Origin of the sequence: Prosthecobacter sp. (genome assembly GCF_044227185.1) — a bacterium.
Lineage (GTDB): Bacteria > Verrucomicrobiota > Verrucomicrobiia > Verrucomicrobiales > Verrucomicrobiaceae > Prosthecobacter.
This window is the reverse complement of record NZ_JBGAFO010000007.1, coordinates 287417-402759: the sequence shown is the minus strand read 5'-3', so window position 1 is coordinate 402759 and position 115343 is coordinate 287417. Positions and strand designations below refer to the sequence as shown.

The following is a 115343-nucleotide window of genomic DNA, read 5'->3' as shown; positions in this document are numbered from 1 at the left end:
TGGGGACGGTGCGTGGAATCCGGAGGACAGCGGCAAGTTTGCCCGCCTTTCCGAAATTTGCAGCGAGCTGGCCGAGCGCCGTGAGCGGGCGCTGATCTTCACGCAGTTTCAGGAAACCTGCGATCCTTTGGCGCGATTCCTGACCACGGTCTTTGGCAGAGAGGGGCTCATTTTGCACGGAGGCACTGCGGTGAAGAAGAGGCCGCAACTGGTGGAAAGCTTTCAACAGCCTGGCGGGCCGCCCTTCATGGTGATCAGTGTGAAAGCGGGCGGCACCGGGCTGACGCTCACGGCGGCGAGCCATGTGATTCACTTTGACCGCTGGTGGAACCCCGCGGTGGAAAATCAGGCCACCGACCGTGCCTTCCGCATTGGCCAGAAGAAGAATGTGATGGTGCACAAATTTGTGTGCCAGGGGACGATTGAGGAGCGCATCGATGCGCTGATTGAGGAGAAAACGGGGCTGGCCCACGACCTGATCGGCGGGGATGGCGGCGCTGAGAAAATGCTGACGGAGATGGGGGCGGAGGAACTGCTGGATTTGGTGAGGCTTGATGTGAACTCTGCCGTCGTTTAAAGGGCTCTTATGTGGTGGTCCTATCAAGATGTGGAAGAACAGAAGGCGCGCGTGCAGCGCGAGATTGCGAAGCGGAAAAAGCGTGGGGAGAAATTTGAGGTGCTGGCGGCTCCGGCGGGGCAGAAGAAACTGAGCACCACCTTCTGGGGCCAGGCCTGGTGCCGGAATCTGGAGTCTTACCAGGACTATGAATCACGGCTGCCGCGTGGCCGCAGCTATTTGCGGCAGGGCAAGGTGTACGATCTGGAGATCGAGCCTGGAAAGCTGAGCGCTGTGGTGGCGGGATCGGAGCTGTATGACACGACGATCATGATCCAGCCGCTGCCGAAGAAGCAGTGGATGCAGATTGTGGAATCCAGTGCGGGGCAGGTGGGCTCCATGCTGGATCTGCTGGCGGGCAAGCTGGGTGATGGGCTGATGCAGGTGCTCACGGATCCCAAGGACGGTCTGTTTCCGAAGCCGAAGGAGATTCGGTTTCACTGCTCCTGCCCCGACCATGCGGACATGTGCAAGCATGTCTCCGCAGTGCTGTATGGCGTGGGGGTGCTGCTGGACACGAAGCCGGAGCTGCTTTTTACGCTGCGTGGTGTGGATCAGGCGGAGCTGCTGTCCAACGCGAGCAGCGCGGCGATCACTGACATCTCTGCTGCTGCTGCGGGCGATCTCGCCGGAGCCGATCTCTCGGCGATCTTTGGGATTGATCTGGGTGCGGAGAGAGCCGTCGAAGAGCCGCTTCCCGCCAAAAAGAAAGCTGCGAAAAAAGCGGCGGAGAAGGCGAAGAAAGCGCCGAAAAAGAAGGGGCAGTAGGCCGGTCATTCCTGGCCCGCCGCTGATCCGGAACGGGGCAGGAATGCCCCTGTTACTTCACGTGCATCACTCCACGCATGATGACCCAATGGCCGGGGAAGGTGCAGAGGTAGGGGTAGTCTCCGGGCGATGCGGGGGCGGTGAAGCGGAGCGTTTCGGCGGCGTTGGGATTCAGCAGCTTGGTGTGGTGGAGGATTTTGTCTGTCGGTGGAATGAAGTCCTTTTTGATGCCTTCGGGGTCTTTGGCCATCTCATTTCCTGCGAGGCCGATCTCCTCCACGCTGCCGGGTTTGCAGATCGCCAGATTGTGCGCGGTGGCGTCGGGGTTGTTGAAGGCGAGGCTGACGGGCTGACCGGCTTTGACGCTGAACTCGGTTTTGTCGAAGAGCATGCGTTCGCGGACGCAGTTGATGGTGATTCTGGCGACGCCGGGCTGCTTGTCGAAGGCGGTTTCCTCGACGGTCTTTTTCTTTTCGAAAGAGCTGCGCTTGTAGCTGGCGGCAAAGGCGTTCATGAACGCGGTGATGGCGGGGTTCTCGTTCGTCTTCCAGTGACGTGAGAGCGCTTCGCTGCCGAGGGAGGTGCGCACAGCGTAGGTGAGGTGCTCGCCCATGGGCTTGTCCAGCACGCCCAGAACGGCATCCAGCGCTGCGGCCGTGCCGATGTAGCTCGCGGCGATGACGGCCTCCATGCGCACGAGTCCGTTTTCATCATTCGCACGGGTGCGGAGCTGGGCAATGCGATCTGGCAGGTCGATGTAACGGAGCAGCGTGGTGGCGGCGGCACGCGCGTGGTGTTCTTCGCAGTTGAGCAATTCTCTGAGGAGGCCTTTGTCCTCGGTGCCGACCGTGCGGTAGGTCCACAGTGCTTCGAGCTGGTGATGGCGGAAGCGCGAGTCCTTGGGGTCGAGTTTGCCCACCCATGCATCGAGCGCCATTTTCACGTCAGGGGCATAGCGCTCGTGCAGTTCTCGCCTGGCCTGGTAGCGCCAGCGGTAGTGGGGGCTTTTCAGGAGATCAAGCAGGGCGGGGATGGGCGCGCCAGCCACCGTGGGCGGCTCGGCCAGCTTTGCGCCCTTTGGCACGATGCGCCATATGCGGCCGCTGGTGCGCAGGCGTCGCGGATCGCGCAGGGAGTACTGGGCGTGGCCTTTGATGGGGTTGTACCAGTCGCAGATGTAGAAGTCGCCACGCGGGCCCACCTTTACGTCCGTGGGGATGAAGCTGAGGTTGGTGGAGAAGATGAGATCGCCCAGCTTCTTTTCTTCATAGTGGTCGTCCATCTCGATCCACTGATGCATCTCGATGTTGTTGGTGGGCTTGTAGCGCGCCTTGATGAAGCCGCCTTGGAGCTCCTGCGGCCAGAAATCGAAATCGACGAATTCATGGCCGCAGGTGCCGGAGTAGGCGGGCATTTTTCCTGAGCCGGGGTGCTGCTCGGGGTAGGGGGGATTGGTGGCGTGGAAGGCGCTGGCGAAAATGGGATGGCTGGCCACGTGATGGCCCCAGTCGTCGAAGGTGACGCCCCAGGGATTGGTGCTGGGGTAGCTGCCGAAGGTGCTGAGTTTTTGCGTGTTGGTGCGCAGGCGGAACCAGCCGGAGTTGTCCAGCCGCACGGGGCCGTAGGCGGTTTCGATTTGTGAGTGAAGGAAGATGGAATCGCGGATGATGAGATCGCCATCCGGGCTCCAGACAAAGTCGTGCAACGCGTGGTGGGAGTCTTCGGTGCCGAAGCCGGTGAAGACCTGGCGGGAGAAGTCTGCCTTGCCATCGCCATCGGTGTCTTTGAGGAAGGTCAGGTGGGGCTCGTCGGAGACGTACACGCCGCCGTCGCCGAATTCGAAGGCCAGCGGGATGTGGAGGTTGTTGGCCCACACGGTGGATTTGTCCGCGCGGCCGTCGTTGTCCGTGTCTTCGAGAATGATGAGGCGGTCCTTGGGTTCCTGGCCGGGGTAGAGGTGAGGATAAGCCTGCGAGGTGCTGACCCACATGCGCCCGCGTGTGTCCCAGCGGATTTGAATGGGATTGGCGATCTCGGGGAACTGCTCCTCACTGGCGAACAGGTTCACTTCAAAGCGCGGGTCCACTTTGAAGGCGGCAAGTTCATTCGCGGGTGTCATCCATTCGTTCGCACCCTTGCTTTCCTTGGTCTCGGGCATTTCGGGGACGTTGGAGTCATCCACCTTTTTGCCGGCAAAGCTCCGGCCTTGGGCAATGGCCCAGATGCGCTGGTCGCGATTGGCGACCATGACGTCAAAGCTGCGCATGGCGGGCAGGAAGTCGAGGTAGCCGTAATCTTTGTTGCGGTCGCCGGTGTAGTAGAAGCCGTTCAGCGGGCGGTAGCGCTGGAAAAACTGACGGTTCCGGTCTGCGATGGCGGCGCGGAGTTCCGGTGTGGTTTCGGGTGCGCTGACTTCAAAGGTGGCGCGATACAGGGCCTCGCCAAATGCCGCGTAACCTGCATCTTCGAGATGGACGCCGTTAAAGGTGAGACCCTTCATCGCGGGCTGCATGGGCTCGAACACATTGGCGAAGCCCACCTTCTGCGCAGCGGCCACTTCACCCATGGCCTTGGTGTAGGCGGCGAGGCGGGCGTTGTTCATGTCTGCTGCCGGGACGTTTTTCACATTTTCGTTGGCGATGGGAGACACCAGCACCACGCGCGGTGCTGTTTTGCCATTGTAGGCATGCGTTTTGAGTTCCTGAACGAGAGCCGTAAGCCGCAGTTTGAAATCCGGCAGTTTTTCCAGGCCGCCGAAGGATTCGTTGAAGCCAAAGGCGGCAAAGATCACATCGGCTTTTTGCGCGTGCAGGTGCTGGTTCAGCGTGCCGAAGTTCGCGGGGCGGGGCATCAAGTCCACTTCATCCGCTGACCAGGCGAGTGTGCGAACCACCAGCTGCTTGTCAGCGTTCCCTTTGAGAAGCATGGCCTCGAAATGAGGAAATTGTGCGCCGCGATCGAAGAGTGTGTTGCCGATGAAAACGACGTGGTCGCCTTTCTGCAGGACCAGGGGCAGGGTTGTGTCCACCGCAGGGGTCACCGGGGGGAGGGGTGCGGTCTTTTCCTCCATGTAGTACTTCAGCAGTGCTGGATCTTCGGGCGGCGGTGGCTTGCCGGTGTCTGTGTTCTTGGCGTCCAGTGGATTGACCGCCATGGCCGGATTGCGGGCCGGTTTTTCTGGCTTCGTGGTTTGAGCACCTGCAACGGCGACTGCCACAGTGAGGGAAAGGACAATGGGCCTGATCATGGGAAAGAGAACGTGGTTGTGCGTTCGATGTATCTCGCAGAACGGGATGAAACCGGACAGGTAATCGGGCCATTGCTGGGCCGATTGGAGGCTTGAATCGGGGCAGGAATGCCCCGATTACGTCGCATGCGCCCGCCCGTTCGCTTTCAGTGTTTGAGCCGCAATCTGCCTGTGGAGATCACGCAGCAGACTTTGCCGCACTGGGTGCAGGCGGGCGTGAGTTATTTCTTTACCTTTCGTCTGGCGGATTCAGTTCCGCAGGAGCTGCTCGAACAGTGGGTCCGGCAGCGTGCGGTTTGGCTGGAGAATCATCCTCAGCCGTGGAATGACGCGGATGCGCTGGAGTATGCCGAGCTGTTTACCGAGCGTATGGATGCATGGCTGGATGCCGGGCATGGCAGCTGTGCGCTGCGGGATCCTCAAATCCGCCGGCACGTTGAGCAGGCTTTGTGCAAGTTTGATGGTCTTCGGCTTGACCTGGAATGTGCGGTGATCATGCCGAATCACGTTCACCTCCTGCTGAAACCCCGGGAGGATGAAAATGTCTTCAAGCTGGTGGGCGGGATGAAGGGGGCGAGCGCACGAGTCTGCAACATTCAGCTTGGCAGGCCGCCGCAGGCGTTTTGGATGGAGGACAGCTACAACCGCATCGTGCGGGACTATGATGAGTTGAGTGCTTTCCGGGATTACATTCGAGGCAATCCGCAGAAGGCCGGGCTACTATCTGGTGAGTTTACGTTGATTGAAAACCATGTGCTGAAGTAGCCGGGCGTTTCTGGAGTAATCGGGCCATTTCTGGCCCGATTCAGACGCCCAGACGGGACAAGAATGTCCCGATTTCTACGGAACGGGCCAGGAATGGCCCGAATACTCCTGACGGGGCAGGAATGCCCCGATTACTTTCGAGGGGCGCTTATTTCACATGCAGCACGCCGCGCATGATGAGGTAATGGCCGGGGAAGGAGCAGATGTAGGGGTAGTCGCCGGGCTTGGCGGGGGCGGTGAATTCGATGACCTCCTCCTTGCCGTGGTCGAGGAGCTTGCTGTGCCAGAGGATGTTGGTGTTGGCGGGGATGAAGCCGGTGTCGAAGCCTTTGGCTCCGAGCGCCATGGCCTGCATGGCGACCTCATCCACCTTGCCGGGATTCACCAGGAGGATGTTGTGCGGCATGAAGTCGGGGTTGGCGAAAGTGAGTTTTACTTTCTTGCCGCCCTTCACGCTGAGTTCCTTCACATCATACATCATGCGCTCTGGCAAAGTGGCGACGCGGATGGTAGTGAGGTCGGGGGTGTCGCTTAACACGCCGGATTTTTGCGCTTTTTCCTCCACTTCTCCGGCGATGACGCCGCCGTGCATGGAAGCCTCCACGTTGAACCAGAGGTGCTGCACCACATTGGCCGCATTGCGGGCATGCAGTTCAGGAGACTTCTGCAGCAGGCCCAGCAGCTCCACATTCCGCACGTTGTGCTGCTGGTGGATCCAGAGCGCTTCAAGAAGATGGTGAGCGTCTTCTTTTTTGGTCGGATCGAACTGCTTCATCCATGCCTGGGTGGCGGCGATGACTTCCTTGGTGTCGCGCTCGCTGAGCTCGATGTGGGTGCGGTGGCGCACACCGTCGGCGGGGTGTTTGAGGTTTTCCAGCAGGGCAGGGATGGGCTGTCCGTCGATGGGGACGATCTTCTGCAGCGGACGGCCGGTGGCGGTGATGCGGTAGATGCGTCCATGCTTGTGGTCACGGTTGGGGTCACGCACGTTGTGCTGCATGTGGCCGATGATCACGTTTTGCCAGTCGCTCAGATACAGCGAGCCGTCCGGCGCAAACACGGCATCGCTCGGGCGGAAGTTTTTGTCGCCGCTCATGAGGAAGCCGCGTGAGGTCTCCGTGGTCACACTGCCATCCGCCTGGGTGACTTTCACTGTCAGTTCGTCGCCCGCGGGCTCGCCCCAGACGGTGCCTTTCTCGGCATCACGCTCCAGGTGATAATGCTTCACGCCGAGGAAGCCGATGACGTTGCAGATGAGGAAGTCTCCCTGCATCTCGTCAGGGAAGTGCGTGCTGCTGACGACCTCGCTGGCGGTCACGGGGCGCACTTCTTTTTTGAGCAGCTCGTACATCTTGAAGCCGCTGCCCTCGGGGCGCACCTGATAAGCACGGCCGCCGGTGCCGTCCGTGGCGTACTGATAACCCCAGGAGTCGAAGGAGGTCCCATGGGGGTTGGGCGAATTCATCGCGTGCAAGGCGATGGTGAAGCGGCGCGGATCGAAGCGATACATGGCGGAGGCGGTGGCGTTCAGCGACGGGCCCCAGGGGTGCTCGTAGTTGTGCTGCATGAAGACGCCGCTCTGCCAGTAGATGCCGCCGTCTGGGCCGTAGATGAGATTGTTGGCGCCGTGGTGGGTGTCGGAGCTGTCGAGCCCCATGAGCATGATGGTCTGAACGTCCGCCTTGTCGTCGCCATCGGTGTCCTTGAGGAAGAGGATCTCCGACTGGCGCGTGACGAGCACGCCGCCATTCCAGAACTCAAAGCCCAGCGGATTCTGCACGCGGGCAAATTCCGTGGCGCGGTCGGCGCTGCCGTCGTTGTTGTCATCGTGAAGGATGACGAGGGCATCATTCATTTCCTTCAGCGGCTCCCACTTTGGATAGGTGGGCCAGGCGGCCACCCAGAGGCGGCCTTTGGTATCAAACTGCATCTGCACCGGGTTTGCGATCTGCGGGAAGCGCGACTCATCGGCGAAGAGGTGAATTTCAAAGCCCTTCTTGATGGCGATGTTCTTGAGCTCCTCCTTACCGCTGACGTATTTCAGCGTGCCCTCCTTCTGCGCGCTGCTGCTCTTGCTGCCGCCGCCCACATTGGAGATCACGGGGACGGGCTTCGGCACATTGCTGTCGTCGATCTTTTTGTCTCCGCCGCTGATGCGGGCCCAGACGCGCTCGTCGCGGTTCGCCGTCATCACATCCAGCATGGAAAGCTCGTGCTGAAGCACGACGGCGTTGTTCTGGCCATCGACGAAGCTCAGCGTGGAGCGGCTGCCCCAGACGTCGTTGCCATCGGAGGCGTGGTAGCGGTTGTACCAGTGCAGGTCTTTGTCCATCACGGCCTCGCGGAGCGGCTCCATGGAGGGCGAGGCGCTCACCGGTTTGCCGAGCAGCGCTTTGGCGATGACTTCTGCGAGCTGGCGGTCACCTTCGATGCTGAGATGCACGCCGTTGATGGTGAGCGGCTCCTTGGCGGCCTTGAACAGCTCCAGTGAAGGATGGTAGAGATCCACAAAAGCTACGCCTGCTTCCTTGGCCGCCGCCTCGGTGGCCTTGGTGTAGGCCTCCAGCAGTGCATTGTGCGCCTTGCCATCCGGCACGTTAACATTGTGCGTGTCCTCATGGGCGATGGGGCTGAAGAGGACGATGCGCGGGAAGGATTTTCCGTTCGCCTTGCTGCCGCGTGTCTTTTTAACGAACTCGACGAGCTGTTTCTGAAACTCCTGCGGCTTGTTGTCGTAGGACTCGTTGTAGCCGAAGAAGCCGAAGACGACGTCTGCCTTCACATGGCGGAGGTAGTCGGTCATGTGGGTGGCGCCGCTGCTGCGCGGGTAGTTGTTCGGGCGGTCGCCGCTGGTGCTCATGTTGCGGAAATGCACCTGCATGTCGGGGAGCTGGCTTTGCAGCAGGGTCTCCATCCAGCCATCGTGCTGCATGCGGTCCGGGAGAGCGTTGCCGAGGATGGCGACGACTTCACCTTTGCCAAAAGCAAACGGCACCGGGTCCTTGTAGTCCGCGGGCACGTCCACCAGCTCGGGCTCCTTCACCGGAGCCGCGCCACCGCCGGACTTTTTCGCCGCCGGCTTCCCCGGCTTGCCGTCAAAGGTCAGGTAGGCCGTCTTGCCGCCGCCCCTCACATCGATGGTCATCGACTCTGGTCCGGCGACGTTTTTGATCTCAAACACCGGCTTGCGAGATTCATCGAGCAACGAGAGCGTGAAGTCACCCAGACGGTCCGAAAAGCCCTGGCGGCTCCACAGGCTGATCGTGTCGATGACATGGCTGGAGCCCAGATCGACTTCCCACCATGGGTTCGGCTGGTTCTCTTTGGTGTGCGTCTGGCCGCCCTTGCCCCAGTCCGGGCTCTTGTTGCCATCAAAGGCGCGCTCTGGCACGCCGCCGTTGGTGGTTGTCGACTGGGAAGCTTTGCCGCCTTTGACCACATTCTTGCCGCCGCTCATCACCTCGATCTCCGCGATTTGCAGGCAGCGTTTGTCGCCAGGGATTTCGATGCGCACATAGCGGGCGGGTTTGCCGGTGGCGATGGTCACCTTGGCGGCTTCATCCGTTTTTGCAGCGGGAGTCGCCGTTTTCTTCTCTTCTTTCTTGGTGGTGCGGTTCGTGTTCGCGTTTGCCGGGATTGGAGAATCGAAGCCTGCATACATCTCGGGTTTGACGCCATGCGCATACGCGCCACCTCCAAAGGTGTTGGGCTTGAAGGGGCCGACGAAGGCGATGTTCAGGTCGGGCTTGATCGCGTCTTCCATGCCCAAGGCCCAGAAGATGCCGTTCACCACCATGCGACGGTAGCCTTCATTGGTGATGTCTTCGGAGGTGCCGTAGAGCGTGGTGAAGACTCGGCCGGTTTTGCCGGATGATGACTTGTAGGTGCGTGTCCATTCGCTGGGCATCGGTGGCTTAGTTGTGTCTGGCGGTGAATCCTGCGTCATGCCATTGAGCGGCTGGGCCATGGTCAAAATCTCGCCGTCGGTTGGCTTGCCCACGTAGCCTCCGGCCTGCACCCAGATGTCCTTCACGCCCCGCAGGATCGGGTGCGCGGCCTTGTCCGGCACGATGGCGATGCGGGTGCTCTGCTGATGATTTTTGCCGTAGTGGCCCACCCAGGTCTGCCCGAGGACCTGATGGCCGAAACCCAGCTCATAACCCGCCACCTTGCTGTCGTACGAATACTTGGCGTAGGGATCGTCCTTGGTGATTTTGAAACCATGCGTCGCTGTGCGCAGCCCCACCACCGGACCGCCACGTGCCAGATAGGCGTCGAAGTGCTTCATCTGCTCCGCCGGGAACTGCTGAAAGCGCAGGAAGACCACCGCGAGATCCGCCGTGTCCAGCGCCTCGATGCCAGGCATGTTGGCGACTTCGCCGGCGACGATGTCGCCATCCTTGTCGATGTCGAACAGCACGGTGCATTTGAAGCCCTGGTGCTTTGCCAGCAGGCGTGCGAGAGCGGGAAGAGACTCCTCGGAGCGATACTCATGATCTCCGGCGAGGAAGACGATGTGCCTGCCCTTGCCGGGGCCTTCCGTGCCTTCAAAGACGAGAGGGGCCGCGCTCGCGAAGGTCACAAGCGAGAACAGGGCGAGGAGGATGGCGGTCGGGCGGATCATAAGAGTGGGAGCAAACGTGAGGCTGGGGCGCTGTATTCCCGCAGCAGGGAGAAAAACCGGACAATCAAATTTGGGAGGGCGGAGAGATTTCTATTTGCGGTAGTCTGCACCCGTGAGGCTCTTCAGCACGGACTGCTGCCATTCGCGCAGTTCAGTCTCCAGCTTTTTCACGGTGTCGGGCTGCTGTTCATGCAGATCGGTTTTCTCTGCCGGGTCCGTCACGAGGTCAAAGAGCTCCTGCTTCACCGCGCCGCCCTTCTTTGCTTCGTGCAGCACCAGTTTGAAGCGTCCATTGGTGATGGCGCGCGGGCCAATGTAGTCTGCCTCTGTGATGGTGGTGTGGCGGAAGTTGTTGAAGTCCCGCGTGGCTTTGCCGCCGGCTTTCTTGGCGAGCGGGGTGGTGCCTTGCTGCAGCTTGGGGTCGATGTAGGGTTCGGTCTTGCCGAGATGTGAGACGTCAAACTGCCAGAACCACAGCGGCTTGGGGCGTTCGGTCATCTTGCCGTCGATGACTGGCAGGAGGTCCATGCCGTCGATGGGACGGTCCGGCAATGGCTGGCCGGTGAGGGCGCAGAGGGTGGGCAGGAGATCGCTGGTGGTGGCGCGCACCGGGGTGCTGCGCGGCTGCGGAATGCGTGAGGGCCACTCGATGAGGCCGGGGACGAGCACGCCTCCATCATAGACCTGGCCCTTCACCCCGCGATGTGGGAGCACCAGCGAGCCGTCGGCCGATGTGCCATTGTCGCCGCAGTAAAAGACGAGTGTGTTGTCGCGAAGGCCCGTGGTGGCCAGGTGCTTTCTCAGTGTGCCGATGGCGCGGTCCATGGCGGTGATTTCCGCGTAGCGTTCGCGCAGGACTTCGCCCTGCGGGCGGGTGGTGGGGCCGCCGGTTTCGTTGGAGGTGAGTTTGACCTTTTTGTCTTTGTACTTGGCAGGGAGATCATCGTAGAGCGCGAGATCTTCCGGCAGGCCGCTGTAGGGTTCATGCGGGGAGCCGAACCACACGACGGTGAAGAAAGGTTGTTTATTTTTGCTGGCGCGGTCGATGAACTTGATGGCTTCGCTGATGACGACCGCGGAGCCTTCGCCCTGGATCACTTCGGGCGGGCCGCCATTGCGTGAGAGGGAAGGGTTCAGCTCAAAGAAGTTGTCATGCGAGACCCACTCGTGGAATCCCATGGCGCCGGGGCTCGTGGGCGAATCTGCTTTCACGGGGCCGAGGTGCCACTTGCCGAAATGGCCGCAGTGATAACCGGCCTTGGCGAGGAGCTGCGCGATGGTGATCTCCTCCGGGCGGATGGAGAAGCCGGGATTGAATGTGCCCATGCGGTTTGGGTGGCGGCCCGTCATGAAGCTGGCGCGGGTGGGCGAGCAACTGGGATGCCCGGCGTAGAAATTTTCGAAGCGGAAGCCGGTTTTCGCCATGTCATCCAGCACGGGGGTTTTCACATGCGGATGGCCATTGTAGCCCGTCTCCTCCCAGCCGTGGTCGTCGCCCATCATGAGGATGATGTTGGGCGGCGGCTCCGCCGAAAATGACGAATGCGGAATGACGAATGACGAAAGGAGGAGAAGGAAGAGCGGCTTCATGGGCGTGGCCTCATTTCTTTGTTGGTGGCACGACGGGACCGGTGCCCTGGGGGCTCTTGGTGCGTGGCTTTTCGATTTTTTCCGCTCCGGCTGGGACCTTCGATGCATCAAACGGCTGTGGTGCCTCCACCGGCAGGACCTTGAGGCGGATGTCCTTCACGTGTACGCTGTTCGGATTGCCGCGATGAAGCTGAATGGCGAGCAGGCCTGCCAGCGCGCGCTTCTTCTCGTCGTAATCCGTGAGTTCGGAGGTGGTCTTGCCATTGATCTGGTGCACCAGATGGTTGCCGCGGGCGATGATGGTGTACTCATTCCACTGCGATACATTCACCTTCACCGGCTCGTGGGTGGAGAGCTTCCACAGCGCGCCTTCGGGATCGAGCATGACGTTGGTGCCGTTGAGGCCGAAGATGCCGCGGCCTTTTTCCTCGTAGGTCATGCCTGTGTGCTCGATGGCGGGATGAATGTCGCACTGATAGCCGGTGATGACCCAGGGGGCGACCTCGGGAAGCTCGCGGCTGCGGTATTGGATGCCGGAGTTGTTGTCTCCCTCCACACGCACCGTGGCGTGGAGTTCGAAATCCTTCACCTCGCCGCCGCGCCAGATGAGGAAGGAGTTGTTGGGCATGGCGTCCGGGCCGGTGCAGGTGCCGATGATTTCGCCGTTCTCCACCTTCCACAGTTTGGGATCGCCATCCCAGCCGGTGAGGTCCTTGCCATTGAAGAGGGCGGTGAAGCCGTCTTCAGCAGAAGCAGTGGCGGCGAGAAGGCAGAAAGAGAGCAGGGCGGGAAGTTTCATGGAAGGAGGAAGAACGAGCGAGGTGCCGCAGTTTCTCGTCGGGCTTGCAACTTTCTCGCTTCCAGGCCTGTTGGTTTGTTTCCATGCGCACTCTTGCTCTCTGCCTTCTCGCTCTCGCCACCTCGCTGTCTGCCCAGCAGCCGCCTTATGATGTCTTTCCTCCTGCCGAAGCGCCGTATTATCGTGTGCGCTATGAGGCGTCCGCCAAGCCGGGGGAGCTGATCTTTCCGGTGAACTACACGGTGTGGGTGCCGCCGGGGGTGAAGTCTCTGCGTGGCGTCATCGTGCATCAGCACGGTTGTGGCGAGGGCTCGTGCAAGTCCGGCCTCACGGGGGCCTATGATCTGCACTGGCAGGCCCTGGCCAAGAAGCATGACTGCGCCCTCCTGGCCCCCTCCTACGAGCAGCCGGAGAAAGCGGAGTGCCAGATGTGGTGCGATCCGCGGAACGGCTCCGACGCGGCGTTTCAGAAGGCATTGGCGGATCTCGGCGCGAAGTCCGGGCATCCGGAACTGGCGAAGGTGCCGTGGGCGCTGTGGGGCCACAGCGGGGGCGGGCACTGGTGTGGTGGCATGACGATTCTGCACCCGGAGCGCGTCGCGGCCGCCTGCCTGCGCTCTGGTGTGCCGCTGCTGGAGGCGAATCCAGCGCGGCCAACGATCAAGGCTTATACGCTGCCCGAAGGCGTCAGCGGTGTGCCGATCATGTGCAATCTCGGCACTAAGGAAGGCGTCACTGTTAAAGAGGGCCGCTTTGCCGGCGCCTGGGACGCGAATGTGAAATTCTTCACCGCTGTGCGTGGCAAGGGCGGGCTCATTGGCATTTCGGTGGACCCTTTCACCAGCCATGAGTGCGGGAACCAGCGCTACTTCACCATCCTGTGGCTGGATGCCTGCCTGACGGCGCGGCTGCCGGAGAAGAGTGGAGGTGCGCTGAAGCCCATGCCGACGAAGGGGGCGCGGCTTGCGGCTTTGTCCGGGACGGAGGCTGTGCCTGCCGGTGAATTTGGAGGAGACAAAGCGCAGTCTCTGTGGCTGCCGAATGCGGCCATCGCGAAGGCGTGGGCAGTTTACGTCAAGGACACCGCCATTCCCGACACCACCCCGCCTCCCGCGCCCACGGGGCTTCGGGTGAAGGACAACGTGCTCACTTGGAAAGCGGAGGCTGATCTCGAAAGCGGTCTGGCTCAGTTTATCATTGAGCGCGATGGCAAGCAGATCGGCACGGTGCCGGAGCAGCCGAAGAACCCCTTTGGCCGCCCGGTTTTTCAGGGCCTGCAATACAGTGACACGCCCACAAACCCGCTGGTGGAGATGCGTTTTACCGATGCCACCGCCGAAGCCGGCAAAAAGCACCAGTACCGCGTGATTTCGGTCAATACAACTGGCCTGAAATCCGAGTAAAAAGGGCGTGTTTCCTGCTGCAACACTTGGGGGGCGGGCTACGTAGTAATCCTCCCCCCCAAATCATGAACAGACGCCGCTTCATCCTCCAGTCCCTCGGCACCTCCCTGGCCTTGCCCGGCCTGCCCTCCCTCATGGCCAGCACCGTGGGCGGAAATTCCGCCGTGAAAGCTGCGAAGGGAGCGGGTGCAGGCGCGCGTCGCTTCGTGGCCATCGGCAACCTCCTCGGCTACCAGACCAAGCAGCTTTTCCCCACCACCAAGGGCCGCGACTACGAGAAGACCACCCTGCTGGAGCCGCTCTCGGACATCCGCGACCACATGACAGTTTTTCGCGGTCTCGACCACGGTGTGAAGGGCGGGCACTTCGCGGTGCATTCCTTCCTTTCCGGCGTGCTGAACTCCGAGGCGCAAAACCGTCCGGATGGCAATGTGACCATCGACCAGTATCTCGCGGATGAGATCGGCTTTGAGACCCGCTTCCCATCGCTCACCGTCGGCTCGGAAGGCGGCATCCATGGCGGCTGCCAGATCGCCTGGACGAAGTCCGGCGTGCGCGTGCCTCCTGTCACCAATCCGTCCCAGCTGTTCGAAAAACTTTTTGTGAGCGACTCCAAGGAGCGCCAGGCACGACGCGTGCAGGAAAACCGGGTGCAGGCGTCCATTCTCGATTCCGTGATGGACGAGGCCAACCGCCTTTCCAAGCGCGTGAACAAAGAGGACAAGGACAAGCTGGATGAATATCTCACCTCCGTGCGCGATGTGGAGAAGCGTCTGGAACTCCGCCAGCGCTGGGTCAGCCAGCCCAAGCCCAAGGCCCCCTTTGACAAGCCCGCGAATCACAATGCCGTCGAAGATCTGCCGATCCTATATGAGCTGATCGCGCTGGCATTGCAGACGGACAGCACCCGCATTGCCACGCTGGAAATCGGCGGCGACTTCATGCCACAGCATCTCGGGATCAAGAAGGACTGGCACGGCCTCTCCCACCACGGCAATGACGCGGAGGCGATCGCCAGCCTCATCACGCTGGAGAAGTACCAGATCGAGCATTATGGCAAGTTCGTCGCCCGTCTTTCCAAGATGAACGACGGCGACCGCACGCTGCTGGACTCCACCACGGTGCTTTTCGGCAGCGGGATGGGCGATGGCAATTCGCACAAGAATTCCGACCTGCCGATCCTCCTGGCTGGCGGTGGCTACAAGCATGGTGAGTTCCGCGAAGTGCCGCGTGAAGGCATCAACAAAGTGCCGCTGTGCAATCTCTTCGTGGACATCGCGCAGAAGATGGGTGTTGAGACGGAGTCCTTTGGCAACAGCACGGGTCGTTTCGCGTGATGAGCACCGCTCCGATCTCGTGCCTCGGCATGCTGCTGGGCCTCGCGCTTCTCACCACGACCCACGCTGCCGACGATGCCCCCAGGCTCGCCCGGCAGTTCCTCGGCAAGTACTGCCTGGAGTGCCATGACGCTGATGTGCAAAAAGGCGACCGCGCCTTTGAGAAATTTGCGCTGCCCCTGAAGTCCGTTTCGGATCTCATCGATGCTCGGGACATCATCGACCAGCTGACGCTGAAAGAGATGCCGCCGAAAAAGGCGGAGCAGCCCAGCGATGACGAGCGGCTCGCCGTGATCCGCGCGCTGCGCGACGGGACGCAGTCCGCGTATGGCAAATTTCAGAGCACGGGCAGCCGCACCGTCATGCGCCGCCTTTCGAGCCGCGAGTATGAAAACACCCTGGCCGTGCTCTTCGGCCGCCGGGTGGATACGCTGGGGCTGACCGCCGATTTCCCGAAGGAAAAGACCAGCCAGCACATGGATACAATCGGCAAGACGCTGGTGACCTCCGGCTTTCTGGTGGACCAGTATTTCCAGTCTGCCAACCGCCTGGTGGAGACACGCCTCGGCAAACCGGCCACCGAGCCGAAGAGCTGGCACTTCAACAGTCACTTTGTGCAGTACGAAGAGCTGCAGGGCTCCCACAAGTCCGCCTTCAATTTCCGCTACCTCTGCCTCTACGAGCAGCCAAACACCGACACCCGCCAGGGTGGCTACGGCCACATTGAGGACTTCAAGCAGGGCGTGCCTGTCTCCGGCTTGTATGACATCGAGGTGGAAGCCACCGCCCTGCACCGGGACACGCATTACGATCCCGCGATCTTTGGCATCGACTTTTCCGAGCCCTTCATTCTCGGAGTCGTCCCTGGAGACGTCACCAAGGGCCATATCCATTATCCGCAGGCCATCGAGCCCCTGCTCGCCAGCGCCGTGGTGCCGGACAACACGCCTACCGTGTTCAAATTCCGCGTGTGGCTGGAGGCCGGGCAGACGCCGCGCTTCATTTTTCCGAACGGCCCTTATGAATCCCGCGCCTCCGTGGTGACGATCAACAAACGCTACAAGGACGAGTTCAAGGCGGACGTTGGCTCCTCCGGTGTTGGTCGCGCCCATATCCTGCTGGAAGGGAAGCTGCCGCACATCCGCATCAGCGACATCAAGATCAACGGCCCCGTGCTCGAGGACAAAGGCGGTGCCGAGGAGATCGCGGTGTTTGGCAAGGACGGCTTTCAGGAAGCGCATGCGATGGAGCAGCTCCAGGCCTTCGCTGAAAAAGCCTATCGTCGCCCGCTTACCGATGTGGACCGCCAGCCCATTCGCGCGCTCTATGAAAAACGTCTGGCCGAAAAAGCCACGCCACGGCAGGCCGCCCTGGATGCACTGAAGCTCATCCTCTGCTCTCCCTCCTTCCTCTACCTGAGCGAGATCACCGAAGAGTCCGCCAAAGCGCTGAGTCCCTACGACCTCGCCTCCCGCCTCTCCTACGCCCTCTGGGCCGCCCCGCCAGATGCGGCGCTGCTCGCCGCCGCCAAGTCTGGCAAGCTCACCCAGGATGCCGAGCTAAAAAAGCAGATCCAGCGCATGCTCGCCGATGAACGCATCAACGGCTTCGTGAGCGGCTTTTTGGACAGCTGGCTGAACCTGCGTGAACTCGGCGGCATGCCTCCGCCACGCGAAGTGGTGCGCTCCTACTATGCGGAGGACCTGCCCACCTCCATGAAGACCGAGACCAGCCTCTTCTTCCGCGACCTGCTGAAGACCAACGGCTCCGTCATTCAGTTCATCGACTGCGACCACAGCTTTGTGGACAAGAAGCTCGCCAAACTCTACGACCTCCCCGAGCAGAAAACCCTGCGCCTGGCCGACGGCTTCCAAAAAGTCAGTTTTAAAGGCGATGCCCATCGCGGCGGCCTGCTCGGCATGGCTTCGGTGCTGACCGTCAGCGCAAACGGTGTCGAAACCTCCCCCGTCACCCGCGGCGTGTGGGTCACGGAAAACATTCTCGGCGTTCCGCCTCCTCCACCGCCAGATGTCGTGCCCGCCATTGATCCGGACGTCAGTGGTGCCACCACCATTCGCGACCGCCTCGCCAAGCACCGCACAGATGCCGCCTGCGCCGAATGCCACCGCAAGATCGATCCCCTCGGCTTCAGCCTTGAAGCCTTCGACCCCGTCGGCCGCTGGCGCACCAAATACCCGCAGGTGAACAAGAAAACTCCTGCTGCCAAGATCGACACCACCGGCGAATTCCCCTCCGGCGAGACCTACACCGACTTCGACAGCTTCAAGAAACTCATCCACGACACCCGCGCCGACCTCTTCAGCCGTCACCTCATTCGCCAGGTCCTCACCTACACCACCGGCCGCACCATGGAACTCAACGACGACCTCATCATCGACAAGCTCCAGGACAAGGTGAAAAAGCAGGGCCTCGGCCTCAACACCCTTCTCACCGAGTGCCTCATGAGCGAAGTCTTCCGCTCCCGCTGATCCGGATTTTTAAGTTCAGCAAAGCGGTATCCGGCCTCTAATCAAAGAGGTGAGAAGGCAAATACATCCTCTGCGGGGACGAGGGGTAACGTGTTGCATTTCGATCAAGCTTTAAAAGCATCCCAAAGCAAATCCCCTCTCCCCGCCCCAAGCAGTGCAGCTCTTGGCATTCTTCGGGGAGAGGCCGGGTGAGGGGCGTTCCAAAGCCTCTCTCTAGGGTCGCCGCACCCCTGACTTCGATAGTCATCAATTGAGTTCTTTTTTGGCATACGGTCTCCCCATTCCGTTCAGGCCTTCAAAGACCCAGCGCCAAGGAGCGCGGAATTTATTCGCAGAATCCCGCCACATGCCACGCTCCGCATTCCGCAGCACCCCGCCACACCCCGAACTCCACCCCAACTCCGCCTCCACCCCAATCAAACCTCAGAAAACGAAAAACCGCAGAGCGTCCATCCGGAAGGATTTCTCTGCGGTCTTCTAATCTCTTGCGTTGTTAAATCAGCATCCCCCTCCCTCACTTCACCTCCGGCTTCTCCGCCGCCGCTCCCGGCGCCCCCTCCGCCTTCACCTTCTTCGGCGGCGCAATCCTCGGCGTCATGAACGAATCGATCAGCGCCTTGTCCGCTTCGCACTTTGCACCACTCGCCGGAATCTCCACACCTGCGGACCACAGCACGCCATTGATCACCAGCTGCCGCATGCCCGCCTGCTCCCACGCACCATGCGCATCCAGCCCGCTGAAGCTGAACGAACGCCCACCGCTCGGACGGTCATAAGTCCAGCCCACAATGTCTTTGTCCCCGCCTTCGGGAGATCCCAGCTTCTCCTTCCCGGACCACACCAGCGGCGTGATCCCCTTCATGCCTTCGGTAAACTGCAGGTGGTTCAGCCAGCCATCATTGATCTTCCAGGGCGTCACACCGCGTGTGATTGCATGCTTCGGAAACACATCATGCACGCTGTCCCAGTGGCCTCGGCTTGAGAGGCCGTTGTACACAGCGCCGGTCCAGCTCATCGACTGCTGCGCAAACGCCGGCGTAAATTCCACCGCCTGATGCAGGTTCACCAGTCCCGTTTTGCCATCCGCCATCTTCTGCACCAGAGCCACATGCTCCGGCGTCGCCAGATACGCCTGCTTGCCGCCGCCGTCGGTGTAAAACACCACCGCAGACGCCCCATCAAACACCTTCTCATCCGCAGGCCACTCCTCATTCACCAGCACCGCATCCACGCCAGGATTCTGCTTCAGCAGGGCCTGCATCAGCCGGCAGCCGCCCAGGTAGTCATGATGCCCCACCTTGTCCACCTCCTTCACCTTTCCGGCCACGAGGACAATCTTGACGCTGTCCGCCGCCCAAGATGAAGCGGCAAAAGTGGCAGAAGCAGCGAGCGCGAGGAGAAAGCGAGTACGGGAAATCATAGGTGGTGGAATGGCTGATCCCCTAAACGAGCACATTCGCGGCGAAATGTCTTCCAATCTTCACCGGCGGGCCACCTGCCCCTCCTTCTGAAACGACTGCCAGTCCGCCGCATACTCCGCATTGATCAGCCAGGAAGCCGTGTCTTTGTCCCCGGTAAACGACACAAACGGCGCCGTCATCAGCGTCTGATACCCGCCCGCCGCAGGATCCCAGTTCTTACCGAGAGAGCCTTTCTCCAGCACCAGCGCATTCAGCTTCACCGGCCCTTTCAGAGGATCGGAATCTGCGGGCACCCGGGCGGCAAACGTGTGGCGAAGGAAGGAAAACACCAGCGGCCAGGTCTTCTCCCCCGGCCCATGTCCTGTCTTCGGCTCCACGGCATAATTCCACACGGCGTGGTGCTTCTTCCGCATCGCCTCCACCACGCCCATGTTCTCCGCTTTGGACGGCCGGGCAAAGAAGGGGTCATCCTCGCCAAAAATCACCAACCCTGGAATCTGCGCCGCCCCCGGCTGATACACCTGGTACGTCGTGCCGGGCCTCATCGACACCCATCCCCACACCCTTGAGCTGTCCGCCGGGAAGATCGCGGAAAACCCCGTGCCATTCGAGTGCCCGTAAAGAAACAGCGGCGCATTCTCCAGCTCCGGGTGCTTGGCCCTGTCTCCAAACGTCTTCAGCCGTTCATACAGCAGGCTCCTCGGCCAGAAGCCACGCTGCATGGGATTCCCATTGAACTTAAAAAGCGCCAGCTGCAGCTCACGCGCGATCTTCCGCAGCTCCGCATGCTTGTACAGCGCCTCCCCGCTGCCGTGCCCGGACATCACCACGATGCCCTTCGCCATCGCAACACCCTCGGGAATCCACAGGTCAAACTTCACGTCCTCCCTTTTGCCCTCGCCCTTGTCCTTCACTGCTTGCAGCCACTGCTCATCACTCAGCTTCCAGTCCCAGCTTCGCTCCACCGCCTGCTGTGGCGAAGGCGTGCCCCACTTCGCCTCATCGAGTACGCCATCCCAGTTCTTCTGCCCCTTTACCTGCGTATTCGCCCGCACCCAGCCGATGCTGTGGCACTCCGGCAGTTGCAGCGTTTCGGTGAGTTCAAGATCAGCCGCTTGCAGATTCGCCACCAGCAGCGCCGCGATGAAAAAAGACGTCTTCATCAATTTAAGCCATGAGTTCCTTCAGTACACCCGAGCTGTCGCCATGCCGCTCCACATTCACTCCAATGCCATGCAGCAGCGTCAGCCACGCATTGCACAGCGGTGTGTCCTTCGGCGCCACGATGTTGTGCCCCAGCTTGATCCCCGCGCCGCCACCCGTGAGCAGCGTGGGGCAGTTGTCCAGGCTGTGCTCCGTGCGGATGTTGCTGCCATAAGCCAGCGCCACATGATCAAACAAGCGGCTGCCATCCGCTTCCTTCGTGTTCTTGAGCTTGTCGATAAGACCCGCCAGCAGCTCGCTCTGCGTCAGGTCCCGCTGCTTGGAGGCTTCCAGCTTCTCTCCCAGCGTGGAATGATAATGACTCATGTCATGCGGCGCCACCTTGATGCCGATGCTCGTCAGCAGCGTGCTCACCGGCTGCCGGTACGTCAGCACCCGCGTGCTGTCCGTCTGCATTGCTGCGATCATGATGTCATACATGATCTTGATCTCTTCTTTCCCAGCCAGACCGGCCGCAGGCTCAGGGATCGGCGCCTTCGGCTGCGGCACACCGATCCACTGCTCATCCTTGCTCAGCCGTGTCTCGATGTCGCGGATGCCTTGGAAATACTCTTCCAGCTTGCCCTTGTCCGTCTTGCCCAGCCCGCGCTGCAGCGTGCGCGCGTTTTCCATCACCGTGTCCAGCACGCTGCGCTTCTGCGCCAGCATCGCCTTCTGCTGCTCAATCGGCGTCGTGTCCTTTGAAAACAGCCGGTGAAACGCCTCCAGCGGCCCCTTGTGCCCGCCGATCGGTTTGCCGCTCACATCCCACGCCATCGAAAGTCCCGGCCCATGCCCCGAGGACTCCGCATTCTCACTCCCATTGAGCTGTAGCGAGCCAAAGCGCGTGTCCAGCCCCAGCTTCGCCGCCGCCACCTGATCCGCCGAGATGCTGTTGTGAAAATTCTGCCCCGGCTCCCCAAAACGGTTCGCTCCCGTCAGCCACATCGTGCTGCCCCAGTGCCCATCGTTGCTGTACTTGTTCCAAAGACCCTGCACCACTGTGAAGTCCGCCTTGTGCCGCGCCAGGGGCTTCAGCCCCTCAGGCAGCGTGTAGTCCGCACCCGGCTGCTTGATGTCCGGAAACCACGACTCCGTCGTAATCCCCCACCCAAAACCCAGAAACACCAGCCTCTTCGGCGGTGCAGCCGGCACCGCCGCCGAAGCAAACCTCCGAAACCCCAGCGACTCCATTGCCGGAAGCGCAATAAGCGCAGTGCTCGATTGAAGAAAATGACGACGGCTTTTCATAGGCATGGGGTGCTGGTTGCGAGAATGCAAAAATGTGACAGGAGTAAACAATGATGACGGATACAACGATCCAAGCCGAGCAGATCCGTCTGCGAGCTTTGCAGACCATGACCCCGACAAAGAGACTGTCCATGGCCGTGGGATGGAGTCAATCTGTACGCGAGATGAGCCGTGCCGCACTGCGGCGGCAGTTTCCTCATTTCACCGAGGCCGAACTGCACCGTCATCTTTCGGAGAGACTTCTGGGACCCGAACTCGCCACAAAGGTCTATGGCCCTCTGAACGTGCATGGATGATACCCTGAAAGCTGCCTTGGCTGCGGCGAATGTCCTCGATGAGCTGGGGGTCCGCTGGTTTCTAGGCGGTTCGCTTGCCAGTTCAGTCCATGGCATTCCGCGCGCCACATTCGACGCGGACATCATGGCGGACCTGCTTCCATCACATGTCCGTCCTTTGATCAAGCTGCTCGGCGATGAATGGTATGCGGACGAAGGAGACATCATGGATGCGCTCAAGCAGAGGTCGTCATTCAATCTGATCCACTTTGCCACGGCAATGAAGGTGGATGTTTTCGTGCCAAAAGCGCGCCGCTTTGATGGAGGCGAGTTTGCTAGATCACGCAGGATGCCAGTCGCCGAAGGTAGCAGCACCGAGGCCTCCGTGTGCTGCGCTGAGGACATCGTGGTGGCAAAGCTGGAATGGTATCGTCTTGGCGGCGAAGATTCAGAACGCCAATGGCAGGACGTTTTGGGGGTTTTGAGGCTTAATAGCGAACGCCTCGACACCCAGTTGCTCCAACAGAGTGCGGAGGAAGTCGGCGTCTCCGATTTGCTTCGAAAGGCGCTCGATGTGGCTGGTGCTGGCTGATTCGAAGCTTTCATTTCGTATGAAATTCCTGGCTCGCAACCAGCGCGTGAATGAACTCACGAATCGCGAGATCCTTTTTCCCGGCCCGCTCCACCATGCCCGCAATCAGCGGCTCATCGCGAAACCCCGGCGGCCTCCCCAGTGCAAACTCCAGCAGCGCTTCGCTGAACCCACGCGCAAACGCATCTGACTTCGAGGCAATGATGTCCCGCAGCCCAAAGAAGTCCTTGAACGCCGGCCCCTTGTACAGCGCCGCCGCTGCTTCAATCGTCCACGTCTTCTTCGTCTTGGCATCCGCTTTCCCGTTCGCATCCACCGCCATGTAGCTGTCCTCGGTGCGCCACTGCCCCGCGGCATCAAAGTTCTCCAGCCCAAAACCGATGGGGTCAATCTTGCGGTGGCAGCTTGCACACTGCGGATCTTCCTGGTGTGCCAGCAGCCGCTCATGCGTCGTCAGCACCTTGCCCGCCAGCCGGGTGATCGCCGGCACATTCGCAGGCGCAGGAGGTGGCGGATCATGCAGCAGCTTGCGCAGCACCCACGCCCCACGCTCCACCGGACTCGTGCGCTCGCCATTGCCTCCCATGAAATGAATCGCCGCCATGCCCAGCAGTCCCCCACGTGGCGAATCCTTCGGCAGCATCACTTTCTCATACCCGTCCCCCTTAACACCCGGAATCCCATAGTAGTGCGCCAGCACGCGATTGATCATCACGTAGTCCGCCTTCAGCAAATCCCGCAGGCTCGCATTCTTCCGCACCACATGCACGATCGTCTCATGAATCTCCCCCTTCGCCGCCACTTTCGTTCCGCTGTCAAAGCGCGGATACATCGTGCGATTCACCTCAAAAAAATCGATGCGATCCAGCCCCAGCCACTGATGCGTGAAAGCCTCAAGAAACTCCGCCGAGCGCGCATCATTCAGCAGCCGCTCCGTTTGCGCCGCCAGCACCTCCGGCTTCATCAGCTCACCCTTTCTGCCCAGTTCTCTCAGCGCCGCATCCGGCGGGGCACTCCAGAGAAAATACGACAGCCGCGTCGCCAGCTCCGCTCCCGTCAGCGGCCGGTGCTTCTCATCGGCAATCGGTTCCGCCAGATACAAAAACATCGGCGACGACAGCACCACCGCCAGCGTCTCCTTCAGCGCCACGCTGTGCTTGTCTCCCGCCTTCCGCCGCACTTCATAAAGTCTGACCAGCCGATCAACATAATCCGCCGTCGGTGACGTCCCACGAAAAGCCTCCGTCGCAAACCGTTCCAATCCCGCGCGCACTTCCGCCACAGCAGGCGCAGGCGCTTTGTCATCCAGCGGAATCCCCAGCGCCACAATCCCCGGCGGCTTTGCCTTCGCAGCATCCGGCACACGCTCCACCTCAATCCAGTCCACCCACAGCGTCAGCTCAGGGCCGATGCCATTTCGCTTCACCGCCTCCGCCCGCTTGCGCCCGCCTTCCTCGTTCGTGTCCCAGCTTCCTTTTTCACGCACAAACAGCAGGCGGTTTTCCCGCGTCATGTTGCTGCGCGTCAGTGTGAGCGGAATCTCGATCACCTGCGGCTTCTCAATGCTCGCCGTGATCTCATGCGTCGCCATCACACGCCCCGTGCGTGCATAGATGCCGAAGTCCAGGAAGCGCCGCTCAGGCGGTGCATCCTTGGTGGCACCGGCGCACACGCGCACCACATAGTTCCCCACCGGCCAGTCAAACGGCACCAGCAGCTCGATGTAGTTCACATTCAGCTCCGCCGGATGCCGCGTCTGCGTGCCCAGGTAGGCGCCCTTGTCCACCGCAGGCTGCGCCACGTAGTATTGGTGATACTTCAGCCATCCTGCAGCCAGCGAATCATTGGCCAGGTCCGCGTCATTCTCGCCCTTCTTGTCAAAGCCAAAGCTCCGCGGATTCGGCGCACCAGGAATCCGCGCCCACTCACGACGGAAGATGCTTTCATTCTTCGATTCCTTCCGGATCTTCGCCACGATCTCCTTGTTCTCCGGCTTCGCCGCCGCTTCCTCCACCGCCTTCACCCAGTTCTGCGCGCGCTTCTGCGCATCGATCTGGTAGTCCACAAACTTGCGCACCACTGGCGTCGTCGTCTCACCCTCATAGTGCAGCTTCTTCTCCACGCCCGCCGCCGCCTGCCACGCAAAGGCCTCCTCCATCGCCTCGCGTGCGATCACCTGATATTGCTCAAACTGGTTCGCCGACATGAAGAGGTTTGCTCCCACTGTGTCAAATCCGCCCCCACCATCCGCGGGCAGGTCCGAGACGTTCACATCCACCCCGAGCAATTCGCGCAGCGTGTTCTTGTACTCGCGCCGGTTCAGCCGCCGCATGGTGATCACTCCTTTTTGATCTCCCAGGGTGCGTCGCGCAGCCACCATCACATTCGCCAGATCATCCAGAAAATCCGCCTTCGCCTCCTTCGTCGGCTGCTTCTCATCTTCCGGCGGCATGTCGCCCGAGTTCATCTGGTTCAGCACCTTCTGCCACTTCTCCGCCGTTTCCAGGTCCTTGATTTCAAACGGCAGGTCATCCACGCGGAACTTCCCCTTCTGTTTTTCCGGACCGTGGCAGGACACGCAGGTCTCCTGAAACAAAGCCTTGTGCCGCTGATTCATCACCGCGCGGCCCGCCGCATCAGAGGCCTGGGAAAACGTGCTGGCAGACAGCAAGAGGGCGAAAAGCAAAAACGAACGGATCATCGGAGGGAAAAACAAACGCATGAGGACGCGAAATGTATCTCCCCTCCAGGGCCAAAACCGGACGAACAAAATTCATCCGAATCATTCAAAAAAGCAGCAGTCCCCGTGCGGGTGCGTGCGCGGCTCAGCCTTCTCCCGCCGCCCTGCGCGCTCCCTTGGCGGAATGGCGCGCACGCATGAGCCGGCGCAGCACCGCCTGAAGGACGAGGGCGCCCAGCACCAGCAGCGCCGCCTCCAGCCTGCCCACGCTCCATGCCAGTGGCAGGAAGAGAAGTGGCCAGGCCAGCGAAAGGCCGGAAAGACGCCGGCCATTCTTTGCATTGTCACACATGTCCGGTGCCACGGCCTGTGTGCCGTTGTCGTGAGATGGCGAGGAACGGCAGCTCATGGTTCGAGGATGAGAAGCCGGTCTGTGCCATCCGGCAGTTTCACGAGCGCTGCCGGGGTGTCCTTCAGCAGGGCAAAGAGCTGGGCATCTCCCACCTGCCGCAGCACCAGTGGCGCTGCCTCATCAGATGGTGGCCTCGATGTCGTGGCCGTGCCGGGTGCGGTGTGCGGCAGTGATGCATGGTTATGGCTCCATAGCAGGGCGGCCAGCAGGCAGGCCGCGCCGGCCGCCATGGAGATACGCACGCGCCGCTGCTGCTGCCGCCGGCTTTCCTGCCGCAGCAGCCCCAGTACCTCCGTGCAGGTCGGGCCGGCATGCCCGGATTCTGGGGAAAGCACGGCGTCCAGCAGCAGGTGGAGGTCTTTGGATTCTTGGGTTTTCATCAGGGTAAATGTTGGAGTTCTTCCGCGACCAGCAGCCGCAGCCGCTCCCGGGTGCGTGCCAGCCTGCCTTCGATGGCGCGCGTGCTCAGGGCATGCCGCGCGGCAGTCGCTGCCAGCGGTTCTTTGGAAAAATAGCGGGCTTCGATGAGGTCCCTCTCCATGGCGCCGAGCCGTTCAAGGGCGGACTCGAGAGCGGAGGTCAGCTCATCTGCCGCATCGTCTGCGGCCTCTGTGGCCGCAGGCCGCCACCATCTGGCAAAGTGCGCCAGCACACGGAAATACCGGCCGCCTTTGCGCCTGAGATCCGCTGCGGCGTGCCGTGCGGCGCATGCCGTCCAGTTCCACAGCGCGGCTTCGTCCGGCAGAGTCCGGATGTGGCGCATAAGCCGGAGCCACACCGATTGTGCGATCTCCCCCGCCAGCGTCTCGTCACCCGCGGCAAGGGCGAAGCAGTAGCGGTGGATCCGCTGCGCCCATGCGCTGTGCAGCCAGGCAAAGGCCTCCTCTTCACCGCGCTTCAGCGCCTCGCTCAGCCGTGGCACTGCGGCAAAGCTGAACCCCTCCGCGGGCGTTGCTGGCGCTGGCGCCGCCGTCACTGCCGCACCCGCATCCGCGATGGCGGGCCACGGCGGCGGCGCGGGAAAGGGCTCTGGCAGAGGGCAGGTCACGGCGCTTTTTGTTTTGGGAGGGTCGGGACAAGAGGCTGTGGCATCTCAGGGATTGGGACTGCGGGTGCCCGCCGCGTCTGGTTCGGCCTCCTTGTTTTCCTTCAGCGCCTTGATCACCTGTTCCACGATCTCCTGCTGGGCGGCGGTCGCTTTGACCACCAGCACTTTTGACTGCGGGTGCAGCATGAGATCGGGTTCCGGGACAGATGCCGATTTCTCCAGGGCGCTGTGGATGATCTCCAGGAAGGCGGCCTCGTCGCTCGTTCGGAAGGTCTCGGTCTCCCCGCGTTTGATTTCATCGGCGGACCTCGCGCGCAGGGCGTTTCCCAGTGCGTGCACACGAATGATCTGCCTGCTGGTATCTTCTGGTGTTTCCACTTTCCGGCTTGCAGCCGCTGGTTCAGCCGGGGCCGTGAACAAGACCTGGCCCGCGCCAGGAAGGGCTGTCTTGTTGCGGATGATCCGGTAGCCGATGGCGGCCTGAGTCACGGCATGGCCTCCCGTGGCCGGTGTCGGGTCCAGAATCGGCACCAGGCTGCAGTCCACCGCCGCCGCGGTCAGCGCCACCGCCTGCAGGGGTGAGACATTGTGCAGTCTCAGAGGACCGGGCACCTCCAGTGCCCCCACTTCCTGGGACATCAGGATGTTCGGCATGTGTCCTATGTGATCTCTCCAGTCGGGCATGAGCTTGAACTCGATGTAGCCATGCACGAGCTTTTCCAGGGTGTCTGGCGGAAGGAGAATGATTCCATCAGGATCCGGACTGACGGATGCTGGGGGTGCGGGTGCTGGTGCCGGCGGTTTGGCGGCGGTGGTCTGTGCCGGCAGTGTTTCGGCACGGATGAGCAGCATGACGGCGGTGAGAGCGAGATGTGTTTTCATGGGGGCAGATGCAGGTATGGGGTGGATGAATGATGAAGCTTCACCGGTATCACGACGACGGAGTCGGAAACCCACGCAGGTCCGGCACTTTCATCCTCAAAAAGCGCCCTGCCGGCATTTCTCACCGCTGCTTTTCATCCCACCACGGCGGCAGGCTGCTGAAGAAGTAAGCAGGCGCCTGTTCGGTGGTCCCGCCTCTGCGTTCAGGTTCGATCGTGATCACGTAGGAGCTCTGCGGCGCTCCCTCAAATGCCACGTCACAGAAATGCTTCACTCCAAAGCCCAGCGCGACACCAGAGCGCTCGGTGAGGCGCTTCAGCGGGTGGCGGTTCCACTCACGCATGAAGCGCTTCAGCGCCTCGCTTTTGCCCGGCCAGTCGGCACGCAGGCGGGCCTCCCATGCGGGATCGGGTATGCCGCCCATCTGATAGTCCTGGAACTCCTTGCCGCCCGTCTCATGCTTCAGTTGTGCCAGCACGCCAGGCGAGAGCAGGGAGTCGAGGATTTCCGGCGTGTCCTGCACGGCGCAGGCATGGAAAAATGAACGCGCCGTGTGCATCACCGTGTCACGCGGATATTCGATCACCGGCGGCAGTCCTTCGGCCCAGTTGCGCTGAATCGCGTCCGGCCAGTCCATGACCGTGATGAAGGTCTGCGCGCGGCTCATGACCTCCTGTGTCGCCTTGATGACGATCTGCTGGTCGTCGCCGGTCGTCTTCGCCTCATTCCCCACGCCTGCGGCCACGATGCCCCTCAGACCACTCTCCAGGATGGCTTTGGCAGAGGCATGCCGCAGGGGGAAGATGCACGTCTCCTTTTCTGTGACCTCAACTGAAGCCCTCTCCATGCGTGGATCCATCACATGGCGCAGCAGCTTCCAGCGTACCTTGATGCTTCCCGTGCTGTCCGCAAAGCCGGTCACCTGCAGCAGGCCCGTGTGCCCGGCCCGGGTTTGAAACAGCACCGGCTTTGGCGCTCCATCGCTGTCCAGTGCCGGCTGCTGAAACGGTACGATCAGCGTCGGCCGGGAGGATTCCCGAAGGCCCGACGCCGCTACCAGGGAAGCTGCCTCTCCGGGCTGTGCCTTGGCAAAGGAAAGGTCCGGAAACAGCAGCCCGCTGCCAAAGAACACCAGGGCAATGTGGGGCTCCGTCCTCAGCAGCACGAGGTCCGCCCCCGTGTCTTCCGCCCACTGCCGCAGCTTCTCATCCACCGCTGGCGGAGGGCTGCCCCGCACGTGAATTTCCATGGCCTCCAACACATCCTGCGGTGCCGCCACAAACTTGCCCGACTCCACATCCAGAGCGTATTGATGTTCATGTGGCGCAGCGCCCGGCATCCGCAAAATGCGCTCAACCACGGGATCAAAAGCAGCGGCGGAATGTGAAGCCACATCCTGACCGGGACTGCCGGCGCCTGCCACGCGCTCATGCAGCCATCCTCTTCGGTGGAAAATGGGCACCAGCCACGACATCATCAGCACCGCCAGCGCCGCCGCCGCTGCCATCACCAGACGGCTGCTTCTCCTCGCTGGCGCCGGCTGCTGCGCCACTGACGCGCGTGGTCCCGAAGACACGAGGGTCTCCACCTGCGTGCGAAACTCCGCTGCCGTGGCAAAGCGGAGTTCCGGCGTTTTTTCCAGCGCCCGCAGCACGATCTCATCGATGCGCACATCCACCAGCACCCGTGTGGACGGCGCTTCGATCTTGTCCTTCGGCCGCTCGCCCGTGAGCATTTCATACAGCACCACTCCCAGGGAATAGATGTCCGCACGGTGGTCGGCGCCGCCGCCTGCCTGTTCAGGAGCGGCGTAGCCCGGAGTGCCCAGAGGAAGTGATGCAGACCCACTTTTCCGTGCCGCATCAGGAGCGGCGGTGGCATCCGCCTCGCACTCGACCATCTTGGCGATGCCGAAATCCGCGATCTTCACCACCCCGCCCTTGTCAATGAGCAGGTTCTCCGGCTTGATGTCCCGATGCACAATGCCGTGGTCATGCGCGCACTGCAGCGCCTCGCACACCGGCGGCACGATGCTCAGCGCCTCCTTGGGGGTGAGGCGTCTGGACTGCAGAAGCTGCCGCAGATTCACCCCGTCCACGAATTCCATCAGCAGGTAGAAGAAACTGCCCGCCTGCCCAAAATCATGCACCGTGACGATGTGCGGATGGCTCAGCTTTGCCAGAGCCTGCGCTTCGCGCTGAAAGCGTACGGAGAAGCCCGGGCGCGCCGCCAGCTCTCCCGGCAGAATCTTCAGCGCCACAAACCGGTCAAGCTGTGGCTGGCGTGCTTTAAAGACCGCGCCCATTCCGCCGCTCCCGATCAGTCCGGTCACTTCCAGATGAGGAAAGGCGGCGCGCACCGCCTCCAGGGGTGGCGGCTCATGCTGGTCCGCGGGACCATCGGCCGTGGGCGCCAGCGCCCTGGCCAGCACACAGCGGGGGCAGAGGCCGTTGGCGGCGTCTTCCGGAATGGACTGGCCGCACTGAGGACATGTGGGTGCTGCATTGGTGCTCATGCCTGTTCCTTGAGGATGCGCCGTCAAAAGTTACAGAGCCATCTATCCATGCACAGTGCAAAGATAGCGCAGTTCGTCCTCCACATCCTGGTCCTCGTCCAGCGTCTGGGAGACCTCCTGCCGCAGCAGTTCACGGAAGCGTTTGCGCAGTCGGTGCACCGCCACCTTCACCGCCCCCTCGCTCATGCCCAGCCGGCGGGCCGTCTCGGCATGGGAGGCGGCCTCGTCTCCCATCAGCCACGGGCGCAGCGCCTCAAACTGTGCCCCACGCTCAGGCGGATGCTCCGCGGCCAGCGCGGCCACCGCCCGGTTCATCACGGCCACCGCCCATTCCCGGTCAAACACCTTCGTCATCAGCGCCGCCTTGGGATCATCGAGGGGGATTTCCCCCGAATCATCCGCATCCAGGGACTCATGCTCCACGCCTCCTCCGCGCTTCTCCCTGCGCGCATGCTGCAGCAGTCCGCTGACAAAATACTTCACCGCCCCCAGCAGGTAGCTGCGGAACCTGCCACGCCCCGGCTCCAGCTTTGGGAAGCCCCGCTGCAGCAGATGCGCAAAAAACGAATGCGCGTGGTCCCGCGCCACATCCTCGTCAAATCCGCTCCGCCGCAGGAAGACAAACACCGGCTTGTAGTAGGCGGCGCAAAGGTCGCTCAGGGCCGCCTTTCCTTCCGGCGAGACCTCGTTCGCACGCAGCACCAGCGTCCAGCGTGTGGACATGAAGCTGCCGGTGGCTTGAGCGGATTGCATGCGGTTCTGGTGAATACCTTGGCGATGGGTCCGCCAAGGTTACACTGGGAATTTCAATATCATGCAAATCCGTTCGTCGGGCAGCCGGCCCGGCCTCGGACGGCTCACTTCTCCGCCACCCAAAGCCGCGCAATGCCAGGCGGCTGAAATTTCTCCGCGCTCACATCCAGCGCGAGCATCACCTGCGCCTGCCTTCCATTCTTGCCCACAGTGACAACCTTGCCCGTAACGGGCGCCGCTGTGGGCTTGCGATCCACACCTGCGGGAGCCACCCGTACCGTGGTGCCCTGCTTGAGCCGCTTGATCTGCTCCTCCCCCTCATTGAAAAGCGTCAGCGTGACCTGATTGCCCGCGGAGGCATCCACATATCCCGGGGCCCCTTCTTCGAGGACGCGCTTCGCATGCACCGCCTTCTGCTCCGCCTGAAACTTGAGCAGGCTTTCATCATCCAGAAACACCTCCCAGGCCACGCGTGTCTTGCCCTTGCCCACGCCATGCGTCTTCGTGCGCAGCTTGTCGCCCGCCTGGATGTCGCTGAACTTCGCCGGCTGCCCCGCCTTCCAGAAGCGCGTGTCCTTGTCTGTCTCGATCACCACGTTCTTTTCGCGCACAAAGCTCTTGTCGAAATTCGCCCACGTGCACGTCAGCTTGCCTCCCGCCGTGTCGATCTGGTCCACATAGAAGTACTCCTTGTGGCCGTTCATCATGTTCATTTCATCCTGGATGTAGGTCAGCCACACCCACTCCTCCTTCTCATTCACGTGCAGGCGGAAGATCGCCCGCTCGCCCACTTTGAAATCCTGCAGATCACCCAGCGTCGCATGGTGCAGCAGCTCCGCATACGGCATCACGGTAAAGCTCACGATCTCATCGTTGCTCTCGCTGCGAAACTTGCCCGTCCGCGTTGCCAGATCCAGGCTGATCAGCTCGCCCCACGGCCGGCGCATCTTTTCAAATGGAATGATCACCTTCCCCGGCGTGATCACCGGAATGGGCTTGGCCGGAGCAGGTGTGTCCGCAGCGGAGCAGGTCGGTGCCAGCGCCAGGGCTGTGAAAGCGGTAAAAATGAGTTTCATGTCGTCTGTTTATTCTTTCCCGAAATACTCTTCCTCCTTCGGCAGGGCGATGACCTTCCACGTTTCCGGGTAAAAGCGCACCACGCGTTTCGGCCGGTAGCCCTCCAGCATCATGTCCATCTTGATCTTCATCTGCACACCGCTGCACCCGGGCGCCACGGGAATTTTCGTCACCTCCAGCACACTGCCCGTCTTGCGGTCGTTCACCGGATCATAAGTCATGAGCGTGTCCCGTGCCACGGCCAGTCCACCACGCGGCTCCACCGGCGGCGGGCTGCCATCCTTGGGCGGCGGGAGATTGGGATCTTTGATTTTGAGCTCGTCGAAGAGTTTGGGATCCACGTTCTCGAAGAAGGTGACGGTGACGAGCTGCTGCTCATCATCCACCGCCGTCACCCACCCTGGCAGGCCGCGCTCACGAATGTAGCTCCGGTGCCGCTCAAGCTGGTTCGCCGTCACCAGCGCCCGCGCCTCCTCATCCACCCAGATGTCCGTGATGCGGCCCGGCCCGTACAGCGTGACCCAGGTCAGGTTAAACAGCACATCCTGCCCCGGCTGCAGCGCCTTCAGGTCTGCAATGCCGTGCCCCTGGTACACCCGCGTGCTGCTCATCAGGTCAAACAGCTTCGGCTGCCCGCTCGGTTTGCCCTTGTCCTGCAGCGTGGCCGTGACCTTCTTCGCGGTCAGGTCCACGCTGTCGATCTTCCACAGCTGCTTCTGCCGCGCATGAAACGAAAACTCATCCTCAATCCGCAGGCAGTGGCGGAACTCCCACTCCGGCGTCTTGCGCTTGTACCACGTGTCCGGCAGCGGCGTTTTGTCATCCAGCCCGATCTGGTAAAACCACCCGTGCAGGTGCGTGCCCAGCGGAATGTCCTGCAGCGCCGCCGGCGCTCCCTGATACCAGATCGAGCCATAAGGCAGCATCATCGCATCCAGCGGCAGGTCCCAGATCCCCCGCTCCTGGCTGTCATTGCGGTCCACCCGGATCTGAAACCGCCGGTCCAGATGGTCCACATGCATCAGCTCCCCTGTAACGGCATGCGCCGCCCCCTCCGGCGGAAACTCCCCCTCCACCAGTTGAAACCACTCCGGCGGGTCCTCAGCCTTCCGATCCTTCGGCGCCTTTCTCTTGTCGGTTGCCTTCACCGGGCCGTCGGCATCGGTGCGGAATTTGGGTTTGTCCTCGGCGTGAACCAGTGAGAGCGCGAAAAAGAAAAAGAGGAAACGCATCGAAAATCGGGTGCGGTTGAGTGGACTGATCGGCTCTACGCCACAATCTGCGAGATCGGCTTGAGGCTGTCCTGAAACACATCCGCCTTCACATCCACACGCTGCAGCATGGTCAGGAGCAGGTTGCTCACGCGTGCGTCGCTGTCCACGGGGCGGGAGCAGATCTTGTAGTGTTCGGTGGCGTTGGAGACATCGTACTTGCCGATCTTCGGCAGGTTGAAGTCCACATGGGTGCCGTGCTTGTAGCCAAGGGCTTTGCCACCCGCGAGGATGGTGGGCAGGTTTGCATTGCCGTGGCTGTGGCCGTAGGCCATGCCGCTGCCCCAGAGCACCTGCGTGGTGTCCAGCAGGCTGCTGTCCTCCTCCTTGAGGTCCTTGAGCTGATCCAGGAAATAGCTGAACTGGCCGATGAGGAAGGTGTCCGTCTCAGTGAGGCGGCGGAGCTGCTCGGGGTCGCCATTGTGGTGGGAGAGACCGTGGCGGGTCTGCAAAATCCCAATCTCCGGGATGCCGCTGGCATTGCCCTCGCCGCCGATGCCGCAGGTGATCACGCGGGTGGAGTCCGTGCGCAGGGCCATGACCATGAGGTCATAGAAAAGGCGGTAGTACTCGCCGGCCTCGGCCATGCTCAGTTTGCGCTGGAGGCGGGCGGCCTCGGCTGCGGGCACGGCGGGCTTTGGCACGTTGAGCCATTCGTCGGCGCGGCGCGTGCGCTCCTCCACCTGCCGCACGGCGGTCAGGTACTCATCCAGCTTGCTGCGGTCGGCGCTGCCCAGTTTGTTGTTCACACGCTTCGCATCATCAGCCACCAGGTCCAGGATGCTGCCACGGCGCATCAGGCGGCGGCGGATCGTCTCCTTGCTGTCCTTTTCCACGCCGAAGAGCATGTTGAAAATCTGCTGCGTGTTTCGCTCCGCCGGAAGCTGGATGCCATCCTTTGACCACGCCAGCGAGGTGCCCTCAATCGCCATCTCCAGCGATGAAAAACGCGTCGCGTTGCCCTGCACTTCGGCGATGAGCTGGTCGGCGGAAACGGTGTTGCGGAAGGCTCCGCCATCGCCCGGCACATTCGCGCCTGTGAGCCAGACCTTTTCGCAGTTGTGGTGCTTGCCCAGCACCATCGGGTGATGCAGCCCGCTGATCGGCGTGATGTCCGCGCGGTGCTTCTCCAGCGGCATCAGCGGCTTCGTGAATCCATAGTCCGCGCCCGCTTTCTCAATCTGCCAGGTCAACGTGTTCACACCGTTTGGGATGTAGAGAAACACGCTGCGCTTCGGCCTGGATGGAGGTGGCAGCGCGTCCATGGCTTCCAGCAGCGGCAGGGAGATCGTTGCACCGAGTCCGCGCAGCATCTGGCGGCGGGAGATTTGCCAGCGGTTGAGGTTCAGATTGCTCATAAAAGAAGGGTGGGGGAGGGTGCTGTTAACGCTTCTGGAACAGGTCAGAACAAACGAAGGCCTCGACGAGGTCTCTCAGGCGGTAGTCCTTCGCCTTGCCAGCCGCCGCTATGGCTTTCAGGTCTTCGCGGTCATCGAAGGACATGCTGCGCCGCAGACCATACGTCGCGAGTTTTTCGATGAAGGTGGCATTAAAAGCGTCGAGATCCGCCAGCAGCAGCTTCTTAAACTCGTCCGCATTTTGGTACTCCCGTCCGTCCGGCAGCTTGCCTGAGGCTTTCACCTTCGGGTTGGAACCCGTCCCGTCCGTGACTTCCTCGGTGCGCCAGCGGCCGATGGCATCGTAGTTTTCAAACGCCAGCCCCAGCGGATCAATCTTGCCATGGCAGGAGGCGCAGTTGGCATCATGAATGTGTGCCTCCAGCTTCTCGCGCAGCGTTGCCTTGGGCGCGGCCGGATTCGTCGCGATCGGGTCCACATTCGCCGGCGGTGGCGGCGGCGACTTCCCAAAGATCGACTCCATCACCCACACACCGCGGTGCACCGGCCGATGCCGCACACCATCCGAAGTCAGCGAGAGAATGGAGGCCTGCGTCAGCAGTCCCCCGCGGTGGCTTTCTGCAGGGAGCGACACGCGCTGAAATTCCTCCCCGCTCACCTTTCCATCTGGCAGCCCGTAAAACTGCGCCAGCAGCGGATTCATCATGCTCCAGTCGGAGTGAATCAGATCGCGCAGCGTGTGGCCGCCCTGCAGCAACTCGCGGAAGAAGGCCTTCGTTTCTCCCGTCATGCTGTTCTCCAAAGCCTTGTCATAGTCAGGGTAGAGCTTTTTGTCCGGCTGAAACATCCCCACCTTGCGCAGCCGCAGCCACTGGGTGGCAAACGAATCGGTGAAGCGCGTCGAGCGTTCATCCGCCAGCATGCGCGCCACCTGCTGCGAGAGCACCGTTTTGTCTTTCAGTTTGCCGCCCTGGGCCAGCGCAGACAGCTCCGCATCTGGCATCGTATTCCACAGCAGGTAGGAGAGCCGTGCGGCGATCTCCCAGTCGTTCAGCATCTGCCGGGTCGCATTCTCATCGCCCTCCGCCAGGAAGACAAAACTCTTGGAGCACAGGATGGAAAGCATGCCCGCCTTCATCGCATCGCGGAATTTTTCCTTGGCCGCCAGCTCCGCCTTCACGATGCCCATGTAGCCGTCCAGCTCCTCATCGGTGACCGGGCGGCGGAAGGCGCGGCGTGCCAGGGTGGCGAGGCAGGTGCGCGCCTGGTCCATGTTTCCCTCTTCCTGCGGCATGTAGTCGTTCCGCAGCTTCTTCTCCGCATCACTCACCAGCGGGCCGCGCCAGGTGATGGAGTCCATGATCAGGAAGGGGTAGCGCGGCCTGCCCTGCTCATCCGTCAGCTTCATCTGCCAGGGGATGCGGCCGATCTTTGTGCTGATGAACGGCGTCTCTCCGTGCCGGCCGGAGCGCGGCAGGTTGGAGGGGCCTGGCACATCATTGTACACTTCAATATTCGGGCGGCCCTTCGGCAGATGCGCACGGAAGGTCACGGTGACGGGCTTGTCTTCGGGCGCGACGATGTCCTGCTCAAACAGCACGCGGTCCAGCTTCGCCTCATACACCTTGATCCGCGGCGCGCGTCCCTTCTCCGGCTTCAGTCCGCTTAATGTGTAGCTGATCTCGTACACGCCCGCCTCCGGCAGCGGGTCCTTCAGCAACGAGTAGCGGAAGATGTCACCGGGCCACATGTCATAGCGCACCTTGTCGAGAAGCCCCAGCTCACGGAGCCGCTCGCGATGCCGCTCGCTGATCTGCTCCTCATACAGCACCGGCTTCGTCCCGCCAAAGGGTGTCACCGGCTTCGCATTCTTCGCTGGAGGAATGATGTCCGGATACGCCTCATTCAAAATCGTCTCCGCCGCCGCGAGATACTTCTCGATGTTCGAAGGCGAGAGCGTCAGCACGGAGCCGATGCGCTCAAAGCCGTGCCACTCCGGGTCTTCCAAAAACGCGCCGGGGTCCTTCGCATCGTATTCCACGCCGAGCAGGTCGCGCACGGTGTTCACATACTCATCCCGCGTCAGGCGGTTGTAGTTCACCTTCGCGCGTGAGGCCATGCGCGCGTGCTCTCCCTCCTTCATCCTCGCGGCGATCCACTCCACCACCTGCGCGCTCGCCTTCGCCTCCGGCTGCCGCTTCTCCTTTTTCGGTGGCATTTCGCCGGAGTTGATCCGCTCCATGATCTCCAGCCACTGCGGCGTGTTTTCAAATCCCACCTTCGGAGACAGCGTGTCCATGCGGAAGTCCCCCTTCTGCACATCCGCATCGTGGCACTTCAGGCAATGGTCTTCAAAATAGGCCTGCACCTTGGGGTCCAGGCTTGCGGCAGGCGCCGCCCTCCCGGCTCCGTAAAAAACGGGCAGCAGGACGGTGGCGAGGCAGGGGATCAGGGCACGGTGGGGCATCCGGTTTTTCATACGGCCCCGCGTCCTCGTTCATGCATCACCCCCGAACTATCGGGGGGGCTTGTCCGGAGGGTGCGCTGCGCAGAATCAAGGGAATTCATTGCAATTTTTGCCTCAAGATTCCCCGCGCAGGCAAATGCCGCTCGATTAATCTCCGCACACAATCCTTCCCTTTTATGTCCGCTTCTTCCGGTTCGTGGGTGTCTCGCTTGGTACGTTCGTTGTTCGGAGAGTTTCATTATCAGCCCCCTCGCTGGCTGCCTCGTTTCGCCTCGGCTGCGGACGACCACCTCCGCAGGCATCCCGGCTGCTACGCCAGCGCCATCGTCATCACCGGCGCCATGTTTCTCATCGTGCCGCAGGTGCGCCACTACCTCGCGGCCCACCAGCCTCGACCGCGCGCGCTCACCGTGGCGCGTCAGGCCGCAGGCACGCTCACCATGCCCGGCGTTACTCCCATCGTTAAAGACAGGCCCGCGCCGCAGCCCATCACGTTGAGGTTCGACGCTTCCGTGGCCAATCCCGATGTCACCGGCAGGCTGGCGCGCGGCGTCACCCTCACGCCGGCGCACAAAGGCTCCTGGCAGTGGAGTTCGGACCGCCTGCTCACCTTCACTCCCACGGAGGACTGGCCCTCGGCCCAGGAGTACTCCGTCCAGCTTGATCCCGCCCAGCTACCCCAGGGCGTGGAGATGAAAGTCACCACCTGGAAGGGCAAGACGCCACCCCTGCGGCTTTCGCTCACCACTTCAGAATTCGAGATCGACCCGCGCGATCCCACCCTGCAAAACGTCGTCGTCGGCTTCACCTCCACCCATCCTCTGGATCGCGTCCAGGTGGAGCACCTCACTTCTCTGGTGGTCGTGGGCGGTTCGAAGATCTTCGACTGGAAAGGCCAGAAGCCGGACACCCTGTTCACAGTCACCGAAGGGAGACACCAGCGCGAGTTCTGGATCCGCACCGCGCGCATCCAGATCCCGGACAAGGAGGACTTCGTGAGGGTCACGGTGCACAAGGAGCTCACCAGCACCCTCGGCGGCAGTTCACTCGGCACCGATCTCATTTCCAAAGTGCGCGTCCCGGATGCTGAGAGCGGATTCAAGATCACAGAGGCCAGCACCGACATTTTGAAAACCGAGGACGGCGAACCCGAGCAGTTCCTCTTCATCAATACCGAAGGTTACGTCACCACGGAAACCCTTCTCAAAAACCTCACCGTCTGGCAGGAGCCAGAGGACTTCACCATCAAAGACGCGCAGGGAAACGACGTTTCACCCGCCCCCAATGACGTCACCCAGGATCTCCTCCGCAAATACGCGCCCGTCTCCTTGAAGCCCGTCGAACTGGAACTCAGTGATGACCACCCCGCCACCACGCGCCATGCCTTCAAGTTCCTCGCCGAAAAGCAGGGCCGCCTCTTCGTGCGCATCACCAAGGGCGTCCAGGCCCTCGGCGGCTTCCGGCTCGGCACCGAGTTCCGTACCTTTAATGACACCCCGTCCTTCCCTCGCGAGGTCCAGCTTTTGGGGAAGGGCGGCATCCTCGCCCTCAATGGCGAGCGCAAGCTCTCCCTGCAGTCTCGCGGTGTCCCCTTCCTCCGGGTCAGCATGGCCCGCGTGCCCGCGCGGCAGGTGAATCACCTCGTCGTCATGAGCGAGGGCGATTTTGCCAATCCCTACTTCACCATGGGAGACAACTTTGATGAGTCAAACATCGCCCGCTTCCTCCGCCGCGTGCAGCCCGTGGCCATGAAAAACGAATACCAGGCCTGCTACTCCGTGCTCGACTTCGCCAGCGCGCTCCAGTCACCGGACACCTCGGACGCAGACGCCTCCCGCGGCCTCTTCTTCCTCACCGCAGAAGGCGTGGAGCCCGTGGAGGACTCTAAAAAGCGCATGGAGGGGGACGATGTCGCTGACGACTGGCAGGTCATGGACCAGGCTTCGACCAAGCGCTTCGTCCTCGTCACCGATCTCGGCCTCATGGTGAAAAAGAATGCCGATGGCTCGCGGGATGTGTTTGTGCAGAGCATCAAAACCGGCGACCCCGTCAATGGCGCGGTCGTCACCGTTCTGGCAAAGAATGGCGAATACCTCCTCCAGCAGACCACCGCGGATGGCCATGTGCTCCTTCCAGATGTCGGCAGCTTCCAGCGTGAGAAGCGCGCCGTCGCCATCGTCGCCACCTTGGGGAATGATTTGTCCTTCCTGCCCTTTGATCGTCCCGACCGCCTGCTCGATTTCTCCCGCTTCGACATCGGCGGCGCACTCGCCTCAGAAAAGGAGGCGCTGGAGGCCTTCCTCTTTACCGAGCGCGGCGTCTATCGCCCCGGAGACGCCATCCACGTCGGCGCGGTGCTGAAGCGCCGCGACTGGGCGCCCGGCCTCGCCGGTCTCCCGCTGGAGATGGACCTCGTCAATGCCAAGGACGAAGTCATCGACACTCAGAAAGTCGTTCTCTCCGCGGACGGCTTCATCGATGTGAAGATGAAGACGGATGAAAGTGATCCCACAGGCCGCTACATCGCCCGGCTTTATCTGGTGAAGAAGGACGACGAGAACAAGCGCACCCGCCTCGGTCAGACCTCCTTCAAGGTGGAGGACTTCCAGCCCGACCGCATGAAGATCGAAGTCACCCTCACCGGCAACGAGCTCGCGGGCTGGCTGCAGCCCACAGAGATCAAAGCGGACGTCTCTTTGCAGACTCTGTTCGGCTTCCCGGCTGCCAAGCGCCTGCTCAAGGCCCGCATGGAGCTCACCCCCGGTGCCTTCGCCTTTACCCAGTTCCCCGACTACACCTTCCACAATCAACTGCCCGAGGCGGAAGACACGGAGGAAACCGAAGCCGGCCAGAAGGTGAATCTCGGCGAGCAGACCACCGATGAAAACGGTGCCGCCCAGTTTGACCTCGCCATGGGGCGCTTCGACAAGAGCTGCTTCCAGGTCAGCCTGCTCATTGAGGGCTTCGAGGCAGACGGCGGCCGCAGTGTGCGCAGTGGAAAAAACTTCCTCGTCGCCGCGCTCCCGTACGTTGTCGGTTACAAGCCGGATGCGAAGCTCGACTACCTCGGCAAAGACACCGCGGCCAACGTGCGCTTCATCGCCGTGGGGCCGGACTTGAAGCCTCTCGCGCCGAAGGATCTCATGGCGCGCCTCATTCAGATCAGGCACGTCTCCGTGCTCACCAAGCAGGAAAGCGGCAGCTACGCCTACGTCTCCACCCGGCGCGAGTCCATGGTCTCGGAAACACGCTTTGCCCTGCCTGTGGAGGGCGCCTCCTACGCGCTGCCCACCAATGCCGCCGGCGAGTTCCGCCTCGAATTGCGGGACCCCGACAATAACATCGTCTGCGCCACGCCCTTCACGGTGGTGGGCAAAGGGGATCTCGACCGCAGCATGGAGCGGGATGCGGAGCTGGGCATCAAGCTCGCGCGTGCCACCTGGAACAGCGGCGAATCTCTGGAGACCAGCCTCAGCGCCACCTACACGGGTGCTGGCCTCATGACCATCGAGCGGGAGCGCGTCCTTGGCTGGCAGTGGTTCAAGTCCGGCACCACCGCCAGCGTGCAGCACATCACCGTGCCGAATGAGATGGAAGGCTCCGCCTACGTGAATGCCTCCTTCGTCCGCGCTCTGGATTCCAAGGAAATCTTCACCTCGCCGCTGAGCTACGCCGTGGATCACTTCGTTGCCAATCCCGACAAGCGCCGTATCGAGGTGAAGCTCGACGCCCCGGAAAAAGTGAAGCCCGGCGAAGTCATGAAAATCGGTTTCTCGGCGGCAAAGCCCTGCCGCATTGTCGTCTATGCGGTGGATGCAGGCATTCACCAGATCAGCGACTACAAGCTCCCGGACCCGCTCGCGCACCTGAACCGCAAACGCGCCCTCGAAGTGGAGACGGAGCAGCTCATGGACTTGATCCTCCCCGAGTTCTCCCTCATCGCCCAGCACAAGGCCTTCGGTGGTGATGCCGACAAACCCCTGCGCTTGAACTTGAACCCCTTCAAACGCCGCAACGAGCCTCCCGTCGTGTTCTGGTCCGGCCTCATCGCCGCCGGCCCGGAGCGCCGCGAGGTGGCTTACACCGTGCCGGACTACTTCGCCGGAAAGCTCAATGTCATGGCCGTCGCCGTTGCGGAGGAGGCCGTGGGCCGCGCGGAGACCAGCAGCATCGTGCGCGGCCCCCTCGTGCTCACACCCAATGTGCCCTTCTTCGCCGCACCTGGGGACGAGTTCACCGCTTCGGTCACCGTTGCAAACAACCTTGAAGGCACGGATGCCGCCGCGCCCATCAGCATCGTCACGCAGGTCACGCCAAACCTCGAGGTCATCGCCACACCGCAGGGCGCGCTCACGCTCGCCACGGGGAAGGAGGACACCGTCCGCTTCCGCATGCGGGTGAAGGAGGATCTTGGCAATGCTGAGATCACCTTCAAGGCGGAGGCCGCCGGGCAGGTCGTCCTGCGTCGCGCCACGCTCAGCGTGCGCCCCGCGGCGCCCTATCTCACGAATGTCCAGATCGGCTACTTCCGCGAACGCACGCACGATGTGAAGGTCTCGCGTGAGATGTTCCCGCAGTATCGCAAAATCAGCGCCACCGTGTCCGCGCTGCCCCTCGGCCTCACGCGCGGACTGGAGTCCTACCTGCATGAGTATCCCTACGGCTGTTCGGAGCAGATCACCAGTCGTGCGGTTTCACGCCTCCTGCTGGCCAAGGAGGTGGACTTTGGTTTTGACCCTGCGGAGTCCGCACGCCAGCTCGACGACGCCTTCGCTCTCCTGCGCAGCCGCCAGCAGCCAAACGGCGGCTTCGGCTACTGGGGTTCGTCAGATGCAGATGCGGGCATGGATTACCTCTCCGTCTATGTCACACGCTTCCTCACCGAGGCGCGCGATGCCGGACACGCCGTCCCCTCCGCATTGCTCGAGGGCGCGCGCGCGCGGATGAAGCAGATGGCCCGCGGTTCGGCGCAAAGCCTGGATGACTCCGCCATCCAGGCCGCCGCCATCTACCTGCTCACACGTCACGGAGAAAACACCTCCACCTACGTGCTCAATCTCCGCGACAATCTGCGGCAGAAGCATGGGGAGACCTGGCGTCCTCATCTCACCGCCGCCTACCTCGCGGGCACCTATGCCCTGCTGCAGCAGCGCAAGGAGGCCTTCGTTCTCATGCAGGACTACTGGGCCGCAGTGCGCAAAGGCCGCGCCCAGGGTGCGTGGCATGGGTGGTATTATCTCGATCCCCAGGTCACCCAGGCGGAGGGCTTTGCTCTCGCCTGCAAACACTTCCCGGAGCTCGCCGGAAATTTCGGCTATGACGATCTCTCCGTCATCACCGATCCGCTGGCCCGCAACCGCTTCAACACCATCAGCGCCGCCACCACCATCCTCGCGCTCAAGGCTTATTCAGACCTCGCCAGACAGTCGGACGTGCGTGTTTCACTGAGCGAGCTTGCCCGCACGGGCGGGGCTGCTGTCGTTCTGGTGCCGGAGGCCACTGGTCTCGTCCAGAGCCCGTTCAGTCCGCAGGCTGGCACCGTGCGCTTCGGGCTCGCGCAGGGCGGTGGCCGCGACCTCGGTGCTTTCTATCAGGTCACCGAGGCCGGCTTTGACATCGGCGTTCCCGCCCAGCGCATTGCGGATGGCTTGGAGGTCTTCCGCGAGATCCTCGATCCCGAGGGCAAAGCAGTCGAAAAACTCAAAGTCGGTGAAGGCGCGTTGGTTCGTCTCAGCGTGCGCAATGTTTCGCCGGATGCGCTCAGCAACATCGCCCTCCTCGATCTCATGCCCGGCAGCTTCGAGCTGGAACCGAACGGACTCAAGCCCGGCACCGGCACCATGCCCGGAGCTGACTACGTGGACGTTCGCGAAGACCGCAATGTCTTCTTCTGCCGTCTCGCCAAAGGCGAGCTGAAGACCTTCTCCTACCGCATCAAGCCCATCGCCGCCGGCACCTACATCATTCCTCCCGCCTTCGCCGAAAGCATGTACGACCGCGCCCTCAAAGGCCGCGATGGCGGCGGCAAAAAGATCACTGTCGAATAACCCAGGACAGGGACCATTCACGTCCCTCTATCTCACATGCACATCCTGCGTCGCCTTCTCCACAAGCGCTTCATGCGCGTGTCAGGTGCTGCTGTGCTGCTGCTGGCCTTCGTCTGGCTTCTCCTCCCGCAGCCAGATCTCTACCCGCCCGAGTTCCGCTTCTCGCGCACGCTGGAAGACCGCCGCGGTTCGCTCCTCCACCTTGCTCTCACGCCCGATGGCAAATACCGCCGCTACACCCCGCTCGCGGAGATCAGCCCCGCCTTGATCGAGGCCACGCTCACGCTGGAGGACCGCCATTTCTACGATCACCCCGGCGTCAATCCACTCTCCATGCTGCGCGCCGCCTGGGGCATTGTTTCAGGCTCCACCCGTGGCGGCGGCTCCACCATCACCATGCAGCTCGCCCGCCTGCGCTTCGGCCTGCACACCCGCACTCCATGGGGAAAGGCCTGGCAGATGCTGCGCGCCGTGCAGCTTGAAAAACACTATTCCAAAGACGCCATCCTGGAGGCCTACCTGAATCAGGCCCCGTATGGTGGGAATGTGGAGGGCGTCGGCGCTGCCAGCCTGCTTTGGTGTGGCAAGCCTGCGCGTGATCTCACCCTGCGCGAGGCCGTGGCTCTCTCCGTGCTGCCGCAGAGCCCCACCACCCGCCGCCCGCGCAGCACGGGAGACAATGCCAGCCTCGCCGCCGCGCAGCACCGCCTGTGGGAACGTTTGCGCACGGAGCGCAGCCTCCCCGCCGATCCTCTCGATGCCGCCTTCACTCTCCGGCAGATGCAGCCTGTCCCGCGTGAGGCCCCGCATCTGGCACGCCGCCTCTTCACCGAAAAACCTGCCGCAGACCTTCCCACCTCGGGCCTGCCCCTGCGCTGCACCGTGGATGCCATCCGCCAGCGCGGTGTGGAGCAGGCGCTCAATGATTACGTGGACCGCAAGCGCGAGGTCGGCATCACCAATGCCTGCGCGCTTCTTGTGCATGCGCCCTCACGCGAGGTGCTCGCTTACGTGGGCTCCAGCCGCTTTCTCGACAGCTCCATCCATGGGCAGGTCGATGGCGTCCTCGCCCGCCGATCCCCCGGCTCCGCTTTGAAGCCTTTTATCTACGCCCTCGCCACGGACCAGGGGCTCATCCACCCGCATACCCTCCTGCGGGACGGCCGCATGGCCTTCGGCAGCTACAATCCGGAAAACTTCGACCGCAACTTCGCCGGACCCATCGCCGCCGCAGAGGCTCTTTATCACAGCCGAAACATTCCCGCTGTGGCGCTGGCTCAGCGTCTCGCGTCTCCGGGGTTGTACGGCTTCCTCAAGGAGGCTGGTGTCGCGCTGCCGCGTCCCGCCGAGTTCTACGGCCTCTCCCTGCCGCTCGGCGGTGGTGAAGTCTCCATGGAGGAGCTCGCCGAATTGTACGCCCTCCTCGCCAGCGATGGCTCCGCCAGCCGCCTTAATTACTTCACACCAGAAACTACCATTGCCACGAAACCACTCCTCACCGCGGAGGCGCGCTACCTCACCCGTGAAATGCTGCGCACCCGTGAAGGCGAGCTGGTCATGGACGACCCCGCCGTCACCTGGAAAACCGGCACCTCCCATGGCTTCCGCGATGCCTGGGCTGCGGGCATGCGTGGTGACTACGTCCTCGTCGTCTGGATCGGCAATTTCAGCGGCAAGGCCAATCCCGTCTTCATCGCGCGTGAGTGCGCCGCCCCGCTGCTCTTTGAAACCTTCCGCCATCTGCGCCTGCCCATGCGGCGGCAGCCTGCGCCCGCGGGCGTCTCGCAGGTGGAGCTCTGCGCCGTCTCCGGCCAGCTTCCCACGCCGCACTGCCAGCACCGTGTGCAGGGCGGTTTCATTCCCGGCGTCTCGCCCATCACCCCCTGTGACATCCATCGCGAAGTGCTCGTTGATCCCGCCACCGGCCTCCGCGTGGCCCGCGATGACGGCACGAGCATCCTGAAGCGCGAGGTGTTTGAGTTCTGGCCTCCGGATCTTTTGGAGATGTTCAGGCTGGCCGGCGTCCCGCGCCGGACTCCGCCGCCGCTGGAGGCAAAGGCCGACTCCCTCGTCGCCGCGGATGCCGCCGCCGTGCCCAAGATCGTCTCTCCGCGTGCCGCTCTGGTTTACACCCTGCAGGCCTCCTCCGCCTCGCGCAGCACCATCCCTCTGCGTGCCGATACCGCCCCGGGCGTGAACCGCGTCTTCTGGTTTGCCGGCTCCCGCTTCCTCGGCGCCAGCGATCCCGCCACCCCAGTCATGTGGACCGCCTCCGCCGGCAAATGGCAGGTCCACGTCCTCGACGATCAAGGCCGCGGCTCCGCCGTCGAAGTGCGCGTGGAAATGGTGCCGTGAAGACTCAGTCTGAGGGCCAGGAGGGAAAGGTGCGCTGGGGCGCTGGGGCGCGACGCACGGGGCATCCTGCATGATTTCAGGCGGGCGACACCAAAAAGTGGGAATGCGGCTTGCAGCGCCAAGCATTAGCCTGGGGTCATGATGGCCGCGCGTCGTGACACCCAGCCAGAAGCTCGGTAGAGCGACCACGATCTGCTGGAGGTGAAGGACAGCGAATACGCGACCAGCAGGTCGTCACGGAATTCGAGGCTCACCTCCCAGTTGCCTGAGTCATGCCGTTGGGACTTGCCGAAGAGTACATGGTGATGAGTGGACTTGTCGAACCTGCCATTGCGGGTGAGCGACTCCAGGGTTTGCCAGCCTTCAAGGTCAGGAACGACAGCCTTGAGGTGTGCGCCGATAACGAGCCTGCTTTTTTCCAATGGCGGCGCAGGCCGGGAACGGTCACCTGCTGGCAGGGTCAGATAACTGACCAACCCGAGGATGGCAAAGCCCACGAAGCTGCCACACGCAGAAAGGCCTGTCATCTGCCAGTCACGCCTGGAAGTGGCGGCAATCAAGCTGGCAGCGGTGCCTGCTCCGATCAGCAGTGCACAGACTAGTTCGATCTGTTTTCTCCGGGGCATAGCAGCAGACTCCTGCTTCACTTTACCTCAATCCCACCCCAGTAGGCGAACTCCATGTTCCAGCCGTTGGCGTGGGATTCGAGGCGGAGGGTGATTTCCTGGCCGGTGAATTTGGAGAGGTCGAGTTCGATGGTTTTCCAGCGGGGCTTTTCGTGGTCCACGGTCAGCTCTTTGACTGCCTGGCCGTTGATGAGGGCTTTGGCGGTCCAGTCGCCGCGATCATCGGCGGCGACGGTGGCGGTGAGCTTGGTTTTGCCGGGCTCGACCTTGAAGGTGCGCTCAAAGCTGGCGGGTGTTTTTTTGTCGGGGAAGGGGTGGATGAGGAGGACGTTCTTTTTGCCGTAGTACTCGCTGAGCTTCATGGGGGTGCGCTCGAAGTCGGGGGCGCTGACGGTCCATGCGGGGTTCCAGAGATTGACGCTTTCCCAGTCGATGGCGCGGGAGCTGTTTTTGGGTTTGGAGGGGACGGTCTCTTCGACGCCTTTGATGAGGAGGTCTTTTTTCTCCTTGGTCAGCGGGCCTTCTTCCGGCGGGGCAAGGACGTACCAGACGAGATCGCGGAAGGCGGTGTCGGGCAGATTGCCAAAGCCCATGGGCATGAGGCTCTGCTTGGTGTTGGTGAGGGTGGCGACCTGATCGCGCGGGACGATCTGGGAAGCGCCACCGGCACCGAGGAGTTTGACGTGGGCGGGGGTGTCCTCAACGACGCGACCGGCAAGGGTGCGGCCGTCCTTGGTGGAGACGGTGAAGTTTTCGTAGCCGTTGCCGATGATCTGATTGGGGTCGATGACGTTGGCGAGGATGGCGTCGAGATTGCTGCGGCCGCTGCCGATGAGGTCGGGGCCGACTTTCTGGCCGCCGCCGTGGAACTCGTGGCAGACCATGCAGGTGGCGGTGAAGAGGAGCTTGCCGTTGGCGAGATCGGGCTCGCCGGTGAGGCAGGCCTGCTTCTTTTTCGCGATGAGGACTTTGACGTCGTCGGAGGAGTCCTGCCAGGCGCCGAGGACTTTGGCGGCGTGATTGCGGGTGGCGGTGTCCTGGCTGGTGGCGAGGGCGCGGCGCACGGGGGCGGGGAAGCCGGTGGCGCTGACTTTGCCTGCGCCGATGGCATCGAGCAGGGCGTGCGTCCAGGTGGTGCGGCTGCAGAGGGCTTCGATGACGGCGTTGTAGATGAGGCCACGGGTTTGAGGGGCGGAGGGCAAGCCGGAGGCTTGCACTACAGGGGGAGCGGGCTGCAAGCCAGAGGCTTGCGCTACGGCGAGCAGCGGGGCGATGAAGTCATCGGTGCCGAAGTCTGCGGCAGCGCGGATGGCGGCGACGGAGAGAGCGGGGGAGGTATTCTCGGAGAGGATGAGGAGCAGCGCTTTTTTGACGGTGTCCGATTTCACTTTGGCGATGGACTGGAGGAGGGCGACGCGGTCTTTTTCTGGCTTGGTGGTGTCGCGCAGGGCGGTGATGGTTTCTTGAAGCGCGGCTTCATCGCCCCAGAGGACGGCGAGGGTCTGGGCGTGCTTGCGGACGTCGGTGTTGGAATGCGCGCGCCATTTGGCGAGGCTGGCGGAGATGTCCTGGGTGGGCTTGATGACGCCGCTTTCCTGGCCTTTGACGAGGCCGCCGAGGGCGTGGACGAGGAGGACGTCGTGGGCGGTGATTTTGTCGCAGAAGGCGATGGCGAGGTTGAGGTTCTCGGGCTTGCGAGTGTCGCAGAGGCGACGCATGGCTTTGTGGGAGAGGACGCGGGAAAGGGGCTGGGACTGTGCGGCGCTTGTAGCGAGCATCTGCAAGGTTTCCTCGGGATGCATATCGATCCTTGGCTCAAGAGCCATCCAGAGGTGGAAAGCTTGCAAAATGTCATTTGCATCAGCACACGTGGAAATGAGTTCGACAAAGACAGGGGTGACTAACGCGGGTGGCGTCTGCTCTAATTCTCGATAGCGAGGGACAGTTAGCAGTCGTCCTCGAATACCTCTGAGGGCAATGCCGACGGAAGCTCTTACCATCGCATCTGTATCACCCGCCAGCTTCACGAGGCCTGGATAGCCGTATCTGTACCTATGCACGGCTCGCGGATTTGAGTTCTCCTCCAGCTCATGGAGGGAATAAAGGTCATATTCCCCTGCCAGTCTTGCAGCCCAGGCTCGCAAAGAAGCCGATTTGTCTTTGACCAACAAAGCCCATCCCTCTTTGCTTAGCATTCTCGAAGAATGCAAAGCCCAAACCGCTTCAAGGCGGACTGGATCGGAAGCACTTTGGTTGATCTGCTCCAGCATCAAGGTCTTGGCTGAATTCTTGTCTGATCTAAGATCTTCAAGATCAACGTCTCTTGAAGCTTCCACCAGCATCCGCCTCGCCATCCTCCGCATCCAGTTGTTCGAATCCTCCAGCGTCTTCACCAGCTCTGGCGTGGCAAGCTTCTTGAAGTTGAGATCAATCGCAGGCCGCGACGCATGTGATGTTTTAGCCGGTGCCCTGGAATCCTCCGGTGTGGTCACCACCCGCCAGATCCTTCCCCTCTCCCTATCCACCCCTTCCGGATTCGCTTTGGCGTTTTGGTAGCAGGGGTATTTGTCGCACCAGTCCATGATCCAGAGGAAGCCGTCGGGGCCGGTCTGGGTGCTGACGGGGCGGAACCAGCCGTTGTTGGCGCGGAGGAAGTCGCGGCGGGGCTCGCATTTGAAGGTGGCGCCGACGGGGGTGAGGACTTCCTCGTGGATGGCGTTGTCGTGGATGTTGCCGATGAAGGCGTGGCCGTGGGTGTCTGCGGGGTAGCGGCCGCCCTGGTAGATCTGGATGCCGGCGTAGGCGGCGCGGAAGTGTTTATGCTTTACGATGCTGGGGAGGAGCTCGTAGGCGTAGGGGTTCTCGGGTGCGCCGCCCTGGCGGGTGTAGATGCCGCCGGGGGCCATGTGGAAGAAGTGGTCGATGACACAGGCGCTGACGAAGAAGTTGCCGGCGGCGTCGTAGTCGCAGCCCCAGGGATTGCTGGTGCCGTCGGCGAAGACTTCGAATTCCCAGGAGGGGACGGGGGTGTTTGCGGAGCTTTCTTTGCGGGCAGGAGTGCCCACATCACTGCCGGAATTGCGGGCAGGAGTGCCCGCACCACTGGCCGGACTGCGGGCAGGATTGCCCGCGCTACTTGGGCGGGCGCGGCCGATGCCGGCGTCGAATTTGAAGCCTTCTTTTTCGGGCTGGCCGGGGCGGCGGACTTTGCTGTTGGTGAAGACGCCATGGGTCATGTAGAGCCAGCCGTCGGGGCCCCAGGTGAAGCTGTTGACGAGTTCGTGGGTGTCTTCGCGGCCGAAGCCGGTGAGGACGACGCGCCAGGCGTCGGGTTTGTCGTCGCCGTCGTCATCGCGGAAGTGGATGAGGTGGGGCTGCTGGCCGACGTAGATACCGCTGTCTCCGCAGATGATGGCGCTGGCGAGGTTGAGGCCTTCGACGAAGACGGTGCGCTTGTCGGCGGTGCCGTCGTTGTCGGTGTCTTCGAGGATGATGACGCGGTCGCGGGGGATTTTAGCGCCCAGCTTGGGCATCGGGTGGTATTGGTCGTCTTTGGCTTCACCACCGAAGGGGCGCTGGTCCACGGGCAGCGGGGTGCCTTCGGGGTATTCGTAGGCTTCGACGACCCAGAGGCGGCCACGGTGGTCCCAGGTCATGGCGACGGGATTTTGCACCATGGGTTCGTGGGCGAAGCAGCGGACTTCGTAGCCTTCGGGCACGCTCATCTTGGCACGGGCTTCCTCGGGCGTGGGGCAGACGGTGGTGGCGGCGGCGCGCTCGCCTTCGAGTTCCTTGCCGGCGGCAAAGAGGTTGAGGGAGATGAGGCAGAGCGAGAGGGAAAGCAGCGGGCGCATGGTTGGTGCAGGTTGTAGCAGAAGCTACGGAGAATGGGCAAGGGGGATGTCGGACGGGGTTTGGGTGGAATCGGACGGGTGGCGGCGGACTTGCACGCGGAACATCCCGACTTAGACTCATGGCATGAAGAAGAAGCCCCGTGATTTTCATGTTGTCATCGAGCGAGACGAGGAGGGCTGGCTTGTCGCGAGCGTGCCGCAGATTCCTGGTTGTTACACGCAGGCGAAAACTTATGATACGCTCATGAAACGCATTCGGGAGGCGATTGAGGCGTGTCTTGGGGTTGCCGGGGTGGAGCCTGAGAAAACTGAGTTTGTAGGTGTTCAGCGAGTCTTGGTCTAGTTGCCATGCCTCGTTTACCAAGACGCACTGGGAAGGAGCTGATCAAGTGCCTTAAAGAGCACGGATTTGCGGTCGTGCGGGTGCACGGTAGTCATCATGTGATGCAACATACCGATGGCCGTCAGACAGTGGTGCCGGTGCATGCGGGAGAGACCATAGGTCCCGGATTGCTGCGCAAGATCTGAACCAGACGGAACTGACGCCGGAGGATTTGAAGTAGAGGAATTGCGAGACTGATTTGACCGGGGCAGATCTGGCCTGTTAATGGGGGTGAATCTTGTTACTTCTCTCCCCATGTCCTCCCCTACTGATCCTGTCCGCAAAACTCCTGAACAACTTCGATCCTGGCGCTGGTATGGCCGTGATGAGCTCCGCTCCTTTGGACATCGGTCACGGGCAAAGCAGGCGGGGTGGGGGAGTGAGGATATTGTGGGGAAGCCGGTGATCGGGATTTTGAACACGTGGAGCGATCTGAACTCGTGCCACATGCATCTGCGGCTGACGGCGGATGCGGTGAAGCGCGGGGTGCTGCAGGCGGGCGGGCATCCGATGGAGATTCCGATCATGTCGGCGGGGGAAATGCTGACGAAGCCGACGGCGATGTTTCATCGCAATTTTTTGGCGATGGAGACGGAGGAGATGCTGCGGGCGAATCCGATCGATGGCGCCGTTTTGCTGGGTGGGTGTGACAAATCCACGCCGGGGCTGCTGATGGGCGCCTTCAGCATGGACATTCCGGTGATCTACATGCCGTGCGGGCCGATGATCAAAGGGAACTGGCGAGGTGACACGCTGGGCAGCGGCAGCGATGTGTGGAAGTACTGGGATGAAAAGCGTGCGGGGAATCTGAGCTGGGAGCAGTGGTGCGAGATCGAGGACGGCATCGCGCGGAGTCCGGGGCATTGCATGACGATGGGCACGGCGAGCACGCTGACAGCGCTGGCGGAGACGCTGGGGCTTTCGATTCCCGGGGCGTCATCGATTCCTGCGGTGGACAGTGCGCATACGCGGATCGCGGCGGCGGCGGGAAGGCAGATCGTGGAGAATGTATGGCTGGACCGCAAGCCGTCGGGCATCGTGAACGAGCGTTCGTTTGAGAATGCGATCGCGGTGGACATGGCGCTGGGCGGCAGCACGAATGCGATTGTGCATCTGGTGGCGATGGCGGGGCGGCTGGGGATCAAGCTGCCGCTGGAGAAGTTTGACGAGATCAGCCGGAAGATTCCGCTGCTGGCAAACATGCGGCCTGCGGGCAAGTATTTGATGGAGGAGTTCTTCCTGGCGGGCGGTCTGCGGGCTCTGCTGAATGGCATGCGCGAGCTGCTGCACACCGATGTGCCGACGATCACGGGCAAGACGCTGGGCGAGGACATCGAGGATGCGATCATCCACAATGAAGATGTGATCCGCACTCCGGCGACGGCGTTGCAACCGGATGGCGGTACGGCGATCCTGCGGGGAAATCTTTGTCCTGACGGCGCGGTGATCAAACATGCGGCGGCGACGAAGGAGCTGTGCACGCACACCGGGCCGGCGCTGGTGTATGACAGCTATGCGGAGATGAAAAAGAACATCGACGACATGGAGCTGGATGTGACGAAGGACACGGTGCTCATCCTGCGCAATGCGGGACCGGTGGGTGCTCCGGGCATGCCGGAGTGGGGGCAGCTGCCCATTCCGAAGAAGCTGATCATGCAGGGCATCCGTGACATGGTGCGCCTGAGTGACTGCCGCATGAGCGGGACGAGCTACGGGGCGTGCGTGCTGCACATCGCGCCGGAGAGCGCGATTGGCGGACCGCTGGCGCTGGTGAAGACGGGCGACCTCATTGAACTCGATGTGCCGAACCGGAAGCTGCACCTGCATGTGAGCGATGAGGAGCTGGAGAAGCGTCGGGCCGAGTGGAAGCCTGCGCCGGTGAGGTATCATCGCGGGTATGCGAAGCTGTTTGTGGAGCATGTGACGCAGGCGGATCAGGGAGCGGACTTTGACTTCCTGCAATATGGGCCTGCGGTGCCGGAGCCGGATATTTTTTGATGGGTGTCCGTGGGTTTGCGGGCGGGCTCAGGGAAGCCCTTGCCCGCAGCGCTGGGAGGGTTGTGGGGATGGGTGTTTTTGGGGATGGGTGTTTTCACGCTGGTGGACGGCTATCGCCACACGCATCCTACGGCGAGCATAAAAAAACCTCCCGGCTTTCGCCGGGAGGTTAACCTTGAAGGGTTGAATCGAGCCGTTCAGAGAACGGACAGGATTAGAAGCGGACGCTGAGGGTCACGCCACCGAACAGCACCGTGTTGTAGGCGGTGTGGGAGGTCGCGGCGATCGGCAGGTTGTTGACGCCGCTCATCGGGATGTTCACCGCGATGTAGGGGGTCAGGGTGGCGCGGCTGTTCAGCTTGATCGGAAGCTGGATGCCGGTGGTGACCGCCGTCCAGTTGGAGACGTTGTTGCGGTTCCAGGTGGTGGAGACGCCGGTGTTCTTGGCGAACTGCCAGTTCATGTTGTGACCGTAGCCGAGGGTGGCGTAGGGCACGATGCTGATGGCGTCCGTGACAGCGATGGTCGAGCTCGCATTGAGGTCGAAGTACCAGTAGTTGTTCACGAAGTCATAGTTGCCGCTGGAGCTGAGGTTGATCGGGCCGAGAGCCGTGGCAAAGCCAAGGCTGACTTCCTGACCATCATTCATGCCGCCAAGGCCGCCGAGCACGCCCATGTTGCGGTAGTAGCGGTAGCCCAGGTTCACGGAAGCAGGACCGAAGTCATGCGACAGCGCGGCACCGAGCTGAAGGCGCTGGAAGGAGGCATTGCCTGCGCCGCCAGCGAAAAGGTGGTCCTGGTCGCCCGCGAGGGAGCCGTACTGCACGTCCCAGTTCAGGGCGGTGCTGCCAGCGCCGTCTTCAGCGGCGCCACCAACGAGGGGGACAGAACCGTTGAGGCCGGCACGGACCCAGTGGCTGCCGATGTTCAGGCCACGCCACACGTAGTTGGTGTCATAGCCAAGGGAGGCGGTGATGCCCAGGTCATCGTTCGTCGGAGGAGCGACGACAGGGTTTTTAACAGGGGCGGATGGTCCAGCCACAACGGGAGTGGCGGCCAGAGCCAAGAACCCCAGTGTTTTCAGCAATGCGTTCAATTTCATAGTCTGATCAGTTGGTATTGGGTTGGTTGGGTTGAGGTCGGACACTCGCATGAAGAGGATCAAAACAGATGTTTTGGTCTCAAGTACGTGAGCCGTTCAGGTCGCGAGACTAGCAGATGTCGTGGCTCTGCAAAGCGTTTTTGCATCATCTTCTTGGAGCGGTAGGACATGGGCAATTTGCCTAACCCGCCCCTGTACAAGTGCTGAAAGGGCCGGAATCGGATGTGGCGGGGGCGGGGCTGATCGTGCGTGAAGAGGCATCTTCCAGCTTGCGCGTTCCCCTTGTGGGGTTACAAATCCCATCCCGCCCGCCGGATGGCAGCAATGCCGAAGGCGGGTCCGCAAGAGTCAGCAGTGACAAAGGCGGGCTGTGGCTCAGCCTGGTAGAGCGCTTCGTTCGGGACGAAGAGGTCGTGGGTTCGAATCCCGCCAGCCCGACCATTATCACTGCGTGCATTCGAGAATTGAAGCCGTCCATGGCGACCCCAACCCAACCCAAAAAGATTCTTCTGGCGGAAGATGTGCGCGCTCTGTCCATGCGGCTGTCACATGCCCTGGAAACTCATGGTTACATCGTGAAGGTGGCGGAGGACGGGGAGGAATGTCTGGAGCAGATCGAGGAGTTCAAGCCGGACCTGCTGGTGCTGGACCTGATCATGCCGAAGATGAACGGGCTGGAGGTGCTGCGGCACCTGCGGGCGCAGCAGTCCACGCAGCACATGCCGGTGATCGTCTGCACGGCGAAGGATTACTCCACGGAGCTGAAGCACATTCAGCAGACGGGTCCGGTGGACGTGCTGATCAAGCCGTTTGATCCGGAGCTGCTGCTGGAAAAGCTGCGGCAGTATTTTCACGAAGCGGCCTCGACGAAGGGAATCACGCACCGCGACCACCTGCCTGTCGCCGCGGAGCACTATGCGCCGGTGCTGGATACGAAGTGCCCGCATGTGAAACTGTGGGGAACGCGCGGCTCCATCCCGGTGTGCGGGGCGCGGTATGCGCAGCACGGGGGGAACACGACCTGCTTTGAATACAACACGGGGAAGGAGCGCATCCTGTTTGACGCGGGCTCCGGACTGCGGGATGCGGGGCAGTCGTTTCTGGCCGGCGGTCCGTGCCACATTCACCTTTTCATCACGCACACGCACTGGGACCACATCCAGGGCTTCCCGTTTTTCACGCCGATCTATGTGCCGGGGTATGAGATCACGGTTTATGGAGAGCGCGGCTTTGGGAAGAACATCGAGTCCCTGCTGTGCGGACAGATGGACCGGGATTATTTCCCGATCCAGCGGGAGGACCTGCGGGCGAAGATCAACTTTGTGTTTCTGGATGATGCGCCGGTGAAGATCGGCGATGTGACGGTGACGCGCGAGTTCATGCAGCACCCCGGGGCGACGGTGGGCTTCAAGGTGACCCACGACGGCTGGAGCGTGGCGTTTGTGCCGGACAATGAATTTCTCCAGGGGTATCTGGGCTCGCCGGTGCACCTGACGCGGGACTCAGACCTGGTGGTGCCGTATGAGCCGATCCTGAATTTCCTCGATGGCGTGGACCTGCTGGTGCATGAGGCGCAGTATCTGCCGGGGGACTATCCGAAACGCATCGGGTGGGGGCATTCCAATCTGGCGACCGCCTGTGCGCTGACGAAGCTGGTGGGGGCCAAGAAGTGGATCGTGGTGCATCATGATCCGGACCATGATGATGCGGCGCTGCAGGCGAAGCTGCACCTGACGCGGCAGATTCTGCATGAGATCGGGCACCCGATTCAGCTGGTGCACGGGTATGATGGCATGGCGGAGTACCGTTGAGCCAGGCCATCAGACGGCGCGAGCGAATGAGGCGGTGAGGGCTTCTCCCAGCACGGTGCATTCTTTTTTGAGCTGATCGAGCATAAGCTGCGCGCCTTTCAAATCTCCTGCGTGGGAGTATTCGCAGAGCTCGGCGGCGAGTTTCAGCGCTTTTTTAGCAGAGTAAACGCCGAGCATGCCCTTGAGGGAGTGGGCGGCTTCATAGAGCGGCGCGGCTTTGCCGGCGGCGAGCGCCTTTTCGGCCTTGCGCAGGTATTTCTGCGAGTCTTCGGCGAAAATGGCGACGAGCTTGCGCATGAGCTTTTCGTCGCCGGTGGATTCGCGGAACTCGGCCAGATCAAAAGGGAAAGCCTCGGGCGGTGGAACGGACGTGGGAGGTGCGGCATCCGCGGAGGAATCCTGCGCTGACGACTGCCGTGCAAACTGCTCCACGACGTGAAAGAGCTCGGCGGAACGCAGGGGCTTGGAGATGTAGTCATCCATGCCGGCAGCGAGGCAGCGCTCGCGGTCGCCCTTCATGGCATTGGCGGTCATGGCGATGATGGGGACGTGACCGCCGGAGGTTTTTTCCAGCTCGCGGATTCTGGCGGTGGCCTCGTAGCCGTTGACGCCGGGCATGTGGACATCCATGAGGATGGCGTCGAAGCGGGAGCTCTTGAAGAAGTCGAGGGCCTCCTGCCCGTTCGAGGCGAGGGTGATGAGATGGCCGCGCTTTTCCAGCATGCGGGCGCCGACGAGCTGATTGATATGCCCGTCCTCGGCGATGAGGATCTTCATGGCGGCGTGCGCGGCGACGATGGGCCTGATGCGCGGGGAGCGGGGCTTGATGGAAATGCCGCTGGTGCGGCCAAAGGCGGCGGTGAAGTGGAAGGTGCTGCCGGAGCCGGGCTGGCTTTCCACCCAGATGCGGCCCTGCATGAGGGCGACGAGATCATGGCAGATGGCGAGGCCGAGGCCGGTGCCGCCGTAGCGGCGCGTGGTGGAGGTCTCCGCCTGGGTGAAGGCCTCGAAGATCTTCTCGTGCATCTCGCTGGCGATGCCGATGCCGGTGTCGTTGATCTTGAAATGGAGAGTGAGGAGGTCCGCGGTTTCGGACTCGACATCGACCTCGATGGTGACGCCGCCCTTGTGGGTGAACTTGATGGCGTTGCCGATGAGATTGATGAGGATCTGGCGCAGCCTGCCGTCATCGCCGATGAGACGGGCGGGAACCCTGGGGCTGATGTGGTGCAGGAGCACGAGCCGCTTTTGAAAGGCGCGCACACCCATGGCCTGGGCGACCTCGGTGAGGATTTCGTTGAGGTCGAACTCGTGCGCGTCGAGCTCCATCCTGCCGGCTTCGATCTTGGAGAAGTCGAGGATGTCATTGAGCAGCTCGAGAAGGGAGTCGGCGGAAAGCTTGAGCATTTCCAGATACTCGCGCTGGGTGTCGTTGAGATCCGTGCCGAGAAGGAGCTCGCTCATGCCGATGACGCCGTTCATGGGCGTGCGGATCTCATGGCTCATGTTGGCGAGGAAGGCGCTCTTGGCGTTGTTCGCGGACTCGGCGTCGCGCCGGGCCTGGCGGAGGGCCTCCTCGTCCTGCTTGCGCTCGGTGACGTCCGTGTGGGAGCCGGCCATGCGGTAGGGCGTGCCGTGCTCGTCCCGCAGGGCGCGGCCGCGGGCGAGGATCCAGCGCCAGCTTCCGTCCTTGTGGCGGAGGCGAAACTCCACGGCGTAGCGTGGAATGCGGCCCGCCAGGTAGTCATTCAAGGTGGCCATCACGCGGTCGTGATCCTCGGGATGGATGAGTTTTTCGAAGGTGGCGAAGACGTTTTCGATCTCGTCATCCTCGTAGCCGATCATGCTCTTCCAGGGCGGGGAGAAGAAAACTTTGCCGGTGCGGATGTCCCAGTCCCAGATGCCGTCATTGGTGCCGCGCACGGCGAGGGCGAAGCGCTCCTCGCTTTCGGCGAGCTCGCGCACGGCCTCGGCGGGGGCATTGGGGAGGCGGAGGCGGCAGGCGTGCAGCATGCCCTCCAGCTCCCGGACACGATGCTTTAACTCCGGCACGGAGTCGCCTGCGGCATGCTCATGAGTGTCTGACATGGAGTTGGGAATGTCCTTGGCGCGATTGGGGGCGGACACCGGAGATGAATAGACACAAATCAGCGCAAACAAACTCAAAAGGTGGATTCCGGGCGGCAAAGTGCGGGAGGCGGCCGGACGGGTGAAATGCGGCAAAATCGATCTGGCTGCGTGTTTGGGCGCGGCGGCGACGTTTTTGTCCGCGCATGAACCGCCGTCACCTCCTCGCCTCCCTGCCTGCTGTTTTCACCGCGGCCAGCTTTGCCGCTGGCACTGACTCCAAACTTCGCGTGGCCGTCATCGGCCACACCGGCCGGGGGAACTACGGCCATGGGCTGGACACCATGTGGCTGAAAATCCCCGCGGCGGAGATCGTGGCTGTGGCGGATGCGGACGAGCAGGGGCTCAAGGCGGAGCTGAAGAAGCTGAAAGTGGAAAAGGGCTATGCGGACTACCACAAGATGCTGGCGGAGGTGAAGCCGGACATTGTGGCCATCGGTCCGCGGCACATCGACCAGCACCGCGACATGCTGCTGGCGTCGATCCAGGCCGGCGCGAAGGGCATCTACATCGAGAAGCCGTTCTGCCGCAGCGCGGCGGAGGCGGATGAAGTGATCGCCGCGGCGGAGAAGGCGGGAACGAAGATCGCCGTCGCGCACCGCAACCGCTACCATCCTGTGCTGCCGGTGATTGCGAAGATGATCAAGGACGGGGCGATCGGCCGGATGCTGGAAATGCGCGGGCGGGGCAAGGAGGATGCGCGTGGTGGCTCGCTGGACCTGTGGGTGCTGGGCACGCATCTTTTCAACCTGGCCACCTACTTTGGCGGAGCGCCAAAGGCCTGCAGCGCCACCGTGCTGCAGGATGGCAAGCCTGTCACCAAGGCGGATGTGAAGGAGGGGGACGAAGGAATCGGCGCGCTGGTGGGGAATGAGGTGCATGCGCGGTTTGAACTGGCCGGCGGCGTGCCGATGTTTTTTGACTCGATCCAAAACGCCGGCACAAAGGAGGCGGGTTTTGGCCTGCAGATCATCGGGACGAAGGGCATCATCGACTTCCGCATTGATAAGGAGCCGGTGGCGCACCTGTGCGCGGGGAGTCCATTCAACCCGGCGCTCAAGGAGCCGCGCCAGTGGCAGCCGATCACCACGGGCGGAGTCAACAAGCCGGAGCCGATCCCGAACCTCGGGGCGCAGGTGGCCAGCCATGAGACGGCGGGGCTGGACCTGATCGCCGCGATTCGGGAAAACCGTGCGCCGATGATCGATGCGGTGCAGGGGCGCGAGACGATCGAGATGGTGAGCGCGGTGTTTGAGTCCCATCGCCTCAACGGGCAGCGTGTGAGCTTTCCGCTGAAGACCCGTGTCAATCCGCTTACGCTTTTATGAAAACGCCTCCTGCCTCTGCTCTGCTGATTCAAAATGGCACGCTCATCCTGCCGGATGCGCTGGTGGAAGGAGGGGCGGTGCTGTGCGAGCGCGGGAAGATCACGGCCGTGGGGAAGCGGGTGGCTGCGCCGAAGAACGCGGTGGTGATGGATGCGAAGGGCGGGTACATCAGCCCGGGGTTCATCGACATTCATGTGCATGGCGGCGCGGGCGCTGACTTCATGGACGGCACGGTGGCGGCGGTGCGCACGGCGCTGAAGGCGCATGCGCTACATGGGACGACGACGATTTTTCCGACCACGACGACGGGAGCGCCGGTGCAGATCACGGCCATGCTGATGGCATGCCGTGAGGCGAGACGCACGTGGGAGCCGGGGCATGGGGCGCGCATCGGCGGGGTGCATTTGTACGGGCCGTATTTCGCGCCGGACAAGGTGGGCTGCCACTCACGCGAGGGAAGGCGTGCGCCGGATCCCGAGGAGTATGCACGGTGGTTTCAGGATGACCTGGTACGGATAGCCACGTGCGCGGCGGAGCTGCCGGGAGCGGAGGCGTTTTACCAGATGGCGCGCAAGCGGCGCTGCCTGATCACCTGCGGGCACTCAAACGCGAGCTGGGCGGAGATGGCGGCTGCGTACAAGGCGGGGATGCGGCATGTGGACCACTTCTGGTGCGCGATGAGCTCGGTGCCCTCCCTGCGGACACGACTGGGCACGCCGATGCAGGCGAGCATGGAGCAGTTTGTGCTGGCGCAGGCGGAGATGAGTACGGAGGTGATCGCAGACGGCATGCACCTCTCTCCGGAGCTGCTGGACTTTGCCTTTCGCATGAAGGGCGCGGAGCGGCTGTGCCTGGTGACGGACTGCAACCGGGCGCTGGACATGCCGCCGGGGCGCTACCGGTTTGGGTCCGAGGACGACGGCTCGTTCTTCGAAAGCGACGGGCGGGTGGGGTTTGTGCCCGGGCAGGGGCTGGCCAGCTCGGTGGTGGGCATGGACCACATGATGAGGCACATGAAGAAGAGCAGCTCCGCCACGCTGCCGGAGGCGGTGCGCATGGCGAGCCTGACACCGGCGGAGCGCACGGGCATGGCGAAAAGCTGCGGGAGCCTGGAGAAAGGGAAGCTGGCGGATGTGCTGGTGCTGAACCGCAAACTGGAAGTTCAACGTACGTTCATCGGAGGTGTCGAAGTGCCGCATGAGTGACGTGTTTCGCCGAGGCTTTTTGTTTTTGACCTGCGCCCTGGCGTGCGTGGCGCAAACGGCCTCGAAAAGTTTTTCAGAGCGGCTGGTGGAGTCGGCGCTGGAGCGGGTGAAGCACACGGTGCGCTATGATCCGGCGTATGTGGTGCTGGATTATCCCGGTGGAGATGTGCCGGCGGACACAGGGGTGTGCACGGATGAAGTGATCCGCAGCTACCGGGCGCTGGGGATCGACCTGCAGAAGCTGGTGCACGAGGACATGAAGCGGGCGTTTGCGGCGTACCCGAAGATCTGGGGGCTGCGCAGCACGGACAAGAACATCGACCACCGCCGGGTGCCGAATCTGCAGACCTTTTTCAAGCGGCGCGGGGCCGCGCTGCCGGTGACGCAGAAGGCGGAGGATTACCTGCCGGGAGACCTCATCACCTGCACGGTTCCCGAGAACCTGCCGCACATCGCCATCGTGGTGCCTGCGCCGGACGGGAGTGATACGCCGTGGATCGTGCACAACATCGGCCGGGGGCCGAAGCATGAAAACCGGCTGTTTGAGTTCCCGATCACCGGCCACTATCGGTATCACCCGCGCTGAGCAGTTTCGGCGGTGCGCACGGCCTCCAGGGTGAGCTGCCACTGCTCCGTGCCGCGGAACCAGCCGCGCTGAATGCGCATGGCGACATCCCACGGGGCGGGAGGAAGGCGGCCGATGGGCGCATTGAACCAGCGGGCCTCCATGGAGGAGCCATCCTGCGTGAGGACGATGCGGAGATGCTTTTCCTTCATGGTGCGGCCCGGCAGCTTGGGCCTCACATTGCGGCAGAGGAAGAGGGGCTCCGAGTTTTTCTGGCCGAAGGGTTCGAGGAGCTTGTAGCTTTCAAAGAAGCTCAGGGAGAGATCGCGGAGCTTCACCTCGGCATCGAGCTCGAGGACGGCTGTCATGGCCTCCTTGCTGAGGGCCTCGCGCGCCGCTGTCTGAAACGCAGCGCGGAAGGAGTCGATCTTGCCTTCGTGAACGGAGATGCCCGCGGCCATGGCGTGGCCGCCGCCGCCGAGGAGGTGGGCGCGGCAGATATCGATGGCTTCGACGAGGGAGAAGCCGGGGATGCTGCGGCCGCTGCCTTTGCCGATGCCATTTTCATCGATGGAGACGAGGATGGTGGGGCGGTGGCAAAGACGCGAGATGCGGGAGGCGACGATGCCGATGACGCCGGGATGCCATTTGCGCGAGCCGAGGACGATGGCGGAGACTTGATCGATATCGCCAAGCGCGGCGAGCATGGACTCGGCCTCGAGGTGCACCTGCTGCTCCACGTTTTGACGGTCCTTGTTGTGAGCCTCAAGCAGCTCGGCCAGGGCCTCGCCTTCGTCAGCATCCTTGGCAAGGAGAAGCTGCAGGGCCGTGGCGGCGGTGTCCAGGCGGCCGGCGGCATTGAGGCGGGGGCCTAGGCGGAAGCCGACGTGATGCGTCTGCACCAGGCCCTCCACGCCGGCGATCTGCTTCAGGGCTTTCAGACCGTGGCGTTTGGTCTGGGCCAGGGCCTCGAGGCCGCGGCGGACGAGGAGGCGGTTTTCCTCAACGAGGGGCACGAGATCCGCGACGGTGCCGAGTGCGACGAGATCGAGCGTTTCCTTGAGATCGTAGTTTTCGATCATGCGCGCCTTGAGCAGGGCGTGGGAGACTTTGAAAACGAGGCCGGCGGTGCAGAAGTAATGGTGGTCTTTGCCGAGCTTCGGATTCACCAGGGCCAGGCAGTCAGGACGGCCGAGGGGCGAGAGCTCGTGGTGGTCAATGATGACGCAGTCCACGCCGTCCGCGCGCAGCTTGGCCACTTCATTGAGGGAGGTGGTGCCGCAGTCGAGGGCGATGAAGAGGTCGGGCCTGCCAAACTGCTCGTAGCATTTGGCGATGCCATCGAGGCTGAGGCCGTAGCCTTCCTCCATGCGGGTGGGGAGGAAGAGATGGGTCTCGAGGCCGTAGGCTTTGAGAATGAGATGCATCAGCGCCATGGAGGTGACGCCGTCCACATCGTAGTCGCCGTAGAGGACGACGCTTTGTTTTTCATCGACCGCGCGGAGAATGCGCTGCACGGCGGTCTTCATCTCCGGGAGGACGGTGGGATCTCCCAGGGTGGCGAGCTTTGGCACGAGGAAGTCGCGCGCCAGCTCCACGGTGGTGAGGCCGCGCTGCACCAGGAGCTGGGCCATGAGGGGGGAGAGCCCCATGTCCGCCGCCAGCTCGGCAGCGCCCTCCACGGCGGGCTTCAGCAGCCAGCGTGGCGGACGTATGGAGACGGGGACGGGTTCGGACATGCGGATATTTGCGAGATGATGACATCTCTGTATGGAACACGCGTGAAGGCTAGTCAAAGCCTGCTTCCCGAAGCCATGATACCGCAGAATCAAGTTGCATCTTACTCCGGCCGCTGGTGGCTGGGAGCGATGGGAGTGTTCCTCATCGTGGCGGGATCGTTCTTTTCATGGCGGATGTGGCTCTCGTATGAAAAGGCGTCGGTCACGCGGAAATGGACGCAGGTGCCGTGCCGGATCGTCTCCTCCCGCGTGGTGAGCGAGCGGCCCACGCCGCACTCCGACCCGGCGCATCGCGTGGAGCTGCGCTACGAGTATGTGGTGAACGGAACGAAGCACAGCGGCACGCGCATCCGGCAGGTGGAGGCGGCGCCCACGCTGCATTTTGACGATGCGGTGCAGAAGCAGCAGCAGTACCCGGCGGGCTCGGCGCAGGTGTGTTTTGTGAATCCGGCGGCGCCGGATGAGGCGGTGCTGCAGCATGGCTCCCGCGCCGCGCTGTATTCCATCTGGTTTCCGCTGCTGTTTGTGCTGGGCGGGGCGGGGATGGTGGGCGGGGCCTTACGGCGCAGTTCGAAATAGCATGGATTACGGTATGCCCCCGGTTTCCTGAAACAAAGCACCTGTGAAAAGCTCCCGGAGGGGGCAGAGAAATTAACCCGTGGGGGAGCGAACCGCGAAGCGGTGCAGCGGGAACCACCGGATGGCTTGCCCAAGATTGCAGGTCGGAGGTATGCAAGAGGCCCCCAGCCACCCGCCGTTCCCGAGGAGTGTGTGGATGGTTCCCCGGGCACCCTCGGTATGCGGCTTTACGCAAGAATGAATGAGCATAGTCCGGTGGTTCTCGCTCGGCAACCATCGCTCTGGACACCCGTGACAGACTGGTTGCGGGACTTGCAGAACCAACGATTCCTCTCTCATAGTTTGAGGATTCCCCGGTGATATGCCCAAATTTAAGCACACATTTTCAATTCGTTACAATTATCGATATCCCGATGACTGGGGACCTAATTCCATCGGAATTTATGCGAAATCACTGAAGGATATCGACGATATTTGCGCAGTTGCAGATCTGGAAAATAATGAATACCGCAAAATCGACGTTGAGTTAGACGAAAACGATCCACGTCTCGTCAGACTTTACAAGGCTATCGAGGAAAAATATCAGTTTAAGCCAAGCCCTCATACCATAGTACCGATGGCGGAGCGCCGCTCGTATTTTGGTGTGGTTCGCAAGGTCGAATGGACTGCTGCTGAAATAAATGAGGCAGAATTTCTTCGCTTTTCTGCCACCAGACAGATTGCTCACCATGAAAATCCCGATGATGAACAATGGGAACGTGAGGACTATGTGGTCGAACTGGACAAAAAGCAGTACACGGCGGTGCAACTTGGTCTTTTGTCACCTTTTCAAGGACTTGCTGTGGCCGAGCCTCTAAAGTCAGGCTTGCTGTCGTCGGATCTTGCTGGTTTGAATCTGACACCGGTCATCTTTACAGGCGGCGGCAGCGTGAAGAAACCGCTATGGGCTTTGAAGAGCCATGTGGTGCTGCCAGCTATGCTGAACCCATTGCAGAACGAGCACGGGGAAGTGGTTGCTGCGGACAAGCCGTGGGCACGTTTTGAGTCCCGTCATGTTGATGATGGCAATTGTGATCCACCAGTCTTGAGGTACAGACGTGCTGAAGTTCAACGCCTTGGTCATTTTGATATTGCCATGACACATGCGCGGCTTGGAAATGGTCAAAAGATGGCGTACCGCTGGTGCATTGTATCGCAGAAATTTCGTGCCGCATTGAAACAACTTAAGGTTCCTGCATTAAGCTATGAGCCTGTTGTAATGGAATAAAAAGTGAGCGTTAAAAATGCAATCGTGCCTGTAAAGTGGCTGTCTCTTATCTCAGTGAACAACTCCCCCTGCCGGGAAAACAGGGGCGGAGACATGAGCACGAAGGGGAAAAGCCAGTTTTCCCAGCGCACGCGACCCACCAAACGAACGGCTTCAAATGTTTGTCTGACCTCGGCCCCACCACCGCGTATATCGCTCTAAACTAACGCTCAAACATTGCTGATGAAAAGCCAGCACACGCATTCGAGAGCCTTTCGTTTGCAGGCTGCCCGCTACCGTAGGGCTGGTTTACTTGGGCAGAAGGCGTGAGGCATCACGGAGCGCGCGATGAGGACTGCATGAGCCTTTCCAGCTCGGCGACGATCTCAGGCTTCTCGACTGCGAGATTCTTCTCCTCGCCGACATCTGTTTCGAGATTGTAGAGCAGCTTTTCGAGGGGCTTGGGCTTGCCTTTGTTTTTGACCTTCATCTCCGCGGCCTTGCCGTTGCCGCCGGTGTTGAGGTGGATGAGCTTCCAGGGCCATTTCAGGACGGCGAGCTTTCCACCCTGCTCGTCAAAGGCCCAGAAGAGGTGGGAGTGCTGCTGCTGGCCTGGTTTGCCAAGGAGTGTGGGCGCGAAAGAGATGCCGTCGAGCTGGGGATCGCTGCTGAGTTTCGTGATGCTGAGATCCGCCAGGGTGGGGAGGACGTCCTGGAAGGCGCAGACGTGCTCGCTGGTGGTGCCTGCCTTGATCCTGCCGGGCCACCAGGCGATGAAGGGCTCGCGAATGCCGCCGTCGGTCATGTCCCGCTTGATGCCTTTGAAGTCGCCGTTGCTGTTGAAGAAGTCGCTCTGGTGGCCGCCTTCCTGATGCGGGCCGTTGTCGCTGGAAAACATGACGAGGGTGTTTTCGGCGAGGCCGAGTTCTTTGAGGCGGGAGAAGATCTTGCCGACATCATTGTCGAGGAAGCGCATGAACTGGGCGAAGCCCTTTTCGGCATCAGGCCAGTCCTTGTCTTTGTATTCGCCGTAGTCCGGAGATTCCATGCCGTGGCCGAGCGGGGAGGTCTTGCCGGCCTCGTTGTTGGCGTGGGGGATGTTGAAGGCGTAGTAGAGGAAGAAGGGCTCTTTTTCCTTCGCGCGTTCGCCGAGGTAGCGCTGGACATCGTCGGAAAGGAGCTGGGGGACCCAGGCTTTGCGGCCATCGAGAGGGGCGACGCCGGTACCGACGAGGTCGCTGTCGGAGTAGTCTTTGGCATCCTTGCCGGAGCCGGGGATGAGGGTGTTGGGAAGCTCCACGATCTTGCCGTTTCGGATGAGGGCCTTGGTGAAGAAATTGTGCGCGTGGCTGGTGCCGACGTAGCCGAAGAATTCGTCGAAGCCTTTGCGCTGCGGATCGTCGAGAGGGATGGGTTTGCCGAGGCCGTATTTGCCGATGCACGCGGTATGGTAGCCGGCAGACTTCAGCACTTTGGGCAACGTGAGGTCGCCGTCAGGGATGGAGCCAATGCCGTTGCCACGTACGCGGCAGTGGCCGGTGTGAAGTCCGGTCATGAGCACGCAGCGCGAGGGGGCGCACACGGTGCAGCCGGCATACATGCGGGTGAACTTCATGCCCTCGGCGGCCATCTTGTCGAGGTTCGGCGTGGTCAGCGTTTTCTGCCCGAAGCAGCCGGCATCGCCATAGCCCATGTCATCGGCGAGGATGAAGATGATGTTGGGCTTGTCCGCGGCATGGGCAAAGGTGCCGAGCAGGAGCAGTGAGAGGATGAGGAAAGTCTTCATGGAGTGACACCAAAACGCTGGAACTCGCGGGTTGCTTCAGGAAAAGAGACTCTCTAGCGTGGGTGAATCCGCATGCCGCCTGACCTGCTCATCGTCCGCACGTTCATTGTGCAGTTTTTTGTGCTGCGGGATGGCGACGCCCTTTATCTCATCGACACGGGATTCGTGGGCGGCCGGAGTGCGCTGCGCCAGGCGCTGGTGGGGCGCGGCTGGGATGCGCTGCCGATTCGTGGCATTCTGCTCACGCATGGGCATCTGGATCATGTGAGGAATGCGCCGGCGCTGGCCGCGCAGCATTCCGCGTGGATCGCCGGGCCGGGGCGGGACCTGGAACATTACGAGAACCGCGCTCATTATTCCGGCCTTGGACGCATCGCGGGTGTGGCGGAGTGGGTGGGCCGCCGGTTGCTGCGCCAGCCTGCGTTCAGGCCGGACCGCTTGCTGAAGGATGGGGATGAACTTCCCATCTGGGGCGGACTGCGGGTGGTGGCGCTGCCGGGCCACACGCATGGGCACTGCGGCTATTATTCCGCGCAGCACCGGCTGCTTTTCAGCGGGGACTTGTTTGCGACTTTTGGCCTCGGGCCGCAGATCGCTCCGATTTATCTCAATCAAGACCATGCCGAGGCGCGCCGGAGCATTCATCGGGCTTTGGAGCTGCCGCTGGACGGAGTTTTGCCATGTCACGCGGATGAGTCACCGCCTGAGAAGCAGTTGGAATACTTGCGCGGGCTGGGGCAGGGATGTTGACTTTGGCCATGAATCAAATCCTCGTCCTTTATGACTCCCGCAGCGGCAATGTCGCGAAGATGGCCGCGCTGGTGGCGGAAGGGGCGCAGCAAGTGCCGGAGACGGAGGTGCGGCTGAGGCATGTGGATGAAGCGACTGCGGAGGATGTGGTGTGGTGCGATGGTCTCGCCGTGGGAAGTCCGACGAACATGGGCATTCTCTCATGGAAGATGAAGCGCTTCTGGGATGAGACGATGGCGGACAAGTGGCTGGAGGTGGATGGGAAGATCGCCTGCGCCTTCAGCAGCGCGGGCGGCTGGGGCGGAGGCATGGAGATGGCCTGCCAGTCGATCCTGACGGTGCTCATGAATTTTGGCTTTCTCGTCTTTGGCGTCACGGATTACTCGGGCAAGAAGATGACGCTGCACTATGGCGCGGTGGCTTCGAAGACGCCGCGTGAAGAGGAGACGCAGGAGGCCTGTCGTATTCTTGGGCGGCGACTGGCCGAATGGACGGCGCTGTATGTGCACGGGCGCAAGGAGCAGAATCCGCTGACGAAGGGTGTGAAGCGGTTGTGCCCGAGCGATTTTGTGGAAGATAAGACGAACGAGTCATGACGCCGACGCTGTGCATTCTTGGTGGTTGCAATGGAGCGGAATGATCTGACGCTTGCCCATGAGCAGTATTTGTGGGACGATTTCCGCCACTGCTATGGACCAGCTGCAAGCCATCATCGATGCCATACGCCTTCAAGAGGGTCCGCCGCGTGAGATGTCTGAGATGTCGAAGATTGTGCTCGAAGCAGGCCGCGTGGCCACGGAAAAGATGCTCGACTACTACAAGCGGATGGGCATCAAGGTGACACCGCAGATGACGCTGGCGCCGGAGGAGCCAAAGAGGGTGCGGAGGAAGAAACCGCTGATCGGTAAAACACATTATACTCACTCAATCGACCAGTTCCCAACCAGGTTTGTCTCCGCCAAACGTAGGGAAGCTCCGCCGACTGACATGTCGGAGATGGTGCGCATTGGCCTCGAAGCCAGCCGGGTGGCTACGGAGGAGATGCTGGACTACTACAAGCGGATGGGCATCAAGGTGACGCCGCAGATGACGCTGGCGCCGGAGAAGCCGAAGAGGGGGCGGAGGAAGTAGGGGCGTCATTTCGTGGAGGTTTTGCAATAATCTCGTCGATAGCCGCCTTGTTCTGGTATGTCTCCTCTAATGGCCCTCATTGTTCTTGGCGTCCTGCTGGGGACCGCCGTATTCATCGCTGCGTTGATCGCCAAAAAGTGGGGACTTGCCAAGCTTGCACTGCCATGTCCGTTGCTCGTCCTGCTCTGGCTGGTTTTGGCGGGCACGCCCCCAGACGCGGAAGCAGAATGCAAACGACTCTTTGGTGAAGAAGTGCGGGCGCATGCCAGGGAGCTTCAAAGCATCAAGCCTCCCGGCATGGACGGTTTTTTTCTGACCTTCCGGATTTCTCCACAGGACTTTCAACACCTCATCAAACCGGCGTTCTCGGTTCAGCCAATCAGTGGAATCAGCTTCTTTGGTCGAGAATCCCGACCAGAAGGCTGGCCGAAGGTGCTGGAGACCATTGACGAGTGTCTGCAACGCGACGTGGGCGAAGACAGTCTGTGTCTCTATTATGACGATGCCAGAGAGACCGCGTATGCATCGTTCCGGTATTGGGGGTGGTAGCAGCGGGTATCGCCAGAACCGTGGGCTTTGCCTCGCAAGTTTTGGCGCCCCGGAAGCAGTTTGAAAGAAGATGTGCCGCTTGCTGATGATTGGTTGTTGTGGGCCCACGCGCGCGCGGAAGAAATAGCGCACGGCCGTGCGGCCCGGGAGGGCCGAACCATGGCTGCATGAGTGCAGCACACACAGTCCATCGACGGCAGAAAGGCCGTGGCACGCGGCTGAAGGACTACCTGCCGCTGGCGGTGATCATCGTGCTGGCTCTGCTGGCGGCGACGGCGCTTCAGTCGCGAGAGAGCTTATGGCAGTGGATGGGCTGGATGCACGATTTCATGGGCATCTTTCTGGTGATGTTTTCCATGTTCAAGTTCTTCGACCTGCCGGGCTTTGCGGATGGCTTTCAAATGTATGACCTGCTGGCCAAGCCTTTCCGGCCCTATGCCTATGTGTATCCCTTCATCGAGCTGGCCCTGGGGCTGGGATACCTGGCGCACTGGCGGCCGGAGATTGTTTATGCGGCCACCGTGGTGGTGATGCTTTTCGGCGCGGCGGGCGTCGTGGGGGCGCTGGTGAAAGGTCTGGACCTCGAATGCGCCTGCATGGGCACGGTGCTGCATGTGCCCCTTTCGACGGTGGCGCTGCTGGAAGACGGCGGAATGGCCATCATGGCGGGTGCCATGATGGCCGCTTCAATCGGAGGGGCCTGACCTCACTTCTTCACAAACTCCACCTTCCCCTTCTTCATCTCCGCGGTGATGTGGTCGCCTTCTTTGAAGCCGCCTTCGAGGACCGCAAGTGAGAGCGGATCGAGGAGGTGTTTCTGGATGGCGCGTTTGAGGGGGCGGGCGCCGAAGACGGGATCGAAGCCGGCGTCGGCGAGGTAGCGGGTGGTGTCGTCGGTGACGGTGAGGTGGATGTTCTGCTTCGCGAGGCGGTCGATGACGCGCTGGAGCTGAATCTTGACGATGCTGTCGAGCTGGGCGGCATCGAGGCGGTCGAAGATGACGATTTCGTCGATGCGGTTGAGGAACTCGGGGCGGAAGAACTGCTTCAAGCTGTCGCGCACCAGGGCATCGCGCTGCTCAGGATTGCTGACGTCCTGAATGGCGCTGCTGCCGATGTTGCTGGTCATGATGAGGACCGTGTTTTTGAAATCGACCGTGCGGCCCTGGCCGTCGGTAATGCGGCCGTCGTCGAGGACCTGCAGCAGCACATTGAAGACATCGGGGTGCGCTTTTTCGACTTCATCGAAGAGCACCACGCTGTAGGGGCGGCGGCGCACGGTTTCGCTGAGCTGGCCGCCTTCTTCATAACCGACGTAGCCGGGAGGCGCGCCGATGAGACGGCTGACGCTGTGCTTCTCCATGTACTCGCTCATGTCGATGCGGGTCATGGCGCTTTCGTCATCGAAGAGGAATTCGGCGAGGGCTTTGCACAGCTCCGTTTTGCCGACGCCGGTGGGGCCGAGGAAGAGGAAGCTGCCGATGGGGCGGTTTTCATCCTGGATGCCCGCACGCGCACGGCGCACGGCATTGCTGACAGCGGCGATGGCGTCCTTCTGGCCGATGACGCGCTGGCTGAGGCGTTCCTCCATTTTCACGAGCTTGGAGCGTTCGCCCTCCTGCAGACGCGAGACGGGGATGCCGGTCCAGTTGGCGACAACGCGCGCGATGTCGTCCTCGGTGACTTCTTCACGGAGCAACGAGTGGGCGGAGCGGGGCTGCGATGCCTCCACGGGAGCTGCGCTGAGTTTCTTTTCGAGATCGGGGATCAGGCCGTATTGAATCTCACCGGCGCGGCCGAAGTCGCCACGGCGCTGGGCCTGCTCAAGCTCGGTGCGGAGGCGGTCGATTTCCTCCTTCACCTTGCGGCCGGCATCGACGGTTTCCTTCTCTTTGATCCACTGGGCCTTCAGGGCGGCGGAGTTTTCTTTGAGGTCGGCGATTTCCTTGTCGAGCTTTTCGAGGCGGGATTTGGAGGCGGCATCTTTTTCTTTTTTGAGGGCCTGGCGTTCCATCTCGCCCTGCATGATCTGGCGTTCGATGACGTCGATCTCCGTGGGCATGGAGTCGAGCTCGATCTTGATGCGGCTGGCGGCTTCATCGACGAGGTCGATGGCCTTGTCCGGCAGGAAGCGGTCGGTGATGTAGCGATTGCTCAGCGTGGCGGCGGCGATGATGGCGCCATCTTGAATGCGCACGCCGTGGTGGACCTCATAGCGCTCTTTGAGGCCGCGCAGGATGGCGATGGTGTCCTCCACGCTGGGCTCCCCGACTTTGACGGGCTGGAAGCGGCGCTCAAGGGCGGGGTCCTTTTCGATGTATTTGCGATACTCATCGAGCGTGGTGGCGCCGATGCAGCGCAGTTCACCACGGGCGAGCTGGGGCTTCAAAAGATTGCCCGCATCCATGGCGCCTTCTGCTTTGCCTGCGCCAACGATGGTGTGGAGTTCATCGATGAAGAGAATGATCTCGCCTTCACTGGAAGTGACTTCTTTGAGGAAGGCTTTGAGGCGTTCCTCGAACTCGCCGCGGAACTTGGCCCCGGCCATCATGCCGCCGAGGTCCATGCTGATGAGGCGCTTGCCTTTGAGGGAGTCAGGCACGTCACCGGCGACGATGCGGCGGGCGAGGCCTTCGGCGATGGCGGTCTTGCCCACGCCGGGCTCGCCGATGAGCACGGGGTTGTTCTTCGTGCGGCGGCTGAGCACCTGCATGACGCGGCGGATTTCCTCATCACGGCCGATCACGGGGTCGATCTTGCCCTGCTTGGCGCGGGCGGTGAGGTCGGTGCCGTATTTTTCCAGGGTCTGGTATTTGCCTTCAGGGTCCTGATCCACCACACGCTGGCTGCCGCGCACGGCGGTGAGGGCTTTGGAAACGGTGTCGTAGGTCAGGCCGGCCTGCTTGAGCAGGTCCGAAAGCTCCGTCTTCGTTTTGAAGAGGGCCAGGATGACGTGCTCGACGCTGAGGTATTCGTCCTTGAGCTTCTTCTGCTCGTCCTCGGCCTTCGTCATGAGCTCGCGCATCTCATTGGAAAGATGCAGGCCGCTGGTGCCGCCGCTGACCTTGGGCTGGCGGGCGAGGAGGGACTCGACGGCGGATTTCAGGCCTTGTGCGGCCGCAGGATTGACGGCGGATTTTTCAAACAGCGGCGTGGCGATGCCGCCCTCCTGCTCCAGCAGGGCGAGCACGAGGTGGGAAGGCTTCAATTCCTGATGTCCATGCCGGGTGGCGATGGATTGGGAGGCATTGAAGGCTTCCTGCAGCTTAACGGTGAATTTTTCGGGTGACATGGTTGGTGGGAGAAAGGTTGTTTCACTGTCTCTTTTGCTGGAAGCATGCCACAGTCATCCATGACGCTGCTACGCTTGATTTGTCGAGGTTAGGCCACTTTTTAATACGGTTGGCGGGTCGCTTTTGAGTGCATCGCTGTCTCACCGAAAAGCCGAAGTGGCACAGATGTGCAGCCTCGCGCAGGCCTACTTCTCGCGGCCGGGAATCTCCGTGCTGGCGCCGCTGCCGATGGTCTCGTCATCGTTCATCATGAGGTCATAGCCGGCCATCTCCACCTCGCCGTGGCGGACTTTCTTTTTGGCCATGGCGACGGAGATCCAGCGGAACTCGGCGTTGTTGTCCAGCAGGACCTTGAGCACCATGGTGAGAGGGACGGCGAGGAACATGCCCAGCGGGCCCCAGAGCCAGCCCCAGAAGATGACTGAAAGGATGACCACCAGGGGGGAAATGCCGAAGCGATTGCCCAGCATGGTGGGCTGCACGAAGTTATCGAGAAAGAAATTGATGCCGCCGTAGCCGAGGGCGACGAAGACGGCGGTGGCCGGACCGTGCTGCACCAGCGCCTCCACGATGGCGGGCACGGAGGCGGCGGTGCTGCCCACGGCGGGGATGTAGTTGAAGAGGAAGGCCAGCAGGGCCCAGAGCAGGGGATAGTGGAGGTCGAAGAACCAGCACCAGAAACCCGCGAGCAGGCCGGTGAGGGCGCTGATGAGGGTTTTGACGCCCAGGTATTTCTGGATGTCGTCCGCGGAGCGCATGAGCCCGGTGAGATCCGGGCCGCCGGAAAGATGCACGGCCTGCAGGCGGCTCTGGGTGCCGTGGGCCTCCATGAGGATGAACATCATCACGATGATGACCATGATGAGGCTGGCGAGCAGGGTCGCCAGCGTGCCGAAGGTCGTGCCCAGCCATCCGGCCAGATTTCCCATCACATCCTGATTGGCAGCCCAGCCGATGAGCTTGTTCCATTCAAACATGCCCGCCACGGCGGTTTTGGCATCCATCACCCCGTTGGCCTCCAGCCAGGTGGCCACTTCATTCGAGTACCGCTCCAGTCCGCGGAGATAGTGCGGCAGATCATGCCAGAAACTGATGAGCAAACGCACGCCCACGGTCACGAGGCCGGCGAGCACGCTGAGGTTCACCGTCATGGTGATGCCCAGGGCCACACCGGCGGGCACCCGATGCCGCCGCAGCCAGCGCACCATGGGATAGCTCAGCACCGCCAGGAAGAAGGCATAGACGATGGGCACGAGCACATTGGCGGCGATCTTCATGCCTGTGAGAATCACGAAGAGGCAGGCCAGGGTCACCACCGCCTGGGATCCTTTGCGGCCCCAGTCCACTGTCTGATCGTGCTCCTGAAACAATGACATGAGGCTGCAATGCCGCAAAATCGCCGCTGGCTCAAGATTTTTCCATGAACTATAAAGCAATGCATGATCGCCCCGCTGCACCGCCTCCTCAATCTCAGCCGAAAATCCGCCTTTGGGGATGACCGCGGCCGCGGGGGCCTGACCCTGAATCCGCGGATTGTGCTGGGTCTGCTGATCATCGCGGGCTCACTGCTGTACAACTGGTTCGGCACCACGCATTACCACAACGAATTTACCGGCCGTGATCAGACGCTCGCTCTCGCCACGCCGCAGGAGGAGATCGCCATGGGGCTGGAATCCACACCGCAGATGATCCGGGAGAGCGGCGGGCTTTCGCGGGATGCGAAGGCGCGGGCGATGGTGGAGCGGGTCGGCGCGCGGCTGATCGCCTCCACCGCGGCGCGGGAGACGCCGTATCAGTTTAAGTTTCATCTGCTGGCGGACACCGAAACGGTGAACGCCTTTGCCCTGCCGGGCGGGCAGATCTTCATCACGGAGGCGCTGTTTCGCCGGCTGAAATCCGAGGATCAACTGGCGGGCGTGCTGGGGCATGAGATGGGGCACGTGGTGGGCCGGCACTCCAATGAGCAGATGGCGCATTCAAAGCTGCTGGGCGGACTGGCGCAGGGAGTGGGGGTGCTGACTTCCGACGGACACAGCAACACCGGCGCCTACATTGCGAACCTGGTGGCGCAGTGGCGGGTGATGACCTTCAGCCGGGAGGATGAGTCGGAGTCCGATGCGCTGGGCGTGCGCTTCATGATGCAGGCAGGCTACAATCCGGAGGCGCTGATCGGCGTGATGGAAATCCTCGCGCAGGTGAGCGGCGGGGCCAGCAGGTCGGACTTCATGAGCTCTCATCCGAATCCCGCGAACCGGATGGAGCATATCCGGGAAGTGATCGCGAAGGAGCGGGCGGGGCGGTGAGGCGACGTTTTTAAGGAGCCAGCCCGAGGGGGCGGTTTTCGGTGCCTTTGACTTGGAGGAGGGTGTCGCCGAGTTCCTCGCGGGTAGGTTCGGCGAGCTTTTTCAGGCGCTCCACGATCTCGGGGTGATCCTGGGCGACGTTCTTCGTTTCGCCGGGGTCGTCTTTGAGATTGAAAAGCGAGAGGCCGATGTTTTCCACGCGGTAGCCATGGCGGGAGGCGATGCCCGCGATGCCGCTTTGCGTGATCGATTTGGGCTTCATCTGGCCAAAGCGGGCGGGCTTGCCATCGCGGCCGGGCTCGCCGTCCACGGTGATGTAGGGGTGGGAGAAATGCAGCTTCCAGGGGCCGCTGCGCACAGCCTGGAGCTCATCGCCACCGTAGAAGACCAGCGCCTCGTGCGGAGATCTGGCCTTTGGTTTTCCTTCGAGCAGGGGGAGGATGTTTTTGCCGTCGATTTTTCGTTCCGAGAGCTTGCCGCCGATGAGGGATGCGATGGTGGGCAGAAGGTCGATCTCCATCACAGGGTCGTCACACACGCGGGCGGCGGGCACGTGGCCCGGCCAGCGGGCGATGAAGGGGCTGCGTACGCCGCCGTCAAAGGTGGTGAGCTTGCCCTCGCGCAGCGGCCTGGCGCTGCCGGCGTGATTGCCGTAGCTGAGGAAGGGGCCGTTGTCCGAGAAGAGGATGACGAGGGTGTTTTGGTCGAGACCGCAGCGTTTGATCGTGTCGAGGATCTGGCCCACGGACCAGTCGAGCTCCTGCACCACATCGCCATAGAGACCGGCGCTGGATTTACCGCGGAAGGACTCGGAGGCAAAGATGGGCACGTGGGGCATCACATGCGGGACGTAGAGGAAGAAGGGGCGGTCTTTATTGCGCTCGATGAAGCGGGTGGCGCCCGCGGTGAAGCGCTGGGTGAACTGGGTTTGATCGGGATCGGTCTCGATGACTTTGAGACCGTCGTAGAAGGGCAGGGGCGGCATCTCCTGCGCCAGGGAGGGGTGGTACTTGCTGTTGTCGTTGGAGTAGGGGATGCCGAGAAATTCATCGAAGCCGTTGTGCAGCGGATTGAAGAGCAGGTCGGTTCCCAGGTGCCATTTGCCAAAGGCGGCGGTGGCGTAGCCGCGGGCCTTGCACATTTCCGGCAGGAGGAATTCGTCAGGGTGGATGCCCTCCTTGCTGGTGTGGTTCAGCGCGCCCTGCATGCCCACGCGGTTGGCGTAACAGCCGGTCATCAGTGCCGCGCGCGAGGCGCTGCACACGGCCTGCGCCACGTAGAAGCTGGTGAAGCGGGTGCCCTCCGCGGCCAGGCGGTCCATGTGGGGCGTCTTGATCTTCTCCGCGCCGAAGCAGCCGATGTCGGCATAGCCGAGGTCATCGAGCAGGATGAGCACGACATTGGGCGGGTGCTGATCCGCGGCGGAAAGAGCGAGGGTGGTGAAAAGGAAGGCGAGCAGCAGGCGCATGAAGGCATCGTGGCAAGGGCGGGCGGAAGTGGCGAGATTTTTTGCAGCAAAATGCTGTGGCGCTTGCCAGTGCCTTCGTTTCCCGGCTACTATCTAAAAATGATCTGGCGTGTGGCGGCAGTTTTGGCGGTGATTTTCTGGGCGGTGATGTCCGGACTGCTGGTGCGTGACACCTATTTCCCTGAGGCCTCACGCTTTGCTGTGGTGCCGCCGCGCATGGTGATGGACCTGTTTTTGCGGCAGGCGGACAGCTTTGGCTGCACGCTTCACCTGTACCATGATCACGAGAAAATGGGCCATGCAAACCTGCAGGTGAACCGCCGCACGAAGACGGATGGGCAGACGGCCTATGACATGGTCGCCCATGGTTCGGTGGAGGAGCCGGTGCCGGGGAGCGAGGCGCGCAGCCTGGTGGCCACGTGGAGCCTGGGCTGCACGCTGGCGGATGCCGAGCGCTGGCAGTATCTGAGCCTGAAGGCAGCCTTCCCTCAGCGCGATGCGAGCATGCAGATGTCCTGGAATGAAACGCAGACGACACCGGAGGTGCTGGTGAAGCAGGGGGAGCGGGTGCTGATGAACTCGCAGGATGTGAAACTGCTGACGGGCATGGGAAGCGGCGAGGACAGCATGCTGGCCATGCTCGCGCTGATGGGGGGGAACCTGCCGAAAAAGGATGCCGCCCCGGGGGCGATGAAACTGCAGGCGCGCGAGGGCATGATGATGCTGGCGGGCCGCCAGCGGAAATGTTTTGTGCTGGTGCTGCCGGTCTTCGGCACGCACGAGGTGAAGATGATCTTCACCGAAGCCGGAGAGCTGGCGCGCATTGACCTGCCTGAAAACTACGTGCTGCTGGAGCCGACCATCCACGGGCTGCAGAATCCGGCGCAGTGACCTGAACCTTTCCCTCTTTTTGAAGCATGATCGAGATCGAAAACCTGACGATGAACTATGGCGAGCTGCGGGCGCTGGACGGGCTGAACCTCACCATCAAGCCCGGGGAGCTGTTTGCCTTTCTGGGGCCCAACGGCGCGGGCAAGACCACGGCCATGAAGCTGCTCACCGGCCTGATGAAGCCGGACGCGGGGCGCGTGCGGCTCTGCGGGCATGACGTTCAGGCGGAGGCCATGCAGGCGAAGGCGCTGCTGGGCTACGTGCCGGATGTGGCGGTGTTTTATGAGAAGCTCACCCCGCTGGAGTTCATGGACTTCATCGCCGAGCTGTTTGAAATGGACCCGGTGCATGCGGCGGCGCAGACGGACGCACTCTTCACCAAATTTGCGCTGCATGAATACGGAAGGCAGCGCATTGAAAATCTCAGCCACGGCACGCGGCAGCGCCTCGGCATTGCCAGTGCGCTGCTGCATGATCCGAAGGTCTTTGTGATCGATGAGCCCATGGTGGGGCTGGACCCCATCCACGCCCGCACGGTGAAGCGCGAGATCAAGGAGCGCAGCCTGGCGGGCACCACCGTGCTGATGAGCACGCACCTGCTGAACATCGCGGAGGAGCTGGCGGATCGCATCGGCATCATCCATTACGGAAAGCTCGTGGCCCTGGGCACCCTGGAGGAGCTGCGCCGCGACCATGAACAGCGCGGCAGCCGGCTGGAGGATATTTTCCTCAGCATGGTGGAGGAGAAATGAGGAATGAATGACCAAGCCAGACACACCGTTTAGTCATTCGGACTTCATTCGTCATTCTTCATTCTGGTTTCGTCATTCTTTCCCCGTCACAATCACCGCATGAAAAAATTCCTCTTTCTCCTTATGACCACCCTGGCTCTTGCCGCTGATACCAACGTCCAGGACATCACCGTCAAGGACATCGAGGGCAAGGAGACGACGCTGAAGACCTACGCGGGGAAGGTGCTCCTCATTGTGAATGTGGCCTCTGAGTGCGGCTACACGCCGCAGTATGCGGGGCTGCAGAGCCTCTATGGAAAGATGAAGGACAAGGGGCTGGTGGTGATGGGGTTCCCCTGCAATGACTTCGGCGGCCAGGAGCCCGGGAGCGAGGCGGAGATCAAGAACTTCTGCACCGAGCGTTTCAAGGTGACCTTCCCGATGTTTGCCAAGGTGGCGATCAAAGGAGAGGGCAAAAGTCCGCTGTATGCCGCGCTGCAGTCGGCGGCGGGCGGCGAGGTGGGCTGGAACTTTGAAAAGTTTCTGGTGGGCAAGGACGGCAAGGTCTTGCAGCGCTTCGGCTCGGATGTGGAGCCCGATTCGCCGGAGCTGATGGCGGCGATCGAGGCGGCGCTGAAGTAAGGCGAATCGAGCATGAATGCCTTGGCCAAACGGATGATGGTTCTGCTGGTGGCTGTCCTCTGCACCGCGTGTTCGGCATCGAAGCCGCGTGCTCCGTGGGTTAATTACGCGGATGCGATGAGCAAAGTCAGGGCCGCAAAGACATCCAAGGGCATGCCAAGAGCCAAGATATTTTATCACTTCCGACTTTATGGAGTTCCGAGTGGGCGTTCGCCCGTTGGTGGCTGGGGTGGTTACGCGAGTAGCGCGGAGGTTTGGAGCATCCCTGACGGATGTACATTGGCAGCATCCAAGCACTGGCGATACCGCCCCATTGCCCCGAAAAATGCTTCCTCAGAAGCGGGTCTTCCAACCCTTATGGCCATCGCTAGTGGCGTAAAACTCCCAAGTCCTGAGGTCGACGAAAAGTTCTACCACGAACCCCGCCTGGAGCCGTATTTTGACACGTTGATTTTGACAGATCGAAACGAGAAGGTCGTGGGAAGAATTGATTTGCCTTACCGGTGAAGTTTTGAAAGCACCAGGCTCAATGCTTCGCCATCCAGTCCGCCAGCTGCCGCCTCTGCACGGGCAGCTTGCGGTGAAAGCTGTCTTCAATGGCCGCAGCCGCCATGCCGGATTCGCCTTCTGGGATGATGCCGAGCATTTCGGCGAGGCGCTGCTCAAAGCGCGTGATCAGCGCGGGCACCGGATCTTTCGCCGCGAGATAGTCGAGCGCTTTCACCAGCAAGTCGTGGATCTCGGGAATAGGCGAGCCGGTTTCGGCGACGAGGCTGATGAGCTTCACCAGGTAGGTGGCGGCGAGGACGCGGCCGTAGCTTTCGCGCAGGCCCAGGCGGGGATTCGTCCAGCGGGCCTCCGCCAGCGTGTGCAGGTCGCTGGATTTGCTGCGCACGAAGCGGAGCTCGGCGGAGACAAAGAGGTCCAGCACGCCGGAGAGCGGGGATTTGGGGCGGAGGGCGCCTTTGGCGATGGTCTTGAAAAGGCCGGCCTCCGGGGAGCACCACTGCACGATGAGGCTGGCTTCCGAATAGCGCGTGCGCCCGATGAGGATGGCCTCGGTTTTTTCCATGATGACAAAAGGCGTTGAACTCGTGTGCCCAGCCGTTATCTACGCTGCATCATGGAAAAGACCAGCAAGACCATCCTCACCGACCTCCAGGCCCTCGACACCACCGCCCTCAAGGCCAAGCTGGGGGAACTCCGGAGGTATCTTTGACGTACCGAAATTAAAAGACGAACTGGCCATGCTGGAGGACCGCCTGGCGGCCCCTGGCTTCTGGGATGACGCGAACGCGGCGCGCAAGACGATCGACCGCACCAACGTGATCAAGAAGAAGATCGGACCGCTCCAGGAACTGGAGGGGCGTGCCGCCGATTTCGACGGACTCATCGAACTGGCCAAGGAGGCCGGGGACATGGAGACCTGGCGCGAGGTGGAGCAGGAGCACAAGAAGCTCACGGAAGACGTGGGCACCTTTGAGCTCAGCCAGCTTCTCAAAGGCCCCTTTGACCGTGGCAATGCCTTCATCAACATCCACTCCGGTGCCGGTGGCACGGAGGCCTGTGACTGGGCGGACATGCTCATGCGCATGTACCAGCGCTGGTGCGTGCGCCGTGGCTACAAGGTGGAATTGATCGACCATGAACCCGGCGACGACGTGGGCACACGCTCCGCCACGCTGGAAGTGATCGGCGAAAATGCCTTCGGCTTCCTGCAGGCCGAGCGCGGCGTGCACCGGCTGGTGCGGATCTCCCCCTTCGATGCGGCGAAGAAGCGCCACACGAGCTTTGCCTCCATTGACGTCACGCCGGACTCCGAAGAGGACATCGACATCGTCGTGCGCGATGAAGACCTGCGCGTGGACACCTACCGTGCCGGCGGCAAAGGCGGCCAGAACGTGAACAAGGTGGAAACCGCCGTGCGTCTCACCCACATCCCCAGCGGTGTCATCGTCGCCTGCCAGATCGAGCGCAGCCAGCCGAAGAACCGCGCCAAAGCCATGGCCATGCTCAAGGCCAAGCTCTACCAGATCGAGGAAGACAAGCGCAAAGCCGAGATCGACCGCCAGTATGGCGAGAAGAGCGAAATCGGCTTCGGCTCCCAGATTCGCAGCTACGTTTTCCAGCCCTACCAGATGGTCAAAGACCTCCGCACCGGCGTCAAAACCAGCAGCATCTCCGACGTCATGGACGGCGAACTCGACCCCTTCATGGAAGCCATGCTCCGCGGCCAGAAGGCCGAGAAGGGGGAGAAGGACGACGACGAGTAGTGGCTGGATTCTAGATGCTTGATCCTAGATGCTGGATGTCTGAGAATTGGAGCCAACATGAGCTATCAAACCCTCGACATCTGGCAGCTTGCCAGGCAAGTCTCCATTGAAATTCACACAATGACTCTCAACAAGCTGCCGAAGTTTGAGATGTACGAAGAGGGCTCGCAGATTCGTCGTTCGGCAAAGTCGGTTCGTTCCAATATCGTGGAAGGCTATGGCAGGCGCGAGTACAAACAGGATTTCGTCCTGCGGTTGAGCTATGCCCTGGCCTCCAATGACGAAACCATTGATCATCTGGACACTTTGCGCGAGACTGGCTCGCTCATGGATGGGGCAATTTACGAAAAGCTTCGCGAAGACCTCACACATCTGGGCAAAAAATTAAACCTCTTCATCCAAGCCGTTCGCGAAGGTCACCGATCCCCAAAATAGCCATTCCGGATCCAGTATCTAGCATCGAGAATCTAGCATCCAGCAACTAGCCCCATGAAGCCTGTCTTCGAAAAAGTGCCCAAGCGTCAGTGGGAGTCGTTTCACTGCGAGGTCGTGCGTGCGCTGGATTATGGGACGCGGTGGCATTTTCATCCGGAGTATCAGCTCACGCTGGCGATTGAAAGCCGCGGGCACCGGGTGGTGGGGGACAACATCGGACCGCTGACGGACGGGGACATCGTGCTCATCGGGTCCAACCTGCCGCATGTGTGGCACCAGGACACGAGCGCGAAGTCGCGGCGAGTGAACGCCATCATCGTGCGGTTTGATGAGTCCTTCCTCGGGCGTGATTTCATGGCGCTGCCGGAGATGGAGGCGGTGAAGCGGCTGCTGCAGCGTGCGGCGCGCGGCCTGGAGGTGCGCGGTCCGGCGCGTGCGGCGGTGACGGAGCACATGAAGCGGCTGGCTGAAAGCGAGGGACTGGCGCGGGTGATCGAGCTGCTGGCGATTCTCAATGCGCTGGCGAAGTCCGAAGACCTGAAGCCGCTGGCCAGTTCGAACTTTGAGCCGAAGCTGGAATCCGCCGACCAGGGGCGGATGGAGCGGGTGATCGACTTCATCCACACCCATCTCACGGAGGAGATCGACCGCGAGCGCCTGGCGAAGCTGGCGCACCTGAGCCTGGGGGCCTTCAGCCGGTTCTTCCACTCGCGCACCGGCAAGACGGTGCCGCAGTATGTGAACGAAGTGCGCATCGGCCGCGCCTGCGGCATGCTGGCGGAGGATGTGTCCAACATCACGGACATCGCCATGGACTGCGGCTACCGGAACCTGGCGAACTTCAACCGCCGCTTCCGCGAGGTGATGGGCACCACGCCCAGCTCCTACCGGCAGAAATTCCGCGGCATGGCCGGGAAGTGACGCCCCCGCCACTTGCGCCGCCTTTCATCCGGTGAGATAAACAGGGCATGAGTCAGATGCTTGAACCGGATCTTTCCGTGGTGGACCTCCGCTCCTACTTCGTGCGGAAGCGCAATGCGCTGCTGGTGCGCGGGCGCTTCAGTCCGCTGTACCTGGACTACTACCTGCACCTGATGCAGCATGGCATCCAGAATGCGGAGCCGCTTGACCAGATGCTGAAGGATGCGCTGGCGGGCCTGGCGCTGCACCTGTGCTCCCGCCCGCAGGATGAGAGCTGCGCGTGGACCATCCATGTGAAGGAGCCCCAGCGGGCAAACATCTTTGTCACCGGCAGCACCCGCCCCGGCAGGGTGGCGGGCCGTGTCTTCACCGAGGATGTGCGTCAGGAGGGCGAGGCCCTGTTCATCGCACAGACGACACGTCCGGATCAGGCTCCGCGGCAGAGCATGATCGAATTCCACGGCAGCGACATGCTGGCTGCGGTGGAGACCTTTTACACCACCAGCGAGCAGCGGCTCACGCGTTTCTTCCGGCTGGAGGACGAGGAGTTTGTGCAGATCTCAGCCGAGCCGGACTGCGATGAACCGTGGCTGGCGGCCCTCACGCTCGCGCAGGTGCTGGAGCTGGAGACGGCGGAGCACCTGACGCTGCTGGAAACCCGCGGCTATGTGTTTGAGTGCGGCTGCTCGGTGGAGCGGCTGATGCCCATCATCATGCGCCTGCCGCAGGATGACCTGGACCACATCTTTGCCGATGGCGTGGCGCAGATCACCTGCCCGCGCTGCGGGGCGGTCTTCCGCACCGCGAAGGAGAGCTTTGAGCAGTGGCGGTCCGCGCACTCGTAGTGCAAGCGTCCCGCTTGCATTTTCCAACTGCAAACGGGACGTTTGCACCACTCGCATGAAACTCGCCCTCATCCGCCGTCAGTTCTCCGCCACCGGGGGCGCGGAGCTGTATGTGCAGCGGCTGCTGCGCGGGCTGACGGCGGCGGGGCATGAGACGCATCTGTTTGCGGAAAAGTGGCAGGGGCAGGCGGAGGGCGTGCAGTTTCACAGCATCCATGTGGCAGGCTCCCGCGCGGAGAGGCCGCTGCAGTTTGCAGAGGGCGTGAATGCGGCCCTGCAGCACCTGCGGTTTGACTGCGTCTTCAGCCTGGAGCGTACGCTGCGGCAGGATGTGTACCGTGCGGGAGACGGGCTGCACCGCGTGTGGCTGCAGCAGCGCAGGCGCTTTGCGCCCTGGTGGAAAAGGCCGCTGGTGGGCCTGGGGGCCTTCCACCGCAACATGCTGGCGCTGGAGGCGCGCACCTTTGATCCGGCCAACACCCAGCGCATCATCGTGAACTCCGAAATGGTGCGCGGAGAGATCGCGCAGCATTTCCCTGACTTCCCGCAGGAGCGCGTGCACACCATCCGCAATGGCGTGGAGGTACGGCGTTTTCAAAATGTGTCCCGAGCCGCGGCGCGCCGGCGCTTCCGGCTGGAGGAGAATGATTTTGTGCTGCTCTTCGTGGGCTCCGGCTGGGAGCGCAAAGGGCTGCCGTGGCTGCTGAAATTCATGGCTGCGCACAGCGATGATCCGCATTTGAAACTGCTCGTAGTCACACGGGACCGCATGCGCGGCAAGGTGCCGCCGAACGTGATCCTCACCGGGCCGATGCCCGAAGTGGAGGCCGCGTATGCCGCCGCCGACGTGCTGACATTTCTGCCGATTTACGAGCCCTGCTCCAATGTGGTGAGCGAGGCGCTGGCCACCGGCATTCCGGTGATCACCACCGCCTTCAATGGCGCCAGCGAATTGATCGACCCCGGGGTGAACGGCCAGGTGCTGGATGATCCCGCGGATCTGGCCACGCTGGGCATGTGCATCAACCACTGGCGCGCGCGAGGCCAGGCCGGCCCCGTGAAAACGAGGCTGCCGCTGGATCTGGAGACGAATGTGATGCTCACTTTGCAGGTGCTGGAGCTGGCGGCGCGAGGAGTCTGAGCAGCGCCGCGTGAAGCTGGCGGTTGGAGGCCGTCAGATCCTTCGCGTCCAGTCCGGCCAGGCATGCCCGCGCCTGCTCCGGCTTTTTCAGGCGGATGAGAACAGCCGCGCGATCCAACAGCAGACGATTGGTGAAATGGGTGATGAAGGCAGAGGGCGAAGTTGAAGGGGGCCCGCTGCCAGCGAGGGCCCATGCGGCCTCGGCCGTTTCCAGCGCGCCGTGACGCAGCATGAAAGCCGCGAGATTGGAGAGCTGATAAGACGGCAGCAGACGGCCCTCTTTGAGAATGACGGCGCCTTCTTTCAGCAGCTCCTCGGAAGTGAAAAAGTCCCGGTGAACCAGCTCATCCCAGGGGTCCCTGGTGCCGGCGGCCATCCCGGCGCGCGCGGAGAGCTGCATGAACAAGTTCAGCCGCTGCTGAAAGGAGAGGCGCGTTTTGCCGGAGCCGGCGGCGGCCGTGGCCAGATCCAGCAGCATGTCGTTGTCCCGGATGCTGGAGTCCCTTTCAGCAGGAAGAGGCCCGCCTTTCAGGGCGGCCTGCCAGGCCTGCAGCAGCAGGTTGAGCTGCGGCACGGAGTAGTGAGAGGAGTCGGTCTTGTTTGATGCGTCGGCGCCGAGCAGGGAGAGACGGGAGAGCTTCTCGGGGTCACGCGCCTCCCCGGCCTGCCAGAGCTGAGCCAGGCAGAAAAAGAGCGTGTGCCGGAAGTCCGTCTCGAGCGTGGTAAAATCACTGCGCTGGGCGGAGGCGGGATCGTTTTTCACGCGCTTAAGCCAGGTGTCCGCCGCAGCGGCCTCCCCACGTGCCAGCTTGAGCGCCGCATGAATGGCGAAGAAGTCTGACCACAGCCGCAGGTGGTTCTGATCTCGCGACAAGTCGGCGGACGTAAACATCTTCGCCAGCTCATCATACTGAGCCAGCAGCGGAAGTGCGGCGGCTGTGTCTTCCAGACCCAGGGCGATGAATGGCAGGATGCGCTTTTCAGCAGCGGCCGCCGGCGGCAGTGACGAAAGCTTTTTGGCGAAATCTTCAAAGCGCCGTTTGCGGTCCGGCCGTGGCTGGCGCGGGTACAGCACTTGGGTGGCCAGGTCATCGGCACGCAGGGCCACGGCTTCGGAGAGCAGCGCGTCGTCAGCAGGGTGGCTCTGCAGGGCCTTGAGGGTTTCCGCGCTGGCGGGCAGCCAGCCGCCGCCGGTTGCATGGGTCTTTGACGAAAGATTCTGGAGCGACTGGGAAAGGCGCGCATCCATGGCATGGCGCGCATCACCCGATTCGAGCAAAATGCCGGTCATTTGATGCATGGCGGTGCCGTAGCTGTCCTTGAGGAGCTGCTGAATGACATCCACGGAAGCTGAGCGCGCGGCATAGCGCATGAGAAACGGTGGGAACGCCGATTCGATGTACCGTGTGCCGCTCGCGCGCATGATCTCCTCACGCTGCCGCCAGCGTTCTAGCACGAGCCGGCTGGTTTGTTTCCAGGAGTCACTGTCGGGCAGAACCGAGCCGGCAGTCAGGAGGGAGTTCAGTTCGAATTGAGATACGGAGCCGCCCTCATGCCAGGCCTGCGCGGCTTCCAGCGCCCAGGTCTGCACCGTTTCGTCATCCAGCAGGCCCGGATAAATCGCCGTCAGAAAGCCCGCCAGGGCCAGGCGTACGTGTGAGGGGATGGAGCCATCCTTCAGCAGCGCCGTGCAGGCCGCAGAGGCGCTGGCAAACTTTTTCTCCCTCTGCGGAGAAGCAGGCATGGCAGGCAGACGTGTGCTTGCAGGATCGGCATGCACGGGCTCCGTGGCCTCCATCAAGGACAGGGCCAGCGTGAGTTCGGCCGCCGGAATCTTCATGCTCCCGCCATTCTGATCCGCGGCCCACTTTGAGAGCTCGCGCTGCTCCGCGGCACCCATGCGGGCGAGCATCTCATGCATCAGCGGCAGCCAGAGGCCGCGTGTGGCGGCGGGATCCGCATGCCTGGAGATGTCTTTGACGAGCGCCCCAAAGGTCTCTGCCGGAGCCGCCCAGCCGCCGTGATTTCCCCACGCTAGAAACAGCGGAAAGGAGTTGCCGCCGTACTTTGGCGCCGCGGCGTGGTCGGGCTTGAGGCGGATCTCCGGCATTCGGGCGGCGGCCTGAAGCTGGCACGCGATCAATGCCGCCGGCTTGTCGCTCTGCAGGGTGACGTCGCGGAGAAATTCGCTGAGCCTTTCGCCATCGCGGACGTGGCCGCTTTTGCCAAACAGCGCCGCTGCGTCCTGCGGCTCAAGCCGGCGGCGCATGGCGCGCACCAGCGCCAGCGCTTCCTCGTTCTTTCCAGCTTCCATCAGCCGTTCCAGCTCCTGCGCTACGACGGGAATGTAGCCGCGGAAGGGAGGTGTCACTTCGGCCCGGCCTTCCATCACCGCCTTCAGGCAGGCGCGCTCTTCGGTGTCGCGGAGCCGGAGCAGCGGCGCGAAGGGCCGCAGGCTGGCGTCTGTGTTTTCCGGCTGAAGGAGCGCTGGGTGATCATCTGCAAAGGCGAGCAGGATGGCGCCCGCGGCGGCGGGAGAAACGCCGGCAAACTCCGCGCTGCAGCGCTGCATGCGTGCGGCTTTGCCGGCATCGTCGCCGGCCGTGAGCAGCGCGGACATGAGATGGTGGCCGAAATGGGCGCCTGATTTTTCAGCGAGCATGAGGGCTGTCTGCTCGCGCACTTCAGGGCTGGCTTTCTGCAGGCGCCACAGCACGAGGCCCAGCAGGCTGCGCTTGGGCAACTCGGTGCTGTCATTCATCCTGAGCCACGAGAAAAGACTCATCGCATTGCCCTGGGAGGGACCGAGCACGGGCACGGGGTCAAAGGCCGACGCCTCCGCCAGCAGCCCCATCTCATCCATGGCGGCAATGAGCGGCGCGGCGCCGGCCAGTGTGGCGTCCGGAAGCGCGGCCTCGATGAGGTTGAGTTCATTCCAGTCCCTGCCAAAGCGGAAGACGGGAGGCCCCGCCTTCGAAAAGCACTGCAGCACGGCGGGCGTGAGGCGGGGCAGTGCGCCCAGCGCCTGGTATAGGGGCGTGAGCAAAGGCTTGCGGAACGGATCCCCGTCGCTGGAAAACTCCCCGGCGTGAATGTTGAAGACATGCTCCAGGCCCTTTTGGGCGCGATCCGGCGCGGACCTGGCGATGAAGGCGAGCTGCGAGGCGAGGTGCTCCATGGCCGGGTTGCGTTCCATGGGCGAGTAATACCCGCGGTTCCGCCGCGCCATGGGCATGCCATTGAATCCGCCCCCGGGGCCGGGAGTCTGGGGAACGTTTTGATAGTACAAGTCTTCGATCTGCTCCCACCGCGTCGTTTTCATCAGGCTCTCGAAAAATTCGAGGTGCAGCGTCTCCTGCTTCTGCAGCAATGGGGCGAACTCAGCGTGCAGCGCCGGCACCAGCGGAGCCATGATGTCCGCCCAGTGCTGCCGCTCAAAGAAGCCGGCGAGCATCTTTTTCTGTTCGGCGGAGGCGAGCGCGATCTCATCCGCGTGCGCGCTCGCAAAGGCGGTGATGTCCGCGCTGGATTTGCTGCCGCACATCAGCAGGACAATGCCGACACCCAGCGTGCGCGGCTGCCTTTTTTGCAGCTCCTCGGCCAGGTGGGGAAACGTGCGCCCCTGGACGAGCTCATCGCGCCAGACCTCGAGCATCGTCTCCGGCACGGAAGATGCGCGCCCTGGGAAATTTCGGCTCTCATTCGGGATTCTCGCGGCGCCTTGCAGCGGCATCGGATTGAAAGTGGCGGCGGGATCCAGCATTCCGGTGGCCTCCAGCAGCGCGATGAAGCGCCGGGGGTGCTCCCGGTGTTGGGAGATGTAGCGGATGCTGTTGAGCACATTTTCCATCCAGGCGCTGTCTTTGGTCGCTCCCAGCTCCCCGGCGCGCTGGAGGACTTCGCGCAGGAGCTCCGGCACCGTGGCGGCCTTTGCCAGCCACTGGGCGACGTGGGTCTGGCTCAGAGGAAGGTTCCGGCCCCGGTTGCTCTGTGCGTCCTCCCGGGCCAGCAGTTTGCTGAAATGGTCGAGCAGCGCAATCGCACGTGGCTTGTCCGACTGGGCAAGGCGGTCCAGCAGCGGCGAGACCTCCTGCATGGCCTGGTATGGCGCGACGCCGGCATTGGCAAAATTCGTGATCTGCATCCAGCGGGCCAGTTCGGTTTCACTCTGGGAGCCTTCCGCGGCAGCCAGAGGATCGAGCGCTTGTTTGAGCGCCGGGTCCGCGGCGGATTTCTCCTCCAGGTCCGGCATGCGGGCCCGCAGCAGAGCCAGGAGGCAGGCGGCGGACTCCGGCTGGAGTTTCGCAAAATCGCCCTGGCGTTTTTGAATGAAGGCCAGTAGCGCGGAGTCATCCGGCCGTTTCGGGGAATAAAAGCTGCGCACGTTCGGATCGTCCCCGGGAGCGCGATGGAGAAAGGCCAGCACAAGCTCCGTGCCGAAGGTGGCGGGTTGTTTCGCCAGGAAATCCCGGGCCGCGACCTGTAGCGCCCTCTGATTGTCGATCACATTGATGATGCGGGCAAGCAGGGTGGGCTCCTGGTCGTTTTGGTATTTGAGATCACGAAATTCGGCGGCATCAGCGACCCATGGCGTGCGGGAAAACAGGGCGGGCACATTGCCCTGGCTGCTTAATGAGTTTTGAAGATGGCTGAGCAAACTGCCAGTCCACTCACGCGAGCGGGTGAAGCCTTCCTGTTCCGCCAGCGTGATGGCCAGCCGCACCATCTGCGGCGACTGGCCCAGCGAGGAGAGGAAGCGGTACACGGGGGAGTCGCTGTTGCGCCGCATCGTCGCGCGCTTCTGCACCGCGCTGCCGCGCAGGAGCTCCACCGCATGCCGGGCCACTTCCTCCGCCTTGGCCGCGTCGATGATCGCAAGGTCACGCAGGAACATGGGGAATTGCTCGATAAACTGGTATTCCTCCCGGCCGAGATCAGTCCACTTGGCAGCGGCGAGCACCTGGTCGGCCTTGCCGTGGAGCTCCTGGTTTTCGATTTGAAGCAGCGGAGCCAGCACCTGCGTGAGCTCCTCCCCCATCTGGTCCGGATGCGGGTAGCCGTCCAGTTCACGCTGCAGGAGGGAGGACAGCTCGCTCTGGCTGGTGGCGGGCATGGCGGCGATGTCTTTGGCATGATGCACCAGCACCAGGCGGAGTGCGGCGCTGCGCGGGGCGGCGCCGCCATCGCGGTTCAGTTGAGCCCGGGGATCCAGGCTGGACGTGACCGGTGTCGGCTTGCCGTCGATCTGCAGGAGGGTGCCATCCCGTTTGACCAGCAGCGCCTGCAGCAGGTGGCTGCCAAAGGTGGGCCTGCCCTGGCCAATGCGGGTGAGCGCCGTGGCCAGCATGTCGTCATTCCAGTGTTCGCGGTAGTCACGGGCCAGGTTTCCCAGCCACGTCGTGTGCGACTCACCGAGAAGGTAGGCGCGAAACGACGCCGCCTCGCCGAGAAAACCGATGGCGCCCGCCGTCTGCATGAAGTCATCCACGGACGGGCAGTTGCTGCTGCTGAAGCGGCTCGCCACCTGGCGGAGCCAGTCAGGAGACGTCAGCAGGCCGTCTTCGGTGGCCAGCGGAAGCAGCGGCAGTCCGCGGCGGTCCTGCAGCAGATTCTGCAGCCCCTGCACGTAGCCCGCCACGGCCTGGCCGGAGCGGCTGACCCGGGATGGAAAATACCCGCCGCCACGCTGACGCTGGTGCTGGGCCTCGCGCCAGGCGGTGATTTTTTCAGCCCGGAGTTCAGGCGTGGCGCCGATCCACTGGTCACGCAGGCTGCGGATGAAGCCGCGCATCGCCTCGGGATCACGCTGGCCCAGGGCAAAGGCGTAGGTCTTGAGCACTTCAGCCACATAGCCAAAGCGGATGCTGGTGTCCCTGGCGGTCTGGGAGATGAAAAGGTGGTTCAGCGGCTCTTTGATCTGCCGCACATCCCAGAGCCGGACGATCTCCTCCAGGGGGCTTCCCGCCTGGTGGCTGCTGTAGGTGAGGCGGCCGCGCGTGCCCGCCGGCTTGAGCCAGGCCTCGGCCGCGGAGACGAAGTGCGCCTCGTCCGCGGTGAGCAGCGCGGCATAGGCGCGGCAGTATTCGGTCATGGCTTTTCCCTCGGCCTTGAGAATGGCGGGAAACACCACCTCATCCAGCAGGCGCTGGTCTCCGCGCAGCGCGGCGGAGTAGGTGGCAAACACCGCCGGCACCGGCATGGGAATGCGCTCATGCGTGGCGAAAAAGCTGCCGAAGGCGGAGGCTGGATACGTGCCGCCGTAGTAGGACGAGCCGCCTCCCTGCGCCGCGAGCCGCCGCCGGACCTTGGGCATGGCGCGCTGGCTCAGGAGGTCCAGCGCCGTCTTTTCCATTTCGGCCAGGCTGGTATTTTCAAACATGGCCATGCCGGCCAGCGGGGCAAAGCCCATGAGCGCCAGCTCCGGGATCTGCATCATCGCCTGGCACAGCTCATTCTGCGCCGCGCGGCGTTCATCCCGCGCCTTCTGGCTTTGCGGGGTCAGCTTCAGCGTGCCGTCGTCATTCAGAGCCCAGGCGCGGCGGCCGTTGGCGGGATTTTTTTCCCTGTACGGTTCCCACAGGGAGGGGAAGGAGAGGGTCTGGTCTGAGACGCCGTTTTGAAGACTGTTCAAGACCTGATAAAAGTGCTGGCTCATGCCGGCGGGCATGGTCCGCGCCGGGGGAAGGGAGCGCAGCCACGCGGAGAGCAGCCCGGAAAGCGCGGCGGGGCGCGGCACGGAGATGGGGCTGCGCTCGGTGAGCTCCTGCGTGACAGACGGCAGATACAGCGTCTGCGTGATCTCCGGCATGAGGGCCCAGTGCTGCAGCGCCGTCTGGAAGTCTCCCTCCAGGGAGAGGAGCACGGCGAGGCGCGCATGCGAGGCAAAGGCGCGTGGATTGGCGGCGATCACCGCGCGGTGGGCTTCGATCGCGGGCTTGGTTTCCATCCCCGTGTGCTCCAGCAGGACGGCGTACTCCTGCTGCGGCTTCCAGCCTGCGGCCGCTGCTTTCTGCATGGCCTGCATCACGTCATCTGTGAGCTTGTGCTGCGTGCACAGATTGATGAGCTCATGAAGCTGATAATGGCTGGAGGAGCTGTTCTGCGGGTTCAGGCAGCCCTGGACCGCCACGCGGAGCTGGGACACCACCTCCTGCACCGCGGCCGCGCGGTCGCCTTTTTGCAGCAGTTCTTCGGCGGAGACCCGCTTCTTCTGCTGCTGCCGGTAGGTGTAGCTGCGCGAATAGGGATTGCTGATGGCCGCGGTGTTCTGGGAGCGCGGGACGGAGCCCCCGCTCTGCGCGGCCTTCATGATCTGCTGCGCCTCCTCCTGCATGTCAAAGGCGTTGAACATCTCCACCACCATGAACTTCTGCTCCTGCGTGACGGCCGTCTGGGAAAGGTGCTCCAGCACCGGCTTCACGGTGGCGGCGAGCTTTTCGGACTGGGCTTTGTCCGCCTCCTGCAGCAGCCGCTGGGCGTGATAGACCATCGCCAGGTCGAGCTCGGAAATGGTCTGGGCTTCCGTGGCCAGCACCTGCGCCTGCTGGAAAAAGCCCAGCGCTTTTTCAGACTGGTTCATCTGCTGGCAGAGCCATCCGGCGAGGAGCAGATCATCCAGCGCGGGGCTCGCGGCCAGGCGGGGCGCCAGCTCATCGAGCATGGACTGCTGCTCCCCTGTCATGAGCCGGAGAATGAGCTTCAGGCCCGGCTCGGAGGCTTTTTCGATGAAGGGTTTCAAGCCGTCATGAAAGTCCTTTTTCCACTGCCGCTGCGCGTCATCGAGGTCCTCGTCCTGAATCTGCTGCGGGGACACCCTCTCCACCCAGCTCAAGACATCCGGCGGCAGCTTGAAGGCGATGGAGGTCATCGGCATGGGGGAAGGCTGAAACTCGCTGAAGTAACTGCGTCCGCCGCGACGCGGGGGCGGCTGAGGTGGCGGCGGCACACCGGGCACCGTCTGGCCCTGGACCTGCGGCGTGTCCGGCAGGCTGAGCCGGTGCTGGATGATCTCGACCATGCTCTCCCAGTCCTTCACACCGGCCAGCGCAAAGATCACTTCCGCGATGTGATAGTTCTGCTGGGTGTCCGCCGTGCGCATCCAGCGTTTCAGGATCGCGGTGATGGCACGCACCTCCTTCGCGCTCAAAGGCGACACATTGGGGTCCAGCGTCTGCTGGGGAAAGAGCTCAGAATGCGTGCGCAGCAGGCCGATGAGCATCTGCTGCTCGGCGGGGCCGCCCTGGCGCAGACTCTCGCAGATTTCGAGAATGCGCGGCACCCAGGCGGAGGACTGGTCGCCGCCGCTGCGCCAGGCCAGCGCCGCCGTGCGCAGGGCCAGCGCAGGATGGCTCGTCTTGAAAAGTTGAAACGCACGCTCACAGACGTGCAGCATCTCAGAGGGATCTCCGCCTCGGCTCTGCATCAGCCATGCGGCATGCAGCGCGGCGTTTTGCGGCTGCGCATCCAGCATCTCCGGAGTGATGACGAGCTGGGGTGAATTCTCCGCCGCGGCCAGCAGCAGTGCAGCATCGGCGACTCCGGCCTGCTTGAGGCTGCGCAGCGCGGGCTCCCGCTCCGCCACGTCCCACGAGACAATGATCTGCAGCACATGAGCGAGGGCGAGCACGGGTGAGTCGGTGACGCCGGGCGCCTGCGACACGAACCCATTGGCGGGCAGCCCGTTTCCAGAGGCGGAGCCAAAGGGGTTGTAGCCGCCGTAACTGCCGCGGCCGCCCTGTTTGTGCCGGTGCCCATACGCAGCCTGCGCCATGGCTGGCAGCACCAGCCAGTCCTCCGTACCGGGGGGCAGCGCCAGGGTGTCATACTGCCGGCGCAGGCCGATGCTGCGTCCGGTGCTGGTCACGCCGGGAAGTTCTTCGTGCATGCCCATGATTTCAATGAAGGCGCGCACGGCCTCCTTCTCACGCCCCGCCTCCTCCAGCGCCACGGCATGGAGGTAATGCAGCCGGTAGTCGCCAGGATGTTTTTCCAGCGTGGGCTGCAGGAAGGTGAGCACGCGCTCCCACTCGCCCTTTTCCGCGATGGTGTCCGCCATCTGCTCCAGCGCGCGCGCGTCCATCTGGTTGCCCCCGGCCAGCTCAAACAGCATGCGGTAGCCGAGATCCGCATCGCCGCTCTCAATCTGCAGCCGCGCGATGTTTTCCCGCGTCTTGCTCGTTTTGTCCAGCTTGGCCGCGCTTTCCAGCGTGCGGAGCGCCTCGGCGGTCAGGCCGATCTCCTCCTCGCTCCGCGCGATGTCCAGCAGCAGCGCCAGATCCTGCGGCCGCAGGCGCGAAGCCTCATACAGGCAGCGGCGCCGTTCCTCATCATTGTTCGTGGCGCGGTGCAACTCCGCCAGGGCCAGCCAGGGCTGCGCGCTGGCGCGGTTCTGCTGCTGGCGCTGGCGGAAGTTTTCAATGAGACGCGGCAGCGTGCCGTGCTGCTGCGCGGCCTGCGCCAGGGGGCCGATGAGGCGCAGTCGCGCGGTGGCGTCCGCGGTTTTTTCATAGAGCGTCAGGTAGGTGCGCTCCGCCTCGTCTGCCTGGCCGTTTTCCAGACAGCGGGACGCATAGCTGGACGCGGCCTCCACATGGTCAGGGAACTTGCGCAGAGCAGTACGCAGAAGCGCCAGCGCCTCCTTGGTGCGGTCCAGGTCGATCAAGAGGCGGGATTCATCCAGCCATGGCTGCACCGCGCTGGGAGAAAGCTTTTTCCATTCGGCGATCCACGTCAGCGCCTGCTCGAACTTTTCCGCGCGGCGATACCAGTCCACCAGGCGCTGCACGCGCGCTGTGCTCCGCTGGCCGGGAAGCGCAATGACCTGCTGAAGCGTCTGCGCGGCCTTCTCCCAGGCCTGCCGCGTCTGGTACAATTGTGCGAGCTGGCTGAGCGCCACCACCTTGTCCGCGGCCGGGGCCGCATCGAGCACCTTCTCCGCCTCGGCGCCTTTGCGGTCGTTTTCCAGCAGCGCGGCAAGCAGGCAGCGGTTCTGAATGCTCGGCGTCTTCTCGTTTTCGAGCTCCTGCAGAAGTGGCGCGGAAAGCTTCCCGGCCTCATCACTGCGCAGCACCAGCAGCGTGTCCTTCACCGCGGCTTCGATCGTCTCCGCATCCTGCGCCAGACGCAGCCGCGTGCGTGCCCAGGGCAGGGTGCGCTCCACTTCTTTGCAGGCCAGGCCAAGCTGCACCAGCAGCGCGTAGAAGCGCGGTTCATTGGCAAAGTCCGCCTCGCGCGGAATCAGCAGATCCAGGGCCGTGCGTGACTCCTGCCGTGCCTGCAAGGCCTGGGCGATGCGCAGCAGATCCTCCAGCGCCGCGGACTTGGCCAGCCGCTTCCAAATGGCCAGTGCTTCATCGCGCCGGCCGCGGCGGTGCAGATAGTGCGCCTGCGCCTCCTGCGCGCTGATGCTGGCGGGAAAGCTCTCCGCCAGACGCGCATACGCCTGCGCCGCGCGGCTGTCCGCGGCCGCGGGCGGCTCCTCCCAGTTTTCCAGCAGCCGCGCCACGCGCAGGTGCTCCGCCTCGGTGTTTCCCAGCGTGAGAAAACGCTCCAGCGTGGCCTGCGCGGCGGCGTCATCCTTGGCGCGGTGCTGCAGTCCGGCCAGCCGCACCAGCAGCTCCTTGTCCGCCGCATTCTGCTGTGACAGCACCAGCGCCTGCGCGGCCGCTTCCTGGATCAAATCAAGGGATTCCAGCAGATCGAGAAAACCCTCCTGCAGATCGCGCCGTCCGGGATTCGCCTGCAGCAGCGCCCGCGCTTGTTTCAGCGCGGCATCCTTCAGGCCGTTCTCGCCCAGCAGCTTGGTATGCTGCCAGGCCAGCGCCACGCGCTGCGGATTTTCCTGCACCAGCGAAGCCATGAATTTTTCGAGCCCCGCCACATCATCCCCCATGCGAAACACACGGTTCACCCGGCCCAGCACATCGCCTTCGATCCAGGAGTCCGCGCCGGTGGCGGTCAGCGTCTCGCGCAGAGTCTTCAGCGCCTCATCGCGCCGCTCCGCCAGCAGCAGGATGTCTGCCAGGCGAAGCTGCCGCAGCGTCCGCGCCACCGGATCACGGGAGCGTTTGATCAGCCCCTGCGCCGTTTCCAGCGCAGCCTCATACTGGCCTTCATCCGTCAGCAGGTCGATCAGCTCCTCCGTCAGGTCCTCGTCGTTCGCGTGGGCCGCGGCGAGCTCCTTCCACGTGCTCAGCGCCTCCGCGTTCCGGCTCAGGCGCAGCAGTGCACGGCCGCGCAGCTTGCCGATCTCCATCGTGCCGGCCTCGTCCGGCTTCGCCTTCGCCGCGGCATCCAGGGACTGCAGCGCGGCGGTGAAATCAAACGCCCGTGACTCCAGCCGCGCACGCTCGATCCACGCGGCGGCGTTGGCCGGATCCAGTTGCAGTGCCGCTTCATACGCCGTGAGCGCCGCCCGGTCATCGCCCCGGTGCGCATGAAACACGGCCAGCAGGAGCTGGTCCGCCGCCGTCGCCGCGGGCAGCTTCGCCCGCGCCTCCAGAAACACCCCCAGCTCCGCGGGAGAGCTCTCCTCCAGCCACGCGCTGTAAAAGCGCTCAAAGATCGTCCCCGGCTGCGGCCGCTTGACCAGAATGTCCAGATAACGCTGCGCCGGCGCCGGAACCCCGGCAGTCGGCGTTTGTGCGCTGGCACGAGCAGTCAGAAAAAGGAGACAGAAAACAATGCGGCGGTGCATGCTCCGCTTTTAGCGGTACGGAGAGGATGTTGGCAAGAACAGAGGGCGGCCTTCTTAATCTTTTACTCCAGCTCCAAACTCATCCTTCAGCGCCGGAATGTGCGGCGAGGCGATTTTTTCGAAACCGAGGCGGCGCAGCAGCGCGGCGATGATCTTTTGCTGCTCGGGCGTGCAGGCGGCGATCTCGTCCGCATGAGCTTTCGCAAAGGCCCGGATGTCCGCTTCGTTGGGGGCGGTGACTGCAAGAAGGCGGATCAGGTCCGCTCCAAAAACCTTGGGCCGATGACTGGCGGTGAACGGTTTCAATTCAGGCCAATGGGAGAGGACCGGGATCCATGCCTCCAGCAGCGTGGGCTTTTCTTTTTCCTCCGGAAAAGATTGCGGATCAAAGGTGGCCGCGGGGTCCAGCACATGGGCGGCCTCCATGCGTGTCAGGAATCGCGCCGGCTGGTCGAGCAGGTGCTGCACGTCAGTGAGACGGACGAGGACGGCCTGCCTCCAGGAAGGATTCCCGACGACACCGCACTCAGTGGCGCGCCGCATGACGTCTGCAAACAGCTCGGGAACCGCGGCGGAATGCTGCAGCCAGAGGGCCACGAGTGTTTTATCGGCCGAAACCTGGACCTGTGCGCCGCGTGTTTTTGAGATCTCCTCCTGGACGAAGAGCTGCGCCATGTGATCTAAAAAAGCCGTCGCGCGGGGCAGGTCCGATTGCGCGAGCCTGTCCAGCAGGCGCTCAGCGTGGCGGATGGTTTCATGGATTTCGATGCTGAGCCCGCCGAGTTCTTTCATGGCCAGCCAGCGGGAGATTTCATCTTCAAAGTCTCTGGCATCGGCGTCGCGCAGGGATCGAAGCGCTTTGGACAGATCCGGACCGGTTTTCTTCGCCTCCCACAGAGAGGGCAGGAGTGTTTTAAACAGGGCGGTCAGGCTGGTGGCGGTGCCTGGATGGAGCCTGGGAAACTCACTCCCGTGTTTGAGCATAAATTTTTCAAGAGGGGATGAGCCGGGCCGGCTCTCCGGATCGAACTCAAACAACGCCAGCACCAGATCCGTTCCAAAGGTGGCAGGCTGCCTTTTCAAATGATCAATGATGGCCGCCTTGGTTTCGGGGTGGTTTTCAGCGCTGCCCACCAAGTGGAAAATCAGCGATGAGCAGAGCGGGCTGTCGATTGAAAAATCCCGAAAATGTTCCGTGTCCGCCACGAATGGAGTCGCGGTAAACCAGGACACTCCCCAGGACGGGTCCTTCACGACTTTGTCGAAGTCGAAGAGCATCCAGCCCGACCAGTTGTGCAGGTGGGGGATGCCCGCTTCGTCAGCCAGCCCCGCCACGGTGCTGTAAAGCTGGGGGATCTGGCCCAGAGACATGACCAGCTCATGAACGAGCCCGCCCCCGCTGCCGTGCGATGAAGCCTGGGCTGCCTCTGGGGCGGCACGAATGAGACCGGCCACGTGACGCACCACCTCGCATGCCTTGTCCGGAGCGACCCGGGCCACTTCGCGCAGCAGCGGCTCCAGACTCTGGACAAAATGAGGCTCCCGCCGGGAGAGTTCCATCAAAGATGGGATCGCCAGCAGCCGCCCGGCCTTCCGAATGAGCTCGGCGTTTTCAGCATCGACCAGCGGCGCGAGCGACCTCGTGAGTGCCTCGCCCAGGCATCCCGGATAGGGGTAGCCCTGCAGCTCCTCATGGAGAAGAGCGGAGAGCTCCCGCCGGCCCGCCTCTGACAGCGTCTTGATCTCAGACGCATGTCGTTCCAGCACAAAGAGCAGCGCGGCGCTGCGCAGGGCGGCGCCCCGTTCGTACTCATCGGGCGGGAGGGCGCCAACGGGAAAGGGCATGGGCCTGCCATTGAGGCGCAGCTGCGTATCGCGGCTCTTTAAAAGCAGCGCCTGAAGCAGGTCCATCCCCAGAGTCGGCTTGCATCGGCTGATGAGTTCCAGCGTGGCGTTGATCCGCGCTTCGTCCGAGTGTTCCCGAAACGAGCTCGCCGTCTGTCCAAGCCAGGTGGCTCGGGAGTTTTCATTCTCCAAATAGGGACGGAAGGAAGCGCCTTCGCCGAGGAAGCCCACGCAATGGGCGAAATGCAGCAGATCACCCGGTGTGACGATCTCCTTTTGGTCGGAGTAGTGTCGTATGACCGGACTCAGCCACTCGGAAGAATCAGCCAGGCCATCCTCGACCGCGAGGTCAAACAGGCCGAGGCAGTAGCGGCTTTGAAGGAGGCGCTGCAGCCACTTGGCATAGGCCTCAAGGGCCTTCTCTGAGGGGGGCGGCTGGTGATTCTTGTCACGGGAGCCCTGGTCCTTTAGGCACGCCAGCCACCGTGCCGCCGCCTCCCGCCGCGTGGCCTCGTTTTGACCGAGCCATCGATCCCGCAGCTTTCGCACATAGCCGTGCAGAAGATCAGAATGACGCCTGCTCAGGGCCTCCACATAGGCGGAGATGGCCGGTGGTATCTTGTAGCCGGCGGCGGCTGGTCTTTCGGGCAGAAAAAGTTCATCCAGCGAAACGTCGATTTTGCGTTTCACCCACAGGCGCAGAATTTCCTCGTGTGCGCTGTCCTCATGGTAAAGGTCGTTCACGGGCTGCTGCTGGAGCCACTGGGCGGCGGCGGCGGGAAATTCCTTCTCCGGCACCATCAGCAGCCTGGCGTAGCCTTTCAAAGAGGCGGCCCGCTGTGCTCCCTGCACACGGGTGATCAAAGGCATGGTCTCATCCAGCGCATGGGAGTCGCCGCGCCGCGCCGCATTCAGCGCGAGAAACAGGGCGGCGTCCGGCATGGGGATGCAGTCGGCGCTGCCGAACAACCTGAGCGCCCTTTGATCCCACGCCTGGCCGTCTCCGGGAAAACCGAAGGCTGAAAGCCTGCTTCTGACGCGCGGCGTGTCGAGACGTGTGAGGAGGTCGATGGCGGTGGCTTCCAGCGCTGCGAGCTGTTTTGGATCACCGTCTTGGATGATCAGCCCGGCGAAGGGGCCGAACGCCACCGCCGCGGCCTCAGGTCTCTGCAGCATGGCCCGGCACAGGTCGTCATGCGCCCGGCGTCGTTCCGCGCGCGCTTTGCCGCCGTCAGTATGCCACTCATGCTTCAGCGCGAAGGTCAGGTCGTCGCCTTCCCGCGGCTGGTACAGCGGGGGCGTGTTACGGCTGCCAGCCTGAATATTCACCAGCGCTTGCTCCATCAGATGAATGATGCTCGCGGAAAGCATCTGTCCAGAGTCCACCCCCTTCAGCCACGCGCACAGCAGGCCGGAGATGGAGGTGGCGGAGTTTTGGTGTTGGGAGCATTCCCGAAGAAGGCCGGGCAGCATGGTTTCCTGCAGCGGGGCAGGGAGGCTGCGCCAGTGCTCTGCCGCCTCCGCATAGTGACCATCAATGGTGAGCTGTATGGCGAGCCGGACCTGGGAGAAGTGGGCGCGCGGGTTCATGCCCACCACCACACGGTGCTCCGCCAGCGCCGCGGCTGGGTTCTTGGGGTCGTTTTCCAGCAGGACGGCATTTTCGAGATGGGAGCGCCACCCGGTGCCGGCCGAGCCGCGCAGAGTCTCCGTCACCTGGCCCCACAGGCCCAGTTCGGTGGCCTGGGCGATGATCTGCCGAACCCTGGGTGCTTGCGCTGTGGGATCTGATGAAGAGACCATCTGCCGGATGGCGGCACGGAGCTGCCGTACGATGTCATTCACCACGCGCTCTCCCTGGCCTTCCTTCACGAGCTGCGCCGGGGTTTTCGGCGCCTGCCGCCGCGGCTGGCCTGTGCTGCGCATCCTGGAGTATGGATTGGTCACCGCGGGAGGGCTGCTCGGAGGGGCGGCGCTCAGGCGGTTCTGTCCGGCCCGTGCCGCCTCCGCCTCCCTGTTCAGGCCGAGGCCGGCCATGAATCGCACGATCTGGTCCTGCTCTTCACGAATCTTCGTCTTTTGCAGACGGGCCTGGAGCAGCGTGGAGGCCTGCGCGAGCGCAGGGGCGGCCCTGGCCTTGTCGCTCTCCTCCTCAACAAGGAGCTGCGTGTGGTATAAAATAGCACTTTCTATGGAAAGGCGCTCCTGGGAGGCCGTGGTCAGTTTCAGCGCCCGAGAAAGGTGGGTCAGCGCCTCCGCGGTCTTGCGGTTCCACTGCGCCAGCCAGGCGGCGGTGACGCATTCGTCCGCGGTGGCGTCCGCCTTCTGCAAAATTGCGGCGCTTGTTTTTTCGAGGGCGGCCTTCTCACCGCAGATGATGCGGAGAATGATCCGCACCCGCTCATCATCCTCTGGGTCAATGTGGGGGCGCAGGCCGTCGCGGATCTCCTGCAGGCGCCGTTGGATTTCCTCGGTCGGCTCCTGGGAATCCTGCGTGGGGTCGCGCTCCGTGGTCATGCCGGGGATGAAGGCTAAATGGTTCAGGCCGGCCCCCAGTTCAGGCGGCATGGGGAGCGGCTGCGGCTGGAAATTGAATCCAGGGTTGAAGGGACGGCCGTAGGGCGCGAAGACGGTTCGTGGGGCGGGCAGCGGGTGCGGCGTTTGCAGTGTAGTCTTCACTGCGGCCACCACGGCATCCCAGTTGGCGGCCATCACCAGTGCGCTGGTCAAAATACCGCCATCCACGACCTCCGGACGTGCCTGGTACCATTTCAAGAGTCTGCCAGAAATCTGGTGGATGGCTTCGGGACCCAGGCGCGGCGCGGTGGTTTCATTGTTGGAGCCCGCAGGGTCCCGCAGCATGGAAAGGGTGGCGTAAAACGTCCCCACATCAGCCTGCGGCATGGTTTGAATGAGATCGAGAAAGCGCTTCTGCCACAGATGGGAGTTTTCACCCGCGACGGCCATGGCCCTCTGCGCGGCACGGCAGGCTAGATCGGGATAGCTCATCTGAAAAAGGTTCCAGGCGTTTTCATACAACGGCAGCATCTCCTCCGGATCACCCGGCTGCTCCTGAACAAGCCACATGGCGTGCAGCGTGAGGTTTCGCGGATGATTCGCCAGCATGCCGGGTGAGATGATGAACTGGGGCGAAGTTTCCGCCGCCTCCAGCAGCAGCGCGGCGTCATCGACTCCAGCCTGCGCCATCTGCTGCCCCAGCCATGCCCTCTCCTGGGCGTCCCAGCCGCTCACCATCTGCAAAAGATGAACCAGGGCGAACTCATGAGAAACGGTGACGTCAGACGCATGCTCGATGAATCCTGGGCCCACCCCCGCGCTGGCTGGCTGGCCGAAAAAGGTGGAGGAACTCCTGTGTGAACGGCTCCTGGAATTCTGGCGGTGCGCATAGGCAGGTTGTCTCATGCTGGGAAGCGCCAGCCACCTCTCCGCGTCTGGCGGGAGGTGGCGTTTGGTACGCTGGTCCTGCGTGCCGATGCTGCCGCCGGTGCTCACCACGCCCGGCAGCTCCTCGTCCATGCCGAGAATTCGGAGGAAGGCGCCGGCGGCTTCCTTTTCGCGTCCGGCCTCCTCCAGGGCCACTCCATGGAGATAGTGCAGACGGTAGTCGCCGGAGTGTTTTTCCAGCGCGGGCTCCAGAAAGGTGATGACGCGCTCCCATTCCCCCTCTTCCGCGATCGTGTCCGCCATCTGCTCCCGTGCTCGTGCGTCCATCTGGCTGCCACCTGCGAGTTCAAAGAGCATGCGGTAGCCGGCATCGGCGTTGCCTTCTTCAATTTGCAGACGCGCCATGTGCACCCGCGTGCGCGTCGTCTTGTCCAGCTTTGCGGCGGCTTCGAGGGAGCGCAGGGCTTCCGCGGTGAGTCCGGCGGCTTCTTCGCTGCGGGCGATCTCAAGCAGGAGCCCCAGGTCCTTAGGCCGCAGGCGTGAGGCTTCATAGAGGCAGCGCCGGTGTTCTTCATCGCTGCCCGTGGCGCGGTGGATCTCCGCCAGCGCCAGCCAGGGGTGCGCGGAGGCGCGATTTTGCTTCTGCCGCTGGGAAAAGTTTTGGATCAAATCCCGCAGTCCCCCATGACTTTGCGCCGCCCCGGCCAGCACTGGGAGAAGTCGCAGCCGCGACACCGGATCCGTCGTCTTTTCATAGAGGGACAGGTAGATGCGCTCCGCCTCCTCCGCCTGGCCGGCATCCAGACAGGCCTGGGCGCAGGCGGAGGCCACCTCCGCGGCGTCCGGAAATTTGCGCCGCGCCAGTTGGAGGACCTTGAGGGCGGCCTCCTCGTGAAAGCTGTCCTTGAGCACCCGCGCCTCTGTGAGCCATGGCGCCACGGCGCCCGGAGAAACAGCTTTCCATTCGGCGATGTACTTGCGCGCCTCCTCCGGCAGCAGGGCGCGGCGGCACAGCTCCACCATGCGCTGGAGCGTGCCGCTAGTGCGCCCGCCAGGAAGCGCAAGCACGCGCTGCAGAGTTTGCAGCGCTTGGGTCCAGTCCTGGCGGAACTGGTACAAGTGAGAGAGCCGCGTGAGGGCGACCAGCGAGTCCTCCGCAGGCGCGGAGCTGAGTACAGTCTCCGCCTCGGAATTTTTACCGGAAAGTTCCAGCACTGCGGCGAACAGGCACCGTTCCTGCAAAGTGAGAGAGGTCTGCTGCTGGAGCTCGTTGAGCAAAGGCGGGACAAGCTTCGTCTCGTCACAGCGCAGCAGCACGAGAAGGTTCTTCAAGGAGTTCTCAATGCCGTCCGCGTCCTGCATGAGCCGCAGGTGCGCACGTGCCAGGGGAAGTGCGCGCTCATGCTCCTCGTTGGCGATGAGCTGGTGCACCAGCAAGGCGAGGAAGCGCGGCTGTGTGGCGAAGTCCTTCTCACGCTCGTGCAGCACATCCAGCGCGTAGCGTGATTCGGTCCTCGCCTGCAACCCCTGCGCGATGCGCAGAAGATCCTCCAGCGCGGCCGTTTTCGCCAGCCGCCGCCAGATGCCGAGAGCCTCCTCACGCTGGCCCGTGCGGTGCAAATACTGGGCCCGCGCCTCCTGGGCGGCGATGCTTTGCGGGAAGCTGGTGGCGAGGCGGAGAAAGGCCGCGGCAGCCGGGGAGTCCGCTTTGGCAGGCAGTTCTTCCCAGCTCTCCAGCAAACGTGCGATGCGCAGCAGGTCAGCCTCATTCGCGCCGGCAGGCGCACCCATGGATTCCAGTGTGGCCAGCGCCGCCGCGTCCTCCCCAGCGCGATGCTGCAAGGCGGCAAGCCGGAATCGCAGATCCTTGTCCTCCGGATTTTGAGAGACGAGAAGCTTCGCCTGCTCCGCCGCTTCCTTGGGAAGATCCACCGATTCGAGCAAATCGAGAAAGCCATCCCGCAGATCCCGGCGGCCAGGGCTGGACTGCAGCAGGGCGCGCGCGCTTTGCAGCGCCTCATTCTTCTGGCCGGTGGCGGCCAGCAGCAGCGTGTGCTGCCAGGCCAGCGCAACCCTTTGCGGATGCGCCTTTGTGAGCATCGCCAGATGCTTCTGCAGACCGCTCACATCATCCTTCATGCGGAAGAGGCGGTCGATGCGCGCGAGAATGTCACCTTCGATCCAGGAGTCGGCGCCGGTGGCCTCAAAGGCGGCGTCGAGAGCGCTCAATGCCTCGTCACCGCGCCCCGCCAGCAGCAGAATGTCCGCCAGCCGGAGCTGCCGCATCGTCTTGGCGAGGGGATCGCGGCTGCGCAAAACAAGGGCGCGTGCGGCCTCCAGCGCCGTCTCAAGCTGCCCTTCATCCACGAGGAGGTCGATGATCTCCTCCTGCAAATCCTCGTCATCTGCATCGGCGGCGATGAGAGATTTCCAAACCTTGAGCGCCTCCTCACTCTTGCCAAGACGCAGCAGCGCCCGCCCGCGCAGCCGGCCGATCTCCACCTTCTGCGAGTCTTCAGCCCCGGCCTCCTCCGCATGGTCAAGCGACTCCAGCGCGGCCTTGAAATCCAGCGCGCGTGACTCGATGCGCGAGCACTCGATCCACGCGCTGGCATTTCCTGGACTGAGCTTGAGCGCCGCCTGGTAGGAGAGGAGCGCTTGGGGATCATCACCACGATGGGCATGCAAGACGGCCAGAATGAGATGATCCGTCGCGGAGGCATCTGCCCTGCCGGCCCGTACCAGCAGAAACTGCTCAAGCTCCCCCACCGTGCCTTCCTCCAGCCATGCGGCATAAAACCGCTCAAAGACGGTGCCTGGCTCAGGACGTTTGACCAGGATGTTCCAATAGCGCTGCGCGGGTGCCGGAACCACCTGAGGAGGTTGCTGTGCCGAAAGAGGGACGCAAAGCACCAGCAGGCAGAATGCGACACGAAAAAGCATGTCCCGCTTTTACCGGAACGGAGACGATCTTGGCAAGGACGGAGGGCGAATTCTTGGACGACCGGCGCCGCGGCGGCTTAGCGCGCAGCGTCAGCCTTTTCTCCATCCGGCCTGGAGGCCTGCGTCACAGGTTCCAGGGCTTGCCTGAGTTCTGGGTCACCGGCGGACAGCCGCATCAGACGCGGTTGCTCCGATTGCAGGAAGGAGCCGAGGGTCTTCCGCTCCTCCACCGGCATGGCGGCGATCTCCGTGGCGTAGTGTAAAATCACCAGTCGGTACGCCATCTCGCGCCGTGTCAGCAGGGCGCTCTCAGGCGGAGGGACCAGGGACACGGGCCTTCCTCCGAGATGGAAGGACTTAATCTCTTCATGCATGAACATCGCCTGCAGGAGGTCCGTGTCGAATCCCGCCGGCTGGTGGCTGCCCAGAAGAGCCACGATGCGTGCGTCCTCTTTTGTTTCGCGGAATCTGCGTGCCAGCCAGAGCGCATGGCCAGGTTCGTCCCACGACTCTGACAGCACGCGCTTTCCCTTCCCGCCCTGGAGATACCCGAAGTGGCGCAGCAGGATCATGAACTCGCCGGAGCTTTGCACAGACTCCTTTTCCTCGATGACGTTCTGCACCCGCTCCTTGGCGTCCAGAGCGCCGTCTTCAGCAGCAGCTTCAAAAGCAGCCTGGCTGCCCCGGTTTTGCATCAGGTAGTTCAGCCATTCCAGGAAGCTTCCGGCAGCGCGCTCCGTCTGGGTGTCTCGATGAGCTTTCCCGCTTGCCTCATGGGCCAGGTGGCGTTTCATGGCCTGCCGCCGCACTTCCGCATCCGGGCTGATCCAGGCCTCGCGGATGCGCAGCAGGAAGCGGCGCAGTTCCGCAGGGTCGCGTTTGAGCAGCGCATCCACATAGGGTGTGGGAGCCAGAATCAGCGGGTTGTTGTCCATCGCGTCCCGGGGGGCGATCGGCACCGCCTTGTAAGGCAGGAAAAGATCATCCAGCGGGGCGGCATTTGGGCGCGCCTCCCACATCCGCACCACTTCATGCACCATGCCGCCGTCACTGAATGCTTCCGAGGATGCATAGCTCACCGGCACCCAGCGGTTCACCCAGGCGCCTGCGGCGGTGGAAAAGTCGGCGTCATCTGCCAGAACGATGCCCGCATACTCGCGGCAGAAGTCGAGCATGGGCTGCCCGTCTGCTTTCAGGATGGCGGGATAGATGACGTTTTCCAGCAGGGCGGCATCTCCTCGCCGCACGGCGTTCCAGGTGGCAAAGAACGCGGCTGGTGGACTGGCGATTCTGAAGTCGCCTTCAAACAACCGGTTGCTCCCTGCGGGTGGCGGGCGCGGCGCCGCCTGGCGTTGTACGGGGGACACTGAGCCGCGCAGTGCCAGGATCTGCAGCGCCAGCTGCTCCATGCCGGGCAGGTCCCGCTGCTCAAAGATGGCCAGTCCCGCAAGTGGCGCGAAGCCCATCTCCGCGAGTTCCGGGAAGCGCATCATCGCGCGGCACAGCGCTTCATGGGCGATGCGCCGCTCGTTGCGCTGACGGCGCAGAGGTTGGGTGAGCTTGAGCGCGCCGCTCGCATCAAAGTTCCAGCGGTCGTTTCCATGCCCGGACCTGCCGGGGCCAAAAACTTCATCCACCGACGGCCAGCTTTTGCCTTCTTCAATCTCTTGCAAAACGAAAGCCATCCGGTCCTTGGTCTGGTAGGGCAGCGGCCGCGCGGGATCCTGGCCTTTCAACCACGTCGTGATAAAGCGCGTCATCTCCGTCACCTGTGTGGCGTCCTGCGTATTGCGGGCCTTGTCGATGAGGGGAAAAAGCAGGGCAGGCTGCAGCGGCTCGGGCAGCGCCTTCCAGTGCCTGAGCGCCGTGGCGCCATCTTCCAGTGCCAGCGCCAGGACGAGGTGGCGGCGGGCATTTTGCGCCTGTGGATTGGCGGCGAGGACGGCCTCATATTCCTGAATGGCATGGGAGCGCAGTTCCTCCAGGGAAAGGGTGCGGGAGCCGTCGTTGTTCTGAAGTACCTTGCCGTGGGCATGTTGCATCTCCAGCACGGCGGCGTAGTCCACGCGCCTCTCCCAGTTGGTACGGGCATCCGTCTGCAGCCGGATGAGAAAGGACTCGCGGAGATTATGCATGCCCAGCTTGATGAGCATGGTGGCCATTTCTGCCTTCTCGTCACCGCCGGAGCCAGTCGCCAGCCAGCGGGCGGCCAGCCAGCGCGCCCGCCGGCAGGCCTCGGTAAGGGCGAGCGCGTCCTGGTCTCCGAGCAAGAAGCGGTCAAGGAGGTCCTGGGTGCCGCCATGTCGCCCCGTGGAAAGCAGGCTGGAGTAGGGATTCCGGTGGTTGGGTGCGGGACTGCGCAGCAGTGCCATCGCGGGCGTCTCCGGAATGGACGGCAGCAGCCGTTCCGCCTCTTCGTGAAGACCAAGTCCTTGCAGAAAAGTCACCAGCTCCGTTTTCTCCACAGCCGTGCGGGCCTCTTTGAGAAGGCGGTCGAGAACCCTCCGCAGGGTATGGGGTGGCAGTTCCAGGCTGCCCTCGGGTTGCTGCAGTTTCATCGCCAGGGAGAGGCAGGCGGAGTCCAGGTGCTCCAGAAGCCGGGCATCTCTGGTGAGCCCGGCCGCGCGGTTAAACATCCCGAGAGCCTTCTGATCTTCTTCGAAAAACTGGTGAAGCCAGCCGGTGAACAAAACCTCCTGGAGGCTGGCCTTGGATCTCTGCGCACCAGCCTCCTGCTCTGCCAGCAGAGCCCGTGCATCACCCGCAAGAAGCCGCAGGAACAACCGCAGCCGCGCGTCATGCACGTCTGCCGAACGACGCCGCACAGCGTCTTGAAATTCTTGAACCTTCCGCCTGTCCTTTCCAGCGGCGATCATGTGAAACAGCGGTGCCAGAAGACTGGTGGACTCCGCCGCTGCCGCGTCCGCCTCCTCATCCAGGGTCTCCAGCATGGGGACGAGAACTTCGACCATGTCTGCTGGCATGCCTGTGTCCGCCGCGATGAGAGGCAGGGGGCGTGCGTTCCAGCGGCTGTAGGGCTGACCCGCCATGCCGGCGGGGGAGGGCAGGGGCACTGGTGTGCCAGCCCCGGCGGAGAGTTCGAACATGCGTTCAAAGCCATCGATGGCGGCCTCCCAGCGCTCGTGGGCAATGAAGACAGGAATGATGTCGCGCACGTCCTTCAGGCCGGCGTCTTTCCGCATCCACCGGTGCAGGAGGGCGATGCATTCCTGGGTCTCTTCCGGGGTGAGGTAGGCGGCCGGCTCCTTCGGCGGGGAGCTCAGCTCTGGAAACTGGGACAACAGCAGATGTGCCAGCGATTCCCACTCACGGTGGTCAAAACGCGTCAGCGAGGAGGCCAGGTGGATCAGGCGTGTGATCCAAAGCTCGCCATTTTCCACAGCCTCCTTTTGCAGCACCTCGTTTGCAGCAAAGAGGGAGAGGTCAGGGTGCTGATTTTTGAAGAGTTCAAAACAGCGGTCGAGTTCGCCGGGGTGCCATTCATCTCCATGGCCCAGCAGCCAGGCCGCGTGCAGCGCGGCATGCTCCGGGTGTGCGGCCAGCAGCTCGGGCGTGATGCCAAATCCGGCGGGAGAAAGCTCCGCCTCCAGAAGCAAAGGCGCGTCCGCGATCCCGGTGCGCCTGAGCTGCGTCACAATCCGCTGCTGCTCATCGGGCGGAAGATGGCTCGTGATTCGCAGAGCATGCGCCAGGGCAAACGCGGGTGACTGCAGCACATTCACAGGCAGCGCGATCAAGGAGGCCTGTGCCGAAACGTTCTGGCGCCACGCGTAGCGCAGTTCTCTGCCCTGCTGCTGGTAGGCATATGCCGTGGTGGCCGAATCGGCAAACCGCATCCAGTCTTCAGTTCCGGCCGGCAGTGACCTCATGTCTCCTGATGGGACAGCGGGCGGTGTTCCGGGAATCTCTTCGTGCATGTCCATCACATGCAGAAAGGTCGCCAGCGCCGCATTCTCCTGCCCGCTTTCCTCCTGGGCCACGCCGCACAGGTAATGAAGCCGGTAGTGGCGCGGATGTTTTTCAAGAAGGGGCTGCAGCAGGGCAGGAATGTTTTTCCAGTCTCCGCGGAGCGCCATGGCATCGGCGATCTGCTCCACCGCTTCCGGGCTCATCTGGCCGCCGCCCGCGAGGTCAAACAGCAGGCGGTAGCCCGCATCAGGATCACCGTTTTCGATCTGCAGTTTCGCGAGGCGCTCTCTGACCTTGGTGCTTTTGTCCAGCCTCGCCGCGGCCTCCAGCGTGCGGATCGCCTCCGGGTACAGCCCTTCCGTTTCTTCATGGCGCGCTATCTCCAGCAGCAGCTCCAGATCCTGAGGCCGCAGGCGTGAGGCTTCATAGAGGCAGCGCAGCCGCGCTTCCCGGTTCTGTGTGGCGCGGTGGATCTCCGCCAGCGCCAGCCATGGAAAGGCGGAGGCGCGGTTTTGCTGCTGCCGGCGCTGAAAGTTTTCCACCAGACGCGGCAGCGCCTGGTGCTGCTGCGCCGCCTGCGCCAGGGGCGGCAGAAGCCGCAGGCGCGCTGCGGTGTCCGTGGTCTTCTCGTAGAGCGCCAGATAGATGCGCTCGGCCTCCTCGGCATCTCCCGCCCCCAGGCAGGCGGTGGCATAGGCGTGGGCGGTCTCCGCGGCATCTGGAAACTTCCGCACGGCCTGCCGCAGCACCTTGAGCGCATCCGGGGCCCGCTGCAGTTCTCCCAGCACGCGCGCCTCCACCAGCCAGGGCTCGATGGCGGAAGGAGTGAGTTTTTTCCATTCGGGAATCTGCTCCAGCGCTTTCGCAGGCTGCCCGGCGCGCCGCAGCACATCCACCAGAAGCTGCAGCCGCGCGGCCGTGCGCGCGTTCGGAAGGGCAAGCACCTTCTTCAGTGTCTGCGCGGCGCCGGCCCAGTCTCGGTTGCTTTGCTGAAGCTTCGTGAGCTGCATCAAAGCGGTGGGCGCATCCGCGGCAGGCGCCGCCATAAGAGTCTGCGCGGCCGCTGGGGCATCACCGCTTTCATTGAGAAGCATGGCCAGCAGGCAGCGGTTCTGGATCGTAAGAGCGGCCTCCTGCCGCAGCTCTTTCATCAGCGCCGGCGCGCGCGCGCTGTGCGTCGTTTGAAGCAGCGTTCGCAGCGGCGTCATCGCGTCTTCGATTCCGTCGGCCTCACGCATCAGCCGCAGCCGGGCCAGCGCCCAGGGCAGGGCGCGCTCGAATTCCTCATTGGCGAGGGCGCTCTGCACCAGCAGTGCCAGAAAGCGCGGCTGCTGGGAGAGCTCCGCCTCGCGTGCGGTGAGGATGTCCAGCGCGGCGCGCGGCTCCTGGCGTGCCTGCAGCGCCTGGGCCATGCGCAGCAGGCCCTCCGGCGCTGCGTTTTTCGCCAGGCTTTTCCACAGCGCCAGCGCCTCCTCCCGCCGCCCGCTGCGGTGCAGATAATGAGCGCAGGCCTCCTGCGCGGACAGGCTTTCTGGAAAGGCGCTGCGCAGGCGTGCATAGGCTTTGAACGCGGGCGGCTCGCCTTTGGCGGGACTCGTCTCCCAGCTCTCCTGCAAGCGGGCGGCTCTCAGCAGCGCCGCTTCATCCACCCCCGCCGCAGTGACATAGGATTCGAGCGTGGCGGAGGCGGCGGCAGGGTCCTTCGCGCGCTGCTGCAGCCCCGCCAGCCGGATGAGCAGCTCTTTGTCCGCGGGATTCTGCCGCGAGAGGGCTTGTGCCTGCGCCACGGCTTCCTGCGGCTGATTGAGCGAATCGAGCAGGTCTAAAAACTGATCCTGCAGATCGCGCCTTCCCGGGTTCGCCTTCAGCAGAGTTCGTGCGGCGCTCAGCGCTTCCCCCGCATGGCCGGTGGTCGCCAGCAGCAGCGTGTGCTGCCAGCCCAGAGTGACACGCTGCGGGTTGGAATGCGCCAGCTCCGCGAGGTGTTTCTCCAGCCCCTCAATGTCGTCCGTCATGCGGAAGACACGATCAATCCGGCTCAAGACATCCGCCTCGATCCACGTCTCCGCACCCGTGGCCGCAAAAGCGGTGTCCAGCACGCTCAGAGATTCATCGCTGCGGTCCGCCATCAGCAAAATATCCGCCAGCCGAAGCTGGCGCAGCGTGCGCGCCAGGGGATCGCGCGTGCGTTTCACCAGCGCCCGGGCGGCTTCAATGGCGGCCTCGTACTGCGCCTCATCGGCAAACCAGTCGATGATTTCCTCGATCAGGTCTTGATGGTCCCCGTTCTTCCTGACCATCTCATGCCACAGGGCCAGGGCCTCGTCGTTGCGCTCCAGGCGCAGCAGCACGCGGCCTTTGAGCCGGGCCAGATCAAGCGCGAGTGCTTCCGTTGGCCCGGCCGCTTCCGCTTTCTCCAGCGAGGCAAGCGCCGACGTGAAATCCAGCAGCCGCATCTCGATGCGCGCGCATTCAAGCCACGCGCTGGCATTCCTGGCGTCAAGCTGCAGCGCTGCATGGTAGGACGTGAGCGCTTCGTGGTCATCACCGCGATGGCTGTGCAGCAGGGCGAGGATGAGATGATCGGCCGCCGCGGCCCCGGGCCGCGCTGCCTGCGCGGAAAGATGTTCCAGCAGGCTCGCGGCGCTGCCCTCTTCCATCCACGCGGCGTAAAAGCGCTCAAAGATCGTGCCCGGTTCCGGACGCTTGCGCAGCACCTCCAGATACTTTTGCACGGAGGGCGGGATCGCAGGCTCGGCCAGGCTGCTGAGGGGCAGCAGCAGAAATAAAAAGGCGGCGCTCCTCTGCATGACTGGCTTTTAACGGAACCGCGGTGCGGTTGACAAGGAAGAAGGTTGCTCCGCGCTCTGAATCTTGATTAGCTGCGGGAAATGCAGAACTCCTCATTCACCGAAGCAGCGTCGCGCCTCTGCGCGGCGTGCGGGATGTGCTGTGACGGCACGATGTTTCAGATCGTGCGCATGCAGCCGGGGGAGGTGCCCGCGGAGCTGGGAAGGCTGGGGCTCAAGATTCGCTGCCGCGATGGCGAGTACCACATGGAGCAGCCCTGCTCCGCGCTGGTGGAAAAGCGCTGCACCGTTTATGACAGGCGGCCCGTGCGCTGCCGCCTCTTCAACTGCCAGCAACTGCACCGTCTGGAAAATGGCGAAACCACCGCGCCGGACGCGATGACCATGATCGTGGAAACGCGCGCGATGGTGGAGCAGGTGAAGCATTTGATCGGGCAATGCGGCCTGCGTGAAGACGGCCAGGCGCTGGTGGAAAGATACGAGCGTGTGATGTCCACGCCGGTGAATGCCGCACTCGAGCCGGAGCTTCTCAGCGTGCGCGAAGAACTCGATGAAACGATGCGGAAATTGAAGCTGCGATTGAACCGCGAATTCCGCCTGCCACCGAATTCTCATTGACGGAATCGTTCGGCGTGCGAATCTACTTTGATTAGATAGGTAAGAATAAGATGGAAAAGAAACTACTGAGTTTGCTCGGCAGTGAGGATTACATACCCTCCAATGTGCCGGAGCTGCTCTCCCAAATGGGCATGAAGCCCAATCAACAGCAGGTGCTGCAAAGCCTGCTCAAAAGCCTGGAGAAACAGGGTAAAATCGTACGCACGAAGGGCAATCGCTACATTGTGGCGAAAGAGGCCGATCTCGTCCCCGGTGTGATTCAGATCACGCGCGGAGGCCGTGGCTTTGTCCAGCCGGACGAGGCCGGCATCGGCGAAATCTCCATTCCCGACAGCAAAACTGAAACCGCCATGCATGGAGACCGCGTGCTCGTGCGTCTCGATGTAAAACCGGGGCAGCAGGAAAAAAGCGGGGCGGTGGTACGAGTCTTGGAGCGCAGGCGCACACAGTTTGTGGGCACCTTGCAGAGCTCCAAAAACTTCCTGCACGTCACGCCGGATGATCCGCGCATGCCCGGCGCCATCTATGTTTCCGAACCGCGCGATGTGGGCCGCAAGGCAAACGTGGGAGACAAGGTCGTGGTGGAAATCACCCACTGGGATTCCAAAAAGACCGCGCCTGAAGGCGAAGTGATTGAGGTGCTCGGCCCGCCGGATGAGGAGGGCGTGGACATGCTCTCCGTGCTGCGCCACTACGATCTGCCGCTGCACTTTCCCAAGCACGTGCTGCATGAGGCGCATGCGATCGCGAAGTCCCGTCCGGACAACCAGCCCAGCGCGCAGGAGTGCGCCAGTCGCGTGGACTGCCGCCCGCACAACGTCATCACCATCGACCCCGATGATGCAAAGGACTTTGACGACGCCATCTGCATTCAGCGGCAGGGCGACCAGTGGAAGCTCTGGGTGCACATCGCCGATGTGTCACACTACGTGCGACCCGGCAGCCCGCTGGACATCGAGGCGAAAAAGCGCGGCAACTCGACCTACCTCGTGGACCGCGTGATCCCCATGCTGCCTGAGGCCCTGAGCAATGAGCTGTGCTCGCTCAAGCCAAACGTGGACCGCTTGACCAAATGTGTGGAGTTCCTGCTCTCCAAAGACGGTCACGTCGTCAGCGCCAAATTCTACGCCGCCGTCATCCGCTCCAGGCGCCGCTTCACCTACAAGGAGGCCTTTGGCGTCATCCAGGTGCCCCCCACCAACGACACGGAGCAGATGCTGCACGATGCGCACGTGATGGCGCAGAAGATCCGTCAGCACCGCTTCAAGAACGGCTCGCTCGACATGGACTTCCCCGAGAACAAGATCCGCCTCGACGAGCACGGCAAGGTCCTGCGCATCGAGCGCATCGAGAACGATGAATCGCATCAGCTCATCGAGGAATACATGCTCCTGGCCAACGAGGCCGTCGCCGGACGTCTCATGGGCCTGAACCGCCCCTCGGTGTATCGCGTGCACGAGTCGCCGAAGGAAAAGAAGCTCAGCGATTACCGCGAAGAAGTGCTCAGCCATCGGATACCCTGTGGAAATCTCACGCACCGCTCCGAGGTGCAGAAGCTGCTCCACAAGCTCTCCACGGTGCCCATCGGCCCCGCTCTGAAAATCGGCTTCCTCCGCTCGATGATGCGCGCGCGCTACGCGGTGGAGCCGCTCGGCCATTACGGCCTCGCGAAGCCGAAGTACACCCACTTCACCTCGCCGATCCGCCGCTATGCGGACCTCGTGGTGCATCGCTCCCTCTTTGACAAAGTGGAGCTGCAGTCGGGTCTCGCCAAGCAGATCGCGGAGCACATCAGCACGACGGAAAAAAACTCCGCCGATGCCGAGCGCGACAGCAAGGAGGTGAAGCTCTACGCCTACCTCAAGGCGCAGATCGTTTCCAAGAAACCGCAGCCCTATGCCGCTCTCGTCACCGACGTGCGAAACTTCGGCTTCTTTGTGGATGTGCCGGATCTCGGCCTCAGCGGCGTGGTGCCGCTCTCCGCCATTCGGGATGACTTCTACGTCTTCGATCCCGCCACCCGCCAGATCACCGGCCGCCACACCCGCCGCGTCATCCGTCTCGGCGACAATGTGGTGGTGCAGATCTACAAGCTCGACACCGCCAAAAAGCAGGTGGATTTCCAGCTCGTGGTGCCCAAGGACGAAGCCCCGCACTCACGCAGACGCGAGCCCGAGCGCGGACGCGACCGAGGAGAGCGCCGCGAGCGCGACCGCAGCGAAATCAAAAGCGCCCCACCACGCAAGCCCGGCCATGGCCACAAGCGTGCGCAGCAGAACAAAAAGCGCAGACGCTGATCACCCCAGCCCCACCGCATCACGCACACGGCTCAGCGTCTTCCGCGCGACCGCGCGCGCCTTTTCCGCGCCTTCCGCCAGCACCTTGTCCACATACCCTTTGTCGGCCACGATCTCATCGCGCCGCTTGCGGAAGGGGGCGAAGTAATCCGTGAGGGCCTGGAGCAGGCGCTTTTTGAAGTCGCCATAGCCGATGCCGCCCTTCAAATGGTCGGCCACCATGGCGTCGTAGTCCGCTTGTGAAGCCACCAGTTTGTACAGCGCCAGGATGCTGCTCCCTTCGATCGGCTTCGGCGCCTCCACCGGTGTGGAATCCGTCTGGATGCCCATGATCTTCTTCTTCAGCGGTCCGGGTTCCTCGAAAAGCGGGATCGTGTTGTTATAGCTCTTGCTCATCTTCTTGCCGTCGAGACCTGGAACGACCGCGGTCGTCTCCTGAATGCGCGGCTCCGGCAGCTTGAAGAGTCCTTCGCCAAAAGTTTCATTCATCTTGATGGCGATGTCGCGCGTGACTTCCACATGCTGCTTCTGATCTCTGCCCACCGGCACGACATCACTGTTGTAAATCAGGATGTCCGCCGCCATGAGCACGGGGTAGGCGAAAAGACCGTGCGATGGATTGATGCCGTTCGCGATTTTGTCCTTGTAGCTATGGCAGCGCTCCAGCAGGCCCATGGGCGTAACAGTGCTCAGGATCCAGGAAAGCTCGCAGTGCTCAGGCACATCGCTCTGGCGGAAAAAGACGCACTTGTCCGGATCCAGCCCGCAGGCCAGGAAATCCACGGCCAGTTCGCGCACATAGCTGCGGAGGGCCTTGCCATCGTGCACGGACGTCAGCGAATGGTAGTCGGCGATGAAGTAGTAGGCGTCGCCCTCGTGCTGCAGCTTGAGCGCCGGCTCCATCATGCCAAAGAAATTGCCGATGTGGAGTCTGCCGCTGGGTTGAAGGCCGGAAAGGATGCGCATGGTGGAGGTGCTTGAAGTGGAGGCGGAGTTTGAATGACGAATGCGGAATGTCGAATAGGGAATCTCTCAAACGCGGCCCAATGTGTCCACGCGGAGAACCGCGCCTTTTTCGTCGCAGGCCTCCATAAAAAAGCGGCCGTAACTCCTTGAGTTCGAGCGTGCCATGCCGCCGGGCCGCCACGAGTTAAAAAAATACGTTTGTTAATTTTGTGCATTATCGATAAGTGCCCATCCCATGAAATGGATAGATTCAATCTCGAAGCGCGGTAGTGGATTCTCTTCGCAATCATCCACCCTTGATTACACATCATGAACATCCCCCGGCCAACGCAGAAGAGGACAGCCTGTTTACGCACCGTCGCGGGCTGGAGTCTCAAACATACTTTGATCGCGGTGACGGTTCTTGTCGTGACTGCACTGCTCATCTTGCTGTTCTTTTCGGGAGCGAAAAAGGCGCAGGCGCTCGGCAGCATGACAAAAACTTGCAGCAATTGCCGGGAGGTTCTGATCGCGCTGAACCGCTATGCGGTGGACCACGGCGGGAATTATCCGGACGGCGCTGATGCGAATGAAGCCCTGCGTGAGCTCGTCAGGCAGGCCTACATCACGGATGAGCGTGTTTTCTCCAGTCCGGTCAGCTTCGGAACGACCGACAATGTCATTGGCAGTGCGCCGGACTACAGCAAGGCATTGACCGAAGGTGAGAATCATTGGGCGATGACCAAGGGGGGAGGCGGCGGAAGTTCCGGCGCCATGCCCCTCATTTTCGAAAACCCAGTGTCCGCCGTGTGGCCGCCCCGATGGAGTGTGGCGGATGCCAACAAGCCGGTGCCAGGCCGGGCCTGGGAGGTCGGCCAGCTCGTCAGGCTCGATGCAAGGGGCGGGCAGCGCGAGCACTTGCAATATTCCACGCCGGCGGGCGAATGGACGGGCTATTGCATCATCGTCGGACGCAAGGACGGTTCATGTTCCAGCGAGCCGTTGGGAAATGCGGAGGCTGGCACCGCCACCGTGGCCTCTGATGAAATCAGCAAAAGCATTTTTGAGCAGGCCGGGCCCCAGGTGCTGCTGGACGCTGCAAAACCCGCATCACCCGTGGTGGCGGAGGTCAAACAGGGCGGCACGCAACAGATGCCGGAGCCTGTAAAGCCACAGGCGCCTGCGGCTGCAGAGGCCGCACAACCAGTGCAGGGTTCCGCCGCGACTCCGCGGAAGGGGGAGGTGTTCGTATCGATGAATAGTCCCACCAATAAGATCACTCTCATTTCAGATTCCGAGTGCGAGATGGAATTTCGGGATGGAGTCATCCTGGGGAACTACACTCTCGACGGAAATAAAATCAGGTTTGCGTTTACCGCCTTTGGATCAGCAAGGGTTAGCTATGCGGACATCTATCCGGATGGCCTCGTGATGACCACAGGAGGGCTGCATTCGAAGGGCGAAGTTTTGCTGAATGCGCTGGGCAGAAAGCAGAAAGAGGAGGCGGACCGCGCGGCTGAACTGGAGCTAAATCGGGTCAATAACGAGGGGCCGAAAATTCTGATCGGTCTCTGGAAAATGGCCGGGGATGACAGGGAGCCGGAAGTCATCATGTTCAACGCTGACGCCACATGGGCCCTGGTGGACTTGCAAAAAAGGGAGGCCGTCGTAAAAGGCCATTGGAGAATCGAAAATGGCGATCTCTCGAAGGGGCTGCTGCACGTCGGAATGTTCAACGCCGGCAAGATCCTGGAGCTGACCCAGGACCGCTTTGTTCTCCAGGCGGGGAATCGTAAAACCATTGCAACACGGCTGAGGGATGACACTCCAGCAAAGCAGCCGGAGGCCGAAGGCAAAATGCCTGGCGGGCCACCTGCTCAAAATCTGCC

At 62.5% G+C, this 115343-nt stretch carries 67 protein-coding genes and 1 tRNA gene (2 of these 68 running past the window's edge); 36 read left to right on the top strand and 32 right to left on the bottom strand.

Features of this window, described 5'->3' with window-relative positions:
- Positions 1-577: the 3' portion of a DEAD/DEAH box helicase gene (locus ACILSQ_RS18320; RefSeq protein WP_395745099.1), read on the top strand. Its footprint begins 2078 nt before the window's first position; the window shows 577 of its 2655 coding nt (coding positions 2079-2655); its start codon lies off the left edge, out of view; it ends in the stop codon at positions 575-577.
- Between the two features lie 9 nt (positions 578-586).
- Positions 587-1384, top strand: coding sequence for a hypothetical protein (locus tag ACILSQ_RS18315; protein ID WP_395745098.1), 798 nt, complete (start codon positions 587-589; stop codon positions 1382-1384).
- A gap of 52 nt (positions 1385-1436) precedes the next feature.
- Here ACILSQ_RS18315 and ACILSQ_RS18310 read toward each other — a convergent pair whose 3' ends face one another.
- Positions 1437-4631: a PVC-type heme-binding CxxCH protein gene (locus ACILSQ_RS18310; protein ID WP_395745097.1), complete on the bottom strand. Its 3195-nt coding sequence runs from the start codon at positions 4629-4631 to the stop codon at positions 1437-1439.
- Positions 4632-4757: 126 nt separating this feature from the next.
- Between ACILSQ_RS18310 and ACILSQ_RS18305 the strand changes: the two genes are divergently transcribed.
- On the top strand, positions 4758-5396 hold the full coding sequence (locus ACILSQ_RS18305) for a transposase (protein ID WP_395745096.1): 639 nt from the start codon (positions 4758-4760) through the stop codon (positions 5394-5396).
- A 148-nt stretch (positions 5397-5544) separates the two neighbouring features.
- Here the strand turns inward: ACILSQ_RS18305 and ACILSQ_RS18300 are convergent, their stop codons facing one another.
- The 3 genes from ACILSQ_RS18300 to ACILSQ_RS18290 all read right to left on the bottom strand — a co-directional run bounded on the left by ACILSQ_RS18300 (position 5545) and on the right by ACILSQ_RS18290 (position 12409).
- Positions 5545-10020 carry a PVC-type heme-binding CxxCH protein gene (locus ACILSQ_RS18300; protein WP_395745095.1) on the bottom strand — a complete coding sequence of 1492 codons (4476 nt, stop codon included), beginning with the start codon at positions 10018-10020 and terminating at the stop codon, positions 5545-5547.
- Positions 10021-10110: 90 nt separating this feature from the next.
- Positions 10111-11610: a sulfatase gene (locus tag ACILSQ_RS18295; RefSeq protein ID WP_395745094.1), complete on the bottom strand. Its 1500-nt coding sequence runs from the start codon at positions 11608-11610 to the stop codon at positions 10111-10113.
- A gap of 10 nt (positions 11611-11620) precedes the next feature.
- Positions 11621-12409: a DUF1080 domain-containing protein gene (locus ACILSQ_RS18290; protein ID WP_395745093.1), complete on the bottom strand. Its 789-nt coding sequence runs from the start codon at positions 12407-12409 to the stop codon at positions 11621-11623.
- Between the two features lie 83 nt (positions 12410-12492).
- On the opposite strand from ACILSQ_RS18290, the gene ACILSQ_RS18285 reads away from it, so the two are divergent.
- The 3 genes from ACILSQ_RS18285 (at position 12493) to ACILSQ_RS18275 (ending at position 17638) form a co-directional block, all read left to right on the top strand.
- Positions 12493-13812 carry a hypothetical protein gene (locus ACILSQ_RS18285; protein ID WP_395745092.1) on the top strand — a complete coding sequence of 440 codons (1320 nt, stop codon included), beginning with the start codon at positions 12493-12495 and terminating at the stop codon, positions 13810-13812.
- Positions 13813-13877: 65 nt separating this feature from the next.
- Positions 13878-15149, top strand: coding sequence for a DUF1552 domain-containing protein (locus ACILSQ_RS18280; RefSeq protein ID WP_395745091.1), 1272 nt, complete (start codon positions 13878-13880; stop codon positions 15147-15149).
- A gap of 29 nt (positions 15150-15178) precedes the next feature.
- Positions 15179-17638, top strand: coding sequence for a DUF1592 domain-containing protein (locus tag ACILSQ_RS18275; RefSeq protein ID WP_395745169.1), 2460 nt, complete (start codon positions 15179-15181; stop codon positions 17636-17638).
- 514 nt (positions 17639-18152) lie between these two features.
- Here the strand turns inward: ACILSQ_RS18275 and ACILSQ_RS18270 are convergent.
- Genes ACILSQ_RS18270 through ACILSQ_RS18260 form a run of 3 tightly spaced genes read right to left on the bottom strand, consistent with a single transcriptional unit; the run spans position 18153 to position 21513 of the window.
- Positions 18153-19058 carry a ThuA domain-containing protein gene (locus ACILSQ_RS18270; protein WP_395745090.1) on the bottom strand — a complete coding sequence of 302 codons (906 nt, stop codon included), beginning with the start codon at positions 19056-19058 and terminating at the stop codon, positions 18153-18155.
- A gap of 60 nt (positions 19059-19118) precedes the next feature.
- Positions 19119-20222 (bottom strand): hypothetical protein, encoded by a 1104-nt coding sequence (locus ACILSQ_RS18265; RefSeq protein ID WP_395745089.1) that lies wholly within the window; start codon positions 20220-20222, stop codon positions 19119-19121.
- 4 nt (positions 20223-20226) lie between these two features.
- Positions 20227-21513 carry a DUF1552 domain-containing protein gene (locus ACILSQ_RS18260; RefSeq protein WP_395745088.1) on the bottom strand — a complete coding sequence of 429 codons (1287 nt, stop codon included), beginning with the start codon at positions 21511-21513 and terminating at the stop codon, positions 20227-20229.
- Positions 21514-21801: 288 nt separating this feature from the next.
- Between ACILSQ_RS18260 and ACILSQ_RS18255 the strand changes: the two genes are divergently transcribed.
- Positions 21802-22380, top strand: coding sequence for a hypothetical protein (locus tag ACILSQ_RS18255; protein ID WP_395745087.1), 579 nt, complete (start codon positions 21802-21804; stop codon positions 22378-22380).
- 10 nt (positions 22381-22390) lie between these two features.
- Here ACILSQ_RS18255 and ACILSQ_RS18250 read toward each other — a convergent pair whose 3' ends face one another.
- The 11 genes from ACILSQ_RS18250 to ACILSQ_RS18200 all read right to left on the bottom strand — a co-directional run bounded on the left by ACILSQ_RS18250 (position 22391) and on the right by ACILSQ_RS18200 (position 36843).
- On the bottom strand, positions 22391-25081 hold the full coding sequence (locus ACILSQ_RS18250) for a DUF1592 domain-containing protein (protein WP_395745086.1): 2691 nt from the start codon (positions 25079-25081) through the stop codon (positions 22391-22393).
- A 124-nt stretch (positions 25082-25205) separates the two neighbouring features.
- Positions 25206-25469: a hypothetical protein gene (locus ACILSQ_RS18245; RefSeq protein ID WP_395745085.1), complete on the bottom strand. Its 264-nt coding sequence runs from the start codon at positions 25467-25469 to the stop codon at positions 25206-25208.
- Positions 25466-25852, bottom strand: coding sequence for a hypothetical protein (locus ACILSQ_RS18240; protein ID WP_395745084.1), 387 nt, complete (start codon positions 25850-25852; stop codon positions 25466-25468). The genes ACILSQ_RS18245 and ACILSQ_RS18240 overlap by 4 nt, the downstream gene beginning before the upstream one ends.
- Positions 25852-26520, bottom strand: coding sequence for an RNA polymerase sigma factor (locus ACILSQ_RS18235; RefSeq protein WP_395745083.1), 669 nt, complete (start codon positions 26518-26520; stop codon positions 25852-25854). The genes ACILSQ_RS18240 and ACILSQ_RS18235 overlap by 1 nt, the downstream gene beginning before the upstream one ends.
- 45 nt (positions 26521-26565) lie before the next feature.
- On the bottom strand, positions 26566-27402 hold the full coding sequence (locus ACILSQ_RS18230; protein WP_395745082.1) for a hypothetical protein: 837 nt from the start codon (positions 27400-27402) through the stop codon (positions 26566-26568).
- 121 nt (positions 27403-27523) lie between these two features.
- Complete coding sequence (locus ACILSQ_RS18225; RefSeq protein WP_395745081.1) at positions 27524-29917, bottom strand: serine/threonine-protein kinase; 2394 nt, start codon at positions 29915-29917, stop codon at positions 27524-27526.
- Positions 29918-29959: 42 nt separating this feature from the next.
- Entirely contained in the window at positions 29960-30670 is a 711-nt protein-coding gene (locus tag ACILSQ_RS18220; RefSeq protein ID WP_395745080.1) for an RNA polymerase sigma factor, read from the bottom strand.
- A gap of 104 nt (positions 30671-30774) precedes the next feature.
- Positions 30775-31746: a hypothetical protein gene (locus ACILSQ_RS18215; RefSeq protein ID WP_395745079.1), complete on the bottom strand. Its 972-nt coding sequence runs from the start codon at positions 31744-31746 to the stop codon at positions 30775-30777.
- 9 nt (positions 31747-31755) lie between these two features.
- Positions 31756-32979, bottom strand: a complete 1224-nt coding sequence (locus ACILSQ_RS18210; RefSeq protein ID WP_395745078.1) for a hypothetical protein — start codon at positions 32977-32979, stop codon at positions 31756-31758.
- A 35-nt stretch (positions 32980-33014) separates the two neighbouring features.
- Positions 33015-34376, bottom strand: a complete 1362-nt coding sequence (locus ACILSQ_RS18205) for a DUF1552 domain-containing protein (RefSeq protein ID WP_395745077.1) — start codon at positions 34374-34376, stop codon at positions 33015-33017.
- A gap of 25 nt (positions 34377-34401) precedes the next feature.
- Entirely contained in the window at positions 34402-36843 is a 2442-nt protein-coding gene (locus ACILSQ_RS18200) for a DUF1592 domain-containing protein (RefSeq protein WP_395745076.1), read from the bottom strand.
- Positions 36844-37019: 176 nt separating this feature from the next.
- On the opposite strand from ACILSQ_RS18200, the gene ACILSQ_RS18195 reads away from it, so the two are divergent.
- Entirely contained in the window at positions 37020-42890 is a 5871-nt protein-coding gene (locus ACILSQ_RS18195; protein WP_395745075.1) for an alpha-2-macroglobulin, read from the top strand.
- 36 nt (positions 42891-42926) lie between these two features.
- Positions 42927-45245: a penicillin-binding protein 1C gene (gene pbpC / locus ACILSQ_RS18190; RefSeq protein ID WP_395745074.1), complete on the top strand. Its 2319-nt coding sequence runs from the start codon at positions 42927-42929 to the stop codon at positions 45243-45245.
- 125 nt (positions 45246-45370) lie between these two features.
- On the opposite strand, the gene ACILSQ_RS18185 is transcribed toward pbpC, so the two are convergent.
- Positions 45371-45805, bottom strand: a complete 435-nt coding sequence (locus tag ACILSQ_RS18185; RefSeq protein ID WP_395745073.1) for a hypothetical protein — start codon at positions 45803-45805, stop codon at positions 45371-45373.
- 83 nt (positions 45806-45888) lie between these two features.
- Positions 45889-49725: a PVC-type heme-binding CxxCH protein gene (locus tag ACILSQ_RS18180; RefSeq protein WP_395745072.1), complete on the bottom strand. Its 3837-nt coding sequence runs from the start codon at positions 49723-49725 to the stop codon at positions 45889-45891.
- Between the two features lie 124 nt (positions 49726-49849).
- Between ACILSQ_RS18180 and ACILSQ_RS18175 the strand changes: the two genes are divergently transcribed.
- From ACILSQ_RS18175 to araD, 3 genes are all read left to right on the top strand, one after another.
- Positions 49850-50068, top strand: coding sequence for a type II toxin-antitoxin system HicB family antitoxin (locus ACILSQ_RS18175; RefSeq protein ID WP_395745071.1), 219 nt, complete (start codon positions 49850-49852; stop codon positions 50066-50068).
- A gap of 5 nt (positions 50069-50073) precedes the next feature.
- On the top strand, positions 50074-50253 hold the full coding sequence (locus ACILSQ_RS18170; RefSeq protein WP_395745070.1) for a type II toxin-antitoxin system HicA family toxin: 180 nt from the start codon (positions 50074-50076) through the stop codon (positions 50251-50253).
- Positions 50254-50362: 109 nt separating this feature from the next.
- Positions 50363-52105: an L-arabinonate dehydratase gene (gene araD, locus ACILSQ_RS18165; RefSeq protein ID WP_395745069.1), complete on the top strand. Its 1743-nt coding sequence runs from the start codon at positions 50363-50365 to the stop codon at positions 52103-52105.
- Positions 52106-52319: 214 nt separating this feature from the next.
- Here araD and ACILSQ_RS18160 read toward each other — a convergent pair whose 3' ends face one another.
- Entirely contained in the window at positions 52320-53207 is an 888-nt protein-coding gene (locus ACILSQ_RS18160) for a hypothetical protein (protein ID WP_395745068.1), read from the bottom strand.
- A 364-nt stretch (positions 53208-53571) separates the two neighbouring features.
- Between ACILSQ_RS18160 and ACILSQ_RS18155 the strand changes: the two genes are divergently transcribed.
- Together ACILSQ_RS18155 and ACILSQ_RS18150 are read left to right on the top strand one after the other, a co-directional pair.
- Positions 53572-53648: transfer RNA gene (locus tag ACILSQ_RS18155), tRNA-Pro, on the top strand.
- A gap of 35 nt (positions 53649-53683) precedes the next feature.
- Positions 53684-55018, top strand: coding sequence for a response regulator (locus ACILSQ_RS18150; RefSeq protein WP_395745067.1), 1335 nt, complete (start codon positions 53684-53686; stop codon positions 55016-55018).
- A 9-nt stretch (positions 55019-55027) separates the two neighbouring features.
- Here the strand turns inward: ACILSQ_RS18150 and ACILSQ_RS18145 are convergent, their stop codons facing one another.
- The gene (locus ACILSQ_RS18145; protein ID WP_395745066.1) at positions 55028-57145 is read right to left on the bottom strand and encodes an ATP-binding protein; all 2118 of its coding nucleotides are present in this window, start codon (positions 57143-57145) and stop codon (positions 55028-55030) included.
- Positions 57146-57291: 146 nt separating this feature from the next.
- Here ACILSQ_RS18145 and ACILSQ_RS18140 point away from each other — a divergent pair, with 146 nt between their 5' ends.
- Genes ACILSQ_RS18140 through ACILSQ_RS18130 form a run of 3 tightly spaced genes read left to right on the top strand, consistent with a single transcriptional unit; the run spans position 57292 to position 60264 of the window.
- Complete coding sequence (locus tag ACILSQ_RS18140) at positions 57292-58473, top strand: Gfo/Idh/MocA family protein (protein WP_395745065.1); 1182 nt, start codon at positions 57292-57294, stop codon at positions 58471-58473.
- The gene (locus ACILSQ_RS18135; protein WP_395745064.1) at positions 58470-59678 is read left to right on the top strand and encodes an N-acetylglucosamine-6-phosphate deacetylase; all 1209 of its coding nucleotides are present in this window, start codon (positions 58470-58472) and stop codon (positions 59676-59678) included. Before ACILSQ_RS18140 ends, ACILSQ_RS18135 begins: the two co-directional genes overlap by 4 nt.
- Positions 59671-60264, top strand: a complete 594-nt coding sequence (locus ACILSQ_RS18130) for a DUF1287 domain-containing protein (RefSeq protein WP_395745063.1) — start codon at positions 59671-59673, stop codon at positions 60262-60264. The genes ACILSQ_RS18135 and ACILSQ_RS18130 overlap by 8 nt, the downstream gene beginning before the upstream one ends.
- Here the strand turns inward: ACILSQ_RS18130 and recJ are convergent.
- Positions 60252-61982, bottom strand: a complete 1731-nt coding sequence (gene recJ, locus ACILSQ_RS18125) for a single-stranded-DNA-specific exonuclease RecJ (protein WP_395745062.1) — start codon at positions 61980-61982, stop codon at positions 60252-60254. The genes ACILSQ_RS18130 and recJ overlap by 13 nt on opposite strands.
- A 15-nt stretch (positions 61983-61997) precedes the next feature.
- Between recJ and ACILSQ_RS18120 the strand changes: the two genes are divergently transcribed.
- Positions 61998-62561, top strand: coding sequence for a DUF3592 domain-containing protein (locus ACILSQ_RS18120; protein WP_395745061.1), 564 nt, complete (start codon positions 61998-62000; stop codon positions 62559-62561).
- Positions 62562-62922: 361 nt separating this feature from the next.
- Positions 62923-63828 carry a hypothetical protein gene (locus ACILSQ_RS18115; RefSeq protein WP_395745060.1) on the top strand — a complete coding sequence of 302 codons (906 nt, stop codon included), beginning with the start codon at positions 62923-62925 and terminating at the stop codon, positions 63826-63828.
- A 313-nt stretch (positions 63829-64141) separates the two neighbouring features.
- Here the strand turns inward: ACILSQ_RS18115 and ACILSQ_RS18110 are convergent, their stop codons facing one another.
- On the bottom strand, positions 64142-65593 hold the full coding sequence (locus ACILSQ_RS18110; RefSeq protein ID WP_395745059.1) for an arylsulfatase: 1452 nt from the start codon (positions 65591-65593) through the stop codon (positions 64142-64144).
- 72 nt (positions 65594-65665) lie between these two features.
- Between ACILSQ_RS18110 and ACILSQ_RS18105 the strand changes: the two genes are divergently transcribed.
- The 5 genes from ACILSQ_RS18105 to ACILSQ_RS18085 all read left to right on the top strand — a co-directional run bounded on the left by ACILSQ_RS18105 (position 65666) and on the right by ACILSQ_RS18085 (position 68727).
- A complete protein-coding gene (locus tag ACILSQ_RS18105) occupies positions 65666-66343 on the top strand; it encodes an MBL fold metallo-hydrolase (RefSeq protein ID WP_395745058.1) in 678 nt (225 codons plus the stop codon).
- 8 nt (positions 66344-66351) lie between these two features.
- The gene (locus tag ACILSQ_RS18100) at positions 66352-66939 is read left to right on the top strand and encodes a flavodoxin family protein (RefSeq protein ID WP_395745057.1); all 588 of its coding nucleotides are present in this window, start codon (positions 66352-66354) and stop codon (positions 66937-66939) included.
- Positions 66940-67033: 94 nt separating this feature from the next.
- Positions 67034-67474 carry a hypothetical protein gene (locus ACILSQ_RS18095; protein WP_395745056.1) on the top strand — a complete coding sequence of 147 codons (441 nt, stop codon included), beginning with the start codon at positions 67034-67036 and terminating at the stop codon, positions 67472-67474.
- 69 nt (positions 67475-67543) lie between these two features.
- Positions 67544-68023 carry a hypothetical protein gene (locus tag ACILSQ_RS18090; RefSeq protein WP_395745055.1) on the top strand — a complete coding sequence of 160 codons (480 nt, stop codon included), beginning with the start codon at positions 67544-67546 and terminating at the stop codon, positions 68021-68023.
- Between the two features lie 167 nt (positions 68024-68190).
- Positions 68191-68727 (top strand): MauE/DoxX family redox-associated membrane protein, encoded by a 537-nt coding sequence (locus tag ACILSQ_RS18085; protein ID WP_395745054.1) that lies wholly within the window; start codon positions 68191-68193, stop codon positions 68725-68727.
- Between the two features lie 2 nt (positions 68728-68729).
- Here the strand turns inward: ACILSQ_RS18085 and clpB are convergent, their stop codons facing one another.
- Positions 68730-71315: an ATP-dependent chaperone ClpB gene (clpB, locus tag ACILSQ_RS18080; RefSeq protein ID WP_395745053.1), complete on the bottom strand. Its 2586-nt coding sequence runs from the start codon at positions 71313-71315 to the stop codon at positions 68730-68732.
- A gap of 186 nt (positions 71316-71501) precedes the next feature.
- Complete coding sequence (locus ACILSQ_RS18075) at positions 71502-72692, bottom strand: AI-2E family transporter (RefSeq protein ID WP_395745052.1); 1191 nt, start codon at positions 72690-72692, stop codon at positions 71502-71504.
- Positions 72693-72755: 63 nt separating this feature from the next.
- Between ACILSQ_RS18075 and ACILSQ_RS18070 the strand changes: the two genes are divergently transcribed.
- Positions 72756-73619, top strand: coding sequence for a M48 family metalloprotease (locus tag ACILSQ_RS18070; protein ID WP_395745051.1), 864 nt, complete (start codon positions 72756-72758; stop codon positions 73617-73619).
- A gap of 10 nt (positions 73620-73629) precedes the next feature.
- Here ACILSQ_RS18070 and ACILSQ_RS18065 read toward each other — a convergent pair whose 3' ends face one another.
- On the bottom strand, positions 73630-75087 hold the full coding sequence (locus ACILSQ_RS18065) for a sulfatase (RefSeq protein WP_395745050.1): 1458 nt from the start codon (positions 75085-75087) through the stop codon (positions 73630-73632).
- Positions 75088-75138: 51 nt separating this feature from the next.
- Here ACILSQ_RS18065 and ACILSQ_RS18060 point away from each other — a divergent pair, with 51 nt between their 5' ends.
- The 3 genes from ACILSQ_RS18060 to ACILSQ_RS18050 all read left to right on the top strand — a co-directional run bounded on the left by ACILSQ_RS18060 (position 75139) and on the right by ACILSQ_RS18050 (position 77351).
- The gene (locus ACILSQ_RS18060; protein ID WP_395745049.1) at positions 75139-75978 is read left to right on the top strand and encodes a hypothetical protein; all 840 of its coding nucleotides are present in this window, start codon (positions 75139-75141) and stop codon (positions 75976-75978) included.
- A gap of 26 nt (positions 75979-76004) precedes the next feature.
- The gene (locus ACILSQ_RS18055; protein WP_395745048.1) at positions 76005-76730 is read left to right on the top strand and encodes an ABC transporter ATP-binding protein; all 726 of its coding nucleotides are present in this window, start codon (positions 76005-76007) and stop codon (positions 76728-76730) included.
- A 99-nt stretch (positions 76731-76829) separates the two neighbouring features.
- Positions 76830-77351 carry a glutathione peroxidase gene (locus tag ACILSQ_RS18050; RefSeq protein ID WP_395745047.1) on the top strand — a complete coding sequence of 174 codons (522 nt, stop codon included), beginning with the start codon at positions 76830-76832 and terminating at the stop codon, positions 77349-77351.
- A 526-nt stretch (positions 77352-77877) separates the two neighbouring features.
- Here ACILSQ_RS18050 and recO read toward each other — a convergent pair.
- Positions 77878-78423, bottom strand: coding sequence for a DNA repair protein RecO (recO, locus tag ACILSQ_RS18045; protein WP_395745046.1), 546 nt, complete (start codon positions 78421-78423; stop codon positions 77878-77880).
- Between the two features lie 51 nt (positions 78424-78474).
- Here recO and prfB point away from each other — a divergent pair.
- The 5 genes from prfB (at position 78475) to ACILSQ_RS18020 (ending at position 82966) form a co-directional block, all read left to right on the top strand.
- A protein-coding gene (gene prfB / locus ACILSQ_RS18040) for a peptide chain release factor 2 (RefSeq protein WP_395745045.1) occupies positions 78475-79624 on the top strand; the annotation gives its coding sequence in 2 pieces (ribosomal slippage) (positions 78475-78561 and positions 78563-79624; 1149 coding nt in all).
- Positions 79625-79681: 57 nt separating this feature from the next.
- Complete coding sequence (locus tag ACILSQ_RS18035) at positions 79682-80059, top strand: four helix bundle protein (RefSeq protein ID WP_395745044.1); 378 nt, start codon at positions 79682-79684, stop codon at positions 80057-80059.
- Between the two features lie 54 nt (positions 80060-80113).
- The gene (locus ACILSQ_RS18030; protein ID WP_395745043.1) at positions 80114-80980 is read left to right on the top strand and encodes a helix-turn-helix domain-containing protein; all 867 of its coding nucleotides are present in this window, start codon (positions 80114-80116) and stop codon (positions 80978-80980) included.
- A gap of 47 nt (positions 80981-81027) precedes the next feature.
- Positions 81028-81825 carry an Hsp33 family molecular chaperone HslO gene (locus ACILSQ_RS18025; RefSeq protein WP_395745042.1) on the top strand — a complete coding sequence of 266 codons (798 nt, stop codon included), beginning with the start codon at positions 81028-81030 and terminating at the stop codon, positions 81823-81825.
- Between the two features lie 55 nt (positions 81826-81880).
- On the top strand, positions 81881-82966 hold the full coding sequence (locus ACILSQ_RS18020; RefSeq protein ID WP_395745041.1) for a glycosyltransferase family 4 protein: 1086 nt from the start codon (positions 81881-81883) through the stop codon (positions 82964-82966).
- Here the strand turns inward: ACILSQ_RS18020 and ACILSQ_RS18015 are convergent.
- The 3 genes from ACILSQ_RS18015 to ACILSQ_RS18005 form a co-directional block, all read right to left on the bottom strand.
- The gene (locus tag ACILSQ_RS18015) at positions 82926-94661 is read right to left on the bottom strand and encodes a tetratricopeptide repeat protein (protein WP_395745040.1); all 11736 of its coding nucleotides are present in this window, start codon (positions 94659-94661) and stop codon (positions 82926-82928) included. The two genes, ACILSQ_RS18020 and ACILSQ_RS18015, sit on opposite strands and share 41 nt — an antisense overlap.
- Before the next feature lie 54 nt (positions 94662-94715).
- A complete protein-coding gene (locus ACILSQ_RS18010) occupies positions 94716-102854 on the bottom strand; it encodes a tetratricopeptide repeat protein (protein WP_395745039.1) in 8139 nt (2712 codons plus the stop codon).
- Positions 102855-102931: 77 nt separating this feature from the next.
- Positions 102932-109594 (bottom strand): hypothetical protein, encoded by a 6663-nt coding sequence (locus tag ACILSQ_RS18005; RefSeq protein WP_395745038.1) that lies wholly within the window; start codon positions 109592-109594, stop codon positions 102932-102934.
- An 81-nt stretch (positions 109595-109675) separates the two neighbouring features.
- On the opposite strand from ACILSQ_RS18005, the gene ACILSQ_RS18000 reads away from it, so the two are divergent.
- Both ACILSQ_RS18000 and rnr read left to right on the top strand, forming a co-directional pair.
- Positions 109676-110212: a YkgJ family cysteine cluster protein gene (locus tag ACILSQ_RS18000; RefSeq protein WP_395745037.1), complete on the top strand. Its 537-nt coding sequence runs from the start codon at positions 109676-109678 to the stop codon at positions 110210-110212.
- A gap of 50 nt (positions 110213-110262) precedes the next feature.
- Complete coding sequence (gene rnr, locus ACILSQ_RS17995) at positions 110263-112509, top strand: ribonuclease R (RefSeq protein WP_395745036.1); 2247 nt, start codon at positions 110263-110265, stop codon at positions 112507-112509.
- Here rnr and trpS read toward each other — a convergent pair whose 3' ends face one another.
- Positions 112510-113475: a tryptophan--tRNA ligase gene (gene trpS / locus ACILSQ_RS17990; protein WP_395745035.1), complete on the bottom strand. Its 966-nt coding sequence runs from the start codon at positions 113473-113475 to the stop codon at positions 112510-112512. It lies immediately after the preceding gene.
- Between the two features lie 309 nt (positions 113476-113784).
- Here trpS and ACILSQ_RS17985 point away from each other — a divergent pair, with 309 nt between their 5' ends.
- Positions 113785-115343: the 5' portion of a hypothetical protein gene (locus ACILSQ_RS17985; RefSeq protein WP_395745034.1), read on the top strand. The gene runs 757 nt beyond the window's last position; the window shows 1559 of its 2316 coding nt (coding positions 1-1559); the start codon lies at positions 113785-113787; its stop codon lies off the right edge, out of view.

Bases quoted from the DNA above. Each gene is read 5' to 3' on its own strand.
- ACILSQ_RS18315 (WP_395745098.1), top strand. From the start codon at position 587: ATGTGGTGGTCCTATCAAGATGTGGAAGAACAGAAGGCGCGCGTGCAG.
- ACILSQ_RS18310 (WP_395745097.1), bottom strand. From the start codon at position 4,631: ATGATCAGGCCCATTGTCCTTTCCCTCACTGTGGCAGTCGCCGTTGCA.
- ACILSQ_RS18305 (WP_395745096.1), top strand. From the start codon at position 4,758: ATGCGCCCGCCCGTTCGCTTTCAGTGTTTGAGCCGCAATCTGCCTGTG.
- ACILSQ_RS18300 (WP_395745095.1), bottom strand. From the start codon at position 10,020: ATGATCCGCCCGACCGCCATCCTCCTCGCCCTGTTCTCGCTTGTGACC.
- ACILSQ_RS18295 (WP_395745094.1), bottom strand. From the start codon at position 11,610: ATGAAGCCGCTCTTCCTTCTCCTCCTTTCGTCATTCGTCATTCCGCAT.
- ACILSQ_RS18290 (WP_395745093.1), bottom strand. From the start codon at position 12,409: ATGAAACTTCCCGCCCTGCTCTCTTTCTGCCTTCTCGCCGCCACTGCT.
- ACILSQ_RS18285 (WP_395745092.1), top strand. From the start codon at position 12,493: ATGCGCACTCTTGCTCTCTGCCTTCTCGCTCTCGCCACCTCGCTGTCT.
- ACILSQ_RS18280 (WP_395745091.1), top strand. From the start codon at position 13,878: ATGAACAGACGCCGCTTCATCCTCCAGTCCCTCGGCACCTCCCTGGCC.
- ACILSQ_RS18275 (WP_395745169.1), top strand. From the start codon at position 15,179: ATGCTGCTGGGCCTCGCGCTTCTCACCACGACCCACGCTGCCGACGAT.
- ACILSQ_RS18270 (WP_395745090.1), bottom strand. From the start codon at position 19,058: ATGATTTCCCGTACTCGCTTTCTCCTCGCGCTCGCTGCTTCTGCCACT.
- ACILSQ_RS18265 (WP_395745089.1), bottom strand. From the start codon at position 20,222: ATGAAGACGTCTTTTTTCATCGCGGCGCTGCTGGTGGCGAATCTGCAA.
- ACILSQ_RS18260 (WP_395745088.1), bottom strand. From the start codon at position 21,513: ATGAAAAGCCGTCGTCATTTTCTTCAATCGAGCACTGCGCTTATTGCG.
- ACILSQ_RS18255 (WP_395745087.1), top strand. From the start codon at position 21,802: ATGGATGATACCCTGAAAGCTGCCTTGGCTGCGGCGAATGTCCTCGAT.
- ACILSQ_RS18250 (WP_395745086.1), bottom strand. From the start codon at position 25,081: ATGATCCGTTCGTTTTTGCTTTTCGCCCTCTTGCTGTCTGCCAGCACG.
- ACILSQ_RS18245 (WP_395745085.1), bottom strand. From the start codon at position 25,469: ATGAGCTGCCGTTCCTCGCCATCTCACGACAACGGCACACAGGCCGTG.
- ACILSQ_RS18240 (WP_395745084.1), bottom strand. From the start codon at position 25,852: ATGAAAACCCAAGAATCCAAAGACCTCCACCTGCTGCTGGACGCCGTG.
- ACILSQ_RS18230 (WP_395745082.1), bottom strand. From the start codon at position 27,402: ATGAAAACACATCTCGCTCTCACCGCCGTCATGCTGCTCATCCGTGCC.
- ACILSQ_RS18225 (WP_395745081.1), bottom strand. From the start codon at position 29,917: ATGAGCACCAATGCAGCACCCACATGTCCTCAGTGCGGCCAGTCCATT.
- ACILSQ_RS18220 (WP_395745080.1), bottom strand. From the start codon at position 30,670: ATGCAATCCGCTCAAGCCACCGGCAGCTTCATGTCCACACGCTGGACG.
- ACILSQ_RS18215 (WP_395745079.1), bottom strand. From the start codon at position 31,746: ATGAAACTCATTTTTACCGCTTTCACAGCCCTGGCGCTGGCACCGACC.
- ACILSQ_RS18210 (WP_395745078.1), bottom strand. From the start codon at position 32,979: ATGCGTTTCCTCTTTTTCTTTTTCGCGCTCTCACTGGTTCACGCCGAG.
- ACILSQ_RS18205 (WP_395745077.1), bottom strand. From the start codon at position 34,376: ATGAGCAATCTGAACCTCAACCGCTGGCAAATCTCCCGCCGCCAGATG.
- ACILSQ_RS18200 (WP_395745076.1), bottom strand. From the start codon at position 36,843: ATGCCCCACCGTGCCCTGATCCCCTGCCTCGCCACCGTCCTGCTGCCC.
- ACILSQ_RS18195 (WP_395745075.1), top strand. From the start codon at position 37,020: ATGTCCGCTTCTTCCGGTTCGTGGGTGTCTCGCTTGGTACGTTCGTTG.
- pbpC (WP_395745074.1), top strand. From the start codon at position 42,927: ATGCACATCCTGCGTCGCCTTCTCCACAAGCGCTTCATGCGCGTGTCA.
- ACILSQ_RS18180 (WP_395745072.1), bottom strand. From the start codon at position 49,725: ATGCGCCCGCTGCTTTCCCTCTCGCTCTGCCTCATCTCCCTCAACCTC.
- ACILSQ_RS18175 (WP_395745071.1), top strand. From the start codon at position 49,850: ATGAAGAAGAAGCCCCGTGATTTTCATGTTGTCATCGAGCGAGACGAG.
- ACILSQ_RS18170 (WP_395745070.1), top strand. From the start codon at position 50,074: ATGCCTCGTTTACCAAGACGCACTGGGAAGGAGCTGATCAAGTGCCTT.
- araD (WP_395745069.1), top strand. From the start codon at position 50,363: ATGTCCTCCCCTACTGATCCTGTCCGCAAAACTCCTGAACAACTTCGA.
- ACILSQ_RS18160 (WP_395745068.1), bottom strand. From the start codon at position 53,207: ATGAAATTGAACGCATTGCTGAAAACACTGGGGTTCTTGGCTCTGGCC.
- ACILSQ_RS18150 (WP_395745067.1), top strand. From the start codon at position 53,684: ATGGCGACCCCAACCCAACCCAAAAAGATTCTTCTGGCGGAAGATGTG.
- ACILSQ_RS18140 (WP_395745065.1), top strand. From the start codon at position 57,292: ATGAACCGCCGTCACCTCCTCGCCTCCCTGCCTGCTGTTTTCACCGCG.
- ACILSQ_RS18135 (WP_395745064.1), top strand. From the start codon at position 58,470: ATGAAAACGCCTCCTGCCTCTGCTCTGCTGATTCAAAATGGCACGCTC.
- ACILSQ_RS18130 (WP_395745063.1), top strand. From the start codon at position 59,671: ATGAGTGACGTGTTTCGCCGAGGCTTTTTGTTTTTGACCTGCGCCCTG.
- recJ (WP_395745062.1), bottom strand. From the start codon at position 61,982: ATGTCCGAACCCGTCCCCGTCTCCATACGTCCGCCACGCTGGCTGCTG.
- ACILSQ_RS18120 (WP_395745061.1), top strand. From the start codon at position 61,998: ATGATGACATCTCTGTATGGAACACGCGTGAAGGCTAGTCAAAGCCTG.
- ACILSQ_RS18115 (WP_395745060.1), top strand. From the start codon at position 62,923: ATGCCCAAATTTAAGCACACATTTTCAATTCGTTACAATTATCGATAT.
- ACILSQ_RS18110 (WP_395745059.1), bottom strand. From the start codon at position 65,593: ATGAAGACTTTCCTCATCCTCTCACTGCTCCTGCTCGGCACCTTTGCC.
- ACILSQ_RS18105 (WP_395745058.1), top strand. From the start codon at position 65,666: ATGCCGCCTGACCTGCTCATCGTCCGCACGTTCATTGTGCAGTTTTTT.
- ACILSQ_RS18100 (WP_395745057.1), top strand. From the start codon at position 66,352: ATGAATCAAATCCTCGTCCTTTATGACTCCCGCAGCGGCAATGTCGCG.
- ACILSQ_RS18095 (WP_395745056.1), top strand. From the start codon at position 67,034: ATGGACCAGCTGCAAGCCATCATCGATGCCATACGCCTTCAAGAGGGT.
- ACILSQ_RS18090 (WP_395745055.1), top strand. From the start codon at position 67,544: ATGGCCCTCATTGTTCTTGGCGTCCTGCTGGGGACCGCCGTATTCATC.
- ACILSQ_RS18085 (WP_395745054.1), top strand. From the start codon at position 68,191: ATGAGTGCAGCACACACAGTCCATCGACGGCAGAAAGGCCGTGGCACG.
- clpB (WP_395745053.1), bottom strand. From the start codon at position 71,315: ATGTCACCCGAAAAATTCACCGTTAAGCTGCAGGAAGCCTTCAATGCC.
- ACILSQ_RS18075 (WP_395745052.1), bottom strand. From the start codon at position 72,692: ATGTCATTGTTTCAGGAGCACGATCAGACAGTGGACTGGGGCCGCAAA.
- ACILSQ_RS18070 (WP_395745051.1), top strand. From the start codon at position 72,756: ATGATCGCCCCGCTGCACCGCCTCCTCAATCTCAGCCGAAAATCCGCC.
- ACILSQ_RS18065 (WP_395745050.1), bottom strand. From the start codon at position 75,087: ATGCGCCTGCTGCTCGCCTTCCTTTTCACCACCCTCGCTCTTTCCGCC.
- ACILSQ_RS18060 (WP_395745049.1), top strand. From the start codon at position 75,139: ATGCTGTGGCGCTTGCCAGTGCCTTCGTTTCCCGGCTACTATCTAAAA.
- ACILSQ_RS18055 (WP_395745048.1), top strand. From the start codon at position 76,005: ATGATCGAGATCGAAAACCTGACGATGAACTATGGCGAGCTGCGGGCG.
- ACILSQ_RS18050 (WP_395745047.1), top strand. From the start codon at position 76,830: ATGAAAAAATTCCTCTTTCTCCTTATGACCACCCTGGCTCTTGCCGCT.
- recO (WP_395745046.1), bottom strand. From the start codon at position 78,423: ATGGAAAAAACCGAGGCCATCCTCATCGGGCGCACGCGCTATTCGGAA.
- ACILSQ_RS18035 (WP_395745044.1), top strand. From the start codon at position 79,682: ATGAGCTATCAAACCCTCGACATCTGGCAGCTTGCCAGGCAAGTCTCC.
- ACILSQ_RS18030 (WP_395745043.1), top strand. From the start codon at position 80,114: ATGAAGCCTGTCTTCGAAAAAGTGCCCAAGCGTCAGTGGGAGTCGTTT.
- ACILSQ_RS18025 (WP_395745042.1), top strand. From the start codon at position 81,028: ATGAGTCAGATGCTTGAACCGGATCTTTCCGTGGTGGACCTCCGCTCC.
- ACILSQ_RS18020 (WP_395745041.1), top strand. From the start codon at position 81,881: ATGAAACTCGCCCTCATCCGCCGTCAGTTCTCCGCCACCGGGGGCGCG.
- ACILSQ_RS18015 (WP_395745040.1), bottom strand. From the start codon at position 94,661: ATGCACCGCCGCATTGTTTTCTGTCTCCTTTTTCTGACTGCTCGTGCC.
- ACILSQ_RS18010 (WP_395745039.1), bottom strand. From the start codon at position 102,854: ATGCTTTTTCGTGTCGCATTCTGCCTGCTGGTGCTTTGCGTCCCTCTT.
- ACILSQ_RS18005 (WP_395745038.1), bottom strand. From the start codon at position 109,594: ATGCAGAGGAGCGCCGCCTTTTTATTTCTGCTGCTGCCCCTCAGCAGC.
- ACILSQ_RS18000 (WP_395745037.1), top strand. From the start codon at position 109,676: ATGCAGAACTCCTCATTCACCGAAGCAGCGTCGCGCCTCTGCGCGGCG.
- rnr (WP_395745036.1), top strand. From the start codon at position 110,263: ATGGAAAAGAAACTACTGAGTTTGCTCGGCAGTGAGGATTACATACCC.
- trpS (WP_395745035.1), bottom strand. From the start codon at position 113,475: ATGCGCATCCTTTCCGGCCTTCAACCCAGCGGCAGACTCCACATCGGC.